Below are 115,026 nucleotides of genomic sequence, written 5' to 3' on the forward strand. Positions count from 1 at the left end.
GCGCCGAGCGGCAAGCCCAACCACTAGGGGGTATGAGTCATTCGTTTCTACGTGAAGGTTTATTTGACGCGAAGCAAGACATCGTCCGCTTCCAGTTTCTCCGTTGACTTGAAATGAACGTCGTGAATGTGAACGTTCACTTCGATGACTTGGAGTCCGGTCATCGTTTCGATCGAGCGCTTGACGTTACGTTGAATTTCCGAAGCAATCTCCGGAATTCGGTTGCCGTATTCCACGATAATGGAGACGTCTACGGCCGCTTCGCGCTGTCCGACTTCGACTTTAACGCCCTTCGACAAATTTTTGCGACCCAGAAGCTCGGCAATGCCGCCGGCGAATCCGCCGCTCATGCCCGCTACGCCTTGAACCTCGATCGTCGCAAGACCAGCAATGATTTCAATGACCTCGGGTGCGATTTGAATAGTGCCCATGTCTGTTCTCTCATAGTCCGCTGCCAGCGTACTCATGGTTATCCTACACCTCCCGTAAAGTTGCGTGCCTTCAGCCGCAAGCCGATAGCTTATCCGCTCCGCTTCTTATTCCTATACTATAGCATTCTGGCGGAAATATGACAAACCGCGCAGAACTTGTTTCAGCCCCTATTCCTGCGTGAATTCATCCGGATTATTGATGTCATGCTCCTCGAGGAACTTGATATCGAAGTTGCCCTTGACGAACATCGGATGGTTCAGCAGCTTGAGGTGGAAAGGAATCGTCGTGCGGATACCTTCGATGGCAAACTCCGAAAGCGCGCGCTTCATCCGGGCGATCGCGTCCTCGCGCGTGGCTCCCCACACGATCAGCTTCGCAATCATGGAATCATAGTGCGGCGAGATGACGTAGCCTGGATATGCGCCGCTGTCCACGCGCACGCCTAAGCCGCCCGGCGGCAAGTAAAACTGGATCTGCCCCGGCGACGGCAGGAACCCGCGTTCGGAATCCTCCGCGTTGATCCGGCATTCGATAGACCAGCCATTGATCTTGAGTTCATCCTGCGTGATCGACAACGGATTGCCTTCAGCGACGGATATCATCTCTTTGATCAAATCAACGCCCGTAATAAGCTCCGTGACCGGATGCTCGACCTGGATGCGCGTGTTCATTTCCATGAAGTAGAACTTGCCGTCCGGTCCGAGCAGGAACTCAAGCGTACCGGCACCCGCATAATTCACGGCCTGCGCCGCGCGTACCGCAGCCTGTCCCATCCGTTCGCGAAGCGCCGGGCTGAGAACCGGGCAAGGCGCTTCTTCGAGCAGTTTCTGGCGGCGGCGCTGAATCGAGCAGTCGCGCTCGAACAGATGCACCGCATTGCCGTGCTTGTCTGCCATAATTTGAATCTCGACGTGCTTCATGCCCGTCAAATATTTCTCGAGATATACGCCTGCGTTGCCGAACGCCTTCTGCGCTTCTTGCTGAGCCGTCGTAATCTGCGAGATGAGCGACTCTTCGTTCTCGGCGATCCGGATCCCTTTGCCGCCGCCTCCGGCAGTCGCTTTGATAATAACCGGATAACCGATTTCGCGCGCGACGCGAATCGCATCGTCCATATCTTCGACCAGTCCGTCGGAGCCTGGAATAATCGGCACATCCGCTTGCTTCATCGTCGATTTCGCGACCGCTTTATCGCCCATCTTGCTGATGGCCTGCGGGGAAGGACCGATGAACGTCACGCCGCAGGATTCGCAAATCTCCGCGAAATCCGCGTTTTCCGCCAGGAATCCATAGCCCGGGTGAATGGCATCGCAATTGGTCAACGTCGCGACGCTCATGATGTTCGTCAGGTTCAGATAGCTGTCCTTGGAAGCGACGGGTCCGATACAGTAAGCCTCGTCCGCAAGTCGAACGTGCAGCGATTCGCGGTCGGCCTCCGAGTAAACGGCGACGGTCTCAATGCCGAGCTCGCGGCAGGCGCGAATGATACGAACGGCGATTTCGCCGCGGTTGGCAATCAAAATTTTGTTGAATTTCACGGTAAAACTCCTCTCGTGTCCATTGGTTCCGGTTCCGTCTTCGCGTAGCGCCCAGAAGCGGCTTATTCCGGTTTCACAAGGAACAACGGCTGTCCGTATTCGACCAGTTGTCCGTTCTCGACGAGAATTTCAACGATTTCGCCGCGCACTTCGGCTTCCAGCTCATTCATCAGCTTCATCGCTTCGAGAATGCAGACGATCGACTTGTCGTTGATGCGGTCGCCTACGTTTACGAATGCAGGCTTGTCCGGAGAGGACGCGCGGTAGAACGTGCCGACCATCGGCGATACGATCTGGTGGTAGTTGTTTTGTGGAGCAGCTTGTGGAGCTGGCGCAGCCGGTGCCGCCTGAACTTCCACTTGGGGTTGGGAAGCCTGCGTATATGTAGGAACGATTGGCGCGGCTTGCTGAATGTTCACCACTTCGGTTTTGCCGGGCTTACGGATCATGAGACGTGCGCCGTCGTTTTCAATTTCAAGTTCATGGACCGAGGTCCCGTCAACCAGCTTGATCAGTTCTTTAATCTCGCTCAGCTTAAACATCGTTTCACTCCTAAAAGTTTTTGCATCCTCTTTGCGGGACGCTCGCGATCGCTTGATTGTAAGCGCTGTGTTTGCAACCATACAAAAGCGGTGCAAATTTCCAAACCTGCACATAGCAGAATTTATTATACCATAAATGTGGCGGAACACGAACCCCCATTTTATACAGCCCGCTTGGAAAAAGCCCCGCAGCCGCGAATCGGCTACGGGGCATGGTTCCATTTACTTCACATACTGGATCGTCAGTTGGTCGGGTGTCAGGCCCAATTCGGTTATCGCGGCGGTGAGGATGCTGTCCGCCTGGCTGCGTTCCAGCTTGTCGCTTTGCACGACGATTTTGTAGCGGCCCGAGACATCCGGCACGACGGCTGCATTGCCGTATTGCTTGGACAGTTCCTCTTCGAGGCTCGTGATCTTCGCGTTCTTGTCTTCAAGCAAATTCACTTGATCCATGGAGCTTGCGGCGTCTTTCTCGCTTAGCTTCGTATCGGAGACCTGGCCCATCAGCTTGTTGAATTCTTCGAAGTACGATTGGTCGCGCTGCTCCTGCAGTTGGCTGAACACGCTGGCGGCAACGCCGCCGGCGCTCTCGATTTCCTTCAGCAGCTCTTCTTCCGTCTTGCCCGCATTCGCGCTGTCGCCCGAAGCGTTCGCCGTGCTATCGGCCGTATCGCCAGCATCCTTCGACGTTCCACTGTTGTCGGCCGCCGCGCTGTCATTCGTCGTATTGTCAGCTTCGTCTCCCGTCACTTCGTCCGCAATGATGGCATTGTCGCCGTTTGCCGTCCCCGAAGCTTCCGTCGCGTCGCTGTCCGCGCTCTGCTGCTGCGTGCCGTCCGTCGTCACGATATCCGATGGCGTGCTGACGTCTTCCGTGAACAAATAATACGCCGATAAGATCACCATTAAGCTGAGCATCGACACGAGCCAAATCGTTTGCCTTTTGTTGTTCATTGTTTTACTGCCTCCCTTTTCATTGTCCCAATGGGTTTATTGTTGCTTGCGGGGAATAACCGAGATTCGGTTGACCGCAACGTTAAGACCTTTCTCGACCGCATCGATAATGAGCCTGCGCACCGTGCCGTTCTCGGCGCCTTGCGCGACGATAAGCACGCCTCTGATCTTCGGCTGAATCCGCTTGATGATGATCGGTGATCGTTCTCCAGCTGTATCGTAAAGGACGACTTGGCCCTCTTTCGTAATGGAGGTAATGCTGCGCTTGCCGCCGTTCTTATCCGTCTCGTTCGTGATCTGCTGCGATTCCTTCTCGTCGATCGCCGTGACGACCTCTTCCGTCGAATCGACCATGACCATCACGTCGAGCGGCCCTACGCCGACGATGGTTTGCAGAATCTCCTTCAGCCTGCTTTCGAGCGGCTGCTCGATATCGTCGAACGAACTGCCGCCGGACTTGCTTCCCGCGATAACGGATTGGTCGTCCGGAGGAGCGCCTGCTTGCTGCGTTTGATCCTGCGACTGAGGAACCTTCTGAAACGATAGGAACGAATTCATGAGCATCAGCGCCGCGCCTACTCCGCCGATCACGAGCAGCCAGCGAAGCGTGCGCACCCGCTTCGGTCCTCCATTTCCTTTGCCTATCGTCGTCTCCAGCCCCTCCAGCCATTTGGCCAACGTCGTTCTCCCCTTTCCTACCTTGCGGACGCCCCGTCCGGCACTTGCTCCAGCACTTCCACGAGGGCCGGGTTGACGGACCAGCCTTCTCGCAGCACGGATTTGACGGCTGCCGCGATCGTGTCGGATACAGGCTTGACCTGCGACTCCTCGCCGTTCGGGGATGGCGCTGCCGGCGGCGGATCAATGTTCACCTGCACAGCCTGCACCTCTTCTACAACCGCGTTATCCTCGCCGCCGCTTGCTGCGCTTCCTTCTTCATCCGGCTCTGACGGCTTAGCCGCTGCCAGCGTGACACTGACGCTGCCGATTTGAGCGGGCTGGCCTTTTCCCGCCGCCTTCATCCGCACCTCTACCGCAGCAGCCCGAAGACCGGTGGCCTGCTCGATGCCGGCTGTCATCGCCTCTTCGATTTGCTTCTCGGCCAGCGCGGAAGCCGATGCCGCTTCTTGCTTCTTCAATACGGAGGCATTTTCTTGAATGTCCTGAAGCGTCGGCATATGCAGCTCTTTGGCCGGATCCGTGTTGAACCAATGCTCGACCTCGGTATCCAGCTTCGCGCTGAAGTCGCCTTGCAGCACCCGAATGATCGGTGTCAGGATGGTCAGCAGAACGATCAGTCCGGCTACCAGCCTGACGTAACGCTGCATCGACTTGTTCGGCAGCAGCAGGTCGATGAACCCTGCCAGCAGCACGACCGCTATGATTTGCTGCAGCCATACGGCCAGCCAATTCAGCATGTCATCGCCTCCCAAGGTGAAACGGCTATTGCCGTCCTTCCGGAGGCGCGTTAAGTCTCTATCCCTCCGCTATTTCATCATGACGGCCGCATTGCCCGCTGTCAGGATGATCGTGATGGCCAGAAAAAACATCAGGCCGACCGCCGCCAGCGCGGCGAAGACGTAGATGAGCGTCTTCCCGATCGTCTGCAGGCAGCCGACGATGGGACTGTCGCCGAGCGGCTGCATGACGGCCGCGGACACGTTGTAGATCAAAGCAAGCGTAATGATTTTGATGGCCGGGAAAGCACATAGGAACAAAATAATCACGACGCCGGCGATGCCAATGGCGTTCTTCACGAGCAACGAGGCCGACATGACCGTATCCGCCGCGTCGGAGAAGGTTCGCCCGATAACCGGAACGAAGTTGCCGGTAACGAATTTGGCGGTTCGCATCGTCACCCCGTCCGTCACGGAGCCTGTCGCCCCCTGAACGGAGATGACGCCGAGGAAGACCGTCAGCATGACCCCCATCAGCCCGACAGCGACGTTACGAAGGACGTTGGCCAGCTGGGTTACCTTGAACCTGTCCGACAGCGAGCTGGCGATATGCAGGACGGCGGAGAAGAACAGCATCGGAAACACGACCGTATAGATGACCGTTCCCACCGCGTGAATCATGAACACGATCAAGGGATGCATGACCGACACCGTCACGACGCTCCCCATTGTCGCCAGCAGCGTCAGCAGCAGCGGCACCATCGCCATCATGAACTGAATCATCCCGGTAATGGCATCCTTCGCGTAGCCGATCGCGACGTTGAAGCTGTTCACCGCAAGCACGATCATCACCATGTAGGTGATGCTGTATGCGACCTTGCTGACGGCATTACGTTCAAAGGCGGTTTGCATCGTCTCCAGCATCATGCTGAACACGGTCAGGATGACGATCGTCACGAGCAGCTTGCCATTGTACAGCACTTCGTGAAGCGCATACCGCAGCAGTCCCGACAGGACGGTCGTCAGCTTGAGCCCTTCGCCGCCCGGCATGATCATTTGGATGAAGCTCGGCACCTTATGATCGGGGAAAAAGCCCCCGTAGTCATTCATCAGCTGGTTCCAGTACTTCTCTACCGCGTCCGTGTCGATGCCCTGCAGCTGCTCGTCCGATACTTGCTTGTTTACGGCGTCCGCCTGCTGCCCGCTCCGTTCAGAAGCGGCATCATCGGCCTGCTGCTGTCCGGAAGCCGGCATGTCGGCCGATGCGGGCTCCGCCGCCGCGGCTGCCGGCAGGAACAACAGTAAGCCCCAGAACATTACGGCCGTTAAAACCAAGCAACGGATGAAACGCCGCCGCATGCTCATCAACTCCCTATCGGCAGAAGGCCTAGTACGGTTTCGACGATGACGCTTATAATCGGAACGGCCATGACGAGTATCAGGATCTTCCCCGCAAACTCGATCTTGGAGGCGATGCTCTCCTGACCGGCATCCCGGACGATCTGAGAACCGAATTCCGCGATATACGCGATTCCGATGATTTTGAGCACCGTCTTCAAATAAATGGAGGGAATTCCGGAACGGTCCGCGAGCTGCTCCAGCACGCTGATAACCGTTTCGATTTTGCCGATGACATATAGGAAAATGAACAATCCCGTGAAAGCCGCGAGCAGGAAGGCGAACATCGGCTTCTGTTCGCGGACGACGAGCGTGAGCACGGTTGCGACCAGGCCGAGCCCGACGATCTGGATGATTTCCACGCCTATTCACCCGCCTTGCCATTGTGCTTTGCCGTTGTCATTGAAACAGGAAGATCGTTTTGATCTCTTGAAACAGATCGTTCAAGAGCCGGATGACCATAAACAAGACGACGACGAAGCCGATCAGCGTTACCCATTGCGCCATGTCTTCTTTGCCCATCTGCTTCAGAACGGTATGGATCATGGCCGTAATGATGCCGATTCCGGCAATTTGGAAAATAGCGCTGACATCAATGTTCATGCTTCCGGCACCCCACTAAAGAATCAAAATGACGATCAGCGCGGCCGTGAGAACCCCCAAGCTTCGCCACATTTTCACGTACCGCACACCGTCCTGCCGTGCCGCGTCTTCCTCGAATTTCAGCTGCTGCACGGCAAGCTTCAGATGCTTCATCTGATCCTCGCGATCGCTGATGCCGAGATTATGGCCGAGGCGGACGAGTGCCGCCTGCTCCGGCTGACGCATGGCCGTGTGCGGCCATGCGTCCATAACCGCGGCTTCCCAGCTTTCCCTGAAGGTGGGCTCCCCGCCTTCCGCGAGCCGTTCGTTCACGGCTCTGAGGAGCGAGGCCGCCGGTTCCGGCACATGCGCCGCGCACCTGGCGACTGCTTCCGGCAGCGGCGTAAAGCCGTAGCCGATTTCGGTTTCCAGCCGCTGGAGCGCATGGATAAGCTGGCGGATCTGTTTCGGACGCGCGGCGTAACGGGCGGCTTGCTGCCAGCCGATCATGGTGCCGGCGAAGAGGATGAGCGCCGCTCCGATGAGCTTAACTATAACCTCCGCCTCCCTTCAGCGATGTCGGCTCTCGCGCGGCAGGCGCTCGAAACGCGGAAGAAGCTGGGAACACCCGGCCCGCGAGGCCCCCGGCCGTGCGCTGCAATTGGGCGCAGAGCTGGAAAGCGCCTGCCTCAAGCAGCCTTCCGATAACGGGCCTCGCACGAGCGTCTTCGAGATCGAGCGCATGCGCGGTCGCGATGACCGCTACGCCCGCGTGGCTCGCATCCAGGATGGCGGCCGCGTCTTCCTCGCGGCCGATCTCATCCACGATCAGAATTTCCGGCGACATGGAACGGAGCATCATCATCATGCCTTCCGCTTTGGGGCAGGCATCCAGCACGTCGGTTCTCGGCCCGACGTCGAAGGTCGGTACGCCCCTGACGCAGGCGGCGATCTCCGAACGCTCGTCGACGATGCCGACCTTCCGGCCAGGCCAGCCGGCTGCCGACGGATGTCCCCACGCGCCGCTGCTCGCCGCCCGGGCCAAATCGCGCACCAGCGTCGTCTTGCCCTGCTGCGGCGGCGCGATGACGAGCGTGGATTGCACCGTCTGCCGTTTATGGTCAAGCAGCTTGGGCAGCAGGCTTGCCGCCGCTCCGATGACTTCCCGCGCGATCCGCACGTTGAACGCCGCGATATCGCGGATGCCTCTTACGCTGCCGGCTTCCAGCACGGTTCTGCCGGCAAGGCCGATCCGATGGCCGCCGGCGACGGTAATATAACCGCGCTTCAGTTCTTCTTCCATCGCATACAAGGAATGATTCGTCACCCGCTCCAGCATTTTGCGGCAGACTTCCGGGGACGGCTTGTACGCTTCGTCCGGACGCGAGAGCGGCTGTCCGGCCGGGGAGAGAAACCAAAACCCGCTAGACGTCCCAATCTCCAGCGGCCGGCTTTCGCGAATGCGGATTTCTTCCAGTTCGTCTTTCAATCGTTCCGGCAAGCGGCTCATCACTTCGGCGAGCTCGGCAGGCAGCAAATGCTGCACTCCTTTAAGCATCCTGCATTCCTCCCGGCTTTGTTTGTCGGCTGTGCGGATGGCGACCTTGCTAGTTTCATAGAAGGATGGATTGTCCATCTTTGTTCCCATTGTATGCGGACATGCTGCCGCATATGCCTAATCTACTTCTTCAGCGCGCCTATCAAAATGCACGCCACGCCTCCGACGATCCACAGCATTTTGCCGTACGACAGTTTGTCCGACAGCCCCACAAGCCCGATCGTTGTCGTGGAAATGAGCACGAGCGGCCCTACCAAAGCCAGCGAAGAATTCACGACGAGCGCCTTGTCGATCTGATTCAGCCGCAGCATAAGGAGCGCCGCCATGATTTCCAGCGTGCCGGAGAACATCCGCAGCGTCGCCATGCTGAGCACGATTTTGTTAAGCATCCTTATCCCTCTCTTCCTATGTTTCCGAATCCTTTCTTTCCATCCATAGCAAATAGACTCGCTTGTACAGCCTATGCGGGCCTGTCTCTCTTTCATTCTTATAAATATAGGCGGATACCTGACACCCGGGGCACCGACCCTGGGCGAACTGCATATATTGCTCGGGTAACAAGGAAACGAATGGATAGCGAGGAGATCGAATGAAATCAATTTCTCAGGCAGCTTGGCCTGCGGCCTTGCAGGATCCAAGCGGTCAACGCGAGATGTCCGGCAGACCCGACAACGGGATGGAATCGACGCAGCTTAAAGCCAGCCGCGGGCAAACGATGGTGATTGACAAAGGACTGGGACGGCATGCATTCTCCGACTTGATGGAAACGGCAGCCGGCTATATCGATTGCATTAAATTCGGTTTCGGAACCGCCCCCCTCTATCCAACGGACCTGCTGCTCGCCAAAATCGAACTGGCCAAACGCTGCGGCTTGTCCGTCATGCCCGGAGGCACGCTGCTCGAAACGGCCGTACAGCAAAACGTCGTGCCCGCCTTCTTCCGAACAGTGTGCAGACTGGGCTTTAACGGCATCGAAGTATCCGACGGTACAATTGAATTGAACCGGAGGCTCCGCTCGGAGCTGATCCAAGAAGGCATCCGGAACGGCCTTCGGGTCGTCACCGAGTACGGGAAGAAGCTGACCGGCTCGCTCGTGGACGCGAATGAGCTGCTGCAGACGGCCGAAGCGGATTGGAAAGCCGGCGCGGATATGGTGACGATCGAGGCGCGGGAATCCGGCGTCAACGTCGGCCTGTTCGATGGCAACGGCGACTGCGCGCAAAGCGTGCTCGACTCCGTCAGTCATACGCTTGGCGACGTGAGCCGGATCATGTGGGAGACGCCGCTGAAGCAGCAGCAGGTGCTGATGCTCAAAACGTTCGGCGCGGAAGCGAATCTCGGCAACATCCAGCCGTCCGAGGTGTTGGCCCTGGAAACGATGCGGCGCGGCCTTCGTTCGGATACGTTTCACTTCGGGGAGCGCGTCGAACCGTTTGTGTATATGATTTGAAGACTTGGCGAAAAAGCTGGCTCCGCCAGCGGAAATGTCTTCCGATCGCTGTTGTACCCCTGAATTTTTGAATTTGAAGTGCCTTAAGGTGAAATTCAGGGTACAAAGGCGAACGCTCTCGCTTCTCCAGACTGTTTCCGCCTGCTTCGCCGGCAATCGCCAAAACTTAAATCCTATACGTGTTTATTGATATGAGGAAGGAAGCGTAATACGCATGCAAATCGAAGTCATATCCAGCGTCAACGAAGCGCAAGCCGACCGATTCACGCATCGGACCGTGATCGTCATCGACGTGCTTCGGGCGACCAGCACGATTGTCGCCGCTCTCGAAGCAGGCGCTGTTGGCATCCTGCCTGTCGAAACCGTACTGGAAGCGCGGGCGCTGCAATGCGGCGGCCAAGTGCTGGCGGGAGAACGGTTCTGCCGCAAAATCCCCGGTTTTGACTTGGGCAATTCTCCGGAAGAATTTACGCCTGCTGCCGTTCGAGGCAAGCGCGTCGTATTGACGACCACGAACGGCACCCGTGCGCTGCATAAAGCGATGCGCGCGGATTATGTGCTGGCCGGTTCGCTCAACAACGCCGCCGCCTGCGCCGCTGCCGCCGTCGAGCTGCGTCGGGATATCGTGCTGCTGTGCGCGGGAAGCCACAATGAATTCGCGTTGGAAGACGGGCTCTGCGCGGGTCTCATCATCAGCGAGCTTCAACGCATCAGCCCCACGGCCGTCGAAATGAACGATCTCGGAGCGGCCATGCTGGGCTATTATAGAAGCAGCGGCGAGCGGCTGCGCGATATGCTGCTCGGAAGCACGACCGGTCGCAAGCTCATCAAGAACGGCAATGCGCGGGATGTGGATCATTGCAGCCGGATCAATACCAGCAGCATCGTTCCGCGGCTGCAGGGCGATTCTCTCTGCCAGACATAACGGGAAGGCTTGTTCCATACAATGGAAGTACGAACGCTCCATCTCTAGTGGAGGCGGTGACGACCATTGAAGGAGTCAAGAAGCATGAGCGGGGAAGTTGTTCTTGTCATTCTGATCATTATCGGGTTAATCGGCCGGTCACCCATTATTTCCACGGCGGGCTGCGTGCTGTTAATCGTGAAGCTGATTCACCTGGAGCGGTTTCTGCCCACCATCGAACGGAGAGGACTTGAGCTCGGGCTGCTGTTCTTGACGTTCAGCGTGCTCGTCCCTTTCGCTTCCGAACGGATCGGTTCCAAAGACATTATCGCCGTCGTCACTTCATGGCCGGGGATTCTTGCCTTGTCCGGCGGAGCGATCGCCACCTTCGTGAACGGAAAAGGTCTCGAAATGCTGAAGCTCGACCCGCAGCTGATCGTCGGCCTGGTGATCGGCTCGATCTTCGGTATTGTGTTTCTGAAGGGGATCCCAGTCGGGCCGCTCATGGCGGCGGGCATAACCGCTATTCTGTTCAAGCTGTTCAGTTTTATCGGCAGCCGTTTTTTCTAGCCCCGCCTTGCCTGATCGCAGCATATCGGCGGTACAAGCTCAGCAGTGACGACATAGACAGCCAAATAACAGTAACGATGACAGCAAAGTATCAGACAGCAAGTTAACAACGACAAAGAAGCCTCTCGGCCGCATCAGTTGCGGTTGAGAGGCTTCTACTGGTTAAAGGCATAACGTTGGAGTAGTCTGTTTTGTTTAAACAAACCCGTCTCCTTAACGGCGATCCTGCGGGCCGCCGACAAATGCCTGCTCCGCCGTATCCAAGCCGTATGCGCTGTGAAGCGCGCGAACGACAGCCTGCGCTGGTTCAGCCGCAATAATGACGGACAAGCGGATTTCGGATGTCGTGACCATTTTGATGCTAATGCCCAGATCGTAAATGGCTTTGAACATTTTCGCCGCAACCCCTGGATTGCTGACCATGCCCGCTCCCACGATGGAGACTTTCACGAGGTTCTCTTCCGAAGTGACTTCACGGTACGGAACTTCGCTGCGGATGCTCTCGACAACGGCGATCGCTCTGTCTTTATCGGACAACGAGACCGTAAAGGCAAAGTCGGCTTTGCCTTCCTGCGTTCCGCTTTGAACGATGATATCAACGTCGATGCCGCTCGAGGCAAGCGCGCCGAATACGTTAGCCAATACGCCCGGAACATCTTCCACACCCAAAATACTGATACGTGCTACGTTTTTGTCATATGCGATGCCGCGAACGACCATCCCTTGCTCCATGACTGCTTCCTCCTTTACACTCGTGCCTTCGTTTTGCGTAAAGCTGGAACGTACCACGAGCTTCACGTTATAATTCTTCGCGTATTCGACCGCGCGCGGATGAAGCACCGCAGCGCCAAGGTTGGCAAGCTCCAGCATTTCGTCGTACGAAATCTCATCCAGCTTGCGCGCGCATTTGACAATTCTCGGGTCGGTGGAGTAGATGCCGTCCACGTCCGTATAAATCTCGCAGACATCGGCTTTGATCGCTGCCGCAAGCGCCACGGCCGTCGTGTCGGAGCCGCCGCGTCCGAGCGTCGTGATCTCGCCTGCGTCCGTTGAACCCTGGAAACCGGCGACGATAACCGCATGCCCGCTTTCAATCGCGTCGAAAATCCGTTTCGGCTCAATATCCGTAATCCGTGCTTTCCCGTGTACGGCTTCCGTCTCGATGCCTGCCTGCCAGCCTGTGAACGACATGGCTTTGAAGCCGAGCGAATCAATCGTCATGGATAACAGCGCAACCGATATTTGTTCGCCCACCGTCAGCAGCATATCCATCTCGCGTGCCGGCGGATTCGCGTTAAGAAGCTTGGATTGATCGATTAAATCGTCCGTCGTATCCCCCATGGCCGATACTACAACAACAACATCGTTGCCGGCCTCTCTATAATCGGCAATTCGTCTTGCAACCCGCTGCATCCGCTCTGTCGAGCCCACGGAACTGCCGCCGAACTTCATTACTATCAACGACACCGCTCATCCACTCCCCAACGAAAGTTCTAGTGTAAAAGTCTTAGGTTGTAATGTTTCATCAAAGCATGATTATAGCATAACCGCCATGTTTTGAATACGACAAAAACCGCCCAGCACCAGTGGCCGAGCGGTTTCTTGTTGATGCACGCGCGTTGATAAGACTAAGCGCGGGAGATGTAATGTCCGTCGCGCGTATCGATCAGAAGCACGTCGCCTTCGTTGATAAACAACGGCACTTGAACGTTCAGGCCCGTTTCGACCGTTGCGTTTTTCGTAGCGCCTTGCGCCGTGTTGCCTTTAACGCCAGGCTCGGTTTCCGTTACTTTCAGGTCAACGCTGTTCGGAAGCTGGATACCCAGGATTTCAGTGTTGTAGCTGGAGATGTTTACCGTCATGTTTTCTTTCAGGAAGTTGATCTCCCACTCCAGTTGTTTCTTCTCGAGCGTGAATTGATCGTACGTTTCATTATCCATGAAGGAATATTCCGAACCGGAATTGTACAGGTATTGAACCGCGCGGTTCTCGATGTTCGCTTTGCCGATGTTCTCGCCGGCACGGAACGTTCTTTCGACGGTGTTGCCGTTACGAAGGTTTTTGAGCTTGGAGCGTACGAATGCCGCGCCTTTGCCCGGTTTAACGTGTTGGAAATCGATAACGGTGAAGATATCGCCGTCTACTTCGACGGTAACGCCTGTTTTAAAATCATTTACTGAAATCACTGAAGATTCCTCCTAAAAGTAGTTGCCCTTCGCACTAGCGCATCGCGGGCGATATTTTATAAGTTTAACTCATTCCAAAATGAACAAGGTCTTCGGAGATGAGGTTAACAACGAGTTGCCGGTTGCGGTAATGACGATGTCGTCCTCGATTCGAACGCCGCCGAAGCCTGGCAGATAGATGCCCGGCTCTACCGTTACGGTCATGCCCGGCTCCAGGACGGTCGTGCCCCCGATCGACAGGCGCGGCGCTTCATGGATCTCCATGCCGAGGCCGTGTCCGGTTCCGTGACCGAACTTGTCGCCGAAGCCATGCTGCGTGATAATGTCCCGCGCGAGCGCATCGGCTTCTTTGCCCGTCATGCCCGGTTTGATGCCGGCCAGCGCGGCCAGCTGCGCTTCCAGGACGATTTCATAAATTTCGCGATGGCGGTCGGTCGGTTTGCCGACAACGACGGTACGCGTCAGATCCGAGCAGTACCCGTTGTAATACGCACCGAAGTCGAGCTTCACGAATTCGTTGTTCCCTATGACCCGTTCGCTTGCGACGCCGTGAGGAAGCGCTGAACGTTCGCCGGAAGCGACGATCGTGTCGAACGAAGAGGACGTCGCGCCTCTGCTGCGCATGAACATTTCCATCTCGAGCGCCACCTCGCGTTCGCGAAGGCCAGGCTTGATGAAGCTGAGCATGTGCTGGAACGTGTCGTCTGCCAGCTTGCAGGCGTCCCGCATAATCGCCAGCTCCGATTCATCCTTGTACATCCTTAGTTCTTCGATGACGCCGGAGACGGGCACGAGCTCGACCGAATCGCCAAGCGTCCCTTTCCATGCCGTGTATTCGCTGAATACGACGGTATCCTGCTCGAAGGCCAGCTTCTTGATGCCTGCGGAAACGGCTAACTCTTTGACGGTGTCGATCCACTTCGGCGCATGCTGTATGACGGTGAAGTCAACCGCCTGCTCAGGGGCCTGCGTCATATAGCGGAAATCGGTCAACAGCCAGCTGTCCTTCTGCGATACGAGCAGAACGCCGGACGAGCCGGTAAAAGCGCTTATGTACCTGCGGTTCACGGCATTCGTGACCAGGATCGCGTCGGCACCGACGTGCTGCAGCTTCTCCCGTAACCCCGCAATACGTGTAGTCGTCATACAATCACCCTTTCCTTGAAACGGCTAACCAGGTTCAGGCTGCGTAGATCCCTTGTATGGTAGCGGAAGGATCTTGCGAAGCCCTTGCATGAAATCAGCCGTTCTGTTCTTTATCCTTCAAATGCTGCACGAGCGCGGTTAAGCCAAGCACGTAGCTTTGCGCGCCGAACCCCGCGATTTGGCCGAGGGCAACCGGTGCAATGACGGAAACATGGCGGAATGCTTCCCGCTTGTGGATGTTCGAGATATGCACTTCAACGACAGGCAGTCCTACGCTGCCGAACGCATCGCGCAGGGCGTAGCTGTAGTGCGTAAACGCCCCTGGGTTGATGACGATCCCGTCCTCTTTCCCGTACGCTTCATGAATCCGGTCGATCAGGGCACCCTCATGATTGGATTGAAAGAAAGAAATGCGGACACCCATCTCGTCCGCCGTCTTCTTGAGCAGCGACTCAATCGCTTCCAGCGACATCGAGCCGTAAACGCCTGGCTCGCGAATGCCGAGCATGTTGAGATTCGGCCCGTTTAATACAAGTATCGAAGTCATGGAGAATCCTCCCGGCGCATAGATCATTAGCCATTCTACCACAAAGTCCTATGCTTTGAGAAGTGCCGGGACGCCTCCGCTCCTAGTGCGCGCCGATCGGCTCGCGCGATGCTTCGTCGGTATACTCGAAGGCGATCGTATATCCGATAAACAGACCCCATACGAGAAACAACGCGCATTCGGTGAAAATCGTATCGTACCCGATTTTGTTGATCGGGTCGAACATCCCCATCGCCGGTCCCGCCATTGCGAACAGGACGATCCACCAGAACAGACCGTAGAACAGCCCCGCCCACGGCCCCCTAAACCGGCCGAGCACCGCTTTATACAACAAAGCGGCGATGATCGAGAATACAATGAAGAAAGCAAGGCCGAGGAGATGTCCCCATCCCGTCTTCAAAAAGGACTGACGGAAGAACGGATCTGCCAGAAAGCCCGGCAGTATTTTCGTGAAATGGATCAAATAAAGGAGCCAGCGCATCGCCCCCCAGATCAAGCCGGCAAAGAAACCAAGCTGCAGGCAGTACCAGAACGGATTCGTGTTCGTCGTTCCGTTGTATTCCGTGCGGCTTTCCTTGCGTTTGCGGTCCTTTAATGTTTTGCGCATCGTCATTCCTCCGTTACGTTCATTAACCTCGGCATCCTCCATTTAGTATGTACAAAGGTCGAATTCCCAAATCAACGCCAAGCCGATCTGAGAAAGGATCCCGCTCGCAATGTCTTGTATAATCAAGTACAATAGGATAGAGAACGTTCATAGAGAACCTACACTTACGCCAATATTGAAGGATGGTGATTCGCCCTTGTCGCAAAGCACGCAAAATATTTACGGCGGACAAGCCGTCATTGAGGGCGTCATGTTTGCCGGCCGCAATGCCAACGTTACTGCAGTTCGCCGCAAAAATAACGAAATCAAGTTCTACGAGGTTCCGCGCAAAGTCACGCCATGGATTCAAAAGCTCAAAAAAATCCCGCTCGTGCGCGGCGTCGTCGCCATACTCGAATCGAGCGCGAAAGGCTCCCAGCATTTGAACTTCTCCATGGAATCGTATGCGGAGGATGAGCTGGAAGAAGGCAAGGACGAGAGCGCGGTCGCCAAGACCGAGGAGAAAAAAGGCTGGAGCCTCAGCATGATCGTCGGCGTGGCCGTTGCGGGCATCATCTCGTTCATCGCCGGGAAGCTCGTTTTCACCGTCGTACCCGCATTAATCGAACAATTGATCTTTGGACATGCGTTCAAGAATATAATAGTACACAACCTGCTCGAGGGTGCGATCAAGATCCTGTTTCTGCTCTCCTACCTCTATATCATCTCGCTGACGCCGCTGATCAAGCGCCTCTTCCAATATCACGGCGCGGAGCATAAAGTCATCAGCGCGTACGAAGCCGGCGCGGAGCTGACCGTCTCCAACGTTCAACGCTTTACCCGTCTTCATTACCGCTGCGGCAGCAGCTTCATCGTGTTCTCCGTGCTTGTGGGGATCGTCGTGTATTCCTTCTTCCATTGGGATTCCCTGTGGGAAAGAGTTTACCTGCGCGTGCTTCTTCTTCCAGTGGTGCTCGGGTTCTCGTACGAGGCGCTCCGCCTCACGAACTCGATGCGCGAACTGCCGGTCCTTCGCTTCCTCGGCTATCCGGGCCTATGGCTCCAGAAGCTGACGACGAAAGAACCGACGGACGATCAGGTGGCCGTCTCCATCGCATCGTTCAACCGGGTGCTGGAGCTGGACCGTCAAGGCGTTCAATCGTAAAGCAGCATCATCACATTCAGGATTCGGGAAGGAAGGGTGAGCGCGTCATGCCTCGTAAAATGAGTCTGCCAACCATCATCATCCTGGTGCTCGTCGTCATTGGACTTGTTTCGCAAACGATCAGCAATCCCTATCAGCTTCTAATTCCCGTCGGCGTCTTCGGCGTCATTTATTTACTTTACAAGTTCCCGCCGGGAGCAGCCGCGCGGTCAAAAGCGAAGCAGCCGCGTTACAAAGCTTCGACTTCGCGTAAAGATTCGCCGCAATCCAGTCGCAGCAAGGCACGCAAGAACTCACCATTCCGTGTCATCGAAGGCGGCAAGGACGACGACGACTTACCGAAGTACCATTAACGAATATAGTGATGGCCTACGCCGGCCAACGCAAGAAGGGGCTTTTCCAAGTAAGCATGGTCACCATGCCTACTCGGAAAGCCCCTTCTTTATATGTACCCTTTTATACCATTCGATTTCTTGGATTGCCGGATCCTTAAGTTTCTTCGTTGTTCAATTCGGCATGGACGGACTTAAAGGCTTCCAGCCTTTCCGGATCCCGGCGGAAAAACTCCACCAGCGTCTCGATGCACGTAATGGAATCCCAGCTTAGATGATGCTCGATTCCTTCGACATCCTTGTAAATGTTCTCCTCCTGCACGCCAATCACGGTCAGGAACGATTCCAGGAGCTCATGCCGATCCATGAGGCGCTTGCCCATTTTTTTCCCTTTATTCGTCAGCACGAGACCCCGGTACTTCTCATAAATCAAATACTGGTCTTTATCGAGCTTCTGAATCATCTTCGTAACGGAAGAAGGATGCACTTCAAGTCCTTCCGCAATATCAGAGACACGGGCATAGCCCTTCTCGTCGATTAATTTATAAATGCGTTCCAAATAATCCTCCATACTTGGAGTCGGCATCGTACAACCTCCATTTCACCAGCATCCCGTACGTACGGATTGTTGTGCGCGGCAGGCTCCAGGCGTCCTAGCCCCCGCGCTTACTCTTAGTATCATACACTGCCTGCCCCCACGCCGCAACCGCGGTGCACACTTAACTTTCCATGTTTGCGGAAGGGCTTTCGTTCTCAAACTAACGGCAAGTCCGTTATCAGCCAAGGAGGCCTGACGAGCATGAGCACTACGACGCTAGATCGTCCCAAACCGAAGAGAAAGGTGCATGATTCGTTCATTCCCGAACTTGTTTATTTCGAACCGGCATCGCTGGATTACCCGAAGGGCCGTCAAATCATGGCGTGGGTCAAGTCCTTGAACATCCCTTACCAAATGACGACCTCGCATAACCGCATCACGAACCTGCCGGGCGAGACGGAGCTCGAGCAGTACAAAATCGCCAAACGCACGCTAGTCGTCGGCATTCGCAAAACGTTGAAATTCGACACGTCCAAGCCGTCAGCGGAATACGCGATTCCGATCGCAACGGGCTGCATGGGACACTGCCATTATTGTTATCTGCAGACGACGCTCGGTGCCAAGCCGTATATCCGGGTCTACGTCAACATGGATGACATTCTCGGCGCCGCCAAAGGCTATATCGAGGAGCGGATTCCGGAAATCACCCGCTTCGAGGCAGCCTGCACATCCGATCCCGTCGGCCTCGAGCCCATCACGGGCAGCTTAAAGGAGCTCATTACGTTCATGGCGGACCAGGAATACGGCCGTCTTCGGTTCGTGACCAAGTTCCATTACGTCGACTCCCTGCTCGACATCAAGCATAACGGGCATACCCGCATCCGTTTCAGCGTCAACGCCAAGTATGTCATCAAAAACTTCGAGCCGGCCACCTCTCCGTTCGAGGAGCGAATCGAGGCCGCCGCCAAGATTGCCCGGGCGGGCTATCCGCTCGGCTTCATCATAGCCCCCATCATTTGGCATGAAGGCTGGCAGGAAGGCTACGCCGAATTACTCTCTTCCTTGGCTGCAGCGCTTCCGAAGGACGCTTCCCGCAATCTGACGTTCGAGCTCATCCAGCACCGGTTCACGAAGACCGCCAAGAACGTCATCGAGAAGCGCTATCCCCGCACGAAGCTCGAAATGGATATCGAGCAGCGCAAATATAAGTGGGGACGCTGGGGTCAAGGTAAATACGTCTATCCCGATGAGCAGGCGCAAGCGCTCCGGATGTTCATCTCGGAGCGCATCTTTGAACATTTTGAAGATGCGAAGATCGAATACTTCACCTAGAAGCTTGTTTCTGAATGTGTGACTGGAGTGTCGGTGTGGAGTCGCAAAAGCGTTAGCGGTCGCCTTAGTAGTCGGAAGATTACCTTATAAAATTGAATCCTATCAACCGACTACAACAGCGATCGGAGACCCGTACCGACCGCAAGTCACATGCCGTACAATCTTCTAGAATTTCATGAATTCAGGCGTAATCGAATTCAACCAAATCGTGATCTTCGTCATCTGGTCGGTGAAGAGCAGGATGCCCATCAGAAGCATGACCGCTCCTCCGATTTTCATCATGATGCCGGAATAACGCACGATCCACCGGGTCGAACCGATGAAGAAGGCAAGCACGAAGAACGGGATGGCGAAGCCGAGCGCATACGCAGTCGTCAGCTCGAACCACGTACCCGGATGAGAGGCCGCCATCAGCAGAATGCTCGCCAGGATGGGTCCCGTGCAAGGCGACCAGCCCGCGGAGAATCCGATACCGAAAATAAACGAAGCCAAATACCCCGACTTCTTGAGCCGCAAGGGCATTTTCATTTCCCTCAAAAGTACCTTGGGCTGGATCAAGCCCATGAGTATGAGCCCCATTAGAATGATAAGCACCGCGGACAGCTGCCGGATCAAATCCTGATATTTCGAGAATTGTTCCGCAAACGCGTTCGTGCCGTAACCCAGCGTATAATACACGATCGAGAATCCTAGAATGAAGAACAATGTATGGGTCATGGTGCGAATCCGTATTTCCCTGCCCGGATGCTCGCTCTTCAAATCTGCTACCGATACGCCTGTTATGTAAGATAAATAAGACGGGTACAGCGGCAGGCAGCAAGGCGATATAAACGAAGCGATACCCGCCCCGAACGCCGCCCAAACCGTTACGTCAGACATGTAAGAATCCCTCCACTTCTAGCTGCTTCTGCTGGTTCTTCTAAGCGAAAGCAAAAGCAGTAAAATAACGATCAGCAGCATAACGATGGTTCCGCCCGGCGCCAGATTCCAAATGCCTGCCGTAATCAGTCCGATGACGACTGCCAGCTCCGCAATGACGACGACGGTAACGACGGACTGACGGAAGCTCCTTGCAATCGCAAGGCTGCACGCCGCCGGAATCGTCAGCAAGGCCGATACGAGCAGCGCGCCGACGATTTTGATGGAGACGCTGATGACGAGCGCCGTCAGGATGCTGATCATGAAATTGAAATATTTCGTCGGCAAGCCGCTGACCGCCGCCGCATCTTCGTCGAAGGTGAGCAGGAACAGCTCTTTGGCATGCAGGCCGACGGCAAGAAGGACGACGACGGTTACGCTGCCGATAAGGACCAGGTCGATGGAATCAAGCGTATAAATACTCCCGAAGAGGTAGCCGCTAACGCTGACGTTGAAGCCTTTCCCCATCGTAAACAACAGCGAAGCAAGCGCCACGCCGCCGGACATGATAATGGCGATCGACAGCTCTGCATAGGTCTTATACGCCTTGCGCAGCTTCTCGATCGCGAACGTCGCGGCAATCGCGAACACGAGCCCGACCACGACCGGATAAACCCCGATCAGGAACCCGAGCGCCACGCCGGCGATAGACACGTGCGCGAGCGTATCGCCGATCATGGACAGCCTGCGCAGGACTAGAAACAGTCCCATCAGCGGTGCCGTTATGCCGATCAGAACGCCTCCGATCAAGGCCCTTTGAAAAAATTCCAATTGTAAAATATCCAACTGCTATACGCCTACTTTCCCGCTCTCCATGGCATGACGCAGCTCGCGAAGGCTGTGCGTCAGATTCGTCTCCACACAATCCTCCAGATCGTGGGAATGCTTGACATACAAATTGATTTTGCCGGCTTGCTGCTTCGGCTCGCGTCCCAAGTAAGAACGGATCATCTCCATGTCGTGCGACACCATCAGAAACGTGATGTTATGATGCTGATGCATATGTTTGATGAGATGGAAGAACCCTTCCTGCGTTTCCGCGTCGATACCTACTGTCGGCTCGTCCAAGATGAGCAGCGCGGGATTATTAATGAGTGCTCGTGCCAGAAAAGCCCGCTGCTGCTGTCCCCCGGACAGCTGACCGATCCGTTTGTCGGCCAAATCCTCGATCTTCATGGCATGCAGCGCTTCTTCGCATTTGACCGCATCCGCTTTGGATACGCGCTTGAACAGCTTGTTGCGGTTATACAACCCGGACAGCACGACCTCCCGAACCGTAGCCGGAAATAACGGGTTAAAGGAATTCTTCTGCGGCACGTAGCCGATCCTGCCCCAATCGCGGAATTGCCCGATCGGCTGACCGAACAGCTTGATGGCGCCGTTCGTCGGCTTGAGCAGCCCGACAATCATGCGGAGCATCGTCGTCTTGCCGGCACCGTTCGAACCGATTAGGCCGACGAAGTCCCGTTCTTGCACGGCAAAGGAAACGCAATCGATGACGGGCCTATTCTCATAAGCGAACGATACGCCTTCCAGCTCGATGATCGGCGCATGGCAGAAGTTATCCGATCTCTGCATCTGTTTCTCCGCTAACATGAACTTCCCTCCCGGGCGATGCAAGCCTCTATTATTGCAGAGCTTGCACGAGATTTTTCAAATTCGCTTTCATCAATGAGAAGTAATCTTCCCCCTTGGACTCCTGCCCCGGGGTCAGTCCTTCAAGCGGGTTCAACACCATCGTGCTGACTTTCGCTTCATTGGCAAGCGTTTTGGCGATTTCGTCGGAAACCAGCTCTTCGAAGAAGATCGTTTTGATTCCGTTCGCCTTCACGAACTTCGTGATGCGCAGCAAATCCTGCGCCTTCGGTTCCGCATCGGGCGACAACCCCATTATAGCCACTTGCTTCAAGCCGTAATCACGGGCCAAATACCCGAAGGCCTGATGGGACGTCACGATGTCTTTGTGCGTGACGGCGGATAACGCGTCCGAATATTCCTTGTCAAGCGCGGACAGCTTCTCTTCGAGCACATCGAAATTCGCCTCGTAAGCTGCTTTGTGTGCGGGATCAGCCGCCAAGTAATAATGGAGGACTGTACCGGCCATCATTTGCATCGACTTCGGGCTGACCCATGTATGCGGATCGACATGATTCTTGTCCGGGCTATCATCCTCGGGGTTTCCGGAGATTTTCTCGATGCCTTGGCTTACTTCCACCGTCGTCAGCTTGGAGTCGCCGGGCAAGCCTTCCAAGAAATCGTCTACCCAGCCTTCCAAGCCTGCACCGTTATAGAGAAACAACTGCGCCTTCGAAGCCGTATCCAGATCCCGGCTCTTCGGGCTCCAATCATGCGGCTCGACGCCTGCGGGAATCATATTGATCACATTCGCATCCGGGCCCCCGATCTGCTGGGCCAGAAAATATAGCGGGTAAAAGCTCGTCACCACGTTCATCTTCCCCTCGACCAGCTTGCTCTGGCCGGAAGAGTCGCATCCCGCGGAGAATACAATCAAAAACACAGCCGTAATTGCAACGGCGAATAGACGAAATATTGCTGCTCGGAACATGCTTGCACCCTCAATTCTATCATCCTAACATAATCGTAAACATTACTATTATGATTATATAGAGGGGCATAGGCACTGTCAACAAACAACCGCCGGAGCTGCGCGCTCCGGCGGTCAAGGTTCATGCTTATTTCACAATTGCGCCGTTCGGCATATCTTCCGGCACGGTGGCCAGCGTCAACTGGTCGCCGTGGGAGGCCGCGAGAATCATCCCTTGCGATAATTCGCCTCTCAGCTTCACCGGCTTCAGGTTCACGACGCAGATGACTTTGCGTCCCACCAGCTCTTCCGGCTTGTAAAATTTGGCGATGCCGGATACGACCTGGCGCTGCTCGAAGCCCATGTCCAGCTGCAGCTTGAGCAGCTTATCCGCCTTAGGAATCGGTTCGGCGGCAATTACTTGCGCTACTCGGAGTTCCACCTTGCCGAAATCGTCAATGCCGATCTCTTCTTTGGTCTCCGCTGGCTTCGCATCCTCGAGCGCAGCAGCAGTAGCAGTAGCAGATGCCGCGTCCGTTCCTTGCGCTGCTTGATCCGCTTGAACGGCTTCGGCTTCGGCCGGAGCCGCTCCGCCGTTCATGGATACGGCGATGAACGCCGTCTCTTCCGCAACATCGAGACGCGGGAAGATCGGCTCGCCCTTCGTGACGCGCGTTCCGCTTGGCAGCTGCCCGAAGCGCTTCGTGCTCTCCCATGCGGTCAGCTCTCCTTCCGCAAGGCCCAGCTGTGCGCGAATCTTAAGCGGCGCGTTCGTCAGGAACGGCTGCAGCAGGATCGAAATGATCCGAAGCGATTCCGCCAGATGATGCATGACGGAAGCGAGCTCGCCCCGCTTCTCTTCGCTCTTGGCAAGCGTCCACGGCTGCGTCTCGTCGATATATTTGTTCGTCCGGCTGACCAGCTGCCAAATCGCCGTAAGCGCGACGGAAAATTCCATCCGCTCCATGGCCGACTCCACAAGCTCCGCCGTGCTCTGAGCGAGCGAGGACAGCTTCTCGTCGAAGGCCGTCACGGCACCGTCGTAACCCGGAATTTCGCCTTTGAAGTACTTGTCGATCATCGCGACGGTCCGGTTCAGCAGGTTCCCGAGATCGTTGGCCAGATCGAAGTTGATCCGCTCTACGAAGTTCTCCGGCGTGAACGTACCGTCCGCGCCGAATGGCACCTCGCGAAGCAAGTAGTAACGCAGCGCGTCAAGACCGTAACGGTCGACCAGCGTTACCGGATCCACGACGTTGCCCTTGGACTTGGACATCTTGCCGTCCTTCATCAACAGCCAGCCGTGCGCGAATACTTTCTTCGGAAGCGGCAGTCCGAGTGCCATCAGCATGATCGGCCAATAGATCGTATGGAAACGAACGATCTCTTTGCCTACGAGATGAACGTCGGCAGGCCAGAACTTATCGAAGCGGCCGCTTTCGTCCGAGCCGTAACCGAGCGCCGTGATATAGTTCGACAAGGCGTCGATCCACACGTACACGACATGCTTCGGATCGCCCTTCACCTTGATGCCCCAATCGAACGTCGTACGGGAAACCGCCAAGTCTTCAAGACCCGGCTTAATGAAGTTGTTGATCATTTCGTTCTTGCGCGACTCCGGCTGGATAAACTCCGGATTCTCTTCATAGAACTGCAGCAGGCGATCGGCGTATTTGCTCATCCGGAAGAAATAGCTCTCTTCCTTCACGAGCTCCACGGGACGTCCGCAATCCGGGCAATTGCCGTCAACCAGCTGGCGCTCCAGGAAGAACGATTCGCACGGCGTACAATACCAGCCTTCATAGTTGCCTTTATAAATATCGCCCTGCTGCAGCAGCTGATCGAAGATCGCCTCGACGACTACTTTATGGCGCTCTTGCGTCGTCCGGATGAAATCGTCGTTGGAGATGTCGAGTTTCTTCCATAGATCCTTAATGAGAACGACGATATCGTCGACGAACTGCTGCGGCGTCTTGCCCTTCTCGGCTGCCTTGCGTTCGATCTTCTGTCCATGCTCGTCCGTACCCGTCAAATACCAGACGTCGTAGCCGCGCAGCCGCTTGTAACGAGCCATGGCGTCGCCCGCCACCGTCGTATACGCATGGCCGATATGCAGCTTGTCGCTCGGATAATAAATCGGGGTCGTAATGTAAAATGCTGGTTTGGTTTCATTGGTTTCGCTCATCGAAAACACTCCTCTTTCCTGCGTCTTGGCAAGTCTCAAGAACGTTTAGACAACAAAAAAAGCCCCCGTCCACTATGGGACGAGAGCTTGCCGCTCACGTGGTACCACCCAAATTCCTCTCTCCTACAAACGCGTGCGAGTCCGCGACCGCCGCTTGCGAAGAAAGCTTCATTCGGCTCACCCTCTATCGGGATGAGCAGTCGACCGGTAACGAGGTCAGTCGCCGCAGCCTTGCCGCAGCCCTGTGCTGCTGCTCGGAAGCGGTTCTCCGGGACCATTTTCCACAAGCTGTTCCTTGCCGGTTTCCAGCTGCCCCGGCTCTCTGGTAAGGTCATCGCTTCTGTACTTATCCGTTCATCGAACAATGATATTAATAAGTAAGCTCTTGCTGAAACTATACCGAATCCTTAGAGGCGCTGTCAAGCGCGCCGTCCGCCCGTTTCGCCAGCTCTTCGCGCGTAGGCGGCACGAAGTCGATGCCGCCCGGATGAAACGGGTGGCATCGGCAAATCCGTCTGAACGCGAGCCAGCTGCCTCGAAGCGGTCCATGCTTGTCGATCGCCTCCAGCGCATAGGCCGAGCAGCTCGGGTAGAACCGGCATGTCGGCGGTTTGAGCGGTGATATATAGCGTCGATAAACATGAATAGGCGCTTTGATTACCGTACGCATGACGATTCCCCTTTCTGCCGCAATCGGCTAGGCGCGAAGCTTATTTGCTATCTATCATGACGCAATTGAGCGTCCGCGTCAATTTTCATGCGGCTTTCAAAAAAGCGACAAGCGGTTTGTCGTAATTTTGTATGTTTGTTGTCATGGAAACATATTATAGAGCGATTTTATTTGTGTTACCGTATACAAGTGTCGCATAATTAGAGCATGTAAAACTGTAATGATGCGCCATGATTTTAGCTATCCAAGCAATTCACCCATTATTAGGAGGAATCATACTATGATCCGCGTTGCAATGCTCAGCTATTGGCATGTTCATGCCTGGGACTACACCAAACAAGTGCAAGAAAACCCGAACTCCGAGATTGTCGCCGTATGGGACGAGCTTCCGGCTCGCGGCCAAGAAGCCGCTGCCAAGCTCGGCGTACCGTTCATCGCCGATTTGGACGAACTGCTCGCCCGCGCCGACATCGATGCGGTCGTTATTGATACGCCTACGAATATCCACCGTGACGTTATGGTGAAAGCCGCGCGCGCCGGCAAACATATTTTCACGGAGAAGGTTATCGCGCCTACGCTCCGCGAAGTCAACGAAATCGTAACCGCCGTTCGCGAAGCAGGCGTGAAGCTGACCGTTTCGCTGCCGCGTCTTAATGACCGCTATACGCTTGCGGCACAAGAAGTGCTGAACCAAGGTTTGCTTGGCGAGCTGACGCAAGCCCGCGTTCGCCTGTCCCATAACGGCGCCCTTGCCGATTGGCTGCCGCAGCATTTCTATAACCTCGAGCAATGCGGCGGAGGCGCGCTGATCGATCTTGGCTGCCATCCGATGTATCTGACTCGCCTCTTCCTCGGCATGCCGAAAACCGTAAGCGCAGCGTTCGGATACGTAACTGGCAAAGAAGTCGAAGACAACGCGGTTGCCACGCTTCGCTACGAGAATGGCGCGATCGGCATCGTGGAAGCAGGCTTCGTGAACGCGCACTCCCCGTTCTGCGTGGAAATCCACGGCACGGAAGGCACGCTGCTGTACGGATTGCCGGATGATGTCGTCCGCGTGCGCAGCAACAAGCTGGAAGCTCAGGAATGGGTAACGATCGAACAACCGGCGCTGCGGATCTCCGCATACGACCAATGGGTCGGCCACGTACTGAACGGTACGGAAGCAGAAGAGAACGTTGGACTTGCGATCGATCTGACGAAGCTGATGGAAGCTGCCACGATCTCCAATGCCGAGCAACGCGCTGTTGCCGTGTCCGAGCTTCAAAACTAATTGATACTGCCTAAGGAGATCAAGGAGGCGTTAACAATGGCAAAGCCGTTCGCATACACATTAATGGCCGAGCGCAACGATGCGATCGACCGGCTCGATATACAGTTCCGCTGGGGCGGTTATGGGTTTCGCGTGCTGCGCTGCCACTTAACCTCCTTCTCTCCCGGCAAAATCGTCCGCTTCCATAAACACTCGGAATACGAGTTCCATTTCATTCCGCGCGGCAAAGGCACGGTCATTCTCGAGGAAGCGGTATACCCGCTCCACGATGGCCTATTCTATTTGACCGGTCCGAACGTCATTCACCAGCAGGAGGCCGACGCTCGCGAAGCCATGGATGAGCTCTGCCTGCACATCGACATCGTACCGATCAAGGAATCTGAAGCCGACGGCAATTGGGGAGATCCGTGGGAGCGCCATGAAGCCGAAGCCTGCGTGCGGGCGCTGGACAATTTGCCGCTTAAGCCGCATGTCGACCAGTTCAACGCGATGGCTTGGTTTCTGACGGCATACCGCGCCTGGAACGAGGGTCAGCCCGGCGCGTTCTCCACGATCAAACAGGCGATCATCCAAATTTTGCTGCGCGCCGCACGGATGTCCGCTGCGCCGAACGCAACCTTCGAGCCGCCTTCCCGCAATATCAATGAGCACCGGTTTCGGATCGCGACGCAGTTTATCCATGACAACTACGCGCAGCCGCTCACGCTGCAGGAAGTCGCCGAACGGATTCCGATCAGCGCACGCCAGCTGCAGCGCGTATTCCGCGAACAAGGCGAGGACTCCTTCACCGCTTATCTGGAGAACTATCGGCTCTCTCAGATTTGCTCCGCCATCGTCGAAGGAAGCCGGCCTATCGAGCAGATCGCGCTGGAGCACGGGTTTGCAAGCAGCAACTACTTGTACTACGTGTTCAAGAAGCGGTTCAGCATGACGCCGAAGCAATTCCGCAAGAAGCATGCCGGTTCGGAAGAAGAGCTGGATACATCCGTTCCTGTTCAGGTCTAGAACCGGCGTTCAATGCTTCGTATGCGCGGTGCGGCCGTTGATCGACATCGAATCATAGAGAAAGGCCTCGGTCCCAATGGACCGAGGCCTTTCTCTTATTTACGCATTCGCTTTTAAACCATGCTTATACGTCATTAGCAATTACGTCATGCGCTGTTAGTTCATGCGCTGCTTACCAGCGAAGCTCCGGCAACGGCAGGAATGTCATCGCGATCGGGAGATTGCTTCCTCCCGCAAGGGTGAAGACGAAATCCACCGACTCTTCCGTATTGCCGGTCCGATAAAGCACGGTGGCTTGCGTATTATTCATGAGCGACGCCGTCACGACTTGACCGTTGACCATGAACGCGCCGGTATAGATGCCGCCGCGCGGATTAAGCGCGATTAACGTGCGTGGCGACACATGCGGCAGGTGGAGGCGGTACAGCGTGCCGAAGTTGCCGGTGTTGTACTGCAGCTCCCCTGTCGTATCGTCAATGCCGTCCAAATACTTATCGATCGTCTTGTCGCCGAGCACGATGCGCTGCTCCGTATCGCCGAGCGTATCATTGATGTCGATCGTACGGTCCGCATTGTTGAACGTGCCTCGGACATGGATACCGTCACGCGGCATGACCGACAGGTCCGGCAGCTCCGTTATCGGATTTTTGCCAGCCGCGACGACCACGACGTGGAACTGCAGTTCCTGCTCGCTGTAAATATCCGCGTAGGCGGATAATACATCGTTTAATTTCATCGGCGTTTTGGAAATCTCGGGCAGAATCTCAACCGTTTGATGCGGACGAACCGTGATCCATTTCGGCGCAGGATTGCTGCCGATCGAGGTCAAGTAACGGGCCGTGGACATCATGGCCGTATTGCCGACGCTCGGATCGGGACCGCCGACGCCGATCGAGCTCGTATTCACGTTGACGGGCGTGCCGTTGTTGTTCGTCGCAAGCAAGTACATCTTAACCGGATAGCCGATTTTGTTCACATTATGGAACATGAACCGTACCTGGCCGGTTAGCTGCGCCTCGTATGCGATGCCCTCCTGCAGCAGCGTCTCCGGACTGTTGCTGCGCACCATCTGAGACGGCACGGAGTTGATCGTGTAGCCGATCGCGGGCATTTTCGGGACCGAAGCCGGATCGATGGTAAAGTTACTGCCAACCTTCGTATTCAATCTGTAATACTCGTCTTTGGTATACAGGACCTCGCTCGTTACCGTTACGGCCTTCGTAATCGTCGAGGTAAGCCCGTGACTGTCTTGGACGACAAGCGTGACCATCTTATCGCCAGGCTCGAAGAATACCTTGTCATTCCCCGAGAAGGTACGTTTGACGATCGCGTTCTCGTCGTCCGTGCTCAGGTCGACATAGCCGATTTCCTCGCCAATCCGGTACTGCGCCTTCTCCGTCGTGAAATCCGCTACCGGCGGCTGGTTCGGCGCTTTGACCGTAACGGTCACGGAATAAGGCTCGCTCCATACGCCATTGATGTCTTCGACTTGCCTTGTAATGACGTACGTCCCCGGATCGGGGAACACGTCCATTCTTCCTTCCCAGCGTTCATCCACGAACGGTTGGCCCGTCGGGTTGGTCGAACGATCCACATAGGTGACCATCGTTTGACCCGCGAAAATTTCTTTCGGATTCACCTCGAAGGCTGCCGTCGGCTTCGGCGGAATGACGACCGTCGACCATTTAAAGGTAATCGTCTTCCCGACGACCGCGATGGAGCTGTCTGCCATTTCGCCCCATGAGCGAAGCGGCACCATTAGATAACCGTTCGAAATGTACGGCACGCCGGTCAGCTTCGTCAGCACGCCGTCCAGATAAGCGTAGCCGCTGCCGATTTTGAATACGAGCTCATGCTTGTCGCTCTTCGCGATCGACTGTTTCTTCTGCGCGTCGTACGAAATCGCGTACCCGTAACGGGCAGCAATGGAGCTGAACGGAATAAACGTGCGTCCGTTAATGTTCGCTACCGGCTGCGCGGATTTGTACGGCTTGCCGTTGTGCACCATATTAGCGCTTCCCATCGTTAGCACAAGCTGGTCGGTTACGATGGAAGCGTCAGTCGTAGTTATGGAATCTGCAGAGCCTTCCGCAGAAGCGCGACGTGTCACGGTGTCTGTAAAACTCAAGAATAAGAACGATACGATCAACAACCATTTCAAAGCTTTCATGCAGTGTCTCCTCTTCTCTCTCTCCTTGATGCCTATGCGCGTTGCAGCGGCTTCTGTACGGCTGTCCTTCAGCCTGCCCTGACAACATTAAACGACAAAAGCACCTTAAAAGTTGCGGAAGATAGGAAAGCGACACGGTTTCGACATATCTGGCACTCGATCAGCGGTTTACGCGCATGTTAATAAGAAAGAACGTAACCATGACGATAAACGAAGCAATCGTCACGAGCGCGAACGTCAGGCGCAGCTTCTTCTTCTTAACCAGCCGCTCAGCATCCTGCTCCTGACGAGCAAGCGTCACAGCGCGATGTACGAACAGATACACGATGGCCAACGTGACGAAAACCATATTCGATAAGAACCATAATTGCTGCCAAAACATGAATGACCTCTCCCAACCTCAGGTATACAACCATAACAAGTAGACTACCGGAATCGACACGAGATTGCAAACCTCAGCTATGCTATAATAGACAGAATCAAGCTGCTCTCTGCAGGCAGCGCCAAGCGTTTTTTCTCTGACCGAAAGGATGATCATAACCATGACACTAGCTACCGATTCTATAAAGGGCACGTTTACCGGGTTTACCCAGGACGATTTCGACGTCTTTGCCATACCTGGCCTCGAGCCGAGAATGGACGCGCTCATCTCCAAAATCCGCCCGAAGCTGCATGAGCTCGGCGACCGCTTGACGCCGTTCCTGACGGATATCTGCGGCGAGCCGATGTTCCCGCATGTCGCCAAGCACGCACGCCGGACGATCAATCCGCCGAACGATACATGGGTTGCCTTCGCGCCGGGAAAACGCGGCTACAAAATGTTTCCGCATTTCCAAATCGGCTTGTTCGGCAGTCACCTGTTCATCCAATTCGCGATCATCTATGAATCCGACAACAAGACCGTATTCGCGGAGCACGCGCTTCGGCAGCTAAACGAAATCGAAGGGCATATCCCAGCGCATTACGTCTGGTCGGGCAACCATATGGTGCCTGGCGGCGATACGCAGGAGGAGCTCGGACGCGACGGACTCGCCAAGCTGCTCGAGCGGCTCCGGACCGTAAAAGCATCAGAGGCGCTCTGCGGCATCATCATCGACCGCGACGATCCAATACTCGGCGACGGCGAAGCCTTCCTTGCCAAAGTGGAAGAGACGTTCGGCACCGTGCTGCCGCTGTATAAAATGTCGTTCTAAACGCGTCCCTTCTAGATGACTCCCTTCTTAATGATCCCCTTTAGATGAATCCCTTCTAACCGCTCCCCATCAATGGGTGTCGACTAACCAAGGTTTCCTATGAGAAAAGCCTCGCGCCGATTCGGCGCGAGGCTTTTCTTCTGATCCAACATTTAAATCCTGTTCCAAAGCTAGAAACGATCTTGAATCTCTCGCTATCATTACGCCGCGTGGTTCACGCTCGCGTTGACGCGTTGGCGCTTCGATTTGCGGAAGAAGAACAGCTCGTAGATACAAGGCACGATAACCAGCGTCAGAAGCGTCGCGGCTGCAAGGCCGCCGATAACGACGATGGCCAAGCTTTGCGAGACGATGCTTCCGCCTTCCGTGGAGCCGAAGACGAGCGGGAGCATCGCGGAGATTGTCGCGATTGCCGTCATGAGAATCGGACGGGCGCGAGTCGCCGCCGCTTCGATCAACGCTTCGCGAATCGTCATGCGCTGTTCGTTCTGCTTCACGCGGTCGATGAGTACGATCGCGTTCGTGACGACGATGCCGACGAGCATCAGCGCTCCGAATACGGCGGTAAAGTCAGGCGAGATGCCGGTGACGAGCAGACCGACGACCGCGCCGATTGCCGCAAGAGGCAGCGAGCACATAATCGCGAGCGGCGCGCGCAGCGTCTTGAACGTCAAGACCATGATTAGGTAGACGATGCCGATCGCGACCAGCATGATGATGCCGAGATCCGCGAAATCGGACGATTGGTCAGCCGAAGCGCCGCCGACCGTGAACGTCACGCCGTCCGGCGACTTGAGCGCATTCACTTTCTTCGTAATGTCTTTGCCGACGATCGACAGCTGTTTCGGATCGACATCCACGGCAACGCGGACGTAAGGCTTGCCGTCTTTATGGTAATACACGCTGGCCTGCTCGCTCTTCACGAGCTTCGCGACCGAAGATACGTCCGCCGGCCCGGAAGCCGTCATGATCGTCATTCCGTTCAGGTCGGATTGCGATTTGGGCTCTACGGTAGGCTGCAGCACGACGTTCGTCACGCGATTGTCGATCGTGATCGAACCGAGCGGGACCGGGTTGAGCAGGCCTTGCAGCTGGGAAGCCACTTCTTGCCCGTTCGATTTCGAAGGATCCAACTGGAACGTATAGACCGGTTTCTTCTCTTCTTGATTCGTTTTTACTTTCAGGACATCCTTGACCGGCTTGATTGCAGCAACGACTTGATCGGCGCCTTTGGCGATCGCGTCGAGGTCGTCGCCCGTTACGTCGACGATGACCTGCGTTCCGCCGGAGCCGCTCATGAAGTCCATGGCCCCCGCGTTCAGATCCGCGCCCTTAAACTCGGAACGCTGTCCTTGCACGTCCGCGATCACCTTCTCGGCGTCCGCGCCTTTTTTCATCTGCACCAGGTACGTAACGAGCGTTGGCGACGAGACTTCGCCGTATTGAGCGCCATCGGAGCTGTTGCCGTTCTGCATCAGCACCCAATCGATCTCGGAGCTCTTCGTCAGGAACGATTCCAGCTTGCGGCCGCCTTCGACGACGGCATCATGCGGCGTCTCGCTCGGATACTCGAGCGTAATATTCAGGTTGGCTGCGTTCGACGAATCGATAGCCCCCTTCGGCATCGACATGTAAGCGCCGACGGAGCCGATCAGCAGGACGACGGCGACTACGAGCGGTACCCATTTGTGCGCCAGGCACCAGCCCAGGAAATTCGAGAAACGTTTCGAACCTTCGTGTTCTTTCATCTTCGTGTTGCGCAGCAGCACGGCGCTGAGCAGCGGCACGACGGTCAAGGCGACCAGGAGTGATGACAGCAGCGAGTACGTAACCGTCAATGCAAACGGCAGCAGGAACGCCTGCAGCGAGCCCCGCAGCAGTCCCATCGGCAGGAATACCGCGACTGTCACCAGCGTGGACGACGTAATGGCGGTCGCCACTTCCTTGGTCGCGTCCACGATCAGGCTGACCGAGAACGTTTCTTTTTGCAGCCTGCGGTAAATGTTCTCGATGACGACAATGCTGTCGTCCACGAGACGTCCGACCGCGACCGCGACGCCGCCCAGTGTAATGATGTTCAGCGTCACGCCGGACATTTGCAGCAAGTACAACGTAATGCCCAGGGACAGCGGGATCGAGACGATCGTAACCAGCGTCGCCCGGATGTTGCGCATGAAGAGCAGGATGACGATCGTCGCGAACAGCGCGCCCATCAATACTTCGCGAAGCATGGAGTTGACGGAATGCACGACTTGTTCCGAGGTGCTCGAAAGCACTTTGATGTCGACGCCCTTCATGTCCTTGTTCAACCGCTCTACCGTATCTTGCACGGCATCGCCGACCTTAACGGCATTGGCATTGGCCGTCTTGGAGATCGTCAGCATCAGCACGTTCTTGCCGTTCAGGCTGCTGATGCTCTCTTGCTGGTTCTCCAGCTTCACTTCGGCTACGTCGCCAAGCGTAACGCCCTGCGCGACCGGGAGCTTGCGAAGCGTATCCAGATCGCTGACGTTCGCTTCGACGATAATATTGCCGGATGCGCCATCGATCGTTTTCTCACCGATGGAAGCCGAGACGCTCCGTCCTTGCAGCACGCCCATCAGCGTTTGGTAAGGCAAGTTCTTCGCTTCGAGCTTCGCTTTATCCGGAATGATTGAAATGCTCGGCGTGGATTTGCCGCCAAGGGATACTTGGCCCGCGCCGTCGACTTTCTTGAACTCGTTGATCAATTCCTTCTCGACTTGCTCCCGATCGGCTTCATTCACGCCGTCAAGTCCGACGGATACCCACGAAATCGGAATCATCGAGGTATTGAACTGCACCACGTAAGGCGTCATGACGCGTTCAGGCAATTGCACGGCGCGGACAGCCGTCTCGACCTCGGCCTTCGCTTCTTTCATATTCGTTTTGGAATCGAACGCCAGATCGATTTTGGAAAATCCGTTGCCGGACGACGACGTCATCAGGCTTTTGCCTTTGACGAACTGCAGGGCGTCCTCCAGCTTATTCGTCACTTCGGTTTCCATCGATTTGGCATCGTAGCCCGGGCCGATCGCGGCGACCGTGACCATCGGGTTATCCGCCTCCGGAAGAAACTCCATCGGGAGCCTGAAGTAACTGATTACCCCCATCGCCAGCGCCATTAGCACGACGAGCTTCATTGCGGCTTTGTTATTGAAAGCCCATTTCGTAATCCACTGCATTCTAATTCCATTCTCCCTTCGACCTATGGTTCTCCTAAGAACTCCTGGATAAAGTCTACCTTTTTCCAGGGGATTTGCGTAAACGTCTGCAGACCAGTCTTTATCCCCGACCTAAGACGGAGGCGGAACCGCGTCCGGCGATGTACCTCAAGCCCGCTTCCGCAAGTCCGATGCATAAAATCCGGACGATTTTGGAACGCTGTTAACCAAGCGCAAGCTGGAAAGGAAGGGATGTTATGCCAGCGCCGATATTCTTGAATATGGACGCGAACCTCGCTTATATCCGTTCCCGTTTCTATCCGTGCTCGGATTTGACGATGTTCCAATGGAATTACGGACCCCAGCACAAGCTGCGGGCGCTGTCCGTCTACTTCGATACGCTCGTGCTCGACAAGCGTACCAACTTCTTCAGGCAAACGCTCCAGGATCTCATCCCGCATCGGGTCGGCGACGGCAGCGAAGTGACGCTCGAGATGATCGTTCGCCTCTTCCGCCAACATATGACGACGGAAGAATCCGCCACCCTCGTCGACTCGCTGGAGCAAGCCGTGGACTTCATTCTAAGCGGCTGCCTGGTCATCTTCATCGACGGCTGGGACCATGCGATCTGCTATCGGACCGGCACCTTCGAGACGCGGCAGGTAACCGAGCCCGTCACTGAACCCGTCGTTCAAGGCCCGCGGGAATCCACCGTCGAGAACATCAAGAAAAATATCGGCATGATCCGCAGGCGAATACATAGCCCGAACGTCAAATTCAATTTCATGCAAACCGGCGGAGAAGCGCATACGACCATCGCTTTCGGCTATATGCAAGGAATCGTGGATCCGGCGACGCTCGATGCCTTCTTGACGCGCCTCGGTCAGCTTCCCGACGGCGACGTGCTGGAAACAAGCTTTATCGAAGACATTCTGGAAGAACGCACCTGGACGCCTTTCCCGCAATTCCGTTACACGGAACGTACCGACGTCGCCGCCTCCTCCCTGCTGAACGGCAAAATCATCGTGCTCGTGGAAGGCACCGGCAGCATTCTGATCTGTCCCGCGAGCTTCTTCGAGCTGATGCAATCGAGCGAGGACTTCTACCAGCGAACCCTGATGGCCAATTTCATCCGCATTCTGCGTTTTGCCGCGTTCATGATCGCGCTCGGCCTGCCGAGCTTGTATATCGCCATCTCGACGTTTCATGCGGAATTGATCCCTACGGTGCTGCTTCTCGCCGTCGTGGATTCCAGGGAAGGCATCCCCTTCCCCGCGTTCGCCGAAGCCATCATCATGGTCTTCATATTCGAAATACTGCGGGAAGCGGGCATCCGGCTGCCGCGCCCGGTCGGGTCGGCCGTCAGCATCGTCGGCGCGCTCGTCATCGGGGAAGCCTCCATTAACGCCGGCATCGTCTCGCCGATCATGGTCGTATGCATCGCGCTGACAGGCATCGCGTCGTTCGCGCTGCCGCAATACAATTTGGCCGTTTCGCTGCGCCTGCTTCAACTGCCGCTCATGATATTGGCGGCCATGCTGGGCATTTTCGGCCTCATGATCGGCTTCTTCCTGATGTGGATCCATTTGATCAGCCTCAAGTCGCTTGGCGTGCCTTACCTGAAGCCGCTCGCGCCGTGGACGATCGGCGAATTGCAGAACACGTTATACCGGAAACCGTTGAAGTCCTTAATGAAGTCAAACAGGCGGAAGGGTCCGCAGCTGAAAGGGAAATCCTAACGAACGGAAGGCATGGTGGTGCGCATGGCAATTCGGGCATCGGCTTTGCTGGCAGTCCTGCTGCTGTGCGGGCTCTGCGTCTCGGGCTGCGGCGACCGGGCCGAACTGCCGGACAAGGCGTTTGTGTTGGGCGTCGGCATCGACGATTCCGAAGACGGCGAGGTGCTGGTAACGTTCCAGGTGTACAAGCCGTCCCAATCGGTCGCCGCAAAAGGAAAACCCGGCAAGCCGTACATTAACATCCGCACCAAGGGCACGTCCGTCATGGAAGCGATTCGCGACATTACGATCCATCTCGGCCGCAAGGCGCAATTCAGCCACATGCGGGTCATCCTGATCAGCGAACGGCTTGCGCGCAAGATTCCCATCACGCAGCTGCTCGATATGTTCTATCGCGACAACGAGCCCCGCCTCACGAGCACGGTCATGATCTCGAAGGGCAGAGCGACGGATTACTTCGACCAAGTACCGTTTATCGAAAATACGATCAGCCAGCAGTATTACTTGAGCGAGAAATCCGAGCAAAACTTCAGCGGGAAGACGATCGGCACAACGCTGCTTTCCCTGGCCCTGCAGCTGCGCAGCGAATCGGCAATCGGGGCGATTCCGTATCTCGCCGTGAGCGGAAAGGAAACCGGCGGCGAACCGGGCGTCTCCGGATTGATGCTCGTCCAGAACGACATCGTGACGACCAAATATTCCGGACAGCAAACGGAAGCGCTGATGATGCTCCTCGGCCATTACAATAACGGCATCATCGAAATTCCGTGCCAGTCCGGCAAGCCGCGGGACGACGAAGGGAACGGGGACGAAGAAACGGGCGGGGAGGACGCGGGGGGCGGCGAAAGCACGAATCCCAAACGTCTGAAGGAATCCGCCGAAGTGCTCCGATTCTCGAGTACGCGGACGATCGAGCTGCGCGGCGGCGAAGTAAAAGCGCATTTCCGCGTTCACACGGCCGTCGCGACGCTGGAGCTCGCCTGCACCAAGCTCGACACCGAAGCGGAAGAAACCGCCTTCGCGGACAAAATATCCGCGGAAATCGAACGCCAATTGCAGCAGTCGCTAAAGTTGCTGCAGCGGAACAAAGCCGATCTGCTCGGCATCGGCAATGATATCTACAAGCATCATCCGCGGCTGTGGAAGAAATGGAAGCCGGACTGGCCGGACAAATTCGCCGCGATCGATGCCGATTTCGAGGTCGATACCGTCATATTGACGCATGGCACGACCGCCGGCCGTTCACTGCTGGCAACCCATCCCGATTAACGGAAGTGACCGCCATGTTCATTGTCATCTTGATCTTATGCGTCGTTTGCATGATCACGGCCGACTACAAAGACGGCGTTCGGGAAGGCCCCCGGCCGTCCAGGACAAAGTTGACGTACGGCCTTCTGCTTGCGTTAACGCTGTACCACATGGCCAATGCGACGGGGCTGATTCAAGGAATAACGTATTACGATACGGCGAACGCGCTGTTCGGCCCGGCCGCGGACGCGCTGTTCAAATGGTTTAAACTGAGGGGGTAGGTAAGCGCCATGGGGAAAACAATCACGGCAAATCAAGCCGCTTTGCTGCTGTTCGTTTTTCTGACCAGCTCTTCGATCATCAATATCCCTGGACCGATCATTCAGTTCGCGGGAAACTCGGCCTGGATGAGCATCCTGTTGTCGGCTGCGGGCGGCATGCTGACCGTCCTTCCGGTCATCATGCTGGCCAAACGCCATCCCGGCCAAAACTTCATCGAGTACAGCCGAAACATCGTCGGGGCGCCGGTTACGATCCTCTTCGGCCTGCTCTTTCTCTACTACCAGATCCATATGGGGGCCGCCATCGTCCTCGATATCGCCATGTTCCTGAACAGCTCGATGATGCGGAACACCCCGTCGTATTGGTTCATTCTCCTGTCCTTCCTCGTCGCGGCGCTGTCCGTGCGTACGGGCATCGACAAAATGACAGGGCTGTTTCCCGTTCTGATGGCCAGCGTCATGCTGTTCGTGTTGTTGGTCACGCTCCTGTCCATCCACAATTTTTCGTTCGGCAATCTGCTGCCCGTCATGCCCGATGGCCCGAAGCCGCTCCTGCAAGGCGTCTACGCCTCTTTCGGCTTTCCGTATTGCGAGGTTGTGCTGTTCTCCATGATTTTGTGCTACGTGAAAGCCTTCGGGAAGAGGTTCGAGTTCAAAGCGCTGCAGGCCGTGATCGTCAACGCCCTTTCGCTGTCGGGCGCTACGGTCGTCACGATCCTCGTCTTCGGGCCGATTGCCGGAGACCGGAAATACTCGCTGTTCGAGGTCGCGCGCACCGTCAACATCATCGACGTCTTCTCCCGGATGGAAGCGCTGATCGGCTATTCGCTCATTCTGGCTTCTTTCATGAAGACGACGATCGTACTCTTCACGGCCCATCAGACTTGCATGCACCTGCTCAAGCTGAAGCAGGACCGCATGCTGATCTTCCCGCTTGCCCTGTTCATGGCGGCCATTTCGCTGGCCGCGGCGACACGCGGCGAAACCAAGTGGCATTACGAGGTAACGGCCATCCATCCCCTGTGGGGCTTCTCGTTCGCGCTCCTGCCTCTCCTGATCGTCTTTGCCGTTGACATGATGCGCGGAAAGAAGGACGACGGCAAGACGCCGCAAGCCGATACGGGCCAAGCGAATTCGCCGCAAGCGACTAACACGCCGTCGAATTCACAGCAATCGGATACTGAGCAGTCGAATTCACAGCAGCCGAATTCACAGCAGTCGAATTCGCAACAGTCGGATTCACAACAATCGAATACATCGCAAGTGGATGCTTCCCTATCGAATACCATGCAAGCGACTCAAATGAACGCGCCGCAAGGGAATACGTCGAAGTCGTAGGCAACACATCGGCGCGCATGGGACGGTTTCAAAAAAAAGACATGTCCTCCGAATAAAATGAGTGATTACTCACTTCTATTTCGAGGTAATATCGCTTAAGATAAATGTGAGTAATCACTCATTATTCTGAAAGGCGTGATTCCATGTCCATGGCTCCTCCCTCTTTATCATCAGCTTCTTCTCATCCGGTCGTCGACGTGCAGAACGTGACTCGCCGCTTCGGCAGCCGGACGGTGTTGGACGATATCTCGCTCCGAGTGGAGCGCGGCGAATTGTTCGGCCTGCTCGGCCCGTCGGGCTCCGGCAAGACGACGCTGATCAAGCTCATGACCGGTATCGACAAAGCCGACGGCGGCACCGTCCGCATGCTCGGCGAACGGATGCCGAAGCTTGCCATGCTGCAGCGCTTCGGTTACATGGCGCAGTCGGACGCGCTCTATAACGAGTTGACCGCCAAGGAAAACCTGAGCTTCTTCGCGGCGCTGTACGGCCTGAAAGGCGACCGGCTGCACAAGCGCATGCAAGCCGCCATGGCCGTCGTCGACTTGGAAGACCATTTGAACAAGACCGTCTCCGCCTATTCCGGCGGGATGAAGCGGCGGCTGTCGCTCGCGATCGCGCTGCTCCACGAGCCGGAAGTGCTCGTGCTCGACGAACCGACCGTCGGCATCGACCCCGTGCTGCGGCAGTCCATCTGGCAGGAGCTCGAAGCGCTGCGGGAACGCGGCACGACGATCATCCTGACGACGCATGTCATGGACGAAGCGGAGAAATGCGGCCGGCTCGGGCTGATCCGCGACGGTAAGCTGACCGCCACTGGGTCGCCCGGGGAGATCAAACGGCAGAGCCGCGCGTCGACGATCGAAGAAGCGTTCATCGTGCTCGGCGGAGGTGCACGCCCATGAGAATCCGCGCGCTCGCCATTCGGATTATCCGTCAATTCGTTCGCGACAAGCGGACGCTGGCGCTTCTGTTTCTCGCCCCGCTGCTCATTCTCGGACTGATGAAGCTCGTGTTCAACGGCAATGCGGTCGAACCGGACATCGGCGTCGTTCAGGCCCCTTCCGCCGCGATCGCTCAACAATTGGATAAGGCCGGCGCGAACGTCAAGACCTACGAGCAGGCGCAGGACGCCGAACAGGCGCTGCGCGAAGGGAAGCTCGACGCGTATCTTACGTTCACGGACGGCCAACCCGCTCTTCGCCTGGAGGGTAGTGACCCTTCCGTGAACCAATCGGTCCTGCTGTTGCTGCAGCGCACGATGAACGCCGACGCGCAGGCCGTTCAGCCCGAAGTGACGTATTTGCACGGCGTCGAAGACATGGCCTCCTTCGATTTCTACGGCCCGGTGCTGATCGGCTTCTTCTCGTTCTTCTTCGTCTTCATGCTGGCCGGCGTTTCCTTCCTTCGGGAACGAACGAGCGGCACGCTGGAACGGCTGCTCGCGACGCCGATTCGGCGGACCGAAATCGTCTTCGGCTATTTGTCGGGTTTCGGACTGTTCACGCTCCTGCAGGCCGCATTGATCGCATGGTTCTCGATCGACGTGCTCGGCCTCTATATGGACGGATCGATCTGGTACGTCCTCTTGATGAATCTGCTGCTGTCGCTGACGGCGCTGACGCTCGGCACCCTCCTTTCGTCTTTCGCGAGCAACGAGTTCCAGATTATTCAATTCATTCCGATCGTCATCGTGACGCAGGTATTCTTCTCGGGCTTATTCAACCTGGATGCCATGACGCCCTGGCTGCAGCATCTCAGCCGCATCATGCCGCTCTACTACGGCGCGGACGCGATGCGCAGCATCATGATCCGAGGAGAAGGCTGGTCCGCGATCGACACCGACGTGTACGTGCTGATCGGCTTCTCCGCCGTTTTCGCGACGCTGAACGTGATCGCGCTCAAGAAGCACCGCGCCATTTAAAAGAAGCGGCGGCTGTGCTAGGATAGGGGCTATATGACAAGTGTGATGCGCATTAAGGAGTTGGCTTCATGAGCGACACGAAGGAAGAATGGATCGAGGAACTGCTGCGGGGCGACGAGGCAGGCCGCAAGATGACGGAGAAACAGTCGCGGATCGTCCAAGCGGCTATCGAAGTATTCGCCGAGAAAGGCTATGCCGCCTCCTCCACGAACGAGATCGCCCAGCGCGCCGGCGTGGCGGAAGGAACGATTTTCCGCCACTACAAGACGAAGAAGGAGCTGCTGCTCGGCATCGTGGCGCCCGCCATGACGAAGCTGATCGCGCCGTTCGTCCTTCGCGGCTTCAATAAAGTACTCGATTCGGAGTACGACAGCTACGACCAAGTGCTGCGCGCGATGATCGAGAACCGGATCGAGTTTCTGCGGAAGAACCGCAATATCCTGAAGATTCTACTGCAGGAAATTCCGTTTCATCCGGAAATGCAGGAACGGTTCCAACGGGAGGTGCTCGGTATCGTCCTGGAACGCTTGCAGCGGATCGTGGCCAAGTTCCAAGCGAACGGCCAAATGGCAGAGCTGCCTTCGGCGACCGTCGTACGGCTGAGCATCTCCGCCATTATGGGCTATATTGCCGTTCGCACCTTCTACGGCGAACGGGAGGATGCCGTCTGGGACGACGAGCGGGAGCGCGAGGATACGATCGCTTTCGTTATGCGCGGCCTGGGGTTGATGCGTTAATCGACAAAAGAAGCTTTGCATGGCCCAAGCCGTGCAAAGCTTCTTTTCGTAACCTCTGATTCTTCGTTTCTTATGGCTGCGGTGACAGCGTCAACAGCTTCGAATCGCCGAAAGCCGCCGTTCCCTCGGAGACGATGCAGCCAAGCCAGCCAAGACGCAAATCATACATGCGCCCCGACATTGCGGCCTTATCGTCGATATAGACCGCGATCGTCGTCCCCGAGCGGATGACTTTGATTTGGCTCTTCCCGTTCACAAGCGCGACGCGGCATTCCATCGCCGGATAATCCCAAGGACGCAGCCACTTTTCAAACTTCGCCACGCCCCGTTCGGGTTCCAAATAAACCAGATAGCCGTCGTTCAAGTCATCCGCCGCATGCAGCAGCAGCCCGCACATTTTGGTGCCCGGCTCCCACTCGATCGTGGTCATGACCATATACGTCTCCGGCATCTCCCCCAGGCGAACGTAGGATAATCTGCCTTCCACGCCGATCGCAAGCCGTCCTTCTGCTTCCGTCCACTCGCCGAGTCCGGGAGCGGCTTCGATATGCGCCTCCGTATCGAAGGCCGCCTCGATTTCCGACGGGCAGCAGAGACCGAGCGTGCCGTCTGCCTGCTGAATGAGTTCATGCGCCATGAGCGAGCCGCCCCACAAGTAATTGCCTTTATCCGCCTGTCCTTCCTTCCAGGCGACCCAGCCGATGAGGAAACGGCGGCTCCCCGCAGCTGCCGTTTTCCCCGCGTAAAAAGCCCGCACGTCCAGATTATCGTCCTTCGGACATATCCAAGGCCCCTGCGGACTGCGTGCCATCCGATAATGCATGGTCCACAAATCGCGGTACTCCGAGAACGTCAGGTACCACCAGTCGCCGATCCGGAACAGATCCGGGCATTCCATCGCATCGTACATGCCGGGATGGAACAGCGGATCCTGCGCTTCCCACGTATGCAGCCCATCCGTCGATTTCAATAACGCCACGCAGCCCAAGCCCGTACGGCGCTGCACGGACAAGCCGGAAGCCGGTCCATGCTTGACTTGGGAAGTCACGATCATCCAATGCGCATCGCCTGATTCGTCAAGAAAAACATGCGGATCGCGCCAAGCTTCCTTGCCGTAATAGCGTTCGGAATCCGGAGGCAGTCTCCAATCCGGGTCCTTGGTCCAATGCACCAGATCCGGACTCGTCGCGCGCATTAAGACTTGCTCGAACTGCCCCTCTTCCTCGCGCAAGCTTGCATTAAACCCCGTATACATGCAATAGAATAGGCCCTCATGCTCAAAAACGCAGCCCGTGCCGATGCCGCGGTCCTGATCCGGCTCTCCGCCTCTCGGAATCACGACGCCGTGCTCCGTATAATGAAGGAAATCGGTCGTCGTAATCAAACTGATCTCCAAATTCGGATGACCGCTCAAATAAAACAGATAGTGCACGCCCTCCCAGTGGAAAGGGATAAAGTCACCGCAAATTTCGTTCTCCGGTTCGTAGAACGGACGACATTCCAGGCTTCCCATAACGATTCTCCTCTTATGTACGTTAATGGTACTCAGTCGAATACTTTGCATTAATCCGCTTTGCCGAACATTTTTCCTAGTCGTATCCTTCTTGGTGAACGATTAGCTGTATTCATGCATGCTCAACATGAGTATAACGCCGCTCCGGCAGGCCGTATAGAAGAAGCATTGGACGGATTCGTACGTTTAGACGGTCATTCTTGTAACCGCTTGTCGGCGGCGATATGACCCGGACATGCAAAAAGAAGCTTCGCTACGGCCAAGGCCGTGCGGAGCTTCTTTATTGAACGAATACAAATACAGGAACGATCAACGATCAATAACCAGGAACGATCGTCGATTCATGCCGTTGCCGACGTCTTCACGCTGTCCGCATCCCGCTTGCGGTCCAAGGCGCGGAAACGGAACAGGAACGTGAGCGCCGCTACGGAGAGGATGCCTCCTGCTACGTACGGCAGCGTCAGATGGAAGTTAAAGAGGAACGCCCCGACGAGCGGCCCGATGATCCGGCCCAGGCTGTCCATGGACGAGCTTAGTCCCGAAGCTACGCCCTGCCCGACCGTCGTTCGCTGCGTAATAAGCGAGGTGACGCACGGACGAATCAGCGCGTTGCCTATGCCGAAGATCGCCAAGTAAATCGTCGCCGTCACCAGCGTATGCGCGGTTACAAGCAGGAAGAAACCGAGGGCCGAGATGATCAAGCCTGCGGCGATATAGGCCGGCTCCTGGCCCTTGCGAATTCTCCTGCGCACGACGCCGCCTTGGATAAGAGCGCCGACCAGGCCGCAGATCAGGAACATGAATCCGACCTGAAGCGGCGTAACATCGAACCGCTCAATACCGAACAGCTGCAGCGTCGCTTCAAGCCCTGCCAGCGACAAGGAGACGAACAGCGCAAGCACGTACAGGTGTTTCAAGGAGCCGGTGAATGCGGTCCATCTCGATGGCTTGCGTTCGTGCGAGCTTTGGCGCATGTCCGGCGTCAGCGATTCCGGCAGCTTCATGACGGCGATGAAGAATGTCACGAGCGCAAGCGCGGCTGCCGCGAAGAACGGCGTGTTCTGCGAGACGAGGCTAAGCAGGCCGCCGAAGCCGGGGCCGATCGTGAAGCCGAGCCCGATGGACATGCCGACGAGTCCCATGCCTTTCGTGCGCTGCTCAGGCGGCGTAATATCCGCCACGTAAGCGACGATGACGGAAGTGACCGCGCCGGAGAATAGTCCCCCCAGCACGCGCGATGCGTACATAATCGGCAGTCTGCCGTCCGCGATGCCGAACACCAGGAAGCTTGCGGCGAAGCCGAGCACGCCGATCAGGATGACGGGCCGGCGTCCGATCCGATCCGACAATCCGCCCCAAAGCGGCGAGATGAGGAACGAAATAAGCGAATATAGGGAAAGCATCATTCCCGTGTGAAATCCTACGGATTCCGGGCTAGCTTCTTTAATGAGCTCCGGCAATACCGGGATTATGATTCCGAATCCGATAAAAGTCGTTATCAGCATGACCATAACAATGCCCAAACGTCTGTCTTTGTTCATGTTGTTCCCTCCACTCCACTCATCGTACCACATCTGTCCGATGTCTAGTTATGAACAAATGAAGAACAAACAGGAGCAGCAGGACAGCTCCGCTGACGAGAAACGGGGAATGCGGACCGAGTTTATCCCACAGCTTTCCGGACGCAATGCTGCCGAATACCATGCCGAGTCCCTCGATCGTCAGGAAGAAGCCCCAGACGGCGCCGCGTTCCGCTTTCGGAATCGCCTGCGCGATCAGCGCGTTCCAGGCCGGGATGATGCAAGCATAACCCAAGCCTACGAAGGCAACGATCAACAGCACGAGCGGCAGCGAGCGCGTATAACCCAGCGTCGTAAGCGAGATTGCGGCAGTAATGAAGCCCACGTGCAGAAACCACTTGGTACCGAAACGGTCCACCCATTTGCCGACGGGAATCAAGCCCAGTACGGTAACGGCACCGCCGGCAACCAGGTACATGCTGTATTGCTGCGGGGTTAGGTGAAGCACGGTCCGGGCATACTGCGTCAGCACGGGCGTCAGCAGTCCGAGCGCGAAATTTTGCGTAAACATCGCAGGGTAAAGCAGCTTGCTGGCATGCAGCGATGCGCCCACTCTCGCCAAATAACGCTTTATGCGTATCATCATCGGCAAATGCTCATGGACGGCTGCCGGACTCTTCGCGATCTCCCGGTTTTCGAGGGCGAGCGATTGCTTCCTCCCCGGCAGGAAGAACGCAACCAGCACGACGACGAGCATCATGCCGATCAGAATGCGGAACGCCGGTGCATAGGTATGTACGATGAAGAAATTGATCACGATCGGTCCGCAGCCGACGCCTGTCAGCCAGGCCATATAGACGACGCTCATGATCGTGCCGCTCGACTCATTGCCCGCCACGGTCGTCGCACCATTAATGACGCATGGCCATAACGGCGACGTTCCGATGCCAAGCAGCAGGCATGCCGCAACGATCCAGCCGAATCCGCTCGTGAAGCTGACGATCAGGACGGATGCGCTCGTAAACAGAACGCCGAACAGCATCACGTACCGGTAACCGAAACGGTCGATGATCCAGCCAAGCGGCGACCGGAACGCGTTGTCTCCAATATATTGCAGCGCGAGCGCCCAGCCGACCGCGTAAGCGGTCAAATGGAGCTCCTGCCTCATATAAACAGGTAGAATAGATACAAGCAGCGCGCCCTTAACGAATTCGACCAAATACATTATGACAAGCAGCTGGACGACGAACGGCGACGACAGCACTTTCTTGCCTGCCCAGCTCTTTGCGATCTCCATATCGGTTCCCCTTCCAAGCCTATCTCCGAATAAGGCTACGTTCATCTAGTCTCAACAAAAATGCCGCTTGCAATCCCCCCCGATTTTGCTATACTCAACTTTGTTTGTAACAATCCAACATGAAAGGCTGGGATGAAGCAATGGATCATACCCGGACCCCGCTGTTCACCGCTCTGAGGGAGCATGCGGCAAAAGAACCTGTACAATTTCATATTCCTGGACATAAGAAGGGAATTGGCAGCGATCCCGAATTCCGAGAATTTATCGGCGACAATGCTTTGTCGATCGATCTGATTAATATAGCGCCGCTGGACGATTTGCATCAGCCGACCGGCGTCATTGAAGAGGCCCAAAAACTGGCAGCCGATGCTTTCGGAGCTGATTATACCTTTTTTTCAGTGCAAGGGACAAGCGGCGCCATCATGACCATGATTCTAAGCGTCTGCTCGCCTGGCGACAAAATCATCGTTCCGCGCAACGTGCATAAATCCATTATGTCCGCCATCATCTTCGCTGGCGCTCGGCCGATCTTCATCTCGCCGGCACGTGATTCCGAGCTCGGGATCGACCATGGGATTACGACCCGTTCCGTTCAGCGCGCGCTCGACCGTCATCACGACGCCAAAGCCGTACTTGTTATTAACCCAACTTACTACGGCGTATGCGCGGACCTGAAAGAAATCGTTGATTTGGTGCACAGCTACGACATTCCTGTGCTTGTCGACGAAGCGCATGGCGTGCTTATTCATTTCCACGAGAAGCTGCCCATGTCCGCCATGCAGGCAGGAGCCGACATGGCGGCGACGAGCGTCCACAAGCTGGGCGGTTCCATGACGCAAAGCTCGATTCTGAACGTTCGCAGCGAACGCATCAACCAGAAGCGCGTCCAAACCATCATCAGCATGCTGACGACGACTTCAACCTCTTATATTCTGCTGGCATCGCTCGATACGTCCCGTCGGAATTTGGCCATGAACGGCCATGATATCGCGGAACGCGCGATTCGGCTCGCCAAGTACGCGCGTGACGAAATCAACAATATGCCTGGACTTTACTGCATCGGAGAAGAAATTCTCGGTACCGAAGCCACCTACGACTACGATCCGACCAAGCTGACGATTCACGTGCGCCACCTCGGCATTACGGGCTACGAGACGGAGAACTGGCTGCGCGAGCACTATAACATCGAGGTCGAGCTCAGCGATATGTACAATATCCTGGCACTCGTGACGCCAGGCGATACGGATGATTCCGTCAGCAAGCTGATCGTCGCGCTGCGGGATCTGGCTGAACAGCATCAAGTGAACGAAGCGAACGAGCTGATCGTCAAAATCCCGGAGATTCCGCATCTCTCGCTGACGCCGCGCGACGCCTTCTACGCCGACACCGAGGTCGTGCCGTTCAAGGAATCCGCCGGCCGCATCATCGCGGAGTTCATCTACGTCTATCCGCCAGGCATTCCGATCCTGCTTCCGGGCGAGGTCATCTCGCAGGTGAATATCGACTATATCGTCGATCACGTCGAAGTCGGGCTGCCGGTCAAAGGTCCCGAGGACCGCAGCATTCAATTCGTCAAGGTCATCGTGGAAGAAGAAGCGATTTCATAGACCCAATCCAACCGATCGAGCTCGCTACTGAGCTTAATCGGTTTTTTGTTGCCTGTCTTCACATCCTAATTATTGTAATTTTATTGAATCCTTCTGCCGATATAGATGGGTAGCCGAATGGCTCACCGCCATCCGGTATGGTGAGTCTTCAACGAAGGAGGATGATTCTCTTGAAATTCAAACGACAGACCTTAATCGGCATGCTGGCCTTCTCCCTTTGCTGGGCCGATACGGCTGCGACAGCTGCATTGGCGGCAACGCCGGCACCCGCTCAGGTTCCGGCGATCGGAGACGGAGCGTATGCAGTCGATTGGAAGCAGCAGCGTATTGACGTCCCTATCGACATTCACGGTCATTGGTCCGAACTCTTGTTTTACTGGGCCGTCAGACAGCATATTATCGACGGTTATCCGGACGGCACGCTTCGGCCCGACGAGCCCATTACCGAAGCGGCGTTCATTAAGGCGCTCTACCGCGCTTTCGGAATCGCGCTCCCGAATCAAATCATACCTTGGGGCAGCGGCATCAAATACGATTGGACCGACGGTCCGTACAGGCTGACGGAAATGTGGCATCATCCTACGTTAGGCGAGACGGACCATCAGCAGCGTTTGAAGCCGATTACACGCAAGCGTGCGGCTGCCTTAATCGCCGCTTCGCTAGGTGTTCATTATGAAGGCGATGATGCGATCGCCTACCTAATGGGTCAAGGAATGGCGAATAGCAAAGCGCTGACGATTGCTCAGTTTCGCGGAGCGGATACGATGACGCGGGCGGAAGCCGCGCAGTGGCTCCGGCAGTTGACGCTCCGCGGCATGATGACGATCAAGCCCATGCCCGCGGAAGTGTCGGATCGCGGAAGCCTGCCGTCTCTGCCGCTCACAGCCGCGAAGACGATGCCGGACTTCGGCACGACAGCCGTGACACGTGAGGATTTCATTCTCTATGGACCGTCCGGTAAGCAGCTGCTGGCATTCGGGGATACGAGGGCTGATATCGAAGCCGCGTTCGGCAAGTCGGAGGATACGGACGTTTTCGATAACACCATTTATCCCGCCTTTTCTGCCCATTACAGCAAGGAAGGATTGCTCGACGCGTGGAAGGTCGACAGTACTAACGAGGATCCGCTTCAAACGGAGGGCGATTCGCGAGCCACGAACAAAGAAATCGTCATCGGGCAGAGTACATTGGACGACGTGCTAGCCGCATACGGCACGTTCGGCTACGACGGAAGCGGCATGGCAAGCTACTGGTACGAGGCATTGCCCGACGGCAGTTTTAAGCCGTTAACCGCTCTGCCTGCATACTCCAATATTCAGAATCCTGAACACTTTTATGTGATCTCATTTTTGTTCGATAACGAGAATCAAATAGCCTGGTATGCCTACGTATCCAATCTTCCCGTTGCCCGCGGTGACACAGGCTCGTCCTCCAGCGACTAGACTTGAATCGCTAGCGACGGCTTGCTAACCTCGCACTTACCGATTATTGTCAATCGTTAGGCGTAATGCTATGATGTTGGAGGGGGTGGGCGATGATGAGTCAAAGCGCTTACATAAAATTCGTGCAAGGTTCGGCGGTCGAAGCTCTCAGCCTCTCGGAGGTCAAGGAACGGCTCGGCCGTTACAAGGAGCAAACCTCGCTGACCGGACAGCAACTGGACTGGGATTACGCCGAAGCCGCTTTTCCGTATACCGTGGAGGTTCGAGCAGGCGAAGAGGATCGCTGGTTCTACCTCAAAGGAACGACGCCGCAGTACAACTATATTCTATTCGGGGTCGGCTCGGAGACGGAAGGCGAGAAAACCGTTTCGCACATCCAAGTGGTGCTTCCCGATACCGCAACCCACGGCGACAAATCCAAAGCGAATGAATTGTGCAAGTATATGGCCAAGCAGCTGCTGGCCGAACTGAAGATGTTCAACGGGCGGACGATCTATTACAACCCGCGCAAATAATGCCCGGCATCCGCGAATCGCTGGATAATAAAAAACTCCGCTGCCGGTTCGGCAACGGAGTTTTCTTTTTTTCTTATTTGCCTTCGTTCTCGCTCTTCGCGATCTCTTCGTAAATCGCGGTCACGCGTTCCCACTCCGCATCGTCTTCGATACCGACCAGGAAAGCTTCGCCGTCTTCTTCTTCAATACGGAAAATAACGCCGTCAGCTTCCGGATCATTACGATCAAGCAGCACGGAATAGACTTGTTCTTCGGATTCAAACGTAAATACCATCACCATTTCACGCTCGGTGCCTTCCTCGTCCGTGACAAGGAAAACATGCTCTTCATGGTCATGATCGTGGTTGCAATTCTCATCATGTACGTGGTCGCTCATTGTAAACCCTCATTTCCATTCAATAGATACGTTTCATTCGTATCGTAACATGGAACATGTCTTGGGTCAAACGAGAAAGAGCTCCTGCCTCGAAGGCAGGAGCGTAGCGGTTCGATCAAGGAGCTTTGGCCGTAATCGTCTTCTGCGAGACCAGCTTCCAGTCGTCCCCAGAAGCGAGTTTCATATAGAAATTAATCGTATATTTCCCGGCCGTATCGAAGGTATACGTATAGTCGTCCGTCCGATACCAGAAGTTATCCTTGTCGACTGAGACGCTCTTGGATTGAATGACCTGCTCGTTTCCGCTCGGATCGGCGATCGTCAATTTCACGGCGGAAATATCGGTTAACAGATTGTCGATCTGGGCGAATACTTTGAAAGAAATCTTATTGCCTTTCACGACATTCCCGAAAATCGTCGTGTCCTGGAAGAGGAACATATGCACGTTCGGCTTGTAGATCGTTACTTTCTTCGTGCTCTCGTCCCAGAATACGAGCGACTGAAGCGTATTGGCTACTTGTCGAACCGATAAGTAGGTTTTGCCATCCGTAAATATCCCTGCGTCATCCAATTCCCCGCCATTGACGATGACCCGGACCTTCTGCGACGCCGAATCCGCGAAGAGCATCGTACCGCCCCACAGCGACAAGACAAGCGTAGCAATCAGAAGCTTTCTGAACCTCATGGTAGTAGTACCTCCGTCCATTTGTCTGGATGTTTGGTTATACTCGCCAAGTCGTCCAAAGTTGCGCCAATTTGAAAAAAATTTTCCTCTCGCTAACCCTGTCGCTTTATGTTGAAAACTGCGCTTGCCTGGGAAATAATAAACTATTCCCTGCATGTAGCCGACTTAGACGAATGTCCTCGTCAATATGCACGGAACCCCTTTGCCTACTGCTCCCGGCTGTTTCATGCTTTCGTAGTAACGCATCCCGCGCGCGCAAGGCGTCTTGCATACCGCGCATGTATCCGAGAGCACCAGTTTGAGTACTGCCTGCTTACGGTCCGAAGCCGATTTTTTCTTCTTTACGACCTTACCTTTACTCGGAGCTTTTCCTGGAGCCATATTCCGCACCTGCCTATCTATGATCCGTTCCTTGCTATCGTATGACGGACCGTTCAAGACGTGCTTGGCCGATGGAACGCGAGCGAAAAATAGTTTTTCTTTCCATTTCCGAAGAGAGATGATAAATTGAAAAGTATCGTAACGCTGGGGGAGGATGTCCGCTTGGATATTCAAATGCTCGGAACGGGCAGCGCATTCGCCAAAACCTACTTTAATACGAACGCGCTAATCTACTCCGATAACCAAACGCTTCTGCTGGACTGCGGTATCACGGCACCGCTTTCCTTATATAGGCTCGGCAAGCCGATTCGCGAAATCGATGCGCTGCTAATCAGCCATATCCATGCCGATCATATCGGGGGTATGGAAGAGCTTGCTTTTCAAATGAAATTCGTCTTCGGGCGCAGGCCGCTGCTATTCATTCCCGAACCGCTGGCTGCGCCTCTGTGGGAGAGCTCGCTCAAAGGCGGATTGCTGCAGGACGAGTGCGCTTCGCTGGACGACTATTTCGAGGTACGCCTCCTTCAGCCGGGCGTGAAGACATCGCTTCTTCCGGGTTTAGCCGTTGAACCGATCCAAACCGCCCATATTCCGAATAAAACGAGCTACTCGTATCTCTTTAACGATACATTCTTCTATTCGGCCGATTTGATCTTCAACCCTGATCTGCTGCGCCAGCTCGTCGAAGAACGCGGTGTGAAGACGATCTTTCATGATTGTCAGCTGAAACCGCCCGGTATCGTGCATACGACGCTGGCAGAGCTGCAGTCCCTTCCCTTGTCTGTTCAGGAACGGATCTGGCTCATGCACTATGATGATACGAAGCCGCAGTACGAAGGAAAAACCGGGATTATGCGATTCGTGGAACAACATGAGCGCTATCAGTTCTAGTTTGATCCGATTTGAAAATGGATGGACATGCTTTGCTCGCATCCAACGACAAGACAAAAGCCCGCTTAAATAGCGGGCTTTTATTGATATATGCATTGGCTATGGGACAGAGCTAAACGATTGTATCGCCCCTGCTAACCGCTCAGAAACGGCTAGAAGTTCGGCAGTTGATCCAAATTGTTCGAAGGGTCTCCGTCCGCATCGCCGCGGATGTAGATGTCGCCGTCTTTGCCCTTAAAGGCATTGACGCCGGCAATCGTTCCGCTCTTCACTTCCGCAAGCGCTTCTTCATAATTCAATTCCCGGCCTGACGAGGTTTTGAAGGACATCAGATCGCCGTCACCGTTTTTACGGGCTGCAACGAACGTTTCTCTGTCCGCTCCTCCCGTTTCGTCCATCGGATGATATAAGCGTGTCATTTGCGTTCCTCCTTCAAATTTGTAGATGCTCAAGTAGGATCTCTCAACGGCCCTTCTGCTATTCGCGAACGACACGCAAAAAAAACGGCTACATCCGGTAGACGCAGTAGCGCCTGGACGAGCCGTTCATTCGTACGTTATCGTTAATTCGTATTCAATAGAGGGGGCTTCTGCTGGCCGGCAGACGGTTCACCCGGTAGTTTGGGCACCAGTTCTCGCGTTTGATCCGAAGGCTCGTATACATCGCTGAATACGGACTGTTCCCGCGGATACACCGACCTGGTTACGCTGTCAAAGAGCATCGTCCCAGGAGCGGATACAGGGGCAGACGGCTCAAGTTGAGCGCAGCCCGTACAGCATATCAAGCCTATTACGACAACTAATCGTTTCTTCATGGCTACCACTCCTGATTGCGAGTAACAATCTTTGGAATAGTATACCCATCGCGAAGAATATCAAACGTTGGCGAGCTCTTCGCTCACCGCTTATCTCTCGCCTCCGGAGGCAGCTTCCGCTTCCAAACGTAGCTTTCATCATACGAGGTAGAATCCTGAATGACCATCTTTGCCACGTACACGCATACTGTACCGACAATACCGAACAGACCGATCAGCCATACCGCCAAATAGGCAGCTTCCTCCGCCACTAGACAACCCCGCCCCTCCAAGTATCGATGCTTGAGTACACCATATGCGGGCTTACGAATAATTAGAATCTTTTTTCGTAAATAGGGTTGACTTCTAAATTGAGCTTTGCTATATTATTACTTGTCGCTGCAACAAAACAACATGATCTGGTAGCTCAGCTGGGAGAGCACTATCTTGACAGGGTAGGGGTCACAGGTTCGAACCCTGTCCAGATCACCATAATTAACCATTCAACCCCTTGAGTATTCAAGGGGTTTTTTAATTGTCCATTAACCCAAAAACATAGAAAATCCTCCTCCCTCGGAATGGGAGAAGGATTTTCTATGTCTTCGTATATTACAGCACTCTGCGTGCGTGCAAGAAACGTTTGTCCCAAGAACCCTCAAGCGATGTAATGGTAACGCCAGGGTCCCCGTACGTCTGAATGACTCGATTGTTGCCAATATACAAACCGACATGCCCGACGATATCGTTGCTGCTGTATCTGCCGGGCGTATGGAAGAAGACGAGATCCCCTTTCTTCAAGTTCGATCTGGTCACATAGGTCCCTTTTGTGGACTGCGAATTGGACGAGCGGGGCAAGTCGATGCCGAAATGCCCGAAAACATGCTGCATGAAGGACGAACAATCGAATGTACGACTTTGGGCATACGGATCCGCATCGAATTTATAAGGCGTGCTCATATAGCGCTTTGCGAAGGCGATAATCTCATCGGCTTTTGCATGGCCGGCATCATCTGTATCGACTGCCTGGGCTTTGAACGGCATGCCTGGCGTACCGGCAGCAGGCGTTCTCACCGGGTCCATGTTCTTCGGCGGACCGATAACGACGGTGTCGTTCTTGTCATCCCAGGTTACTGGTGTTTGCAGCAGTTGGGATAGCGATCCAAGCTCTAAACAAAGCGACTGTCCCATCATGCGCGGCGCTTCATTTAATAGGACATGATCGTCCCCGATTTGGGCTTGTTTGGAATCCGCGGCAAATCCATACATCGGATCGCTGAAGCCCATAGCCGCCGAATGGCTGCCAGACTTCAGATCGTAACGGTAGTTAAGCAGGTCGGCAGCCCGTTCGGCAGGAATCCATACCTTCCCCTTCTCGGTCCAGTACGCAGATGGAAATGCTTGCGCATTCCCTTCGATCCGCAGCTTGACAGCGGATCCGGCGTCACTCGCCGCCGCGCCCCCGCCAGCATGCTCATTGGACGAACAGGATGCCAGCAGCATAGCCATGGCAACGAAAGTTAACTTACGCTTCATACGATCAGGTCCTCCCGAGTCTTCGTCATGTCTGTCATGGATTAGGAACGTTTTTCCATACGGACATGTAGTATGACCTGACCTCGAAACGACTATGCATGCCGCTCTCGCTAGGCAAAAATAAAAATAGATTCCCCTCTTGCAATCTCAAATCATTTCAGATATAATCATTTTTACGAGAAAGCGTAAGACCTTATATGATCTGGTAGCTCAGCTGGGAGAGCACTATCTTGACAGGGTAGGGGTCACAGGTTCGAACCCTGTCCAGATCACCATAACTCGTCTAATGAAACCTTGAGAAATCAAGGTTTTTTTTGTATGGTCCATAGGACACTCGTCACACGACACTCGATTCGGCTCTCGCAAAAACGGACAATGCCTGAAACAGGCATTGTCCGTTTTTGCGCGATGGCTATGATTTGTAGCCGGGCAGACTCACATTTTGGTTCGTTAGCTTGGGCAGCAGGTTCAGCGATTCGATATGTGCTTTCGTCTCCGGCGTCCCGAGCTCGTATACATAGGCATACAGATCAAGCAGATCGTCGCTAAACTCTTCTGTCGCGGGATCCCGCTCGGCAGACTTATACGGAATAACCGCTCGCAGCGAAGTGATCTCATCGTTCCGATCTTCACGGTCGAGCTTGCGCTTGAGCGCGACCAGCTGCGCTTCGGTCCCCTGTATGGCGAGATGGTCGGTCTCCGGCGGTTCCTCCTGAATCGTCCGCGCGGATATCGATACATAGTAGGTTGGCAAACTCATGGCTGTTCTCCCCTTTCGAGCGGCTCAGCGGGTGAATGGAACGCGCTGCACGATCCGCCATACTGTTCTTTACACGGACAGGCCGTAAACGAATCCTCATGCGTCTTATTCGCCGCTGCTCCCGCAATCCAATCCCCTCCCCCGCAGCCTTCATATGATGACGAAGAGGAGGGATTGAAGAATGCCCAAATACCGAATCATCGTGGATCTGTCTGACCGCCAGCTTTATTTGTTGGACGGCAACATCGTCGTCAGAGGCTTCCCCGTAGGTATTGGCAAAATGCTCACGAGAACGCCGACGGGCGAATACGAGATCATCAACAAACAGCCCAATCCCGGGGGACCGTTCGGGGTGCTGTGGATGGGACTGTCCAAGCCGCATTACGGCATTCACGGCACGAATGAACCCGGATCCATAGGCAGGGAAGTTTCACATGGCTGCATTCGGATGTACAATGAAGATGTACTGACGTTATCGGCGCTCGTGCCGATTCATACGCGAGTCACCATAAGACCCTAGCAGCGAATCAAGGCAGACGTCGCCTTCAGCTCCTGCAACCTTTGCTAAACGGGGCGCGTCTACATAGATGAAACAATTGACAATTATTCTATTGAAAGCGGGTGGAATGAAATGAGAAAACCGTTAGCTGCCGTTAGCGTCATCCTGCTGCTGTTCGTAGCTTTGGCGCAGTCGGCGTGGGCATTCTCCGATACGAAAGGGCATCCGAACGAGGCCAAAATCAACGAGCTTCAGAAGCTCGGCATCCTGTCGGGCAGCAATGCCAAGACAGACACGTTCGATCCGAACGGCAAATTGACCTACGCTGCAGGGATCTCGATGATCGTGAACGGCCTGGGATTGAATCTCGACGGCATTAATTTCTTCAAGGAACCGAAGGTGACGGACAGCTTCCCGAACATGAAGGACGATGCTTGGTATGCGAATACGTTCATTATCGCATCGGTTAACGGACTTGATATTCCTCGCGAAACAAAGGCGAATACCGAGATGACGCGCGAGCAGTTCGCTCATCATCTGATGCAGGCATTGCTCAAGAAAGGCGATTATGCTTTCATCGACCTCTACGTGATGCTGAATGACGAAGCGGATGTGAATCCGGATTACATGGGCAGTATCCAGAAGCTGCTCATTACTAAAATCGCCAATCTGGATGCCAAACAGAATTTCTATCCAAAAGCAATCATTACGCGCGGAGATGCGGCAGGGTGGCTGTACGATACGATTCAGTTCGTCACCAAAAACACGCCAATCGAACCGCCAGATGCGGAACAGCCATTTCCGCTTACGGATTTGAGGCTGACGACTGAAGCAATTAGTCCGGATGTCAATAAAGTGACGTTGAGTGCGCAAGCGCCTCATCCCGGTTACGGCGTAAGGATCTCTTCGATCGAATTTACCGGCGACCAAGCCGTTATCCATGTTGAAGCGATCTATCCCGACAAAGATAAACAGTACCCGCAGGTCATCACGCAAGTGAAGGCCGTCACGTACGTCTCCTCCGCCTTCAAGCCCGTTATTGGCGGAAACGCCTCGGATGCGGGTTCCGGCAGCGCGGCTGGCGGATCGACCGGCATCATTGGCAGCGACGGCGATACGCAGAACGATTAACGCAATTAACAAGTAGACAAGAAGAAGCCCCGGCAAATTGCCGGGGCTTCTTTCACATGTTAGGGCAGAAAACCTTCCTGCCCGAAATAGACGCTGCCTGAAGGCATAAGCGCCTTCAAGGTATGAACGAACGCATCCGCCGTCTCAGGCGTATAGAGCGATTCCGCCCCTATTTCACGGTAACGCTCGCTCATCTTCAGCTGTGCGGAGCGTTTGCCGCCGCTTCCGTCGCCGCGGAAGAAGTCATCCACCACGACGCGTTCGGCAGCATTTGCGATTAAGGCAGGAAATCCATCGCTGCATGGCAGCAATGGCGATATCGCAAGCTGCGTCGGAATGGCGTTTTGACGCAGCTCCCGAACCGCCCTCAGCCGTGCCGCGAGCGGCGGGGCATACGGCGTAAGCTCCTTACGGACGGCTTCCAGATCCGTTTCAACCGTCAAGCTCACGCGCACCCGGTCTCCCAGCCGCTTCAGCAGATCCAAGTCTCGCAGTACGAGCGGACTCCGGGTCTGAAGCAGCAGAAACTGCGGCGGCTCCTCAACCATCGCCTCGAGCAGCCGGCGTGTGAGCCGTTCCTTATATTCAGCAGGCTGATAGGGATCAGTAGCGGAAGACATGAAGAGCGTAACCCCACCTTTTGCAATCGCCCTTCGCCATTCTTTGCGGAAGCCTACTTCGTCAAATGGCTTGGGATCGACCCATTCGCCCCACGGACTTCCTTTAAATAGCGCAATCGGCATCCGCCTGACATAACAATACGAGCAGCCGAACGTACAGCCGACATACGGGTTGAGCGTGTACGCGTAGCCTGTCAGGTACCCGGACGCGGGATTCAACCAGCGAACCGTTCGTTTCTTCGCCTTCTCCAGTTCAGGCACGCTGCCTCACCTCTCGCTCGTTGACGCTGCTTCCAGCTGCGCAAGCGATGAGATCTGCCACTCGATGTCTCCTGCACCGACTTGGCGCAGGCAAGCATTTATTTTCGAGTATGGCCGGCTCCCGAAGAAACCGCGGCGCGCCGAGAGCGGACTCGGATGCGGCGATGCGATGACAAAATGGCGGCCCGTATCGATAAGCGCCTCTTTCGCCTGCGCATGCTTGCCCCATAGCACGAATACGACGGGCTGCTCCCGCTTGTTCAATTCACCGATCACGGCATCGGTGAACCGCTCCCAGCCGAGTCCTTGATGCGAGGCAGGCTGGCCGTCCCGTACGGTCAGCACCGCGTTCAGGAGCAATACGCCTTGCTTAGCCCAAGGAAGAAGGCAGCCATGGTTGGGAATGGAGCAGCCGAGGTCTTCGTGCAGCTCCTTGAACATATTTTGAAGCGACGGCGGCTTCTTGACGCCTGGCATCACGGAAAAGCTGAGCCCCTGCGCCTGGCCAGGACCGTGATACGGATCCTGGCCGAGAATGACCACCTTCACATTCTCGTACGAAGTATATCGGAGTGCATTGAAGATTGCAGACTGTGCTGGATATACAATACCCTCATCGTATTCTTGATCAACCGCTCGAAGCAGCTTGCGGAAGTAGGGCTGCTCGAGCTCAGGAGCCAGAATCTTCGACCAATCATTTTCAAAGGATGGCTTGATCATGTTCGCTCTCCCTTCTCATAGAAAAACCTCCTGCGCAGCGTATCTGAACCAATCAGAACGCCGTCCAGGAGGATCTGTGTCCCTCTAGTATATGTAAACGAGAATGGAAATTCAAACGCTATTCTCTGCCAAAAAATCGGCTGGCTTCAAGCTCCACTTCTTCGATATGCACATCCCGAATCCGCTCATCCCGAAAATACTTCCAAATCTCGTAATAATCCCGTTTCATATAAATGTTCATCCGGAACTTCCCCATTCGAAACATGACCTTATAGCCGACGATCTTCTCACCAGGCATTGATGCACCCCGCTCCATGATTGTAGCAACCCTCGTGCTTGTCCGCGCACAAGTCAAAGTATAGCCATCGTAGTGCTGCTTTGGCAATAAGAAAAGCCAAAAATAGTAAACTTTCAAAGTGTATGATGCAACGAAGGGACGACTAGTTCTAGAAAAACAAACAACCCCGAGTGCTCTAGGATTACTTAAGCGCAACAGGCGATAATTGAATCCGCATGATGATCATCTAGCACAGGATTTAAGTCCTGTGCGCCTAACTGTTTCGGCAGCCCTTGCTCCGTTCGCACGAGACGACCTTAATCCCCATGTTAGGAACGAACAATGGACCCCTGACCTGCTAAAATAAAAAACCTCCTTATTCGGCCATCTGAGTTCGAAAACTCAACTACCGCAAAGGAGGATTCATCTGTTTACAATTGAATTGTAACGAGTAAATAGCGTTATCGGGAAGGATCCCTATAAAAAAACAAAAAACCTTGAAATCTCAAGGTTTACTTAGAGTGCCGAGGACGGGAATCGAACCCGTACGGTGGTCACCCACCGCAGGATTTTAAGTCCTGTGCGTCTGCCAGTTCCGCCACCCCGGCATAGTGTGATGTATTGTGGAATTGGTGGGCCCTGAGGGACTCGAACCCCCGACCAATCGGTTATGAGCCGACCGCTCTAACCAACTGAGCTAAGGGCCCTTGCGATAATAATCGAAAGGTTGGTTGCGGGGGCAGGATTTGAACCTGCGGCCTTCGGGTTATGAGCCCGACGAGCTACCGAGCTGCTCCACCCCGCGATAACACCGATTCACATCAAAACAATCAATGGCGACAAGAATTAATATACTATAGAATTTAGCAATAAGTCAAGCATTGTTAAGCAAATATTACTATGGGAGGAATCGTACGCCAAAACGCCCTTTTCGCGAGCGAAACACTTCGATCTCCTGCGGGCAGTCGTATCCGTACACCCACCAATCGTTCTCCATCCGTTTGACCAAACAGCCGGCTTGGAACTTGGTCTCGTACAAACGCCCCCAGTATACCCATTTCATGACGCGTATCTCCCTTCGTTGCCGTTTCGCTTAGCGTTCCCATATTCGGCAGAAATAAGCATGCCAGGCAAACGAGCCCTTGTTATAGAACCGCAAAGAAAAGCAGCTGCGCTTCATCGCGCAGCTGCCTACATCTCTTCTATTCGTTCACGTTTACGGTTAGTCCAGCGGTCTCGGTTCGCCGATCCCGCCGCCGTCAGTACCTTCGAGAGGTCCGTTCGGATTCGTTTTGATCTTCTGCAGCAGCACGTCGCCCTTGGTCTGCCATTCCTTCAAGGCTTGATCGACGGATTTCTTCTTCTGCAGCACTTCTTGGAATAACTGCGGCGCGATGTTTTGCACTTGATACAGGTTCGGTTTATCCTGATACAGCTTATCGATCGCTGGATCCTGAGGCGCCACCGGCTTCAAGGTATAGAACGCTTCGATATTGTAGTCCATGCCGTCTTTCGGTTTCAGGAACGATTTGCGCGATACCATCTCGTAGGTGCTGCGGGATTTGAGCTCCGCCCACTGCTTGCCGTTGTTGAACGCGATGAATTCCCACGCGTCGTCGCTGTTTTGCGCTTTCGCGTTGATGGCCATCAGATTGCTCAAGTAAATGTTGCCGCCGACGCCAGGCACTTCGGTGAATTGCGGTACGGTCACGACATCCCAGTCAATGTTCGGGATTTTCGTGTTTTTGGCTGCCGCATCTTTTACGGCGGAGAGCTGGCTCACGTAATCGTAGCCGCTCAAGCTCATCGCGACGCGGCCGCTTAAGAACAGGTCGCCTTGGAACGGATTGTATGCGACGGCTTTGTCTTTGATGATGCCGCCGCCATCGGTGGCGCCGTTATTCATATCTTCTTGGCTAGGTACGATTTTGTTCAAATACAGGTCGGAGATATCGGTCCATACCTTCTTCCAGCCCGGCTGGTCGACGGTCATTTTCTCCGCCGTGTTATCGAACATTTTCAATTGCAGCGGCGCGGCATACGTTTGGGAATCATAGAACGGATCGCCGGCGTAGCGATTGAAAGACAGCCCGAACTTCCGATCCTTGCCCTCGCCTTTCGCAATCCGTTTCGCGAGCGTAATAACATCCGGCCAAGTCATGTTGTCCGTCGGCGGCTCGATGCCCGCATCGGCGAACATTTTCTTGTTAAAATACAAGGCCGAAGAATTGAACGTAGGGGTAAGCGCGTAAATGCTATTGTCTCCGATGTCTTTGATGCCGTTAATGACGGACGGCACGATATCGTCGATATCGAACTCGTTATCCTGAATGTAGGAATCGAGATTCTTGACCATGTTATCCTGAACGAGACGCTTCAGGATACCGGAATCCATAATGACGACGTCCGGCGGATTGCTGCCTTCCATCATCTTCTTCACTTCCGCGTAAACATCCGGCTGCTTCTTATTCGGATCCGGTTCTTCGAAACGCTGGTCGTCGTAGTTGATCGCGCCGACGATTTGGATATCCACGTTCTGATGCGTCAATTCATAGCCGTCGGTAAACTGCTGCCGGTAGTATTGCTCGCTGTCGGCGTTGGACGAGACGAATCCGACCCGCAGCACATGCTGTTCCGTGCTTCCGCTGTCCCCTTTGCTGCAAGCCGACAGGCTTGTTGCCAACAGCGCTGCCGACAACGCCATCGCGGATGCCTTCAGGACGACCTTTCTCTTGGTCTTAAACTGCGCGTTGTTGTTCCCCATACGATCTACCCCTCCAATGATTTGGGCGGCGAAATGATAATTCGCTCGCCGTCAAATTCCAACGATGCTTTATCTGTAATCTGCAAGGCGGTTAAATACGCCTTGGGAATTTGAAGCCTGCCTGCTCGGTCCACGACGGCATACTCCTCGTGAACGGTTTCTTGTGCCGAACCCGGCTCGAAATTGTCGTCCAAATTCGGGTTGCGCTTAATGAACTCGGTACTCGTCAGTCCGTCCCGAATCGCGACGACGCGGTCTACCTTGTGCGCGAGCGACAAATCATGGGTGACGATGACGATCGTGATGCCCAGCTCCCGATTGAGCCTTCTGAAAATATCCATGATCATATCCGATGTCCGCGTATCCACCGATCCCGTCGGCTCGTCGGCAAGCAGCAGCTTCGGCCGGTTCGAGAGCGAGATGGCAATAGCCACGCGCTGCTGCTCCCCGCCGGACAGCTGGTGCAGCTTGTTGTGCATCCGTTCTTTCAAGCCCACCCATTCCAAGAGCTGCTTGGCATACGCGCGGTCGAACTTCGCGGATAACATCATCGGCATTTCGACGTTTTCCAGTGCGGACAGGTACGGCAGCAGGTTCCGGGCGTTGTTCTGCCAGATGAAGCCGACGGTCTCTCGCTTATAGGACACGAGCTGATCGTCGGTAATTTTGAGCAGATCCCAGGGACCCACGCTGACGCTTCCCGCGGAGGGGCGGTCGAGACCGCCCAGTATATTCAGCAGCGTTGATTTGCCGCTGCCGCTGTTGCCGATAATCGCCATCATTTCGCCTTCGCGGACTTGAAGGTTCAGTCCTTGAAGCGCGACGACTTCGAGTTCGTCGGATTTGTAAATTTTGACCAAGCCTTCGCAGGTGATCATGGCGTGTTAACGCTCCTCTCCCATTTTGACGGCCTGATGCACGCGAAGCCTGCGGATATGGGTCAGTAACAGCAAGGCACCCATCAGCATCATGCAGGCGACGACGATATACAACTGCGTCGTGTCCTTGGCGTCGAAGACGACCCGGAACGGAGGAACGGAGTTCGCAACGTTCTCCGTCGTCTGCAGAAACGGCAGGAACAGCAGACTGGCAATTTTGCCGATAAGGATACCCAGACCGATCGACAAGCCTGCCGTAAATATTTGCTCCAGCAGAAGCATGCCCGTCAGCTGCTTACGCGACAGCCCCATCGCCCTCAAGATGCCGAACTGCACGATGCGGCCCGATAAATTGAAGAACCAGAAGAGAATGTAGCCGGTAAGCGAAATGATTATCGATACCAGGAAGCCCAAGCTCAAAATACCGAAGACGCCGCCGCGCGTCGGATGTTTGGACTGAGCAGCCAACTCGATCCGCACGTCTTTGACGTCTGCCAGTTCAATCCCGGCGGTTTCCAGCTGCTTCATGATCGGCGCCGTCAGCGCGCCCGGCTTCATCTTGAGCCATACGTCATACGGAATCATAGGCACTTGATCGTAGATGTAGTCCAAGTTCGCAATGATAAACGGCGACTGATCCGGATATTGAGCCGGCCAGTAAGGCACGATGCCGACGATCGCGAATTCGATGACGCCGTCTTGGAAGCCGGCTGTGATGCGGTCGCCGAGCTTCAGCTGATATTTCTCCGCTACATTGGATGGAATAATCGCCGCTTGCTCGTAGTAGCCCAAGTATTTCAGATAGTTGAACGGATGAACGTTATACAGATCGTTGCGGAACCATGCCACTTTGGAGAAGTCGACGTTGTCGATGCCCATCACGGTCCCTTGGCCGATCGAACGGCCGGAGACGACGATGTTTGCCTTGGTCTGCAGCACGCGTGCTGCCGCCTCGACGCCGTCCAGCTTTCGGAAAACTTCGAACGGCGGCTCGCTGTAATTGACTCGCGTCGGAACGACGGAACCACCGCCTGAACCGCCTCCGCTGCCGCCTTGGCCTCCAGATCCGCCGGAACCGCCGCTGCCCGAACCGCCTGAGCCTTCGCCTCCACCGCCGTTACTGCCTCCGCCCGTTTGAATGACCTCGGTCTTGCCTTCCCATACGGTCTGAACGACGACATCGGTTCCGTATTTATATAACGTACGCTCCGTCGAGTTCAAATCGATGGTCCGCGCGGCCGAAGCGTTATAAACGCCGAGTCCGAGCGTCAAGATCAGCAGGATCATGAGCGGATAATAGCCCTTCGACGACCGGGACAGCTGGGTCAGCGTCAAGTACAACGGCACGGGAAGCAGCTTGCGTCCGAGCCAGTTGAACAGCTTCAGCAGCCATGGGAACACCCGCAGGAAGAAGAGTCCCATGGCGAAGATCGCGAGCGCCGGCACGAAGAATAGAAACGGCTGCACATTCAGTTGATCGGTCGTCAGATTGCTCTTGACGGAAATCATCTGCCGCTCGTTGAACAAATACCAGCCATACCCTGCTACGCCGAGCAGCAGCACGTCTCCGTACCAACGCTGCCAAAGCGGCTTGCGGTCCGAACGCGCGATCTGCTTCTTGTAATCGACGATCGACGCCTTTGCATACATCACAGCCGGGATTACGGTGGCCAGCATGGCGAGCACGACGGCTCCTAATCCGGCAAGCACCGCATCGGAGGTAAAGCCGACCGGAATCGACTTCCGGTTAACGAATTCCAGGAACCCGTTGGCCGAACCGATGCTCTTCGCCATGAACCAGCCAAGTAACGGCCCCGCGCAGAGCGCGACAATTCCGAGCAGCAAGCCCTCGAGCAGATAGATCCAAATGATCTGCCTCGTCCCCGCGCCGCGGCTTCGCAGCACGGCGATGTCGCTTCGCTGCTTGTCGAGCGATTGGCGCGCGTTCATGGCGATGAAGTAGAACACCATCGCCAGCATCGGCGCCGCGAGCGTGAAGAGCAGCATCTGAAGCTGCAGGCTCTGCTTCTTGAATTCGCCGAGCAGCTTGGCGAATGAAATTTCCACCCGCGTCTCTTTGAGATGCTGATAGAGATCGATGTTAAGTCGATCCAGCGTGCTGTTGAGATGGGACAGCTGGCTCGTTTGGATATCTTTCAAATCAAAAGCGTAATACCAGCTCGCCGTATGAATCGGAACGCTGCGGTCTTTGAGCAGTCCTTGATGGAACGCCTTGTCTCCGATTGTCAACGTGCTCAACAAGCTCTCCTGCCCTTGATACCAGTAAGGATCGGTATCCTTCAGCGGCTTGTAGGCACCGACGATCTTGACCCGCAGCGTAATGCTCGACCCGCCGTAGATCGGATATTGGAACACATCGCCGATATGAATGTCGCTGCGATACATCGCCTCTTCCATCATGACGGCTTCAACGGTGTCATCGCTGCTTACGGAATCCGTGAACCAGCGGCCTTGCGTCAGCTCGGCTTTCTTATCCAGTCCAGACATCGAGCCGATGGCCATCGTGCGCGCCCTGCTGGCATCGACCTTGGTCGGATCTTCCGGCGTCAGCTCGCTGCTGCGGATCGATTCGCTTTGACTGAACGTCGTAAACGGAAAGCCGATCAAGGAAGGGACATCGTCCCGGATATATTGCTCGACTTCGTTCAGCCCGTTCAGATCCGTCTTCCCCGCCGTTTCCTGATAGCGCATCAGCAGCGAACCGGCCGGCAGTCCGCCGCCTTCGTCCTTGAGCGTCTGTGCCACGACCCGCTTCAGCGCGCCGTCCGCGTACATCGGTATGCTGGTTGCGAACGCGACGGCGATGATGAGACCGGCCAGCGAGCTCAGCGTCATCCACCGCGTGTTCCACATTTTGCGGAACAGAAAGCGAAATAGCGGCATCCCCATCGCTTATTTACCTACGACTTTCTGCCCCGGCGTCAACCCTTTGAGGATTTCCACTTCCGTCGCGGTCTGCTGTCCGACCTCCACGTCCACCTCGCGTTTGCCTTCGCTGTCGATGACCTGCACGTACGTGCGGGAGCCGATCGTGCGAAGCGCGGACGGTGGAATAACGATGGCGTTTTCCTTGCGGTCCATAATAATGGAGATAGACAGCGGCGTGCCGCGGGTAACGCCCTTCGGCAGCGGTTTATCAAGCGATACCGTCAGAAAATCTTCCGGTCTCTCCGGACGCGGAGCACCGCCGTTGCCTCCGTTTCCGCCATTGCCGCCATTACCTTCGTCGTTCGAGACAACCGGCAGCTGCACGACTTTACCCGAGAATTCGCCGGCATTGTTGATGTCTACCGTAACCGGCATGCCGACGGCGATGCCTTCGAGCTCATCCTGCGTCAGCTTCGCCGCAGCCGTCATCTTGCTCGTATCCGCGATGATGCAGACGGGATCGTAGGCCTTGATCGAATCGCCCTTGGCGACGTTCAAGCTGACGATCATGCCGGTGAACGGCGCGGTCAGCACGGCTTTGTCGATCTCCTCCTGAGCCTCCACGAGCTTCTGCCGCTTCTCTTCGAAGTCGATCTTCGCGAGCTCGAATTCGATCGGATCCATCTCGTCCTTCTTACGGAGCGTGTCCTTCATCTGCAGCTCATCCTTGGAGAATTGGAGCTTGTCGGAGCGAAGCTGCTTGCGCATGTCGTCCACGTCGAGCGTTCCGATCACCTGGCCGGCGGTCACCTTCTGATTAATCTTGACGTTCAGCTCTTTCAAGCGTTTACCGTCCAGCGAGAAGTAAAGCGTTTCTTCCTGCGTCGCAATCATTTTGCCGATTTGCGTCTTCTTCGTCTCCAGCGTCGCCGTCGTGACCTCATACTCCGGCTTCTTGGAGATTTGGGGCGGCGCGATTTCCGGCAGCACTTCCTCGTTGTCCTCGTTCGGCAGCAGCGAGCAGCCCGCCGATGTCAGCAGTGACGCGCCGATAACGACAACGGCCGCCGCTTTAAATGAATTTCCCGTCAACCATTTCGTAAACATGATCGGCAACCTCCAAAATCGTGGGATCGTGCGTTGTCATACAGATCGTTACTTGCTCGGTGCGAATGATCGTTTGGAAGACCGCCATAATCTGCGCGGCCATCTGCGAATCGAGCTCAGCCGTCGGTTCGTCCGCCAGCAGCAAGCTTGGCCGATGAGCGATCGCTTTGGCAATGGCCACGCGCTGCTGTTCCCCCCCGGACAGCTCGAACGGGCGATGATGCATCCGTTTGGCGAGTCCGACGAGCTCCAGGCAATGCTCCACGCGCGCTTTCCACTCGCTTCCGGGATACCCGGCCATGCGCAGCGCAAGCTCTACGTTCTCGTAGGCGGACAGCAGCGGCATGAGCGCGTAAGCCTGGAAAATAAAGCCCATCTCCTTGCGTCTGACCTTCGTGCGTTGATCGTCGCTCATGCTATGGAAAGGCTTGTCGTGGAAATAGATATGTCCTTTGGACGGCTGATCCAGACCGCCGATCAAATTCAGCAGCGTTGTTTTGCCGGAGCCGGACCGCCCGCGCAGCATGACCAGCTGACGGGGCAGCAGCTCCATATGAATGCCCTTCAGCACTTGCAGCGGCTGACCGCCGGCCTGAAAGGTCCGCTCCACGCCTTCGACGACGAGCAGCGGTTTCGCGATATCGCCGGCATCCGCCTTGTGCTGTTCCTGCTTATGTACGTGATTATCGATCGTTTCGGCCGCGGACTGCCTGCTCTTCCACCATCCCATCTCTACAGCGAACCCCCTTCCCATGAGAAAACTTTAATATTGCTAATGTTTAGACGCTCGATAGGTTCAAAAGGTTACAGTCAAAAAGAAGACTTTAACAGAAATTAATACGCCGAGAAGCTCCCGCCTCCGCGGTTCTGCGAACGCACGAAAAACAGGAGCTTCTCAGCGAAATATTGTCCGATTAGATTGGGCTACCCTCTGAGGGTTATGGCATTGCCGGAAGCGTAGCGCTTTAAGCCTAGCTTGAATACAAGCACCGCAGCCAAGCCGAAGACTATCGTCGCAGCAGCCGCCTTCCACGCGAAATCATAATCGAAGCCCCGTAATAGACCGATCGGGATGTAGCTGATCATGCCGGCCGGAATGAGCGTAAACAGCAGCGTTTTGGCCAGTCCTTTGAAAATATCGGAGGGGTACGAGGACAGCGCGACGAAACTATTGAACATTTGCTGCGCGAGGCCGTCCGCATTGCCGATGAAGAAAGCCAGGCAGCCCGCAAGCGTGATAACGCCGATGAACAGCGTGCCGCTGATGAGCAGGCCAAGCACGAACAGCAGCAGACCCGCGGGCGAATGATTGCCCACCAACGCATACACGACAAGGCCGAACACGAAGTCCCCCACCGCCGTCAACGACATGCGGCTTGCCAAGACATGAAGCAGCACCGGCTTCGGCTGCGACAGATACACGTCCAATTGCCCGCTCGATACGATTGGAGCGATCCGGTTGAAATTGCCGAACAGCATATTGGCCCAGCCGAAGCCTCCGGCACTGACGGCCCACAGCATCATGACATCTTGAAGCTCCCAGCCGTTGACGACCTGGAACCGACCGAAGAACAAGCTCCAGAAGAACAGCCAGATGAAATTGTTAATAAACATCATACCGGCCATCAGCAAGAAGCTCATCCGGTACTCCATGGCAGAAGCCAGATTCACTTTCCAGCAGGTCAGCAGAAACGACAGCGTTCCCGCTCGTCGGCCTATCCAGCTCGAAGCACGCTCCGATACATCCCACTCCTTAGCCCCCGTTGACATGCAGCCTCGACACTCCCCTCTTATACATCCACATGACGAGCGCGCCTAGCACCACGATCCAAACGGCTTGAATCGCGAACTGTTGCATGATCGGCGCAGCATCGAAGTTAACCGCCGTCCGTGCGGGAAAATACAGCATGGCTTGAAACGGCAGCCAGGCGCATACCCGCTGCAGCGGCTCCGGCATGAGATCAAGCGGAAGCAGCATGCCGCCAACGGTGAACTGCAGCTTATGGAGCACGAACTCCATGCCCCGCGTTTCCTCCACCCAGAATGCGCACAAGGCGACGATCATGTTCAGCATAAAAGCGACCGTAATCGCGCCGAAAGCCAGCGAGAACAATCCGGCCCAGCCCATTCCGAACGTTGGCGGACCGACGCATAGCCAAGCGATGGCGCTCCCGACGATCAAATGCACGAAGAACCGAAAGACGGCCTCCGACAAGTAGGCAGCATAATGGTAACCGACATAGGAGAGCGGCCGGATGAGCCGCACCGCGATGTCTCCGCTCTTGACCTCGTTCTCGATAAGTCCGCAAAGCGCGGGTACCCCCATCGTGATGGCCTCCGTAAACACGAGGTACCAAATGATCTGCTTTAACGTATATCCGTTGATGACGCGCGTATGATCGCCGTCGTAAGCGGCTGACCATAGCTGCACGAACACATATAGGATCATGAGCAGGAAGCTCGAGCGCATGATGAAATCGGTTTTGTATGCCAACTGCTGGCGAATCGTAATGCGAGCGACGGCACCCGCTTTGCTGCCCCCTGCCGCCAAAGGAGCATAGCGGTATCCGAACAGTCGCTTGGATGTCCTCATCGCGCTAGCCTCCCGTCCCGTAAATATGCGTAATGATTTCCTCCATGGGCGGATCTTCGACGGTAACGTCTTCCAGGCGAAAGGTGCCGATGACCGCGCTGAGCACCGTTTCTATTTCGGTGACGGCCAGGTCAACCGCGAGCTTGAGCCGCCGCCCTTCGCTTGCGATGACCTCCGTGCCGTCGAGAGGCGGAAGCATCGAAGCATCATATCCGGCCGCCAGCGTCAACGAAATGAGCTTGCGATTCAATACCTCCCGCTTCAGCCGGTCAACGGGCGCATCCAGCAATATGCCGCCATGGTGAATAACGACCGCCCGCGCGCACAGTTCCTCCATGTCGCCCGCATCATGCGAGGTGAGGAAGACGGTCGTCCCTTCTTCCCGGTTCAATTCGCGAATCAGCTCGCGGATGCGCTGCTTGACGACGACGTCGAGGCCGATCGTCGGCTCGTCGAGAAACAGGAGCTGCGGACGGTGCAGGAAGGAAACGGCAATCTCGCAGCGCATCCGTTCGCCAAGCGACAGCTTGCGGACCGGCGTATGCAAGTACGGTCCCAACTCGAAGCGCTCGATCAAATCATCGCGCCGCGCATGGTAATCGCTTCGTTTCAGCTCGTAAATGCGGCTGATGAGATCGAACGTATCGATCGGCGGCAAATGATACCATAGCTGCGATTTCTGCCCGAACACCGCCCCGATGCGGAACGCGAGCTTCTCACGCTCCCGCCACGGCGTGCAGCCAAGCACCCGCGCCTCGCCCGAAGACGGATGCAGAATGCCGGTCAGCATCTTGATCGTCGTCGATTTTCCGGCACCGTTTGGCCCGAGGAACGCGACCATCTCCCCCCGCTGCACCGTCAAGTCGATGCTGCGCACCGCTACCTTCTCTTCCCACCGCGGCTTCAGCAGCGAGCGGAAGCTGCCGGCTAAGCCGGCGTCCTTTCGTTTGACCGTAAATACCTTGCGCAATGCCTGCGTCTGAAGTGCGATCACTCTCTCTGCCCCCTTCGGTTCTCTCGGCGCTTCGGCATGGTAAAGCAAAAAAGACCTTCAAGCAAGCGCCGCCCAGTCGCCCTGGGTGGAACTTGCCGAAGGTCTTTTATCCCTACGGTGTAGCAGGCTATCGCCCTGCCCGGCTTCGCTCGGTTCGCCTCAAAGCGGATCCCTAGAAACCCTTCCATTTAATGTAACATATTACCATCGGCCCCACGGGCTGGCAAGAGGTTTTTTTCTCCCCCTGTCCCCCAAGGTTTGCTGTACTCGGCTGTGTTATGGTCCGTGAAAAATGACCGGAGGTCTGTGTGGGAGCGCAGCAACGTCAGTTTAAGCTTTCGAAGCCGGTGAATGCTGCATTCCCTGTCTAACGACAGTGAACGCAAACCAATCACCTCAAGCGTTCGCCTTTGTAGTCTGATTTCTACCGATAATCAATGATCAATTCGAAGAAATCAGAACTACAACAGCGAGCGGAGCCCTACACAGCCCGCAGGTCATTTTTCCCCTCCGGACCAACTTAAGCCGTGTACAGCAAATCCTCCATCATCGTGATGAGACGCGTCCGCATTTGCTGCAGCCGCGCGGCAAGGCGCTCTACCCGGCCGCTGCTGTCCTGTCGTAAATCTATCGTATCGAAAGCTTGGCGCATGCGGCTGTAAGCTTCGTCCATCTGCAAAATCTCGTCGCTTTTCTCCAAGTTCCGGTCGTAAATTCGTACCCGGTAAAGCAAGTCTTCCGTGGATTCCATCAATTGTTTATACATGTGGTTCATATTCGCTTCCTCGCATTCTATTAAATGTTTTAGACTGTCCATTCATATGAAGTAAGTTAGCTTAATATAACCGCAATTTAAGATAAACGAAACAGCAGATGGCTGGAAAACGCGAAACAGGACCCCGCAAGCGCTGCGAAGTCCTGTTTTTTTTTCGTATTTAATCGGCTATAAACTGCGGCTTATACGCCGAAAGCCTGCGGATTTTCACGCCATGCTTGCAGCAGGGCGATATCGCTGTTCTGCACGATGCCGTTCTCGGCCGCCACTTCGATCAGCGCGGAATAATTCGACAGCGTCGCCAGCGGAATGCCTTCTTTGGCAAACGCCTCGAGCGCATTCGCGAATTGGTACGTGAAGATCGCCACGACGCCTTGCACTTCGCACCCAGCCTCGCGAACCGCGACCGCCGCTTTCAGCGAGCTGCCGCCGGTGGAAATCAAATCTTCGATTAGCACGACTTTTTGGCCTGCTTCGAAGTGGCCTTCGATCTGGTTCGTTTTGCCATGGCCTTTGGCCTTGTCGCGCACGTATAGCATCGGCAGGTTAAGCTTGGACGCTACCCATGCCGCATGCGGGATGCCGCCCGTCGCAATGCCGGCTACCGCTTGGCAGTCCGGATATTGCGAGCGGATGATAGCCGCGAAGCCTTCCGCGATCAATTCGCGGATGGCCGGATACGACATCGTCAGCCGATTGTCGCAATAGATAGGCGATTTCATGCCGGACGTCCAAGTGAACGGATCATTCGGGCGAAGAGCGACCGCATTGATCTCCAGCAGTCCTTTCGCAATCTCTCTAGGCAATTGTTCTAGTGTGGATGTCGTCATCTATACCAGCTCCTCGATAATGGATTCCAATGCTTGTCTTGGATTCGCCGCAGCCGTAATCGGGCGGCCGATTACCATATAGTCCGTCCCTTGCTCCAGGGCTTGACGCGGCGTCATGATGCGCGATTGATCCCCGATGTCCGCGCCTGCCGGGCGAATGCCCGGGGTGATGGTCCGGAAGGACGCTCCGCAGGCCGCTTTAATAAGCTGCACTTCCTGTGGTGAAGCGACAACGCCGCCCAAACCGGCTTCATGCGCGAGCTTGGCGTAGCGAACGACTGCATCTGCGACAGAGCCGCCGATGCCGATCTCGTCGTTCAGTACAGCCTGGCTCGTGCTGGTCAGCTGCGTAACGGCAATCACGAGCGGGCGATTCAGGCTCGAATCGCCTTGGAGCGCCTCTTCGACGCCCTCGAGCGCGGCGCTCATCATCGATGAACCTCCGGCAGCATGGACATTGAACACGTCGACGCCAAGCTTCGTGATGCTGTTTGCGCCTCCCTTGACCGTATTCGGGATGTCGTGCATTTTCAGGTCCAGGAACACCTTGTAGCCGCGCGCCTTCAAGCCGGCAACGAAGCTAGGTCCAGCCGCGTAGAACAGCTGCATGCCGACCTTCATGAAACATGGAATTCCCTCGAGGCTGTTCACCAGCGCTTCCGCCGAAGCGGCATCCGGATAATCGAGCGCGACCATCACGCGGCCCGCTGCTTCTTCTCTGCTTAGCTTCAACCGTTACGCCTCCTTTGATTCTCTAATCAATGCATAGCGAAAGCCTGCTTGGGGGCAGGCTTTCGCGGCGGCCGGAATACGGCCAACTAGTAGCGATTCATTCGGTTGTGATGATTGCATACCAAGTTATCTATATTCTGGCTTATTTCTTAGCAAGTACCGGCATCGGACGCGAGGAGAAGTTGATCGTCTCCAGCATGTTCAGCAAGGCGCGTACGGTATCGAGCGACGTCATGCAGACGACGCCGTTCTCGACCGCTTCGCGGCGGATACGGAAACCATCGCGTTCAGGCGTCTTGCCTTTCGTCAGCGTATTGACGACGAAGTGCGCTTGACCGTCACGGATGAGATCCAGGATGTTCGGCGAGCCTTCGCTCAGCTTGTTCACCGTCTTCACGCGCAGGCCTGCTTCTTCCAAAGCCGTTGCCGTGCCGCCCGTCGCGATGATGTTATAGCCCAGCTCGTAGAAGCCGCGCAAAATCTCGATTGCTTCCGGTTTGTCCTTGTCGGCCACCGTCGCGATAATGGAACCCGTTGGCGGGATGCGCATGCCCGCGCCCACCAAGCCTTTATAGAGAGCTTTCGCGTAATGCTGATCGCGGCCCATGACCTCGCCCGTCGATTTCATTTCCGGCGTCAGCGTCGGGTCAACGCGGCGCAGCTTGGCGAAGGAGAAGACCGGTACTTTGACCGAAACGTACTCGTCTTCCGGCCACAGGCCTTCGCTGTAACCGAGATCCGCCAGCTTGTTGCCGAGAATCGCCTGCGTCGCCAGGTTCGCCATCGGAATGTTCGTCACTTTGCTGAGGAACGGAACCGTACGCGAGGAGCGCGGGTTAACCTCGATGACGTACACTTCGTCCTGGAAGATGACGAATTGGATGTTGACCAAACCGATTACGTTCAGGCCGCGTGCGATTTTGATCGTGATGTCGACCATCTTCTGCTGCAGTTCCTGCGAGATCGATTGCGGCGGGTACACCGCGATGGAGTCGCCGGAGTGAACGCCTGCGCGCTCGACATGCTCCATGATGCCCGGGATCAGCACGGTGTCGCCGTCGCAAATCGCGTCGACTTCCGCTTCTTTGCCCAGCATATAACGGTCGATCAGAACCGGATGCTCCGGATTGATTTTCACCGCTTGCACCATGTAGGTCAGCAGCTCTTCATCGGAGTAGACGATTTCCATGGCACGGCCGCCGAGGACGTACGATGGACGTACCAGCACCGGATAACCGAGGCCTTGAGCAACAGCGACCGCTTGGTCAACGGAAGTAACCGTCGAGCCTTCAGGTTGCGGAACGTTCAGCTCGCGAAGCAGCGCTTCGAATTTCTTGCGGTCCTCCGCCGCGTCGATGCTCTCCAAGCTGGAGCCGAGGATGCGAACGCCGGCTTTCGTCAGCGGCGCCGCAAGGTTGATCGCCGTTTGGCCGCCGAACTGCACGATAACGCCGATCGGCTTCTCTTGCTCGATCACGTTCATGACGTCCTCGAAGAAGAGCGGCTCGAAGTACAAGCGGTCGGATGTACTGAAATCCGTCGAGACGGTTTCCGGGTTGTTATTGATGATGACCGCTTCGTAGCCGGCCTTCTGAATGGCCCACACCGCGTGTACCGTGGAGTAGTCGAATTCGATGCCTTGGCCGATCCGGATCGGACCCGAGCCTAGCACGAGCACCTTCTGCTTGTCGGTTTCCGTAACTTCGTTCTCGACCTCGTAGGTGGAGTAGTAGTACGGCGTCGTCGCTTCGAATTCCGCCGCGCAGGTATCAACCATTTTGTAAACCGGCTTGAGACCATGTTCCAAACGGTAAGCACGGATGTCGTACTCGTTCGTATGCGTCGCGTGTCCGCCCTCGCGGCGGATTTCGGCGATGGAACGATCCGAGAAGCCTTTGCGCTTCGCTTGGTACAGCTGTTCTTTCGTCAAAATGGTTGCCGCGCGAAGCTGAGCTTCGAACGCCACGATGCCTTCCAGCTTGTCAAGGAACCACCAGTCGATGTTGGTCAGGTCTTGAATCTCCTGCTGCTTATAACCGCGGCGGAAAGCTTCCGCGACCAAGAACATACGCTCATCGTCCGGCTTTTGCAGGCGAAGCTGCAGGACCTCGTCCGTCAGTTCTCCCGCGTCCTTCAAATGAATGCGATGGGTGCCGATTTCGAGCGAGCGAACCGCTTTGTGGATGGATTCCTCGAACGTGCGTCCGATTGCCATGACTTCGCCGGTCGCTTTCATTTGCGTGCCAAGCTTGCGGTTGGCGGAAATGAATTTATCGAACGGCCAGCGCGGGATTTTGGACACGATGTAATCCAGCGTCGGCTCGAAGCAGGCGTAGGTTTGGCCCGTTACCGGGTTGACGATTTCGTCCAGCGTGTAGCCGATCGCGATCTTGGCTGCCATCTTGGCAATCGGATAGCCGGTTGCCTTGGAAGCGAGCGCCGAAGAGCGGCTTACGCGCGGGTTAACTTCGATGACGTAATATTGGAAGCTGAACGGATCCAGTGCGAACTGTACGTTACAGCCGCCTTCGATGTTCAGCGCGCGAATGATTTTCAGCGATGCCGAGCGGAGCATTTGATACTCGCGGTCGGACAGCGTTTGGCTTGGCGCTACGACGATGGAATCGCCGGTATGTACGCCGACGGGATCGAAGTTCTCCATGTTGCACACGACGATACAGTTATCGTTCGCATCGCGCATAACTTCGTATTCGACTTCCTTCATGCCCGCGATCGATTTCTCGATGAGGCATTGGCTGATCGGGCTGTAACGGATACCGGATGCGACCGTTTCACGCAGCTCGATTTCGTCTCCGCAGATACCGCCGCCGGTTCCGCCAAGCGTGTAAGCCGGGCGCACGATGATGGGGTAGCCGATTTCATTGGCGAAATCAACCGCTTCTTCGACCGTCGTCACGATGACGCTCTCCGGTACGGGCTGCTCCAGCTCGCGCATCAGGTCACGGAATAGATCGCGGTCTTCCGCTTTCTCGATCGCTGTCAGCTGCGTCCCGAGCAATTGTACCTTTTCGCGTTCCAGTACGCCTGCGCGCGCCAGTTCGACTGCCATGTTCAGGCCCGTTTGTCCGCCGAGCGTCGGCAGCAAGCCATCCGGGCGTTCTTGACGGATGATCTGGGTGACGAACTCCAGCGTGATCGGCTCGATGTATACTTTGTCCGCCATGTTCGTGTCGGTCATGATCGTTGCAGGGTTGCTGTTGATCAGGACAACCTCATAGCCTTCTTCTTTCAATGCTTGGCAAGCTTGCGTGCCGGCGTAGTCAAATTCAGCCGCCTGTCCGATAACGATTGGACCGGAACCGATAACGAGGATTTTTTTGAGTTTATTATTTCTGGGCATATTGCAGTTCTCCTCTCAATGAAGCGGCCAATTGCGCTTGACGCGGTTTCTGCGGGTTGTTTCGTTTCGTCGTGCGAATCATGTCCAGGAATTGATCGAACAAGTAGCTGTTATCCAGCGGTCCAGGCGCCGCTTCGGGATGGTATTGCACGGAGAATGCCGGGAATTCCGCATGCTTCAAGCCTTCGATCGTCCGGTCGTTGTTGTTGATATGCGTCACTTCCAGCTTCGTGCCCGCGATCGTATCTTCCAGAACCGTGTAACCATGGTTCTGCGAAGTGATGTAGCAGCGGTTCGTCGCCAGATCTTTAACGGGATGGTTGCCGCCGCGGTGGCCGAATTTCAGCTTCGCCGTATCCGCGCCGCAAGCAAGTGCGAACAATTGGTGGCCGAGGCAGATTCCGAAGATCGGATACTCGCCAAGCAGCTCTTGAATCATTTTCACGGCATGCGGGACGTCTTTCGGGTCGCCAGGGCCGTTGGACAGCTGGATGCCGTCCGGGTTCAAGCGGCGGATTTGCTCGGCCGTCGTGTCGTGAGGAACGACGACGACATCGCAGCCGCGCTTCGTCAGCTCGCGCAGAATGCCGCTCTTCGCGCCGTAATCCACGAGTACGATACGTTCGCGTTCGCCGGGGCTCGTGAAGATGCTTTTCGTCGACGTGCGCGCTACTTGATCGCGCATCAGCGGCGTAACGGACAGGCGCTCCTGCAGTTCTTCCACGCGTTCGTTGCCCGTCGTCAGGATGCCTTTCATCGTGCCGTGATGGCGGAGGATACGGGTCAGCATCCGGGTATCGATCTCGCTGATGCCGATAATGCCGTGTTCTTTCAGCAGGCCGTCGATCGAATACTGCGCTCTCCAGTTGCTCGGAATCGGTTCGTGGCGGCGTACGACGAAGCCGTGAATGAATGGGGCAACCGTCTCGAAATCGTCGCGCGTGATGCCGTAGTTGCCGATGAGCGGGTAGGTCATCGTCACGATTTGTCCGCAGTAGGACGGATCCGAAAGCACCTCTTGGTAGCCTGTAATGCCTGTATTAAATACGACCTCGCCGCTGGACTGTCCTTCGGCGCCAAAGCCAAGGCCCGTAAACAGCGTGCCGTCTTCCAATAACAATCTTGCTTGCATCCGTATCACTCCTGTTATCAAGTTGCGTGCTTCTCTTATTGTTCCGACCAAACGAGGCTGCCGTTAACGATTGTCGCCGTCGGCCAGCCGAAGAGCTTCCAGCCGCCGAAAGGCGTATTCTTTCCTTTGGAAACGAACGTTGCCGGCTTGACTTCGCGTTCATGCTCCAGATCCACGATGGTCAGATCCGCAGGGGCGCCGACATTCAGCACGCCGCTCGCGAGACCGAACACGCGGGCCGGGTCTGACGTCATCCGCTTCAGCAGGAAGCCGAGCGTCCATTTGCCCGTACGGACGAATCGGGTGTAAAGCAGCGGGAAGGCCGTCTCAAACCCGGTGATGCCGAACGGAGCGAGCAGCATGCCTTTCGCTTTCTCTTCCGCGCTGTGCGGCGCGTGGTCGGTGACAATGATGTCGAGCGTTCCGTCTTCCAAGCCTTCAATGACCGCTTGTACGTCGCGCGGCGTGCGAAGCGGCGGATTCATTTTCCAGTTCGCGTCCATGCCCGGAATATCTTCATCCGACAAAATCAGGTGATGCGGGCAAACCTCGGCGGTTACCTTGATGCCGAACTGCTTCGCATGCCGGATCAGACGAACCGACTGCTCCGTGCTCACGTGACAGACATGGTAGTGCACGCCTGTTGCTTCTGCCAGCAGGATATCCCGGCCGACGTGGATCGCTTCGGATTCGTTCGGGATGCCCTTGAGGCCATTCGCCGCGGCGAATTTGCCTTCGGTTACCGCCGCGCCGACGACGAGCGAATCATCCTCGCAGTGCGCGATGACCGGCATATCCATGGAAGCCGCCAGCTTCATGGCATCCTTCATCATCTGGGCGTTCTGCACGCCTACGCCGTCATCCGTGAAGCCGACCGCGCCCGCTTCCTTCAGGGCTGCAAAATCCGTCAGCTCGCGTCCCAGCTCGTTCTTCGTAATAGCCGCATACGGCAGCACGTTGACGATTCCCGCGCTTGCCGCTTTATCAAGAATGTAGCGGACGGTTTCCGCCGTATCCGTGACGGGGCGCGTGTTCGGCATGCAGGCGATCGTCGTGAAGCCCCCTGCGGCAGCCGAGCGCGTACCGCTCGAAATGTCTTCCTTATATTCGAAACCCGGCTCGCGCAGATGCACATGCATGTCGATGAAGCCTGCGGAGACCAGCTTGCCATTCGCGTCGATCGTATCGTGCCCGTTCGTATCCGGTTGTCCAGCGGCTGCATCCTCGATTTGCGCGATGACGCCCTCCGCGACGCGGATATGCTTCAATTCCGTTTCACCCGTCGTTTCATTCCATACCAAGCCGTTTAAAATCCAAGTTGCCATTGTTCATGTTCTCCTTTCGACCCGTTAGGTCAGTGCCCGTTCGATCACGGCCATCCGGATCGGTACGCCGTTTTGCATTTGCGGGAAGATGCGCGACTGCCCATGCTCCACCAGCTCATCGTCGATCTCTACGCCCCGGTTGATCGGTGCCGGATGCATGATGATAGCATGCGGCGCGATGCGTGAAGCTCGTTCGACCGTCAAACCGTACTGCTCGCGATAAGTCTCGGGGGTTCCCATCATCCCCGATTCGTGACGTTCCAGCTGCACGCGTAGCATCATGATGACGTCTGCCTTGAGCGCTTCTTCCATCGAGACCAGCGGCGCGTTCAGCTCCGGAGCCGTCATGTTGCCCGGCGCGCAGAATTGAACCTTGGCGCCGAATTTCTGCAGCGCGTATAGATTCGAGCGTGCGACGCGGCTATGTTGGATGTCCCCGATGATCGAGACCGTCAACCCCCGAAGCTCTCCGAACTGCTTGCGCATCGTGTACAGATCGAGCAGTCCCTGTGTCGGGTGCTCGTTATTGCCGTCGCCCGCGTTGATCAGCGGTACGTTGATCTTCGTCGCCAGCTCGGCTAGAACGCCGTTCGGCTTGAGCCGAATGATCCCTGCGTCGATGCCCATCGACTCCAGCGTCCGGACCGTATCGTAGATCGATTCGCCTTTCTGCACGCTGGATACGGCGGCCGAGAAGTTCAACACTTCGGCGCCAAGCCGCTTCTCCGCGACTTCGAAGGAGAACCGTGTTCTTGTACTATTCTCGAAAAACATGTTTGCAATAAACTTACCTTGCAAAATCGGCTCGATTTTATTCGGGTTCGCTTCCCAATGCGCCGCCCGGATCAAGATCGACTCGATCTCTTCCTTGCTTAGTTCCTTCAGCCCCAGCAGGCTTCGCTGCTTGACCATTGTCGCCATAGTCATGATGTAGTTTCCCCCTTAATGGATAATCGTCACTTGATCGTTCTCGTCGACTTCCTGCAGAGAAACTTCGATTTGCTCTTGCTTCGAGGTGGGTACGTTCTTCCCGACGTAATCCGGCCGGATAGGCAGCTCTCTGTGCCCTCTGTCGACCAGAACCGCCAGTTGGATACTTTGCGGCCGTCCGAGATCCATCAAGGCATCCATGGCCGCACGGATCGTCCTTCCCGTGTACAGCACATCGTCGAACAGAATGACTCGCTTGTTTTTCACGTTGAGCGAGGACCCGGCCGAAGGCGCGCCTCCGCTGCCCGTTTCCCTGTCGTCGCGATACTGCGTAATGTCGAGCTCCTGCACTTCGACCGGCAGTCCTTCGATCTCGCGGATCTGTTCGGCGATGCGCTCGGCGAGGTAAATCCCGCGGGTGCGGATACCGACGATGACGCAGTTGTCGATGCCCTTGTTCTTCTCGACGATTTCGTGGGCGATCCGCGTCAGTGCGCGTCGGATCGCGGTATCGTCCATGATGACGCGATGCTGTTCATCCATCCGTTTCAAGCGCCTCCTTGCATGAATGCGAAGTTCATTTGCCACAAAAAAAACTCCTTGCAGGTTGCGCAAGGAGTTTCGTCGTTTTGGAAAGCTCGGCCTTCGAGGTTGGACAAATCCCACTTGCGCCAAGCTGCGCCAGTGGCAGGGCTGTCCCCTGTTCGGTCGATAAAACGATTCACGTTACCTTGCCAGCCTCTCTGGACTGAGTTAAAGGTACTGCTGTTTATCAAAAGAATTATGTCACATTCGACAAATGATGTCAATGCTCTTTTGACTACAGGCTCAATTTCGTGATGCGTTCTACCGCTTTTTCCGTATTTTCCCGGCTGCCGAACGCCGTTAGGCGGAAGTAGCCTTGGCCGGCTTGACCGAAGCCGACGCCCGGTGTTCCGACAATATTCGCTTCCGACAACAGTTTGTCGAAGAATGCCCAGGAATCAAAACCGTTTGGCGTCTTCAGCCAAATATAAGGCGCGTTCACGCCGCCGAATATGTCCAAGCCGAGCGATGCAAGACCGTCGCGGATAATGCCCGCATTCGTCATGTAGTAATCGATGATGGCATTGATCTGTGCTTTGCCTTCCGGCGTATAGATCGCTGCTGCACCGCGCTGCGTTACGTAAGAGACACCATTGAATTTCGTCGTATGGCGGCGGTTCCACAGATCGTTCACAAGTACGACGTTGCCGTCCGCGTCCTTCGCTTTCAATTCGCGGGGAACGACCGTGTAGGCGCAGCGAACGCCCGTGAAGCCGGCTGTCTTCGAGAAGCTGCGGAATTCGATGGCGACTTCTTTCGCGCCTTCGATTTCATAGATGGAGCGCGGTACGTCCGCTTCCTGGATGAACGCCTCGTATGCGGAATCGTACAGGATGATGCAGTTGTTCGCTTTCGCGAAGTCGACCCAAACCTTCAATTCCGCTTTGGTCAGCGTCATGCCCGTCGGGTTGTTCGGGTAGCAGAGGTAGATCAGATCGACCTTGCGCTCCGGAAGGCTTGGCGTGAAGTTATTCGACGCGTCGCACTTCAGGTATACGATGTTCTCGTACTGATTCGTTTCTTTATTGAAATTGCCGGAACGGCCAGCCATAACGTTCGTGTCCACATAGACGGGGTATACCGGATCTTGAACGGCAACGACCGCGTCCTGGCTGAAAATTTCTTGAATGTTGCCGATATCGCATTTGGAACCGTCGCTGACGAATACTTCGTTCGTCGCGATGTCGATGCCGCGCGCTTTGTAATCGTTGTTGATGATTTCATTGATCAGGAAGTCGTATCCTTGCTCCGGGCCGTAGCCGCGGAACGTCGTTGGATTCGTGAGCTCGTCAACGGCCTCGTGCATCGCTTTCGTGATGGCGTCCGGTAATCCTCGCGTTACATCACCGATACCAAGACTGATGATTTGAGCATTTGGGTTGTCTTGAATGAATTTCGTACGGCGCTTTGCGATTTCGGAGAAGAGGTAACTTCCCTGCAGCTGCGTATAATGATGGTTAATTTGCGTCATTTCGCGTAATCTCACCCTTCGATTCGGAGTTTATCGTATGGTACCATCATAGCGCACCGCAGGGAGCCGCCATATAAAGAATTTGGTGAAAAGTTTGCACTATTCCGTATCTGGACATGGATAGAAAAGTCATGGCCTCCGGTCAAAATGGGTTTCCAATCGCTGTTGTAGTTATGATTTCCTGATTATCTAAGTGACCATATGTAGAAATCAGACTACAAAGGCGACCGCTAGAGGCGATTGGTTTGCTTTCACCGACAGAGTCGGGGAATGCAGCATTCGCCAGCTTCGTGAGCATATGCTAACGCTTTTCCAACTCCATTTAGACTCTCCGGCCACTACCTACACTACTTGCTTACCGCTGCCGCAGTACCATCAGCTCATGCTCCATATCCGCCGGAATCGGCGCTTGGAACTCCATATACTCGCCGCTGCGGGGATGCACGAAGCCCAGCACTGCCGCATGCAGCGCTTGTCCCTTAAGTCCGATCGTTTTGTTACGGCCATAGATGGGATCTCCGGCGAGCGGATGGTCGATATACTTCATATGGACGCGGATTTGATGCGTCCGGCCGGTTTCCAGCTGCAGTTCCAGCAGCGTATAATCGCCGAATCGCTCGACCACTTGGAAGTGAGTGACCGCTTCCTTGCTGCCTTTGTGAATGACCGTATATTGCTTCCGTTCCTTCGGGTCCCGCCCGATCGGCGCGTCTACGGTTCCGTTCTCATGCGGCATGTTGCCGTGCACGAGCGCCATATATTTGCGCGTGACCGTGTGGGCCTTCAACTGGGCAGCGAGCGACGCATGCGCCAAGTCGTTCTTCGCGGCCATGATCAGACCCGACGTATCCTTGTCGATACGGTGTACGATGCCCGGGCGAAGAACGCCGTTAATGCCGGAGAGATCGGTGCAGTGATGCATCAGCGCATTCACGATCGTTCCCGAATAATGTCCCGGTGCGGGATGAACGACCATGCCGCGCGGCTTGTTAACGACGATCACGTCGCTGTCTTCGTACACGATATCGAGCGGAATCGCCTGAGGCTCGATATGGGCTTCTTCCGGTTCCGGCACAATAACCGTGACCACGTCGGCCACGGTTAGCTTGTAATTCGATTTGACCTCGCGGCCGTTCACGAGAACGGCGCCGTTCTTGATCCAATCCTGTACTTGCGTACGGGAAACGCTGCTAGCATGCTCCGCAGACTGCTCATGCAAGCCGTCCGCGCCGTCTTCCATGCATTCGGTGACGTATTTGTCCAGCCTTTCGCCGACATGCTCGTCCTCCACCGCAAAGACGATGGGTTCCATATCCTCACTGGATAATCTGATGTCCTTCGGATCCATTTCGTTCTTGTCCATTTGAATTTGAATCTCCGTTCTCGTTTTTGGATGTCAACAGCGCATCCAGCAAAATCATGCCGACGCCGACGCAAATGCCGGAGTCCGCCAAATTGAATACCGGGAATACATAGCTGCCAAATGTAAATTGCAGAAAATCAACGACTTGCCCATACAGTAAACGATCGATAAAGTTGCCCACCGCGCCGCCAAGCACAAGGCCGAGCCCAGACAGCAGCAGCACTTTACCGGAATTGCGGTTTTTCACCAGATACCAGACGATTCCGGCGACGACGAGCAGCGTGATGATCAGGAACAACGTTCGTTTCTCCTGCAAAATGCTGAATGCCGCACCTTTGTTTCGTATGGAGGTAATGATAAAGAAATCGCCAAGCACACGCTTCGTCTCAAAAATCGCCAAGCTATGTTCGACCCACTTTTTACTCACAAAGTCGATTACAAGCACGAAAACAGCCAGCCAATAATAATAAAATTTCACGGCATATGCCCCCTTATCCCCCACATTGTAGCATATCTCATCGACATTCGACCAGCGCAATTCCGCTTCTTCCTGCCAGTGCATCCATGATTGTCCGCCGCTAAAATCCGCCTCGGATGCAAAAGCTAACGGCAGCATGAATGACAATCCGCTCCCATGAAAGAAGGTTACTCACCGATGACGAATCTGACGAATGCACAGCTTCGCAATCTCCGCAGCCAGCTGATCGTGGAAAAGGCGGCGGCCGAGCAGCGTCTTGCGAGCAGCGAGCATTATGGGCTCGATGCCTCGCTGCGAGATCAATCCGGCGATTTGTCCGCTTACGACAACCATCCCGCCGACGCGGCAACCGAAACGTACGAACGCGGCAAGGATATCGCGCTTCACGAGCAGGAAGAGCTTCATCTGAACCGGATCAACGCGGCGCTTGCCGCCATGGAAGACGGAACTTACGGCACCTGCCGCGCATGCGGCGAGCCGATTCCGTCAGCCAGGCTTCAGGCGCTTCCGGACGCCCTCTATTGCGTAGCGCATTCGCCGCGACAGGAGGTGTCTGACCACAGACCCATCGAGGAAGCATTCTTGCAACCGCCTTTCGGCCGCACCAGCCTGGACGAGAACGAGGACGGATACACCGGCTTCGATGGCGAGGATGCCTGGCAAATCGTCGAAAGCTGGGGGAATTCCGACTCGCCGGCGATGTCCGAGAATCGGGAAGTCACCTCCTACGATGAGGTCGGCATTGAAGCGGACGAAGCCGATGGGTACGTGGAGTCGTTCGAGAGCTTCGTGGCAACCGATATCACGGGAAGTCATCGTTATATCGTGCGCAATCAAGCTTACGACGACTATCTCGAGCATGATGAAGGGGACCACCTGTTAGAACGGGATTAAGGGACTTAATAGGTTTTTCCTTCCAGCTGATGTTGTACGATCCTGACGATATCCGCAATGTAATCACCGATTATAGGTAAATTGAGCGCGCCAAGAAGCTGAAGCGCATAGAGAATGGTGGATGCGAATATCGTAAACCCGATCGCGATTCCAATTCCGCGCGACAATCCGCCAAGTATGTTCCGCCATATCAACGAGAATGGCCGATTGAGCAGCTGCACGTAGTCCGCGATTTGGGTCCGCTCCATCTGAGCTGTCAGCTTCTCCAATCTCTTCTCCAGCGCAACAAGCGTTGTATGAACGCTGTCCATGTCTTCGTGTTCTTCTGTCTTCATAGCTATCCAGTCCTTTATTTGCTTGGCTTTCCAAACGAAACGAAGCCCATGCAGCGTCCGGTCAAGCGGCAAAAGCCGTTTGACCGATCCGCCATGGGCGCTCGTTCGTTTGCTGCTATGAAATTACTATGCCCCCGAAATTGCGATTCCAATCTCGCGGTCTCCGAGCGATACGCGTTCCATGCTATCTGCGCTGCCGTAAGCTACGCTGCTCAGCAGCACGTTCTCGAACAGCACGTCCTTGAATGCTTCGAGTGCCGCAAGCAGCTCCGCATCGACGTCCAAGAAGAGCTGAACGCGCTGCTCGATCGGCAGATCCAGCTTCTTGCGCGTATCCTGTACGGCACGGATCACTTCGCGAACCAGGCCTTCCTGCTCCAGCTCCGGCGTAATATCCGTATTGATCGCAACCGTCAGTTGGTAGCCCGATGCGGATGCAAAGCCGGACTTCGCTTGTTTCTCCACGAGCAGCTCATCCATAACGATTACGAAGCTTTCGCCTTCCAGCGAGGTGTAGGACAGCTCGCCCGCCTTCATGATGTCGCTCGTCTCATCCGGAAGCAGCGACTTCAAGTAGGCTTGGATCGGACCCACATGTTTGCCGTATTTCTTGCCCGCGATCTTCAGGTTCAGCTTGAACGCGAAGTCGACGAAGCCACTGTCCCCGCTTGCGATCGTGATCGTTTTGACATTGATCTCGTCCTTGATGATGTCCTCGTACAGGGACAAGTCGAACTCGTTGTCCAGAGCGACGATCAGCTCCGCAAGCGGCTGGCGCGTCTTGATGCCCGTCTCGTTGCGAACGTTGCGCGCGAGCTCGACGATTTGTCTCGCTGTCTCCATGTCCCGCTCCAGCTTCTCATCGATCGCCGACTCGTCGGCTTTCGGATAGTCGGCTAGATGCACGCTTCCGCCTCCGCCAAGATTGCCGTACACATCTTCGGCCAGCATCGGTGCGAACGGCGCGATAAGACGAGACAATGTCAGCAATACCGAACGAAGCGTACCATAAGCGTCGAGCTTGTCGTCTGTCAGACCGCTTCCCCAGAACCGGTCGCGGGAACGGCGGATGTACCAATTGCTCAGTTCATCCACGAAGCTCTCGATTGCTTTGGCAGCGTTCAAGAAGTCATAGACGGCCAAGCTTTTGTTGACGTTCACCGTAAGGCTGTTCAATCGCGATACGATCCAGCGGTCAAGCTTGCCCGTGGATACGCGAGCAGGTTGCGCAGCCGGGTCATAGCCGTCGATGGAGGCATACAGCGCGAAGAACGCATGCGTATTCACGATCGTGTCGATCACTTTAGACTTCGCTTCGCCTACGATGCCGCGCGAGAAACGCTTGCTGTTCCAAGGCGCACTGTCCGCGAGAAGCGCCCAGCGGAATGCATCCGTACCGTACTCGTCGATGATTTCCCACGGGTCGATGACATTGCCTTTGGACTTGGACATCTTCTGTCCGTTCTCATCCAAAATATGGCCCGTCGAGATGACGGCTTTATACGGAGCCTTGCCGTTGTAGAGCGTCGATACAGCCAGCAAACTGAAGAACCAGCCGCGAGTCTGGTCGATCCCTTCGCAAATGATATCCGCAGGATATTGCTCGGCAAACGTCTGCTGCTTCTCGAACGGCTGATGGTACTGCGCGAAAGGCATGGAGCCGCTGTCGAACCATACGTCGATAACCTCGGAGGTGCGCGTCATCACGCCGCCTTCGCAATGCGGGCAGTGAAGCTTCACGTCATCCACATAGGGCTTGTGCAGTTCGATGTTTTCCGAGATCGGCGTGATCGAGCGCGCGGCAAGATCCGCCCGGCTGCCCGGCGCGTGCTGCCCGCCGCACTTGTCGCAGATCCATACGTTGAGCGGCGTGCCCCAATAGCGATTACGGCTGATGTTCCAATCGATGAGGTCCTCCAGGAACTTGCCGAAGCGGCCTTCGCGGAGATGGCCCGGGTACCAATCAACCTCGTTGTTATTCGCGATCAGCTGCTCTTTGACGGCGGTCGTCTCGATGAACCAGCTGTCCGTCGCATAGTAGATCAACGGGGTCTTGCATCGCCAGCAGAATGGATAGCTGTGCTCATAGCGTTCCTTCGAGAAGAGCAAGCCGCGTTCGCTGAGCATTTTCACGATATCCACGTCGCATTCCTTGACGAAACGACCTGCAAGATCCGTTACCGCATCGAGATAACGGCCGGCATTGTCGACCACGTTCAGGAAGCTGACGTTGTTCTGACGAGCAACCTTATAGTCGTCGTCCCCGTGCGCCGGCGCGATATGAACGATACCCGTACCGCTCGTGTCGCTGACGAAATCGCCCGGGATGATGAAGTGACCGTTCTCCACTGGGACGTAACGGAACGGCGGCTCGTATTTCAGGTTCAGCAGCTCCGAGCCTTTAAGCGTGGACTGGATCTCGAAGTCACCTTTCATTACGCTCTCGACCAGCGCTTCGGCAACGATGTAAACTTCGCCATCCTTTAGCACGCGCGCGTACGTCAGGTTCGGATTGACGGCCAATGCGACGTTCGCAGGAAGCGTCCAAGGCGTCGTCGTCCAAGCGAGCACGTATTCATTGCTGTCTTGCAGCTTGAATTTCACCGTTGCGCTGAGATCCTTGACGTCCTCGTAGCCCTGCGCAACCTCGTGGGAGCTGAGCGTCGTTTGGCAGCTCGGGCAATACGGGCTGACCCGGTGACCGCGGTACAGCAAACCTTTGCCGTGGATCGTGGACAGGATGTTCCACACGCTCTCGATATAGTCGTTGTTCAACGTAATGTACGGATCATCCATGTTCGTCCAATAGCCGATCGCTTCCGTCAGCTCGCGCCATTGACGCTCGTATTCGAAGACGCTGTTCTTGCATTTCGTTATAAACGCTTCAACGCCGTAATTCTCGATCTCCTGCTTGCCGGAGATCCCCAGCTGCTTCTCCACGCCCAGTTCGACAGGAAGACCGTGCGTATCCCATCCGGCTTTACGAACGACGCGATAGCCGTCCATCGTTTTGTAGCGGCCAATAAAATCCTTGATTACCCGTCCGAGCACATGCCCGATATGCGGCTTGCCGTTCGCCGTCGGCGGTCCCTCGTAGAAGACGAAGTTCGGCTTGCCCTCTCTGCTATCGATGGATTGCTGGAACGTATTCTCCTCTTTCCATTTGCCCAATACCCGCAGATCCCGGCTTCTTGCCTTTTCCTTGACATCAATGCGCTGCATGACCTCTACCCCTTTCATGTCCTGAAAAATAAAAAAAGCCCCGCCCCTATAAAGGGACGAGACTTGGCTCGCGATACCACCCTTGTTCCAATCCACCGCTAAAGTGCTCCTTGATCATCAAGGGAAACACAACGCCGCGTCTTGGCACCTTCGTCACGGATGCTTGCTTGTCATCCGAGTTCCGCGTAACGGGGGAAATCCGGCGCTGCTTACTGCTTGCGAAGCTTCGCAAGGTTCTGCATCGCATCTCAGAGAGGATATTCCGCAATCGTCCGAACGCCGGCTTTCAGCAAATACCGGCTCTCTGGGGAACATTCGAGTGCGTACTCGTTCTCGTCAACGAAATGATCGTATACATGGATTATTACCATTTATACGTCATTCCAACACTTTTGTCAAACGAAAACCAATGAAAATTAAGAGCCGCGGACGTTCTCGCTAGCAAGCGAAGGCGAAGCCTCCAGCGAATCCCAGCCCTCCAGGCTAAGGAGCTCCAGCTGTGCCTCCACGAGCGTCCGGAAACGCGCACGGTAGATCGCAGCCTGCTTCTTCAGCTCTTCGACCTCCAGCGAGACTTTACGGGATTTGTTCAGCGAATCGTTGATGATCCGGTCCGCGTTCTTCTCGGCTTCCTTCACGATCAACTGCGCTTCTTTCTTCGCATTGCTGCGAACCTCATCCGCCGCTTCCTGCGCGACGATAATCGTCTTGCTGAGCGTCTCTTCGATATTCGAGAAGTGGTTCAATCTCTCTTGCAGAGCCAATGCCTGATTCTGAATCTCTTTGTTCTCGCGAATCAGCGCCTCATAATCTTTGATGACCTGGTCGAGAAACTCATTGACTTCATCCTCATCGTACCCGCGAAGACGTCTGCCAAATTCCTTGTTATGTATGTCCAATGGCGTAAGCGGCATTGGCGCACCTCCTGAATGTTTACGAGTGTCAAGGGCTGATTACCCGATTATACATTCTTGATTCGACAGATGGAGTCATATTCCTGCAAAGTCCTAGATAATTTTGCCGATTTTGACCCGTATTCTTCCTTTTTTCGTAATGCCTTCGACCCCTAGTACCTTGAAGCGGCCTAGCCCCTGCATGGAGACAACGTCGCCTTCCTTCAGCGATGCAGAGGGATCTTCTTCGACCTTCCAATTCACGCGGCATCTGCCGGCGCGGATCGGGTCCACGATTTTGGAGCGGCTGATACGGTGCACGTCGCTGGCAATCCCGTCCAGACGCAAAGAAGCCACCGACAAATTCATCTCTTCCATGGCCGATGCAGCGGTACGCAGCTGCTCCAGAGGAAGAATGTCCGTCAGGACATGAACGCGGTGGACTTGGCGCAAATGGATGTTAATGTAGTCGGCGATTTCCGCAGCAACGAGGCAATGGCAGCGATCATCGTGGATGTGCAGATCACCGACTCGATCCCGCTTGATACCCAGCCCCAGCAGCGCCCCCAGGTAATCCCCGTGATCCAGCTGCAAATGACCCTGCGTACCGCCGGTCACTTCGATTAACGCGATGTTCGCCGGCTCGTCATCAAGCACCCGGTAATCCGGAGCCAGAATGGCTCTCATCCGTTCCGCGCCCTCGTAACCTCCGAACAGCCGCACTTGGACATCCGGATTGCGATTCGCGAGGGATACGACGATCTCGATTTGTCTCGGATCCAGAAAATCCGTCAGCTTCATCTCGTGCGCAAAAGCGGCGCGGTCAACCCACTCCGACGCGCGGTCCACGAAAGGCCGCTCGTCAGGATGAAAGTGCACGTAGAGTTCGTTCTTCATAGGAACATTTCTATGACGGCGATCAGACCGTAAGCCACGAACCTCAGGGCGAACAGGGCTACGATCGGAGAAATGTCGATGACGCCGCCGATGGAAGGTATGAATCGGCGAAACGGAGCCAAATACGGCTCGACAAGCTTCGAAAGCCAAGTTCCGATAAAGCTGTCGCGCAGACCGGGCAGCCATGAAAGCAGCACGTATGCGATAATCATATACTGGTAAATCTGGGATAAATTCATTATTAAATTTGCTACATCCAACTCAAGGTCACCTCATTTTTTTGTAGTCTTGCTCTTCTGTCAGCATTTCCGTAATCGCGCCTTGAATTTCGACCGTATCCGGCGTGCAAAGAAAAATATTGGGACCCAGCTTCGAAATGCCCCCGTTCAGCGCATAAATCGTTCCGCTCAGGAAATCGACGATCCGCACAGCCTGGTCCGAGCGCACGCGCTGCAAATTGACGACGACCGAACGGCGCGAGCGCAGATGATCCGCGATGTCCTGCGCTTCTTCATAGGAGCGCGGCTCGTTCAGGATGACGCGAACGTTCTTCTGCGAATGAATGCTGACGATATTATTCCCCTTCGAAGAAGGTTTACGTGCTTCGAACTGAGAAGTTTCAACTTCTTGATCGTCATGCGAAGAATCGATGCGTTCGCGCTCGACGATTTCCTCTTCTTCCTGAAGTCCGAGAAAACTCATGAACTTGTTGATCATGACTTTCGCCTTCTTTCGTATAAAATGACCTTCCTCCCGAACATGGCGATTATCGCAAGAGCTAGCTCTTCCCTACCAGAACGGTTCCAAGCCTGAGCCAAGTGGCTCCTTCCTCGACGGCGATTTCGAAATCCCCCGACATGCCCATCGACAGCTCCGTTACGGGCTCCGTCAATACGGCCTTGCCGTTAAGCTCGTCGCGCAATTCTCGCAAGCCGCGGAATACGGGGCGCGACTGCTCGCCCTCGGCGTCGATCGGCGCCATCGTCATCAAGCCGACAGGCTTGATATGACGGAAAGCGGAGAGCTCCTTCACGAACGGAAGAAGTCCTTCCGGCTCGAGCCCGTGTTTGCTTTCTTCTCCGGATACGTTCACTTGCAGGAAACAAGGAACGACAATACCGAGCTGCTCGGCTCTGCGTTCGATCGCCTGCGCAAGCGATAACCGGTCAAGCGAATGAATATATGTAAATTTCCCTATGACGTCCTTCACCTTGTTCGTCTGAAGCGATCCGATAAAATGCCAGACGGCTTGTCCTGCCGGGGCGTGCTCGCGGCTCGCGTCCCACTCGCTCCCGGTAATCGCGTTCCATTTGCTGCCCGCGTCCTGCCAGCGGTTCTCGCCTAAATTCGTCAAGCCGTGCTCCAAAACGGACTTCGTCTGATCCACGCCGACGTATTTCGTCACGGCGATGAGACCGATGTCCGACCGGTCCCGGCCGCTTCTGGCACAAGCCTCCGCAAGACGCCGTTCAACTGCTTCCATGCGCTGTACTAAAGTCACGCTTTCGATTCTCCTTCACTCATGCCGATCCAGCTGACCATCCTGCCTGTCGCCCCGCCCTCCATCCGATGGGAGAAAAACAAATCCGTAGCGCAGCCGGTACACCACTCTGAACATTCGATACGACTCGGCAAAATTCCTGCTTTTATCATAATCTGTCGGTTCAATTCTTTCAAGTTTATCCTGGCTTTGCCTTCCAGGGTCGGGACGATGATCTCGTCCTGCCGAAGATTCATTTGCCCGATGAGGGGTATTACCCGATCCAGCACGACTTCATTCACTTCGTAGCAGCATAATCCGATCGAAGGACCTATGGCCGCTTGGATGTCCGCCGGTTCGGAGCCGTAGCTGGCCGCCATGGCCTCGGTCGTTTTGCGGGCGATTTCGAGCACCGTCCCTTTCCAGCCCGCATGCGCGAGCGCGATGACGCCTTTCTTCGGATCGAAGAAATAAAGCGGCACGCAATCCGCATAGAACGATGTCAGCAGCACGTTCCGTTCGTTCGTCATCATCGCATCGGCGTCGCCGACGACGGTATTTCGGCTTTCCCTTCCTTTGCCGCGGTCTTCAGGCGTGACGGCAAGCACTTGATCGCCATGCACCTGCTCCGCGCAAGTCCATGCTTCGAACGGCCAACCGAGCGCCTCGGCAATCATTCGGCGGTTGAGGGTCACATCCTCGTCCGCATCTCCCACATGCAAGCCGCAGTTAAGCGATGCCCACGGAGACGAGCTTACGCCGCCATGTCTGCCGGTGAATCCGGCCGTCAGTCCGCGGTAACGCTCCACCCATGGGGACAATAAAAAAAGCGAAGGCTTCTTCGCTGCGAGTTCCTGTTTAAATGATTCCATATTCGGGTTCACCTCTGCCACCTAGTGTACCATGAGGCCCGGCTTCATGCGAGCTCGTCAGCATCCGATCGAAGCAGGGCCATACATTCGAGTTGCCTTAACGAACGCCGACGTCGTCCTCTTCCACCCGGTACACCTTCGCGTCGTCGATGCGGACAAGCACGACGTCCGTGCCGATCTTGACGATATTGCGCCAAGGAATTACGACATCCGTGCCGCTGCCGAACATGCCGAAGAAACGGGAATAGCTCGGCACGACGATGGAGTCGATCCGTCCTTGCCGCAAATCGAGCTCGAGGTCGCTCACTTGCCCGAGCTTGCGGCCATCCACGATATTAATGACATCCTTCGTTTGAAAATCGGATATTTTCATCTTACCGTTCACCACGCTTCCGGGAGGACTGATTCCAAACAGACCTATATGAACAGTATATGTGCCTATTGGGCAAAATGTCCTGCTTGGCATGAATTATCGCGTTGCCTATCCTCGTGAACGACCATGAAATGAAAAAAAACGGCGCTAGGCGCCGTTAGGGTTGATTGCAATCGTTCATAGCCGCGGTCAGGCGGCCTTTCAGGTCTTGACATGTTTCTGCATTTGCTGGATGGCCGATTTCTCAAGCCGAGATACCTGCGCCTGCGAAATGCCGATCTCGTCGGCGACTTCCATTTGCGTCTTGCCTTCGAAGAAACGCATGGAGAGGATCATTTTCTCGCGTTCGTTTAACTTGTGCATCGCTTCGCGGAGCGCGATTTCCTCGATCCAGGAGACGTCCTTATTCTTATCATCGCTGATTTGGTCCATCACGTAGATGGGGTCGCCGCCGTCATGATAGATCGGCTCGAACAAGGATACCGGATCTTGAATGGCATCAAGCGCGAAGACGACATCCTCCTTCGGAACGTTCAGCGCTTCGGAAATTTCGAAAATCGTCGGCTCTCGCGAATTTTTGTTCGTGAGGCTGTCCCTTACCTGGAGCGCCTTGTAGGCGATATCCCGCAGACTGCGCGAGACGCGGATCGGGTTGTTATCCCGGAGGTAGCGGCGAATCTCGCCGATAATCATCGGAACCGCATAGGTTGAAAACTTCACATTCTGGCTGAGATCGAAATTGTCGATTGCTTTCATGAGGCCGATGCAGCCGACTTGGAAGAGATCGTCGACGAATTCCCCGCGGTTGTTGAACCGTTGAATCACGCTAAGCACAAGCCTCAAGTTGCCATTGACTAATTTCTCTCTTGCTGCCCATTCATTTTGCGTTTGCAATGCCGTGAAGAGCTCGCGCATCTCGGCATTCGTAAGGACAGGCAGTTTAGCGGTATCCACTCCACAGATCTCGACTTTATTTCGGGTCAACGTGATTACCTCCCAAGGAGAAACATTATTGTTCAGTATCTCCCCGGCCCCCCAATTTATTCCCCGAAAACAAGAAGAAGCTCCCTATCCGAATAAGCATAAAACGGAACAAAAAACAAGCCTCCGGCATCTTCCGAAGGCTTGCGGTTAGCAGGGTTAAGAAGCGAAATAGAAACTGTAAATATTCAAGCCGGCGAGCCGTTCCTTTTGCTCGTCAGCGGTTCCGTCGACCGTCGCTTTACCTCGATAGAGAAGCTTGCCATCCGTCAGGCTGACCACAAGAATCTCGTTCTCTGCATTGGCGTGGGCGTAGATATACAGCTTGTCTTGATAGATGAAAGGCTGCGTATTATTTATCGTCGCATTCTTCACCGACAGCGGAATTTCGGTCCGCAAGCTTTCCTCGCCCTTCGCCAGCTCCAGCTTGCCGATGCTCAGCGCATTCCCTTTCATGGTGATCGTAATCAGCGAGTCGCCCGATACGCTCCTGTAATCTTCTCTGCTTCCGGCCAAGGCAGCCGGAATCGGCGCGAGCTTCCCGCTTCCGTAATCATAGGCGGAGAGCTCCGAGCTGACCGTGGTCTCCGTCTCGTTGCCGTCTTGATCTTTGCCGACTTTCAGAACCGTCTTGGAAATAACCGCATATTCCGACGGCGAGGCAAGCTCCGCTCCCGACAAGTAATAGTACTGCTCCAATTTACCGTTGACTACGCCGGTGTCGGCTGCGATCGTCTTGTCGTCCGAGATCCCCTCTTTATCGGGATCCATCGTCAAGACGTGAAGTTCTGACTCTACGCGGAAATAGCCATTGCTGTTGGCTGCCGGCTTCTTGGCCAGCTGCACCAGCACCTTGATTCCGTCTTCTCCGGCTTGGACATCGTTCACGTACATGGAAGCATAACGCTGCTTTCCAAGCATGACGGCTTTGAAATTCTTCTCCTTGCCCGTCTTCAGATCGAGCGAAGACACCGCAATCGAATAGTGATGAAGTCCGTCGGCCGACGTCTTGCCATCCGACTTCGCTACCGCGTATACAAGCCGTTGCTCATCCATGTATACTCCGTTGTAGTTTTTCTTGCCGCGCATGAAACCGCTGTGTTCCTTCACGATCGCAGCCAGCTCCGGATTGCGGTCGGTATAGTCCGAATCGGACATTTTCGCGATGACCGAACTTTGGCTCTCGTACGCCGTGCCATTCGCCCCAACCTTGACTTGGTCGAATATCGTGTCTCTCCTTACCGATCCTTCGAAGATCAGAGGCGCAGCTTCCTTGCTGTCCCCTGAGATCGTTTGAATCCGATAGTCCGGCAAATCCCTCGTCGCCGCTCCGATATAATACGTCCCTAAGCTTGCGGCAATAAAGACCGAAAGCCCGATGGACAACCAATACCTTTTCATCTGCATGCCCCTCCTATACCGTAACCTTCTTCGTAATCAAATGCAGGCCGAGCCATACCGTGAATGCGGCGACGACGGCTCCGAGCACGACTTCAATGGCTAAAGCCTCGCTCGGGTATAAATAAGTCTCCGTCACGTTACCGGGAATAAGGAGCGGAACCATCATGAATAACACCACCGCGGGCAAGTACAGGATCGCTGCCAGCACGCCTTTCAGCTTGTAGCTGCGCTCCAGAAGCACCGCCGTGAAGCAAATCAAGACGACGATGGCGCCGATGCCGTAATAAATGACGAAGTCGGTAAATGTCGGCGGGATCAAAAACATCAAGATTCGATTGCCGGCGATGAGGTCGAACAGACTGCTTGACTCGAAGAGCGCGTCCCCGCCCGCAAGCAGGTACAAACCGTTCTCGAGCGGCAGCAGTATGATTTGGAGCCCGATAAGGCTAAATACGAATAATAGAATCGCCGTAAGTTTCGCGAAGTAAATATTTCTCCTCGCCGTAGGAATCATCAGCAGCCGATAGATGAACATGTTTTTCCCGAACCATTCCTTGTACCAAATGAAGAAGACGTAGAGCGCCATCCCGCCGATGCAAAGCGCGATCGACGCGAAGAACGACAGACCCGCTCTCTCGAGGCCCTGGGCGAATGAAAGCTTGCCGTTCTGCTGTACGAAGGCGGCAATCGTGCTGTTGGTGCTTAGGACCGTATCTTCTACTTGGCCCGTATATTGATGAGTTTCGTAAATAATGCCGGCGCATTGCAGCACGACCGTGACGAGCATCAAAGCCGCAAGCATTTTCCAAAAACGCTGTATTTCCCAATGGACAAGCTTCAAATAACGGTTCATCCGTTATACACCTCTCTCATCACGTCCATGACGGATTTTCCTTCTTCCTGACGGACGGTCTCCGTATCGAATTCCCTGCGGACGAGTCCGTTCTCGAGCAAAATGACTTTGTCGATCAGATGCTCGATATCGTTGATTTCATGCGTCGTAATAATAACGCCGCGATCTTCGATCAGATGGCTCGTAAACACGGACGCGATCTGTTCCCGGCTGAACATGTCGATGCCGGAGAACGGTTCATCCATCAACACGTAGTCGACGTCAAGCGCAAGGCCGAGCAGCAAATTAAGCTTCGCGGCGTTGCCCTTGGACAGCTCGCCTACCTTGTCCGAGCCGTTCAGCTTGAAGAATCCTGCAAGTTCGACCGCACGCTGCGGATTCCAGCTGGCATAGTAATCTTTCATAAATTGTATGCAGCCATCGACGGTCATCCCGGGCGGCATCGAGATCGCATCGGGGATGAACGTAATATGCTCATAGATGCTGCTCGAGAGCGGCTTCCCATCGATCAGAATCGTACCGTCCGTCACGGGCGTGAGGCCCATGATCGCTTTGAGCACTGTCGACTTGCCGACGCCGTTGATGCCGATAAGACAGGTAATCTGCCCTTTCTCCGCCGTGAAGGACACGTCTTTCAAGACTGACTTGCGGCCGTATTTTTTGCGAATGCTTTTCACCTCAATCATGACGCGCTTCCTCCTTGGTTTGTTTGGCGTAACTATCCTCGATCCGATGCTTCACGATGGCAAGCAATTCGTCCACCGGGACATGAATGTTATGAATGCTGGCTACGAATGCATCGACGGCGTCGGCGATCAGCTCGCCTCGAATGGACTGCAGCACCTGCTCGTCCGTCGTTATCCGACTCGGAGAATTGCCCTCAGTAACGATCAATCCTTGTTCCTCCATTTCCTTATACGCCTTTTGGGCCGTATTGGGGTTAATTTGCAGCGTGCCCGCGAGCTCTCTGCGCGATGGAATAACCTGCCCCTTCGCTATCCGCCCGGTCGCGATTTCTTCCTTGAAGTGTCGGACCACCTGCAAATAGACGGGGTCGCGGTTATTGAATTTGACTTCCAATGGTTCCTCACCCCTGACGCTTATTCTTCCTTATTTTGGTGTGTGTATTAATTAGTTCATACACTATATGTGTACTATACCCATAATACACTCAAGTGTCAACTCGAATTCCGAGAATCGATGCGTGATCATTAGTTGCCCATGGCTGCCAAGGCATTAAAAAACCGCCCTCCCGAAGGAAGACGGCGTTTTTCTGTCTTGATCTGTCTGTCTTGATCTGTATTGATCTGTCTGTCTTGATGTGTATTGATGTGTCTGTCTTGATCTGTCTTGATTACCTGTATGGCCTTTATTTAAATGCAGGCACAATGGCGCCTTTGTATTTATCTTCGATAAATTTCTTCACTTCCGGCGTTTGCAGCGCTGCTGCCAATGCTTTGATGCTTTCGGAATCCTTGTTGTCCGGACGGGCAACGAGAATATTGACGTAAGGCGAGTCGCTGCCCTCGATAAAGAGCGCGTCCTTCGTCGGCACAAGGCCTGCTTCGAGCGCGTAGTTGGTATTGATGAGCGCCAGATCGACTTCGTCCAATACGCGAGGCAGCGTCGCTGCTTCAACCTCGGTAATTTTGAGCTTCTTCGGATTCTCGGTGATGTCGTGGACCGTACCCGCTACGCCGACGCCGTCCTTCAGCTTGATCAGGCCGTTCGCAGCCATCAGCGCAAGCGCGCGTCCGCCGTTTGACGGATCGTTCGGGATGACGACTTTAGCGCCTTCCTTAAGCTCGTCCACGCTTTTCACTTTCTTCGAATAGGCGCCGAACGGTTCGATATGCACGCCGGCAACGCTGACCAGGTCATAGCCTTTGTCTTTGTTGAACTGATCCAGATACGGCGTATGCTGGAAGAAATTCGCATCCAGCTGCTTCTCGTGCAGCTGCGTATTCGGTTGTACGTAATCGTTGAATTCCACGACTTCCAGGTTGATGCCTTTTTCTTTCAGTGCCGGCTTGATGAAGTTCAAGATCTCCGCATGCGGAACGGGTGAAGCCCCGACCTTCAGCGTAATTTCTTGCGTTCCCGCGTTGTTGACGGCGCCGGCTGCATCATTGCCTGCCGTATTGCCTTCATTCGTGTTCTTGGCTCCGCAAGCCGATAATACCGCGATCAATACGAACGCTACTAGAGCTAGACTTACTTTTCTCATGTTGTTTGTGCCTCCATCTGTCGTTTCTCTCTATGATGTCCACCTTACTTCCGGCTGAATCGACGCACCAAATAGTCGCCGGCCATCTGCAGGAGTTGAACCAAAATAATAAGCAGGACAACGGTTACGATCATGACATCCGTCTGGAACCGCTGATACCCGTAACGCAAAGCTAAATCGCCCAAGCCGCCGCCTCCGATCACGCCAGCCAACGCCGTATAGGATACCAGCGTAACGGCCGTAATCGTGATGCCGGCGAGCAGGCCCGGCCTGGCCTCAAGCAGCAGGACGCGCCGAACGATATCCCAGCGGGATGCGCCCATGGCTTGCGCCGCTTCGATCACGCCCCGGTCCACCTCGCGCAGCGAAGTCTCGACGAGCCGCGCGAAGAACGGCGCCGCGGCCACGACAAGCGGCGGAATCGTGCCCTGCACGCCAAGCGTCGTACCTGTGATGGCTTTGGTCATCGGCATGATCATGATCATAAGAATGACGAACGGCACGGAACGAAGAATGTTCACGACGATGGACAGCAGGAAGTAAACGATCGGCTGTTCCAGCAGTTGACGCCGCGAGGTCAGGAACAATACGACGCCGAGCAGCAAGCCGAGGACGATCGTCATCACCAGCGATGCACCTAGCATCGTAAGCGTGTCTTTGGACGCTTGCCACACTTCCGACCAGCGAACGTTCTCGAACGAGAGGTTCATCGTCATGCCAGTTCACCTGCTTCCAAGCCTTTGTCACGCAAGTTCGCGATGACTTGCCTAATCTCTTGATCCTCGCCGATAAATTCGATGACCAACTGCCCGTAAGGCGTGTTCTTCATGCGGGACACCGTGCCTTGCAGGATCGCAAATTGTACCGAAGTCGATCTGACCGCATTGAACAGCAGCGGTTCATACGTGATTTCGCCGACGTAATTGATTTTCATCAGCCGTCCTTTGCTGGACGCGATCAGCTCCCGAGGATCGAACGAATCCGCGACCTGACTGACGAAATCCTTCGTCGTCGGATGCTGCGGCTGCAGGAAGACGTCCAACACGTCGCCCATCTCCACCACTTCGCCGCCGTCGATAACCGCCACGCGGTCGCAGATCGACCGGATAACGTGCATCTCATGCGTAATCAGAAGAATGGTAATGCCCAGCTTCTTGTTAATATCGAGCAGCAAGCCCAAGATCGCATTGGTCGTTTGCGGATCGAGCGCCGAGGTCGCTTCGTCGCATAACAGCACGTCCGGATTGCTGGCGAGCGCCCTGGCAATGCCGACGCGCTGCTTCTGGCCGCCCGACAATTGAGCGGGATACTTGTCCGCATGCGCCTCCAGACCGACAAGCTGCAGCAGCTCGTTCACCCTTGTCTGAATCGCGGCTCTGGACTGCTTGGCGAGGCGAAGCGGGAACGCGATATTTTCGCGCACGGTTGCCATGGCGAGCAAGTTGAAATGCTGAAAAATCATGCCGATCCGCCGGCGTTCCTTCTGCAATTGGGACGAAGAGAGCTTCGTCAGCTCAACGCCGCCAACCTTCACGCTCCCCGACGTGGGCCTCTCAAGCAGGTTGACCGTGCGCAGCAGCGTGCTCTTGCCGGCGCCGGAATGGCCGATAATGCCGAAGATTTCACCCTTCGCAATCGTTAAATCAATATGTTTGATCGCTTCCACGGATACGGAACCGGTCCGGTAGGATTTGCTTATGTCTGAAAGCTCGATCAGTTGAATTACCTCCTGCTATCCATCGTATGCCATTAGTGGTAGAATACCCTGTTGCGGAAGCTCTCATCAGGAGTCCGCTCAAGAGCGACAAATTGCATTATAAACAATTTCGAGCGGCTCTGTCACTGGATGAATCTTCTAATTACGCGAAAAAGCCCGCAGTCCTCGAAGAAGAGGATGCAGGCTTCCGATAGGCGCTTTTCACGTTCAGACCATTTTATTGAACTCCTTGCGCAGTCGCTTAATGATGCGTTTCTCCAATCGCGAAATATAAGATTGCGAGATGCCGAGGAGATCGGCGACATCCTTCTGCGTCTTCTCTTCCCCGTCGGCTAAGCCGAAACGCAGCTCCATGATGATGCGCTCCCGCTCCGTCAGCTTATCCAGCGCTTTATGCAGCAGCTTGCGGTCGACCTGTTCCTCGATATTGCGATAGATCGTATCGTTCTCGGTGCCGAGCACGTCCGAGAGCAGCAGCTCATTGCCGTCCCAGTCGATATTGAGCGGTTCATCGAAGGACACTTCCGTGCGCGTCTTGCTGTTCCGGCGGAGATACATGAGGATTTCGTTCTCGATGCATCGCGAGGCATACGTCGCCAGCTTGATCTTTTTCTCCGGATCAAACGTATTGACGGCCTTGATGAGGCCGATTGCGCCGATGGACACCAGATCCTCGATGTGAATGCCTGTGTTCTCGAACTTGCGCGCGATGTACACGACAAGACGAAGGTTGCGTTCGATGAGCATGGCCCGGATCGCCGAGTCGCCGGAAGGCAGCTTCTCGAGCAAATATTCTTCTTCTTCGCGCGTCAGCGGGGGAGGCAGCGCTTCGCTTCCGCCAATATAATAAATTTCCTCGCTCTTTAGGCCGAATAAAAACAAAACACGATAATAATATAACTGCAGGATTAATTTCCATTTGACGAGCATGCCGCTCCATCCCTTCCTGAAGAACTCTGAATGGTTTCGATCTTGACGCTTCGATCTTGAAGAAGCGAAGGATGGATAATCGCCCGGTACGTCCCGTCCGCGACAAGCTTCCCAGCATCTAGTCCGATCAGAACTTTCCTTGCCTGGAATACCTCCCCTTCCCGGTTCACGATAACGAGATCCGGTTTGATGGCCAGCATGAACTGCGCACCGCGGTTCACGCCCCGGTAAGGCACAAGCCTTAGCCGATCACGCCATAGGAAGGGCTCTTCTTCCTCATCCGTCAAGCCAGCCAGAAGCTGATCCACCTTCGCCTCGCGAATATGTCGTATCCAGGAAGCCGGCAGTACATCCTGCCAAATGGAAGCCTCCATCACCATAACCGGCGTTCGGGTGAGCGGTTCGTACAGTTGGTTCCCCGTATCGATCAGGCCTGTGCAGCTATACTCCCGATTATCAATTCGCACCTTCACCTCCGCGAGATGGGTCGTGACTAAATCCCGCTCCCGACGCTGGGTCATGACCGAACGGTACATATAATAGCCGAGAGCGACGACGCACACGAGGAAGATCATCGTCGTGCTCAGCATAAAGCTTGGTTTGCCATTCACGTAGATGACGGTCCGCCACAGCTGGTTCGAACTGTTCATAAACAAATAATGGACGCCCAGTACCGCGCCGGCAGCAGCGAAATTCACTCCGTAAAACGCGCCGAACAAACGAAGGAAATGTTGTACGCTTCCAAACCCGAAGGCGATGAGCAGCATCGCAATGGACAATAACAGCTTTACGGAAATCGAGAACAGAAACGACAACGACGGAAAAACAAGCATGACAGCGTACAGGGAACCTACCCCTGCCGCCAGCAGCACCCGCCACCATTTTGCGCGAATGCTCCTTACCCAACCGGTCAGCAGCAAATTAGATCCATCGAGCAACAGGTTTACCAGAAACAGGACGTCGATATAAACCGCATTCAGCGCCTTCACCTTCCTGCTGCGTTCCCATACCCCGCTTCCTCTTAAATGCTCCCGCGAGAATTTCGCGAGGATTTGCGGCTTGTGTCTAGTATAGTTAAATCCTATTACAATGTCTGTCTAAACATGCCGTCAGGAGCGATCTTTTTTTGTCGACCCATCAGGTTACGAGACGGCGGACAAGCACGTCGAACGAGCTGTTTTATAGCAAAAAAGCCGCCTTCCGTAGAAACGGAAAGCGGCTAAAGTCCTTTTATTTAACGATCGTTTTGCTTGATGTTATCGATCATTGCGCTTGATGTTATCGATCGTTGCGCTCGATGTTATCGATCGTTGTTACGGCGATTGCGGAGAAATGCAGGGATATCCAGCTGGTCGCTGGAGACCGGAGTTCCGAAAGGCTTAGGGCCGTTGCCAGCCGGCTGCTGACGCTGCGACTCGTTTGCCGGCGCAGCAGTTTCGGCTTGTCCCGCGCCTGCGACCGGACGGCGAAGCTGCGATGCTCCGCGGTGCTCGAAGCCTGTCGCGATAACCGTCACTTTGATCTCTTCCTTCAAGTTCTCGTCGATGCTTGCGCCGAAGATCATGTTGACATCCGGATCCGAAGCGGAAATGACGATTTCAGCCGCCTCGTTCACTTCGTACAGCGACAGGTTCATGCCGCCCGTGATGTTCATGATGATGCCGCGCGCGCCGTCGATGGACGTTTCAAGCAACGGGCTTTGGATGGCCTTGCGCGCGGCTTCCGCTGCGCGGTTCTCGCCAGTCGCGGCGCCGATGCCCATCAAAGCGGAACCGCGTTCCGTCATGATCGTCTTCACGTCCGCGAAGTCGAGGTTGATCAGGCCCGGTACGGCAATCAGGTTGGAAATCCCCTGTACCGCTTGCTTCAGGACGTTATCCGCTTCGCGGAACGCTTCCAGCATCGGCGTTTTCTTGTCGACGATCTCTAGCAGACGATCATTCGGAATGACGATCAGCGTATCGACTTTTTCTTTCAATGCTTCGATGCCAAGCTCGGCTTGTCCGGAGCGTTTGCGTCCTTCGAACGTGAACGGCCGCGTCACGACGCCGACCGTCAGCGCGCCGCACTCGCGTGCGATTTCCGCAATGACCGGAGCGGCTCCCGTGCCTGTTCCGCCTCCCATGCCTGCGGTTACGAATACCATGTCCGCGCCCTTAAGCGTATTCATGACGGACTCGCGGGATTCCTCTGCCGCTTTCTTGCCTACCTCCGGATTGGCGCCTGCGCCGAGTCCGCGGGTCAGCTTATCGCCGATTTGGAGCTTCTGTTCGGACTTAGACGTATGCAGCGCTTGCGCATCCGTATTGACGGTAATGAATTCTACGCCTTTGACTTCGCTCTCAATCATGCGGTTGACGGCATTGCTGCCGCCGCCGCCGACGCCAATGACTTTGATTTGTGCCATGTTCTCCATCTCGAAATCAAATTCCAACATGCTGTTGTTCCCCCGATCAGATAAATTCACTAAACATATTTTTCAAACGCTCGAAAAGGCCGGGCTTCGAGGGAGAATTTGTTGGGCTTGCTTTCCTGCTAGCGCTCTTCTTCGGCGCGGATACATTACGGCCCCGCATATATTTGGAAACATATTGTATCATGCCGACGCCGCTCGTGAAAGCCGGGTCGCGGACACCGATATAGTCCGGCACCGCAATTCGCACGCTCGCTTCCAATTCATGCTGAGCCAGCGGAAGCGTACCCGCCATCGTAACGGTACCGCCCGTAAGCACATACCCGTTGATTTTGTCGCCGTAGCCCAAACGTCTTACTTCCTGACGGATCAAGTGGAAGATTTCCTGCATCCGCGGTTCAATGATATTGGCAAGGTCAACCTGGGTGAATTCCTTCTCCACGTTGCTGCCCATACGCATGACCTTGAATTTCTGGTCTTCCGCCGCGTCGTCCACGAGGGCGCAGCCGAATTTCTGCTTGATTTTCTCGGCCTGCTCCGTCTGTGTCCGAAGTCCGTAGGAGATGTCGCTAGTCACATACTCGCCGCCGACAGGCAACGTTGCGGTAGCGACGATGCTCCCTTGCTCGAAAATAGCAATCGTGCTGGAGCCTGCGCCAATATCGGCAAGCACGGTACCCATCATTTTCTCATCTTTAGTCAGCGACATTTGGCCAGATGCCAGAGACATGAGGATAATGCCGGAAATCCGTAAGTTTGCTTTCTCTACGCACCGGACTAAGTTATGTATCGCTGTTTTTGCTCCGGTTACGACAGTCGCTTCCACTTCCAGGCGTACGCCGATCATACCGCGCGGATCGGATATGCCCTCAAGGCCGTCTACCAAAAATTGCTTCGGCACCAGATTAATGATTTCGCGTTCAGGAGGCAGTGCGACGACTTTCGCCGCCTGCAGGACACGCTCAATATCTTCTTCGCCGATCTCACGGTCTTCGTTGGAAATCGCGACAACGCCGTGATTCGTCTGCAAACCGATATGATTGCCCTGAATGCCTACGTAAACATCGCTTATTTGTATATCGACCATCCGCTCGGCATGATCAATGGCGCTGCGAATCGAAGCGACGGTCTGGTCGATATCAACGATAGCTCCTTTGCGTATACCTTCCGAGTCGGCAGATCCAACTCCAATAATATTAATGACGCCGTTATTTACTTCGCCAATAATAGCACGAACCTTGGATGTACCGATGTCCAAACTGACGATGATGTCATTGCTGCTCAACCTCTGGCACCTCCGTTTCAACATTAATAAGGTACGATTTCTTGCCGTGTCTGTGTATGCATTTCTTCTTATTCAACGCAGTACTCATTTTCCCTCTTTTTTCAACAATTTTTTCAATATTTTATTCATGCTGCCGGAAGCGGCTACCGCTTGTCCGGAATCGTCACATTCGAAAAAAATGCAAAGGGGTCAAATAAATCTACATAAATAAAATTCTATCATTGTTTGAAGCTATTGAGTAGTCTCTTTTTGCGTAACGGCGCTATTTTCCGCCTCTTCGGGAACGAATGGCGCATATTTGTCCGCAAGCAGCAGCGTAATGATCCCGGGCGGCTGAATTTCGATGACGGCATTCATCGTCGCGATCTTCTCGGGCATCAAGGAGACCGCCGTTATCACCTCGAACCGCGTTCTGGTGTAGATTTGGATACGGTCCGGATACGACTGCGAAGGATCCGGGCTGATCTCGGAGAAATCGGACAACGCTTCGTCCGGAATAGACGCAAGCGCCTTGCAAAGCTCTGCCAGTACAGGGTCGTTTGCCTTCCAGCCTGATAGAACCGGCTTGTCGACAAGCGCGTCGGTTCCTGCCGGAACCGCGATTCCGTTCGCCAAAACGGCGGATAGTTCTCCTTTATTCGACAACGAGTAAGCGACGGTCTCGTATTCCTGCACATGAATCGTGATGCTGCCAGGGAACGATTTGGTGACGGCCACGCTCTTCACCGGCTTCAAGGTACGGATTCTTCCTTCGATATCGGCGGACGACGTAGCGAAGAAAGAGTCTCCTGCGACGATACCGGCCGTTTTGCGGATGTCGGCGGCTTGCAAGTATTTCTGGCCTTCGACCGTCACGGTCGACACCTTGCTGATGGATGAGTTGAAGAACAGCACGCCCAATAGGACGATGAAAAGCAGAACGAGCACCGCCAGCAATTTCTTGCCGCCTCTGCGCCGTTTGACTGGTTCCCGCAGAACGGGCATCTTCTCATGCATGGCTAGTCCCCTATTCGTATAAACGCAAACGGCCCGCCGCCATATGGGCTGGAGCCGCTCGCGCGATCTGTATCTTGTTCTGCATGCTGTCTTAAGGCACGACCGTATTGTTGGGAATGGGTGAGAAGCGGGTAATTCTGGCGCCAAGGCGGCCAAGCATCGTCTCGATCCGGTCGTAGCCGCGGTCGATATGATGCACCTGCTCCACGACCGTCTTGCCTTGTGCGGCAAGGCCCGCGATTACGAGCGCCGCGCCCGCGCGCAAATCCGTTGCTTCCACCGTGGCGCCATAGAGTCTGGAGACGCCGCGTACGATGGCGGAACTGAGATCCACGCGAATATCGGCTCCCATGCGGGCAAGCTCATCGACATGCTTGAAACGGCTCTCGAAGATCGTTTCCTTCATGATGCTCACGCCGTCGGCCAGCGCAAGCAGCACCATGATTTGCGATTGCAGATCGGTCGGAAAAGCCGGGTAAGGCGACGTGACGATCCGGTCAATCGATTTGGGACGCGAAGCGGTTCCCACCTTGATTATATCATCGTCAACCGCTATTTGAACACCTGTGCGTCTAAGCACATGGATGAGAGAGGTTAGATGCGAAGGGCAGGTATTGAGCAGCGTGACCTGTCCGCGGGTCGCCGCTGCCGCTACCATGACCGTCCCCGTCACGATCCGGTCCGGTATGACCTGGTACCTGCAAGGCTCCAGCCTTTCTACCCCTTCGACCGTTATCGTATCCGTGCCGGCGCCGATGATCTTCGCGCCCATCCGGTTCAGAAAATGCTGCAAATCTTGGATTTCCGGTTCCCTTGCCGCATTGCTGATCGTCGTCAGCCCTTCCGCAAGGACAGCAGCCATCATGATGTTCTCCGTTGCACCGACGCTCGGAAAATCCAAATGAATTTCCGCGCCTCTCAGCTTCTTCGCGTAGCATACGATGCGGCTTCCGTCTTCTTCGATTTCAGCTCCCAGAGCTTGCAAGCCGCTCAAATGCAAATCGAATTTACGTTCTCCGATCGCGCAGCCGCCAGGCTGATAAATCGTCACTTCGCCGAACCTAGCCAAGAGCGGCCCCATCAGGAAGATCGAGGAACGCATTTGACGCATCAGCGCTTCAGGAATGTGGGAGGAATGCAAGCTTGACGTATCGAGCAGCACCGTTTGATCCTCGTGCTCCGCCCGGCAGCCAAGTTCACGCAAAATGTTCAGCATGACGTCGATGTCCAGCAGCTTAGGCACGTGATCGATCGTCACTTTTCCTTCTACCAGCATACTTGCAGCTAAAATCGGCAAAGCGGCATTTTTCGCGCCTTGGATAACAATGGTTCCCGAGAGCGGTTTCCCGCCTTCAATCACCAATTTGTCCAATTTATCACCTCCGAATTACCGCTCACCCACGACCAATACCTCCGCTACCAGCTCGATGCCGTATTTATCCGAAATGGTTTGTTGTATGGTCTTCATCAGGGTGAGGACATCTTCAGCTGTCGCTTGCCCGGTGTTGACAATGAAATTGGCGTGCAGCGGGGAGACTTCAGCGCCCCCTTGTCGCATACCCTTCAATCCGGCTTCTTGAATCAGCCTTGCGGCATGATCGTTCGGCGGATTTCGAAATACGCTTCCTGCGCACGGCAGCGTTAACGGCTGGGTGTCGAGTCTCCGTTGTTTATACGCGGCCAAAGCGGCCGTGATTTCTTCCCGGTTACCTTCTCCAAGCTCGAATACGGCGGCCGTCACGATGCCCGGTCTTTCGTGGAGGCAGGAATGACGATAGGCAAACTGCATATCTTCCGCCCCGTAGCGAACCAATTCCCCTGTTTCCAGCACAATGTCAGCTGATTTGAATATACGTGACACATCAGACCCGTGGGCACCTGCGTTCATGTAGACGGCTCCGCCTACGGAACCCGGAATTCCCCCCGCGAATTCCAGTCCCGACAATCCCTTCCTGCTGGCCAAAACCGCCAGTTTAATGAAGGAGAAAGCGGCTCCCGCGTGAACGAGATTGCCATCGAATTGCACATAATCGAATTCATCGCCAGGTTGAATGACGACGCCCCGGATTCCTTTGTCGCTGACAAGCAAGTTGGAACCGCGTCCGAGATTGGTCCACTGCAGCGCATGTTCGCGTAGCAACCGGACGACCGATACCAGCTGGTCTTGCGTCCGCGGGATGATAAGCACATCCGCAGGTCCGCCGATTTTCCAGGTTGTGTACGCTGCCAGCGGTTCGTTATATTTGACGCTGCCTGCGTCGATTTCACGTAAATCCGCCAAAAACTGTTTCATCTGTCGTACCTCCTTCTGCTGCAAGCGATTGAAACCTCCAGGCGTTCGTCGCTCCCCCCAGGCGGCTCATTCCTGTACTGCCGACAGCGCTAAGCACTGCTTGCAGCCAGTCATTCAGCCCTCCGGATGACGGTCACGATTATGCTGTATACTATGCCTTCCCGCACAGGAGTGTGACAATCGCCTATTTGACAGGCACCGCTGCTTACTTCTTCCTCGTCAACCGTTTCAGCTCGCTTACGATAAGCGCCGCCGAATCCGGCATGCCAAGGCTCAGCGCCGCCTCGCCCATCTTCGTATGGACTTGTTTATTCATCATGATGCGGCTGATTCGTTCGAACAGCTCCGCACCGTTCAACTCTCGTTCGCGGATCATTTCAGCCGCCCCCGCGTCTGCCAAGCTTCGGGCATTCGCCTCTTGGTGATTGTTCGTCACGTTCGGGGACGGAATCAGGATGGACGGAATGCCAAGCGCCGTAATCTCCGCAAGCGAAGATGCGCCTGACCTTCCGACGACGAGCTGCGAAGCTGCCAGTACTTCCGGCATCCGATGCAAATACGGAAGCACCTGCAGGGTCGCCGGGAGACGGGACTGAAGCGCGCGGATCCGTTCCATCGTATTCTCGTAATAGCTTTCGCCGGTAACAAACACAAAATGGACGTCTGGCAGCCGCCCTAGCAGCGGTACCATGTCCACCATGACATCGTTTATCGCCTTGGCCCCCCGGCTCCCGCCGACTAGCAGGACGATCCGGCTTCCGGCCGGGATACCGAGATGGGCAAAGCCTTGTTTCTTATCGGCACGCACGACGTTCGTCGCGCAGGGATTTCCGGTATAAAGGGTGCTTCGCGAGCGCTTGAACTGCGACAGCGCTTCCTCGAAGCTGACGGCCACGCTGTCCGCGTAGCGGGATAGAAATTGATTGGTCAGGCCGGCGACGGCGTTCTGCTCATGAATCAGCGTGGGAATGCCCAGCTTGGCAGCCGCGTACAGCACGGGACCGCATACGTAGCCACCGGTTCCGACGACGACGTCGGGCTTGAAGCTACGAAGCAGCTGCTTGGAACGACGGACGCCGGATAGAAATCGCATGACGGTTCGCACATTGTCATAGGACAGCTTGCGTTTGAAGCCGGTAATCTCGACCGGCTCGAAGGCGATGCCTTGAGCAGGCACGATTCGGCTCTCCAGCCCTTTCGGAGAACCGATATAAAGCAGGGACGAACCCGGCTCCGCCTCCATCACCTGCTTGCCGATCGCAAGCGCGGGATAGATGTGGCCGCCGGTTCCGCCGCCTGATAATACGATACGCATAGGTAGCTCACCTCGAATAACGGGATATATTAAGCAAAATGCCGAGCGCGGTCAGCAGCAGGGTCAACGACGAGCCTCCGTAGCTGACAAGCGGCAGCGTGATGCCCGTTACGGGAAGCATGCCGATGACGACGCCGATATTAATAAAGACTTGGACGGCTACGATGCCGATGATACCGACCGCGAGCAGGCTGCCGAAAGTATCCGGCGCTGCGATAGCGGTCCGCATGCCGCGCCATAATAGAATGCCGAACAGCAAGATGATCGCTGCCCCGCCGATAAAACCGAGCTCTTCCGATAGAATCGAGAAGATGAAATCCGTCTGCGGCTCCGGCAAGTAATTGAATTTCTGCCGGCTCATGCCGAGACCGAGGCCCACGAGACCGCCCGGTCCGATCGCGTACAGCGATTGGATCGATTGATAGCCTGCGCCGAGCGGATCCGCCCACGGATCGAGAAAGGCCGTGATCCGCTGCAGCCGGTAAGGCGCGGCGGCGATAAGGCCGACGAGTCCGGCGACGCCGACCAGCGCAAGCGAGCCGAGATGGCGGATACGTGCGCCAGCCGTATAAATAATGAGCAGCGAGGCGCCGATCATGACTGCCCCCGTTCCGAGATCCGGCTGCAGCATGATGAGGCCAAACGCCAGCCCGAGAATGCCGAGCGGCGGCAGGAGCCCTTTCGTGAACTGCGTGACGGCCTGCTGCTTCTCGGATAGTAGTTTCGCTAGAAAGATAACCATGGCCAGCTTCATGAATTCCGACGGCTGGATACCGAAGGAGCTGATGCCCAGCCAGCTGCGGGCACCGCCGCGTACGACCCCTACGCCGGGGATCAGGACGATCAGCAGCATGCCGAAGCAAACAAGCAGACCGTATTTCGCCCACTTCTTCCAAATCCAATAGTCCGCGTTCATCGCGACGACCATCGCCCCGATCCCCAGCGCGGCAAAGAGCAGCTGGCGCTTCACGTAATAGAACTTGTCCCCAAAATCATGAAACGCCAAAACGGCGCTTGCGCTGTACACCATGACGAGACCGATGGAGAGTATGAGCAGGATTGAGATAATCATCCACATGTCCGGGGCGGACCTGGCTTTGGCCATATATCGAACACCTCTTGCAAGCTGAAGTAGGGACATGCCCCCTACTTACAAGTTATGCGCCGATTGCTTAAACATTCGCCCCCGCGTCTCATAGGATTTAAACATGTCCCAGCTCGCGCAGGCCGGCGACAGCAGGACGATATCGCCCGGCTCCGCAAGGCCTGCCGCTTCTTGGACCGCAAGGCGCAGGGTGCTCTCGGCATCCTCCTCAGGTTCGACTACTTTGACTGCCGTTAAACCTGCCTTGCTCGCGACCGCCGCGATCTTGCCGCGCGTCTCGCCGAGCGCGACGACGGCTTTCACCTGATCGCGGAAATGCGGCAGCAGCTCCATGTAGTCCGATCCGCGGTCGAGACCGCCAGCGACGAGCACGATTCGCGGCGGGAGCGAGCGAAGCGCGATGATGGCAGCCGTTGGATTGGTCGCTTTGGAATCGTTGTAATACGCCACGCCTTCGCGTTCGCATACGTACTCGAGCCGGTGCTCGAAGCCGCGGAATTCCCGCAGCGGTTCCGTGAGGGAGCCGGCGGCAGCGCCCGCCGCGAGACAAGCCGCGATCGCAGCCAGCGCGTTCGACGCGTTATGGCGGCCCGGGATGCCGAGCTCCGCGACGCCGATGATAACGCGTTCGCCGCTTTCCTTATCGCGCCAGACGATATTGCGTTCGATCTCTCCGATTGGCTCCGCAAGCTCTACCGGATAAGGCGGCGTTACGCATAGGCCGTATGCGAGCTCTTCAGTCACGGCAAATGGGATGATGCTCGCCTGCAGCTTCCCCGAATTCATCAGATCCCGGCAAACGGGATCGTCGGCATTCAGCACGGCGATGTCGTCCTTCGTCTGATTGGCGAACAGCTTCGCCTTGGACGCGATATAATCCTCCATGCCGCCATGGTAATCCAAATGCGTCTCCACGATATTGAGCAGCAGCGCAATCCGCGGACGGAAATCGGTCGTGCCCTTCAGTTGGAAGCTGCTGAGCTCCGCGACGATCCAATTGTCCGCTTCCGCGATCTGTGCCGCTTCGCAGAGCGGCGTGCCGATATTGCCCGCTACCATCGGCTTCAAACCGGCCGCCTCCAGCATTTCGCCGATCCAGGAAGTCGTCGTCGTCTTGCCGTTCGAGCCGGTAATGCCGATGATCGGCGCTGGCGACAGCAAGTAAGCGACCTCTACTTCCGTCATGACCTCGATCCCTAACTCAATAGCCTGCATGACCGGCGGCGACGTGTACGGGATACCCGGATTTTTGACGACGAGCGCCGTATCTGGCCCGATCAGGTCATCCGGATGACCGCCGCAAATAACAGAAACGCCCAAAGCGTCCAGTTCGTCCGCTTCGGGGCTCAATTGACGATCCTTCATATCGTTGACGGTGACGATCGCGCCGAGCTTGTGAAACAGCTTCGCGACGCTGACCCCGCTTCTGGCCAAGCCCAATACGACAACCTGTTGATCCTTGTATAAGGATGGGTGTTTCATAGGTTCACTCCTTTAATATGGGCCATCCCCCTAAGTCCCCCTTGGAAAGGGGGATTCCAAGGGTTCCACCCTCTGGACACCCGGATGGTGTAACGTTTGTGCGACAGAGGCGCTCCTGCTCTACTGCGGCGTAGGATCGATTGTCCCTGCGGGACAAACTTCCATGTTCGAGCGCCCGGGTTACCTGGTTGACTGCGTCCTAGGGAACGTTTGGGCGTCAGAGGCGCTCGGGCAGCTGCTTTTGTTGGATTGCCCGCTTTCGTCCCTTTCGGGACACGCTTCCAGTTAGACGGCTGAAGTTAGTTGTCGGCGGCTGCGCCACCTTGTTCCTTGGCGGAACTTAAAATACGAGGTGATGGAAGTGACCGGAGGTCGGTAGGAAGTCGGAAAAACGAAGTGGTCGCCTTTGTAGTCGGATTCCAACCTTATCAGAATTTACCAATTCAAGGAATCCGAGTACAACAGCGATTGGAGACTCCTACCGACCGCAGGTCATGCCTTTTCACCTTAATTTTAGCTTACCGACCCAGGAACAAGCCAACCGCCGCGAACACGATGCCGACGAACCAGAAGACGGTGACGACCTTCCATTCGCTCCAGCCGGACAGCTCGAAGTGATGGTGGATCGGGCTCATTTTGAAGATTCGCTTGCCGCGGAGCTTGAAGGAGCCGACCTGCAGGATGACCGATAGCATTTCCAGTACGAAGACGCCGCCGATAACGACGAGCAATAATTCCGTTTTGGTCAAAATCGCGACTGCCGCCATGCCGCCGCCGATGCCGAGCGAGCCGGAGTCGCCCATGAACACCTTGGCCGGATGCGCGTTGAAGACCAGGAAGCCGAGCAATGCGCCGATCATCGTGGCCGAGAAGATCGCCGATTCGTGCTCGCTGGCATGCAGCGCGAGAATCGTGAAGGCCGTGAACGCGACAGCGCCTGTCCCGCCCAATAAGCCGTCCACGCCGTCGGTGAAGTTGACGGCGTTCGACGTGCCGAACAGCATGATGACCACGAACGGATAATAGAACCAGCCGAAATCAATCTCAGTCGACGTGCCCGGAATGCCGATGACGGTGCTGTGGTGCATCTGATGCAGCAAGACGCAGATCATGACCGAGAACAGCAGCTGTCCGAACAGCTTCTGGGATGCCGTCAGGCCAAGCGAGCGCTTGAAGGCGATTTTGATGTAATCGTCGAGAAAACCGACCAGGCCGAAGCCGAGGCACGCGATGAGCAGCACCCAGAATTCGTTCGTCTTATCGGAAAATTTCAAGAAAGCGAGCAGCACCGCAAGCAGGATGATGATGCCGCCCATCGTCGGTGTGCCGGTTTTCTTCAGATGGCTCTGCGGCCCGTCGGTACGAATCTGCTGACCGAATTTCAAACGTCTCAGCAGTGGAATGAACAAAGGTCCGAATAAGACCGCAAGCATGAATGAAGCGCCGATTGACAGAAGAATGACCTTAACGTCCATGTTCCACCTCTACCCCCGCTGCAGCGCATGGACGACTTCTTCCATGCGCATGCCGCGTGATCCTTTCACCAATACGAGATCCCCCGGCTCGACCCGAGCCAGAAGCCACGCTGTTAATTGTTCTTTATCTTCGAAAGCACGAACCCGCTCTTCGCCGCCAGCAGCGGCAAAACGTTTCGCCGCTGCGGCTGCCGTATGCTGCGACCGCGTGCCAAAGGTAACAACGCCATCCGCCTTCTCGGGCGTAACATACGCGCCGATGTCGCCGTGCATCGCGTTCTCCTCCGGCCCGAGCTCCAGCATGTCGCCGAGTACGAGCCATTTGCGCCGATAACCGCTTAAGCCCGCGACGAGATCAATAGCGGCGCGGACCGAGGTCGGACTGGCATTGTATGCGTCGTTCAGCACCAATGCCCCGTTATGGGCGCGGCCAGGCTCGATGCGCATGGCAGTCAGCTTCAAACGCTCGAAGCTTTCGCGAATGACGGACGCCGGCACGCCGAGCTTCTTCGCCGCAGCGATGGCCGCCAAGGCATTCGATACGTTATGCCTGCCCGCAACCGGCAGCTCCACGCGCTGAAGTTCTTCGTCGTCCTTCACGTCGAACCGCGAAGAGGTCGCGTCGACAACGATATTGTCCGCCACCCATCGGCTGCCGTTCTGCAGGCCGAAGGTCTGGACATCGACGCCTTCCGGAAGTTGAACGGAACGGATGCCTTCCCGCAGCAGCGGTTCATCGCCGTTAATCAGCAGCAATCCGCCTGGGCGAAGACCGGCAACGATCTCCAGCTTCGCCTGGGCGATCCCGGCTCGCGAGCCGAGCTGCTCCATATGCGACTCCCCGATGTTCGTGATGATGGCGACGTCCGGCTTCGCGAGGCGAGTCAAGAAATCGATCTCGCCGAATTCGCTCATGCCCATCTCCAGGACGACGGCATCGAAGCTCTCGTCCAGCTCCAGCACCGTCAACGGCAAGCCGATATGGTTGTTGAGATTGCCCTCCGTTTTATGTACGCGATAGGAGCCCGATAGCAGCGCTGCCACCATATCCTTCGTCGTCGTCTTGCCGTTGCTGCCCGTAACGCCGATGACGCGCAGATCAAGCTCGTCGCGGTAATTGACCGCAAGCTGCTGCAAAGCCGCTACCGAGTCGTCAACGAGAATAAGCGGTGCATCCGACAACGCGGCCGGCACCGCTTTGCTCCGTTCCCACAAAGATCCGCCGGCGCCAGCCGCCAAAGCACCCTCGACGAACGCATGGCCGTCCACCCGTTCGCCTTGAATCGGAACGAACAGCATCCCCGGCTTCATCGTTCTCGTATTGATGGAGACGCCTTCGACTACGGCGCCGCCATTATCGTTCAACATCGTGCCGCCGCATAGCGCGGCGATCGCGTTCAATGGTCGTATGATCACTATGAAAGACTCCTTATCGCTTCTTTGGCCACTTCCCGGTCATCAAAGTCGTACTTGACGCCGGCTATGTCCTGATAGGTTTCATGGCCCTTCCCCGCAATTAATACTACATCGTCACGGCGCGCCATTTCAACCGCTTTTTGAATCGCCGCGCGGCGGTCGGCAAGCAGCTCGTAACGGTCGTTCGGAACGCTGTCGCGCAACAGACCTGCCTCCACGTCGTCAAGGATTCGAACCGGATCCTCCGTGCGCGGATTGTCGGAGGTAATGATGCTGTAATCGGCGTACTTGGCCGAAATGCTCCCCATCAGCGGGCGCTTCGTCCGATCGCGGTCTCCGCCGCAGCCGAACACGCAGATGATTCGGCCTTCGGTGAATTCCTTCACCGCCTTCAGCACGTTCTCCAGGCCGTCCGGCGTATGGGCGTAATCGACGATGACGGCGAACGGCTGACCGGCATTCACGGCCTCTACACGCCCCGGCACGCCGGGAAGCGCTTCGAGACTCGCCTTGACCTGGCGGAGCGGTATGCCTTCGATGAGCGCCGCGCAAGCAGCGCCGAGCGCATTATATACGTTGTATTTGCCCACCATCTGTAAGGTTATATCGGCTGCACCGGCGAATGACTCCACATGGAAAGAAGTTCCTTGCGCGGTTATGCGCACATTCGACGCCCGCACGTCCGCATCGCGGTCCAATCCATAGGTCACGACCTCCGCAGCCGTCGCATCGGCGTAGCCGGGAGATGCCGGATCATCCGCGTTCAATACGGCGAACAGCCGATCCTCCGGCGATTCCGAAAATGAATTGCCGAGCCTGCTGAAGAGCAGCGCCTTCGCTGCCGCGTAGCTTTCCATCGTCGCATGATAGTCCAGATGGTCCTGCGTCAGGTTCGTGAATATCGCCGTCCGATACCGGCAGCCCTTCACCCTGCCCTGCTCCAGCGCATGCGAGGATACTTCCATTACGCAGTAATCGGTGCCGGACTCCGCCATGGCATGCAAGGAACGCTGCAAATCAAGCGCCTCCGGCGTCGTACCCGACATCGGATAGGCATGGCCGGCATACCGCATCTCGACGGTTCCGATCACGCCCGGCGAATGGCCGGCATCCTGCAAGATCCGTTCGATCAAATAGGTCGTCGTCGTCTTCCCGTTCGTTCCCGTTACGCCGATCAGCTTCAATCGGCGGCTCGGCTGCCCGAAATAATAATCCGAAATGACGGCCATCGCATGCCGGCTATCCTTGACGATGATTTGCGGAACCGAGTCCGGAAGAGCCAGCGGCCGCTCCGCGACGACAGCCGCCGCCCCGCCGGCGACGGCTCCGGCGGCAAAATCATGCCCGTCGACTTTATGGCCGCGCAGGCAAATGAACAAATCCCCCGCGCCGGCTTTTCGAGAATCGATTGCGACTCCCGTGATTTCGGTTTCCCCTTCTCCGATAAGGACTGCCGTGAGCAGCAGTGAGGCCAACTGTTCCACCCGCATCGCTTTGGTCCCCTCCCATGAGCAGATCAGGCTGTGCGAGCCGCCGAAGCGGCGGCAGGCACCATGCGCAGCCTACGCCAACTTACGA

General features: G+C 55.5%; 113 protein-coding genes, 5 tRNA genes and 1 other annotated feature. Of the genes, 25 read left to right on the forward strand and 93 right to left on the reverse strand.

All coding sequences use genetic code 11. The features are described 5' to 3' along the window. Positions 1-59 precede the first annotated feature (59 nt). The 12 genes from AC0YNU_RS10210 to AC0YNU_RS10265 form a co-directional block, all read right to left on the reverse strand. Complete coding sequence (locus AC0YNU_RS10210; RefSeq protein ID WP_475755848.1) at positions 60-467, reverse strand: Asp23/Gls24 family envelope stress response protein; 408 nt, start codon at positions 465-467, stop codon at positions 60-62. Between the two features lie 132 nt (positions 468-599). Next, the gene (gene accC, locus AC0YNU_RS10215; protein ID WP_475755850.1) at positions 600-1,970 is read right to left on the reverse strand and encodes an acetyl-CoA carboxylase biotin carboxylase subunit; all 1,371 of its coding nucleotides are present in this window, start codon (positions 1,968-1,970) and stop codon (positions 600-602) included. A gap of 62 nt (positions 1,971-2,032) precedes the next feature. Further along, positions 2,033-2,512, reverse strand: a complete 480-nt coding sequence (gene accB, locus AC0YNU_RS10220; protein ID WP_475755852.1) for an acetyl-CoA carboxylase biotin carboxyl carrier protein — start codon at positions 2,510-2,512, stop codon at positions 2,033-2,035. A gap of 222 nt (positions 2,513-2,734) precedes the next feature. Then, entirely contained in the window at positions 2,735-3,466 is a 732-nt protein-coding gene (locus tag AC0YNU_RS10225; protein ID WP_475755854.1) for a SpoIIIAH-like family protein, read from the reverse strand. Positions 3,467-3,502: 36 nt separating this feature from the next. Continuing rightward, positions 3,503-4,144: a stage III sporulation protein AG gene (gene spoIIIAG / locus AC0YNU_RS10230; RefSeq protein WP_475755856.1), complete on the reverse strand. Its 642-nt coding sequence runs from the start codon at positions 4,142-4,144 to the stop codon at positions 3,503-3,505. Between the two features lie 17 nt (positions 4,145-4,161). Then, positions 4,162-4,884: a stage III sporulation protein AF gene (gene spoIIIAF, locus AC0YNU_RS10235; RefSeq protein WP_475755858.1), complete on the reverse strand. Its 723-nt coding sequence runs from the start codon at positions 4,882-4,884 to the stop codon at positions 4,162-4,164. A 69-nt stretch (positions 4,885-4,953) separates the two neighbouring features. Continuing rightward, positions 4,954-6,222, reverse strand: coding sequence for a stage III sporulation protein AE (gene spoIIIAE, locus AC0YNU_RS10240; protein ID WP_475755860.1), 1,269 nt, complete (start codon positions 6,220-6,222; stop codon positions 4,954-4,956). Between the two features lie 5 nt (positions 6,223-6,227). Next, positions 6,228-6,623, reverse strand: a complete 396-nt coding sequence (spoIIIAD, locus tag AC0YNU_RS10245; RefSeq protein ID WP_475755862.1) for a stage III sporulation protein AD — start codon at positions 6,621-6,623, stop codon at positions 6,228-6,230. A gap of 37 nt (positions 6,624-6,660) precedes the next feature. Beyond that, positions 6,661-6,864, reverse strand: coding sequence for a stage III sporulation protein AC (spoIIIAC, locus tag AC0YNU_RS10250; protein ID WP_161696286.1), 204 nt, complete (start codon positions 6,862-6,864; stop codon positions 6,661-6,663). 15 nt (positions 6,865-6,879) lie between these two features. Continuing rightward, positions 6,880-7,398 carry a stage III sporulation protein SpoIIIAB gene (gene spoIIIAB, locus AC0YNU_RS10255; protein WP_475756255.1) on the reverse strand — a complete coding sequence of 173 codons (519 nt, stop codon included), beginning with the start codon at positions 7,396-7,398 and terminating at the stop codon, positions 6,880-6,882. Next, the gene (gene spoIIIAA, locus AC0YNU_RS10260) at positions 7,391-8,401 is read right to left on the reverse strand and encodes a stage III sporulation protein AA (RefSeq protein WP_475755866.1); all 1,011 of its coding nucleotides are present in this window, start codon (positions 8,399-8,401) and stop codon (positions 7,391-7,393) included. The genes spoIIIAB and spoIIIAA overlap by 8 nt, the downstream gene beginning before the upstream one ends. A 122-nt stretch (positions 8,402-8,523) precedes the next feature. Then, complete coding sequence (locus AC0YNU_RS10265) at positions 8,524-8,790, reverse strand: YqhV family protein (protein WP_161696279.1); 267 nt, start codon at positions 8,788-8,790, stop codon at positions 8,524-8,526. A 200-nt stretch (positions 8,791-8,990) separates the two neighbouring features. Between AC0YNU_RS10265 and comA the strand changes: the two genes are divergently transcribed. From comA to AC0YNU_RS10280, 3 genes are all read left to right on the forward strand, one after another. Next, positions 8,991-9,851: a phosphosulfolactate synthase gene (gene comA / locus AC0YNU_RS10270; protein WP_475755868.1), complete on the forward strand. Its 861-nt coding sequence runs from the start codon at positions 8,991-8,993 to the stop codon at positions 9,849-9,851. Between the two features lie 214 nt (positions 9,852-10,065). Further along, the gene (locus tag AC0YNU_RS10275; protein WP_475755870.1) at positions 10,066-10,776 is read left to right on the forward strand and encodes a 2-phosphosulfolactate phosphatase; all 711 of its coding nucleotides are present in this window, start codon (positions 10,066-10,068) and stop codon (positions 10,774-10,776) included. Positions 10,777-10,860: 84 nt separating this feature from the next. Then, on the forward strand, positions 10,861-11,325 hold the full coding sequence (locus tag AC0YNU_RS10280; protein ID WP_161696273.1) for a DUF441 domain-containing protein: 465 nt from the start codon (positions 10,861-10,863) through the stop codon (positions 11,323-11,325). 213 nt (positions 11,326-11,538) lie between these two features. Here AC0YNU_RS10280 and AC0YNU_RS10285 read toward each other — a convergent pair whose 3' ends face one another. The 5 genes from AC0YNU_RS10285 to AC0YNU_RS10305 all read right to left on the reverse strand — a co-directional run bounded on the left by AC0YNU_RS10285 (position 11,539) and on the right by AC0YNU_RS10305 (position 15,811). After that, positions 11,539-12,792, reverse strand: coding sequence for an aspartate kinase (locus AC0YNU_RS10285; RefSeq protein ID WP_475755873.1), 1,254 nt, complete (start codon positions 12,790-12,792; stop codon positions 11,539-11,541). A gap of 161 nt (positions 12,793-12,953) precedes the next feature. After that, positions 12,954-13,511, reverse strand: coding sequence for an elongation factor P (gene efp, locus AC0YNU_RS10290; protein WP_475755875.1), 558 nt, complete (start codon positions 13,509-13,511; stop codon positions 12,954-12,956). 69 nt (positions 13,512-13,580) lie between these two features. Then, positions 13,581-14,657, reverse strand: a complete 1,077-nt coding sequence (locus tag AC0YNU_RS10295) for a M24 family metallopeptidase (protein ID WP_475755877.1) — start codon at positions 14,655-14,657, stop codon at positions 13,581-13,583. A 94-nt stretch (positions 14,658-14,751) separates the two neighbouring features. After that, the gene (gene aroQ / locus AC0YNU_RS10300; RefSeq protein ID WP_475755879.1) at positions 14,752-15,204 is read right to left on the reverse strand and encodes a type II 3-dehydroquinate dehydratase; all 453 of its coding nucleotides are present in this window, start codon (positions 15,202-15,204) and stop codon (positions 14,752-14,754) included. An 82-nt stretch (positions 15,205-15,286) separates the two neighbouring features. Beyond that, positions 15,287-15,811, reverse strand: a complete 525-nt coding sequence (locus AC0YNU_RS10305) for a YqhR family membrane protein (RefSeq protein WP_475755881.1) — start codon at positions 15,809-15,811, stop codon at positions 15,287-15,289. Positions 15,812-16,007: 196 nt separating this feature from the next. Here AC0YNU_RS10305 and AC0YNU_RS10310 point away from each other — a divergent pair, with 196 nt between their 5' ends. After that, positions 16,008-16,955 (forward strand): DUF1385 domain-containing protein, encoded by a 948-nt coding sequence (locus AC0YNU_RS10310; RefSeq protein WP_475755883.1) that lies wholly within the window; start codon positions 16,008-16,010, stop codon positions 16,953-16,955. Between the two features lie 47 nt (positions 16,956-17,002). Next, on the forward strand, positions 17,003-17,308 hold the full coding sequence (locus AC0YNU_RS10315) for a hypothetical protein (RefSeq protein WP_475755885.1): 306 nt from the start codon (positions 17,003-17,005) through the stop codon (positions 17,306-17,308). 136 nt (positions 17,309-17,444) lie between these two features. On the opposite strand, the gene mntR is transcribed toward AC0YNU_RS10315, so the two are convergent. Continuing rightward, positions 17,445-17,873, reverse strand: coding sequence for a transcriptional regulator MntR (mntR, locus tag AC0YNU_RS10320; RefSeq protein WP_475755887.1), 429 nt, complete (start codon positions 17,871-17,873; stop codon positions 17,445-17,447). A gap of 213 nt (positions 17,874-18,086) precedes the next feature. On the opposite strand from mntR, the gene splB reads away from it, so the two are divergent. After that, entirely contained in the window at positions 18,087-19,157 is a 1,071-nt protein-coding gene (gene splB, locus AC0YNU_RS10325; RefSeq protein ID WP_475755889.1) for a spore photoproduct lyase, read from the forward strand. Positions 19,158-19,322: 165 nt separating this feature from the next. On the opposite strand, the gene AC0YNU_RS10330 is transcribed toward splB, so the two are convergent. The 6 genes from AC0YNU_RS10330 to yidD all read right to left on the reverse strand — a co-directional run bounded on the left by AC0YNU_RS10330 (position 19,323) and on the right by yidD (position 25,475). After that, positions 19,323-20,036: a cytochrome c biogenesis CcdA family protein gene (locus tag AC0YNU_RS10330; protein ID WP_161696255.1), complete on the reverse strand. Its 714-nt coding sequence runs from the start codon at positions 20,034-20,036 to the stop codon at positions 19,323-19,325. Positions 20,037-20,054: 18 nt separating this feature from the next. Next, positions 20,055-20,861, reverse strand: coding sequence for a metal ABC transporter permease (locus AC0YNU_RS10335; RefSeq protein ID WP_475755891.1), 807 nt, complete (start codon positions 20,859-20,861; stop codon positions 20,055-20,057). A 3-nt stretch (positions 20,862-20,864) separates the two neighbouring features. Beyond that, entirely contained in the window at positions 20,865-21,671 is an 807-nt protein-coding gene (locus tag AC0YNU_RS10340; protein ID WP_475755893.1) for a metal ABC transporter ATP-binding protein, read from the reverse strand. A gap of 31 nt (positions 21,672-21,702) precedes the next feature. Further along, entirely contained in the window at positions 21,703-22,641 is a 939-nt protein-coding gene (locus AC0YNU_RS10345) for a metal ABC transporter solute-binding protein, Zn/Mn family (RefSeq protein WP_475755895.1), read from the reverse strand. A 127-nt stretch (positions 22,642-22,768) separates the two neighbouring features. Continuing rightward, positions 22,769-24,805 carry a methionine--tRNA ligase gene (gene metG / locus AC0YNU_RS10350; protein WP_475755897.1) on the reverse strand — a complete coding sequence of 679 codons (2,037 nt, stop codon included), beginning with the start codon at positions 24,803-24,805 and terminating at the stop codon, positions 22,769-22,771. 394 nt (positions 24,806-25,199) lie between these two features. Further along, entirely contained in the window at positions 25,200-25,475 is a 276-nt protein-coding gene (gene yidD / locus AC0YNU_RS10355) for a membrane protein insertion efficiency factor YidD (RefSeq protein ID WP_475755899.1), read from the reverse strand. A gap of 280 nt (positions 25,476-25,755) precedes the next feature. Here yidD and AC0YNU_RS10360 point away from each other — a divergent pair, with 280 nt between their 5' ends. Together AC0YNU_RS10360 and AC0YNU_RS10365 are read left to right on the forward strand one after the other, a co-directional pair. Beyond that, on the forward strand, positions 25,756-26,748 hold the full coding sequence (locus AC0YNU_RS10360; RefSeq protein WP_475755901.1) for a Gfo/Idh/MocA family protein: 993 nt from the start codon (positions 25,756-25,758) through the stop codon (positions 26,746-26,748). A gap of 36 nt (positions 26,749-26,784) precedes the next feature. Further along, positions 26,785-27,753 carry a helix-turn-helix transcriptional regulator gene (locus AC0YNU_RS10365; RefSeq protein WP_475755903.1) on the forward strand — a complete coding sequence of 323 codons (969 nt, stop codon included), beginning with the start codon at positions 26,785-26,787 and terminating at the stop codon, positions 27,751-27,753. A gap of 172 nt (positions 27,754-27,925) precedes the next feature. Here the strand turns inward: AC0YNU_RS10365 and AC0YNU_RS10370 are convergent, their stop codons facing one another. Together AC0YNU_RS10370 and AC0YNU_RS10375 are read right to left on the reverse strand one after the other, a co-directional pair. After that, positions 27,926-29,923, reverse strand: coding sequence for a copper amine oxidase N-terminal domain-containing protein (locus AC0YNU_RS10370; RefSeq protein ID WP_475755905.1), 1,998 nt, complete (start codon positions 29,921-29,923; stop codon positions 27,926-27,928). A gap of 160 nt (positions 29,924-30,083) precedes the next feature. Next, on the reverse strand, positions 30,084-30,305 hold the full coding sequence (locus AC0YNU_RS10375) for a hypothetical protein (protein ID WP_475755907.1): 222 nt from the start codon (positions 30,303-30,305) through the stop codon (positions 30,084-30,086). A gap of 160 nt (positions 30,306-30,465) precedes the next feature. On the opposite strand from AC0YNU_RS10375, the gene AC0YNU_RS10380 reads away from it, so the two are divergent. Further along, a complete protein-coding gene (locus tag AC0YNU_RS10380) occupies positions 30,466-31,116 on the forward strand; it encodes a YktB family protein (protein ID WP_475755909.1) in 651 nt (216 codons plus the stop codon). A gap of 200 nt (positions 31,117-31,316) precedes the next feature. Here the strand turns inward: AC0YNU_RS10380 and AC0YNU_RS10385 are convergent, their stop codons facing one another. Then, complete coding sequence (locus AC0YNU_RS10385) at positions 31,317-34,319, reverse strand: efflux RND transporter permease subunit (protein ID WP_475755911.1); 3,003 nt, start codon at positions 34,317-34,319, stop codon at positions 31,317-31,319. 236 nt (positions 34,320-34,555) lie between these two features. Here AC0YNU_RS10385 and AC0YNU_RS10390 point away from each other — a divergent pair, with 236 nt between their 5' ends. From AC0YNU_RS10390 to AC0YNU_RS10420, 7 genes are all read left to right on the forward strand, one after another. After that, positions 34,556-36,037 (forward strand): spore germination protein, encoded by a 1,482-nt coding sequence (locus tag AC0YNU_RS10390; RefSeq protein WP_475755913.1) that lies wholly within the window; start codon positions 34,556-34,558, stop codon positions 36,035-36,037. A 24-nt stretch (positions 36,038-36,061) separates the two neighbouring features. Beyond that, positions 36,062-37,306, forward strand: coding sequence for a Ger(x)C family spore germination protein (locus tag AC0YNU_RS10395; protein ID WP_475756257.1), 1,245 nt, complete (start codon positions 36,062-36,064; stop codon positions 37,304-37,306). 14 nt (positions 37,307-37,320) lie between these two features. Further along, positions 37,321-37,566, forward strand: a complete 246-nt coding sequence (locus AC0YNU_RS10400) for a hypothetical protein (protein ID WP_475755915.1) — start codon at positions 37,321-37,323, stop codon at positions 37,564-37,566. Between the two features lie 9 nt (positions 37,567-37,575). Then, entirely contained in the window at positions 37,576-38,904 is a 1,329-nt protein-coding gene (locus AC0YNU_RS10405; RefSeq protein ID WP_475755917.1) for a GerAB/ArcD/ProY family transporter, read from the forward strand. 143 nt (positions 38,905-39,047) lie between these two features. Continuing rightward, a complete protein-coding gene (locus tag AC0YNU_RS10410) occupies positions 39,048-39,809 on the forward strand; it encodes an ABC transporter ATP-binding protein (RefSeq protein ID WP_475755919.1) in 762 nt (253 codons plus the stop codon). Then, entirely contained in the window at positions 39,806-40,828 is a 1,023-nt protein-coding gene (locus AC0YNU_RS10415; protein ID WP_475755921.1) for an ABC transporter permease, read from the forward strand. Before AC0YNU_RS10410 ends, AC0YNU_RS10415 begins: the two co-directional genes overlap by 4 nt. Before the next feature lie 68 nt (positions 40,829-40,896). After that, complete coding sequence (locus AC0YNU_RS10420) at positions 40,897-41,565, forward strand: TetR/AcrR family transcriptional regulator (RefSeq protein WP_475755923.1); 669 nt, start codon at positions 40,897-40,899, stop codon at positions 41,563-41,565. Between the two features lie 70 nt (positions 41,566-41,635). On the opposite strand, the gene AC0YNU_RS10425 is transcribed toward AC0YNU_RS10420, so the two are convergent. From AC0YNU_RS10425 to AC0YNU_RS10435, 3 genes are all read right to left on the reverse strand, one after another. After that, the gene (locus AC0YNU_RS10425) at positions 41,636-43,078 is read right to left on the reverse strand and encodes a family 43 glycosylhydrolase (RefSeq protein ID WP_475755925.1); all 1,443 of its coding nucleotides are present in this window, start codon (positions 43,076-43,078) and stop codon (positions 41,636-41,638) included. 341 nt (positions 43,079-43,419) lie between these two features. Further along, entirely contained in the window at positions 43,420-44,619 is a 1,200-nt protein-coding gene (locus AC0YNU_RS10430; protein ID WP_475755927.1) for an MFS transporter, read from the reverse strand. A gap of 19 nt (positions 44,620-44,638) precedes the next feature. Continuing rightward, positions 44,639-45,895: an MFS transporter gene (locus tag AC0YNU_RS10435; RefSeq protein ID WP_475755929.1), complete on the reverse strand. Its 1,257-nt coding sequence runs from the start codon at positions 45,893-45,895 to the stop codon at positions 44,639-44,641. 140 nt (positions 45,896-46,035) lie between these two features. On the opposite strand from AC0YNU_RS10435, the gene AC0YNU_RS10440 reads away from it, so the two are divergent. From AC0YNU_RS10440 to AC0YNU_RS10450, 3 genes are all read left to right on the forward strand, one after another. Continuing rightward, positions 46,036-47,502, forward strand: a complete 1,467-nt coding sequence (locus AC0YNU_RS10440) for an aminotransferase class I/II-fold pyridoxal phosphate-dependent enzyme (RefSeq protein ID WP_475755931.1) — start codon at positions 46,036-46,038, stop codon at positions 47,500-47,502. 170 nt (positions 47,503-47,672) lie between these two features. Continuing rightward, entirely contained in the window at positions 47,673-48,944 is a 1,272-nt protein-coding gene (locus AC0YNU_RS10445; RefSeq protein WP_475755933.1) for an S-layer homology domain-containing protein, read from the forward strand. A 95-nt stretch (positions 48,945-49,039) separates the two neighbouring features. Continuing rightward, complete coding sequence (locus tag AC0YNU_RS10450) at positions 49,040-49,459, forward strand: DUF1885 family protein (protein WP_475756260.1); 420 nt, start codon at positions 49,040-49,042, stop codon at positions 49,457-49,459. Between the two features lie 73 nt (positions 49,460-49,532). Here AC0YNU_RS10450 and AC0YNU_RS10455 read toward each other — a convergent pair whose 3' ends face one another. The 3 genes from AC0YNU_RS10455 to AC0YNU_RS10465 all read right to left on the reverse strand — a co-directional run bounded on the left by AC0YNU_RS10455 (position 49,533) and on the right by AC0YNU_RS10465 (position 50,901). Then, positions 49,533-49,835 (reverse strand): DUF1292 domain-containing protein, encoded by a 303-nt coding sequence (locus AC0YNU_RS10455; protein WP_475755935.1) that lies wholly within the window; start codon positions 49,833-49,835, stop codon positions 49,533-49,535. A 115-nt stretch (positions 49,836-49,950) separates the two neighbouring features. Further along, positions 49,951-50,520, reverse strand: coding sequence for a stalk domain-containing protein (locus AC0YNU_RS10460; protein WP_475755937.1), 570 nt, complete (start codon positions 50,518-50,520; stop codon positions 49,951-49,953). Between the two features lie 165 nt (positions 50,521-50,685). Then, positions 50,686-50,901, reverse strand: a complete 216-nt coding sequence (locus tag AC0YNU_RS10465; RefSeq protein WP_161705457.1) for a hypothetical protein — start codon at positions 50,899-50,901, stop codon at positions 50,686-50,688. Positions 50,902-51,075: 174 nt separating this feature from the next. On the opposite strand from AC0YNU_RS10465, the gene AC0YNU_RS10470 reads away from it, so the two are divergent. Next, positions 51,076-51,792 (forward strand): MBL fold metallo-hydrolase, encoded by a 717-nt coding sequence (locus AC0YNU_RS10470; protein WP_475756262.1) that lies wholly within the window; start codon positions 51,076-51,078, stop codon positions 51,790-51,792. A 152-nt stretch (positions 51,793-51,944) separates the two neighbouring features. On the opposite strand, the gene AC0YNU_RS10475 is transcribed toward AC0YNU_RS10470, so the two are convergent. Beyond that, positions 51,945-52,211: a DUF3892 domain-containing protein gene (locus AC0YNU_RS10475; protein WP_475755940.1), complete on the reverse strand. Its 267-nt coding sequence runs from the start codon at positions 52,209-52,211 to the stop codon at positions 51,945-51,947. A gap of 478 nt (positions 52,212-52,689) precedes the next feature. Continuing rightward, positions 52,690-52,857, reverse strand: coding sequence for a hypothetical protein (locus AC0YNU_RS10480; RefSeq protein ID WP_475755942.1), 168 nt, complete (start codon positions 52,855-52,857; stop codon positions 52,690-52,692). A 144-nt stretch (positions 52,858-53,001) separates the two neighbouring features. Here AC0YNU_RS10480 and AC0YNU_RS10485 point away from each other — a divergent pair. Then, positions 53,002-53,077: transfer RNA gene (locus AC0YNU_RS10485), tRNA-Val, on the forward strand. Between the two features lie 117 nt (positions 53,078-53,194). On the opposite strand, the gene AC0YNU_RS10490 is transcribed toward AC0YNU_RS10485, so the two are convergent. Further along, a complete protein-coding gene (locus AC0YNU_RS10490; protein ID WP_475755944.1) occupies positions 53,195-54,118 on the reverse strand; it encodes a C40 family peptidase in 924 nt (307 codons plus the stop codon). A 199-nt stretch (positions 54,119-54,317) separates the two neighbouring features. Between AC0YNU_RS10490 and AC0YNU_RS10495 the strand changes: the two genes are divergently transcribed. Next, a tRNA-Val gene (locus AC0YNU_RS10495) sits at positions 54,318-54,393 on the forward strand. A gap of 137 nt (positions 54,394-54,530) precedes the next feature. Here the strand turns inward: AC0YNU_RS10495 and AC0YNU_RS10500 are convergent. Beyond that, a complete protein-coding gene (locus tag AC0YNU_RS10500) occupies positions 54,531-54,878 on the reverse strand; it encodes a hypothetical protein (RefSeq protein WP_475755946.1) in 348 nt (115 codons plus the stop codon). A 181-nt stretch (positions 54,879-55,059) separates the two neighbouring features. Here AC0YNU_RS10500 and AC0YNU_RS10505 point away from each other — a divergent pair, with 181 nt between their 5' ends. Both AC0YNU_RS10505 and AC0YNU_RS10510 read left to right on the forward strand, forming a co-directional pair. Further along, positions 55,060-55,398, forward strand: coding sequence for a L,D-transpeptidase (locus tag AC0YNU_RS10505; protein ID WP_475755948.1), 339 nt, complete (start codon positions 55,060-55,062; stop codon positions 55,396-55,398). A gap of 111 nt (positions 55,399-55,509) precedes the next feature. Continuing rightward, a complete protein-coding gene (locus tag AC0YNU_RS10510) occupies positions 55,510-56,508 on the forward strand; it encodes an S-layer homology domain-containing protein (RefSeq protein WP_475755950.1) in 999 nt (332 codons plus the stop codon). A gap of 59 nt (positions 56,509-56,567) precedes the next feature. Here the strand turns inward: AC0YNU_RS10510 and AC0YNU_RS10515 are convergent, their stop codons facing one another. The 26 genes from AC0YNU_RS10515 to lspA form a co-directional block, all read right to left on the reverse strand. After that, positions 56,568-57,389 (reverse strand): SPL family radical SAM protein, encoded by an 822-nt coding sequence (locus tag AC0YNU_RS10515; RefSeq protein ID WP_475755952.1) that lies wholly within the window; start codon positions 57,387-57,389, stop codon positions 56,568-56,570. Between the two features lie 6 nt (positions 57,390-57,395). Continuing rightward, a complete protein-coding gene (locus AC0YNU_RS10520; protein WP_475756264.1) occupies positions 57,396-58,106 on the reverse strand; it encodes a uracil-DNA glycosylase in 711 nt (236 codons plus the stop codon). Between the two features lie 121 nt (positions 58,107-58,227). Then, entirely contained in the window at positions 58,228-58,407 is a 180-nt protein-coding gene (locus AC0YNU_RS10525) for a hypothetical protein (protein ID WP_475755955.1), read from the reverse strand. Positions 58,408-58,908: 501 nt separating this feature from the next. Further along, positions 58,909-58,994 (reverse strand) — tRNA-Leu (locus AC0YNU_RS10530). 22 nt (positions 58,995-59,016) lie between these two features. Further along, positions 59,017-59,093, reverse strand: a tRNA-Ile gene (locus AC0YNU_RS10535). Positions 59,094-59,114: 21 nt separating this feature from the next. Next, positions 59,115-59,191 (reverse strand) — tRNA-Met (locus AC0YNU_RS10540). A 93-nt stretch (positions 59,192-59,284) separates the two neighbouring features. After that, complete coding sequence (locus tag AC0YNU_RS10545; RefSeq protein ID WP_170312332.1) at positions 59,285-59,449, reverse strand: hypothetical protein; 165 nt, start codon at positions 59,447-59,449, stop codon at positions 59,285-59,287. Positions 59,450-59,608: 159 nt separating this feature from the next. Further along, positions 59,609-61,150 (reverse strand): extracellular solute-binding protein, encoded by a 1,542-nt coding sequence (locus AC0YNU_RS10550; protein WP_475755957.1) that lies wholly within the window; start codon positions 61,148-61,150, stop codon positions 59,609-59,611. 5 nt (positions 61,151-61,155) lie between these two features. After that, entirely contained in the window at positions 61,156-62,028 is an 873-nt protein-coding gene (locus AC0YNU_RS10555; protein WP_475755959.1) for an ABC transporter ATP-binding protein, read from the reverse strand. Between the two features lie 6 nt (positions 62,029-62,034). Continuing rightward, positions 62,035-64,938: an ABC transporter permease gene (locus AC0YNU_RS10560; protein WP_475755961.1), complete on the reverse strand. Its 2,904-nt coding sequence runs from the start codon at positions 64,936-64,938 to the stop codon at positions 62,035-62,037. Positions 64,939-64,941: 3 nt separating this feature from the next. Beyond that, a complete protein-coding gene (locus AC0YNU_RS10565) occupies positions 64,942-66,024 on the reverse strand; it encodes an efflux RND transporter periplasmic adaptor subunit (RefSeq protein WP_475755963.1) in 1,083 nt (360 codons plus the stop codon). Continuing rightward, positions 65,990-66,754, reverse strand: a complete 765-nt coding sequence (locus AC0YNU_RS10570) for an ABC transporter ATP-binding protein (protein WP_475755965.1) — start codon at positions 66,752-66,754, stop codon at positions 65,990-65,992. Before AC0YNU_RS10570 ends, AC0YNU_RS10565 begins: the two co-directional genes overlap by 35 nt. 194 nt (positions 66,755-66,948) lie before the next feature. Next, on the reverse strand, positions 66,949-67,794 hold the full coding sequence (locus AC0YNU_RS10575; RefSeq protein WP_475755967.1) for an ABC transporter permease: 846 nt from the start codon (positions 67,792-67,794) through the stop codon (positions 66,949-66,951). Beyond that, complete coding sequence (locus AC0YNU_RS10580) at positions 67,778-68,617, reverse strand: ABC transporter permease (RefSeq protein WP_475755969.1); 840 nt, start codon at positions 68,615-68,617, stop codon at positions 67,778-67,780. Before AC0YNU_RS10580 ends, AC0YNU_RS10575 begins: the two co-directional genes overlap by 17 nt. A 4-nt stretch (positions 68,618-68,621) precedes the next feature. After that, complete coding sequence (locus tag AC0YNU_RS10585; protein ID WP_475755971.1) at positions 68,622-69,611, reverse strand: ABC transporter ATP-binding protein; 990 nt, start codon at positions 69,609-69,611, stop codon at positions 68,622-68,624. A gap of 520 nt (positions 69,612-70,131) precedes the next feature. Beyond that, positions 70,132-70,386: a hypothetical protein gene (locus AC0YNU_RS10590; protein ID WP_475755973.1), complete on the reverse strand. Its 255-nt coding sequence runs from the start codon at positions 70,384-70,386 to the stop codon at positions 70,132-70,134. A gap of 182 nt (positions 70,387-70,568) precedes the next feature. Further along, the gene (pyrE, locus tag AC0YNU_RS10595; RefSeq protein ID WP_475755975.1) at positions 70,569-71,216 is read right to left on the reverse strand and encodes an orotate phosphoribosyltransferase; all 648 of its coding nucleotides are present in this window, start codon (positions 71,214-71,216) and stop codon (positions 70,569-70,571) included. Beyond that, positions 71,217-71,912 (reverse strand): orotidine-5'-phosphate decarboxylase, encoded by a 696-nt coding sequence (gene pyrF, locus AC0YNU_RS10600; protein ID WP_475756266.1) that lies wholly within the window; start codon positions 71,910-71,912, stop codon positions 71,217-71,219. Positions 71,913-72,090: 178 nt separating this feature from the next. Next, the gene (carB, locus tag AC0YNU_RS10605) at positions 72,091-75,309 is read right to left on the reverse strand and encodes a carbamoyl-phosphate synthase large subunit (protein ID WP_475755977.1); all 3,219 of its coding nucleotides are present in this window, start codon (positions 75,307-75,309) and stop codon (positions 72,091-72,093) included. After that, the gene (locus AC0YNU_RS10610; RefSeq protein WP_475755980.1) at positions 75,296-76,441 is read right to left on the reverse strand and encodes a carbamoyl phosphate synthase small subunit; all 1,146 of its coding nucleotides are present in this window, start codon (positions 76,439-76,441) and stop codon (positions 75,296-75,298) included. The genes carB and AC0YNU_RS10610 overlap by 14 nt, the downstream gene beginning before the upstream one ends. Positions 76,442-76,476: 35 nt before the next feature. Further along, positions 76,477-77,766, reverse strand: coding sequence for a dihydroorotase (locus AC0YNU_RS10615; RefSeq protein ID WP_475755982.1), 1,290 nt, complete (start codon positions 77,764-77,766; stop codon positions 76,477-76,479). Positions 77,767-77,790: 24 nt separating this feature from the next. Continuing rightward, entirely contained in the window at positions 77,791-78,693 is a 903-nt protein-coding gene (locus tag AC0YNU_RS10620; protein WP_475755984.1) for an aspartate carbamoyltransferase catalytic subunit, read from the reverse strand. A gap of 15 nt (positions 78,694-78,708) precedes the next feature. Continuing rightward, positions 78,709-79,239 carry a bifunctional pyr operon transcriptional regulator/uracil phosphoribosyltransferase PyrR gene (pyrR, locus tag AC0YNU_RS10625; protein ID WP_475755986.1) on the reverse strand — a complete coding sequence of 177 codons (531 nt, stop codon included), beginning with the start codon at positions 79,237-79,239 and terminating at the stop codon, positions 78,709-78,711. A gap of 277 nt (positions 79,240-79,516) precedes the next feature. After that, positions 79,517-80,752, reverse strand: coding sequence for an LL-diaminopimelate aminotransferase (locus tag AC0YNU_RS10630; RefSeq protein ID WP_475755988.1), 1,236 nt, complete (start codon positions 80,750-80,752; stop codon positions 79,517-79,519). Between the two features lie 355 nt (positions 80,753-81,107). Beyond that, positions 81,108-82,115: an RluA family pseudouridine synthase gene (locus tag AC0YNU_RS10635; protein WP_475755990.1), complete on the reverse strand. Its 1,008-nt coding sequence runs from the start codon at positions 82,113-82,115 to the stop codon at positions 81,108-81,110. After that, positions 82,069-82,731, reverse strand: a complete 663-nt coding sequence (gene lspA, locus AC0YNU_RS10640; RefSeq protein WP_475755992.1) for a signal peptidase II — start codon at positions 82,729-82,731, stop codon at positions 82,069-82,071. The genes AC0YNU_RS10635 and lspA overlap by 47 nt, the downstream gene beginning before the upstream one ends. 39 nt (positions 82,732-82,770) lie before the next feature. Between lspA and AC0YNU_RS10645 the strand changes: the two genes are divergently transcribed. After that, complete coding sequence (locus tag AC0YNU_RS10645) at positions 82,771-83,487, forward strand: TraR/DksA C4-type zinc finger protein (RefSeq protein WP_475755994.1); 717 nt, start codon at positions 82,771-82,773, stop codon at positions 83,485-83,487. 5 nt (positions 83,488-83,492) lie between these two features. On the opposite strand, the gene AC0YNU_RS10650 is transcribed toward AC0YNU_RS10645, so the two are convergent. The 30 genes from AC0YNU_RS10650 to AC0YNU_RS10795 all read right to left on the reverse strand — a co-directional run bounded on the left by AC0YNU_RS10650 (position 83,493) and on the right by AC0YNU_RS10795 (position 114,938). After that, positions 83,493-83,798, reverse strand: coding sequence for a DUF5665 domain-containing protein (locus tag AC0YNU_RS10650; RefSeq protein WP_475756268.1), 306 nt, complete (start codon positions 83,796-83,798; stop codon positions 83,493-83,495). 150 nt (positions 83,799-83,948) lie between these two features. After that, complete coding sequence (gene ileS / locus AC0YNU_RS10655; protein WP_475755996.1) at positions 83,949-87,044, reverse strand: isoleucine--tRNA ligase; 3,096 nt, start codon at positions 87,042-87,044, stop codon at positions 83,949-83,951. A gap of 49 nt (positions 87,045-87,093) precedes the next feature. Continuing rightward, positions 87,094-87,393, reverse strand: a binding site (T-box leader). A 67-nt stretch (positions 87,394-87,460) separates the two neighbouring features. Next, positions 87,461-87,958 (reverse strand): DivIVA domain-containing protein, encoded by a 498-nt coding sequence (locus tag AC0YNU_RS10660; protein ID WP_475755998.1) that lies wholly within the window; start codon positions 87,956-87,958, stop codon positions 87,461-87,463. Positions 87,959-88,051: 93 nt separating this feature from the next. Beyond that, complete coding sequence (locus AC0YNU_RS10665; protein ID WP_475756000.1) at positions 88,052-88,834, reverse strand: YlmH family RNA-binding protein; 783 nt, start codon at positions 88,832-88,834, stop codon at positions 88,052-88,054. Continuing rightward, entirely contained in the window at positions 88,831-89,073 is a 243-nt protein-coding gene (locus AC0YNU_RS10670; protein ID WP_475756002.1) for a YggT family protein, read from the reverse strand. Before AC0YNU_RS10670 ends, AC0YNU_RS10665 begins: the two co-directional genes overlap by 4 nt. A gap of 28 nt (positions 89,074-89,101) precedes the next feature. Further along, positions 89,102-89,551 carry a cell division protein SepF gene (locus tag AC0YNU_RS10675; RefSeq protein ID WP_475756004.1) on the reverse strand — a complete coding sequence of 150 codons (450 nt, stop codon included), beginning with the start codon at positions 89,549-89,551 and terminating at the stop codon, positions 89,102-89,104. A 61-nt stretch (positions 89,552-89,612) separates the two neighbouring features. Beyond that, the gene (locus tag AC0YNU_RS10680; protein ID WP_475756006.1) at positions 89,613-90,335 is read right to left on the reverse strand and encodes a YggS family pyridoxal phosphate-dependent enzyme; all 723 of its coding nucleotides are present in this window, start codon (positions 90,333-90,335) and stop codon (positions 89,613-89,615) included. Continuing rightward, positions 90,332-91,186: a peptidoglycan editing factor PgeF gene (gene pgeF / locus AC0YNU_RS10685; RefSeq protein WP_475756008.1), complete on the reverse strand. Its 855-nt coding sequence runs from the start codon at positions 91,184-91,186 to the stop codon at positions 90,332-90,334. The genes AC0YNU_RS10680 and pgeF overlap by 4 nt, the downstream gene beginning before the upstream one ends. A gap of 97 nt (positions 91,187-91,283) precedes the next feature. Continuing rightward, positions 91,284-91,559 carry a YlmC/YmxH family sporulation protein gene (locus AC0YNU_RS10690; protein ID WP_475756010.1) on the reverse strand — a complete coding sequence of 92 codons (276 nt, stop codon included), beginning with the start codon at positions 91,557-91,559 and terminating at the stop codon, positions 91,284-91,286. 201 nt (positions 91,560-91,760) lie between these two features. Further along, on the reverse strand, positions 91,761-92,543 hold the full coding sequence (gene sigG, locus AC0YNU_RS10695; protein WP_090573745.1) for an RNA polymerase sporulation sigma factor SigG: 783 nt from the start codon (positions 92,541-92,543) through the stop codon (positions 91,761-91,763). 156 nt (positions 92,544-92,699) lie between these two features. Beyond that, positions 92,700-93,941 (reverse strand): hypothetical protein, encoded by a 1,242-nt coding sequence (locus tag AC0YNU_RS10700; protein ID WP_475756013.1) that lies wholly within the window; start codon positions 93,939-93,941, stop codon positions 92,700-92,702. Between the two features lie 13 nt (positions 93,942-93,954). Next, complete coding sequence (locus tag AC0YNU_RS10705) at positions 93,955-94,794, reverse strand: hypothetical protein (RefSeq protein WP_475756015.1); 840 nt, start codon at positions 94,792-94,794, stop codon at positions 93,955-93,957. Beyond that, complete coding sequence (locus AC0YNU_RS10710; RefSeq protein ID WP_475756017.1) at positions 94,791-95,480, reverse strand: ATP-binding cassette domain-containing protein; 690 nt, start codon at positions 95,478-95,480, stop codon at positions 94,791-94,793. Before AC0YNU_RS10710 ends, AC0YNU_RS10705 begins: the two co-directional genes overlap by 4 nt. Then, the gene (locus AC0YNU_RS10715) at positions 95,473-95,874 is read right to left on the reverse strand and encodes a GntR family transcriptional regulator (protein ID WP_475756019.1); all 402 of its coding nucleotides are present in this window, start codon (positions 95,872-95,874) and stop codon (positions 95,473-95,475) included. Before AC0YNU_RS10715 ends, AC0YNU_RS10710 begins: the two co-directional genes overlap by 8 nt. A gap of 289 nt (positions 95,875-96,163) precedes the next feature. Further along, entirely contained in the window at positions 96,164-97,021 is an 858-nt protein-coding gene (locus AC0YNU_RS10720) for a MetQ/NlpA family ABC transporter substrate-binding protein (protein ID WP_475756021.1), read from the reverse strand. Positions 97,022-97,065: 44 nt separating this feature from the next. Then, complete coding sequence (locus tag AC0YNU_RS10725) at positions 97,066-97,731, reverse strand: methionine ABC transporter permease (protein ID WP_475756270.1); 666 nt, start codon at positions 97,729-97,731, stop codon at positions 97,066-97,068. 2 nt (positions 97,732-97,733) lie between these two features. Then, complete coding sequence (locus tag AC0YNU_RS10730; RefSeq protein WP_475756273.1) at positions 97,734-98,738, reverse strand: methionine ABC transporter ATP-binding protein; 1,005 nt, start codon at positions 98,736-98,738, stop codon at positions 97,734-97,736. 207 nt (positions 98,739-98,945) lie between these two features. Further along, the gene (sigE, locus tag AC0YNU_RS10735) at positions 98,946-99,668 is read right to left on the reverse strand and encodes an RNA polymerase sporulation sigma factor SigE (protein WP_090638315.1); all 723 of its coding nucleotides are present in this window, start codon (positions 99,666-99,668) and stop codon (positions 98,946-98,948) included. Further along, positions 99,647-100,657: a sigma-E processing peptidase SpoIIGA gene (gene spoIIGA / locus AC0YNU_RS10740; protein WP_475756023.1), complete on the reverse strand. Its 1,011-nt coding sequence runs from the start codon at positions 100,655-100,657 to the stop codon at positions 99,647-99,649. The genes sigE and spoIIGA overlap by 22 nt, the downstream gene beginning before the upstream one ends. Before the next feature lie 311 nt (positions 100,658-100,968). Then, on the reverse strand, positions 100,969-102,105 hold the full coding sequence (gene ftsZ / locus AC0YNU_RS10745; RefSeq protein WP_475756025.1) for a cell division protein FtsZ: 1,137 nt from the start codon (positions 102,103-102,105) through the stop codon (positions 100,969-100,971). A 16-nt stretch (positions 102,106-102,121) separates the two neighbouring features. Next, positions 102,122-103,366: a cell division protein FtsA gene (gene ftsA / locus AC0YNU_RS10750; protein ID WP_475756027.1), complete on the reverse strand. Its 1,245-nt coding sequence runs from the start codon at positions 103,364-103,366 to the stop codon at positions 102,122-102,124. Between the two features lie 231 nt (positions 103,367-103,597). Continuing rightward, the gene (locus AC0YNU_RS10755; protein ID WP_475756029.1) at positions 103,598-104,362 is read right to left on the reverse strand and encodes a cell division protein FtsQ/DivIB; all 765 of its coding nucleotides are present in this window, start codon (positions 104,360-104,362) and stop codon (positions 103,598-103,600) included. A gap of 91 nt (positions 104,363-104,453) precedes the next feature. Beyond that, a complete protein-coding gene (murA, locus tag AC0YNU_RS10760; RefSeq protein ID WP_475756031.1) occupies positions 104,454-105,734 on the reverse strand; it encodes a UDP-N-acetylglucosamine 1-carboxyvinyltransferase in 1,281 nt (426 codons plus the stop codon). A gap of 15 nt (positions 105,735-105,749) precedes the next feature. Further along, positions 105,750-106,655, reverse strand: a complete 906-nt coding sequence (gene murB, locus AC0YNU_RS10765) for a UDP-N-acetylmuramate dehydrogenase (RefSeq protein WP_475756033.1) — start codon at positions 106,653-106,655, stop codon at positions 105,750-105,752. Between the two features lie 205 nt (positions 106,656-106,860). Then, positions 106,861-107,970, reverse strand: a complete 1,110-nt coding sequence (gene murG / locus AC0YNU_RS10770; protein WP_475756035.1) for an undecaprenyldiphospho-muramoylpentapeptide beta-N-acetylglucosaminyltransferase — start codon at positions 107,968-107,970, stop codon at positions 106,861-106,863. Positions 107,971-107,977: 7 nt separating this feature from the next. Continuing rightward, positions 107,978-109,075, reverse strand: coding sequence for a stage V sporulation protein E (spoVE, locus tag AC0YNU_RS10775; protein WP_475756037.1), 1,098 nt, complete (start codon positions 109,073-109,075; stop codon positions 107,978-107,980). 45 nt (positions 109,076-109,120) lie between these two features. Further along, positions 109,121-110,557: a UDP-N-acetylmuramoyl-L-alanine--D-glutamate ligase gene (gene murD, locus AC0YNU_RS10780; RefSeq protein WP_475756039.1), complete on the reverse strand. Its 1,437-nt coding sequence runs from the start codon at positions 110,555-110,557 to the stop codon at positions 109,121-109,123. Between the two features lie 518 nt (positions 110,558-111,075). Further along, positions 111,076-112,032, reverse strand: a complete 957-nt coding sequence (gene mraY, locus AC0YNU_RS10785; protein WP_475756041.1) for a phospho-N-acetylmuramoyl-pentapeptide-transferase — start codon at positions 112,030-112,032, stop codon at positions 111,076-111,078. 9 nt (positions 112,033-112,041) lie between these two features. Next, positions 112,042-113,448, reverse strand: a complete 1,407-nt coding sequence (locus AC0YNU_RS10790) for a UDP-N-acetylmuramoyl-tripeptide--D-alanyl-D-alanine ligase (RefSeq protein WP_475756043.1) — start codon at positions 113,446-113,448, stop codon at positions 112,042-112,044. Continuing rightward, positions 113,448-114,938, reverse strand: a complete 1,491-nt coding sequence (locus AC0YNU_RS10795; protein ID WP_475756045.1) for a UDP-N-acetylmuramoyl-L-alanyl-D-glutamate--2,6-diaminopimelate ligase — start codon at positions 114,936-114,938, stop codon at positions 113,448-113,450. The genes AC0YNU_RS10790 and AC0YNU_RS10795 overlap by 1 nt, the downstream gene beginning before the upstream one ends. Between the last annotated feature and the right edge of the window lie 88 nt (positions 114,939-115,026).

It is taken from the genome of Paenibacillus sp. J31P316 (assembly GCF_056269105.1).

Excerpts from the sequence above, each read along its gene's own strand:
- AC0YNU_RS10210 (WP_475755848.1), bottom strand. The coding sequence starts at position 467 with ATGAGTACGCTGGCAGCGGACTATGAGAGAACAGACATGGGCACTATT.
- accB (WP_475755852.1), bottom strand. The coding sequence starts at position 2,512 with ATGTTTAAGCTGAGCGAGATTAAAGAACTGATCAAGCTGGTTGACGGG.
- AC0YNU_RS10225 (WP_475755854.1), bottom strand. The coding sequence starts at position 3,466 with ATGAACAACAAAAGGCAAACGATTTGGCTCGTGTCGATGCTCAGCTTA.
- spoIIIAF (WP_475755858.1), bottom strand. The coding sequence starts at position 4,884 with ATGCTGAATTGGCTGGCCGTATGGCTGCAGCAAATCATAGCGGTCGTG.
- spoIIIAE (WP_475755860.1), bottom strand. The coding sequence starts at position 6,222 with ATGCGGCGGCGTTTCATCCGTTGCTTGGTTTTAACGGCCGTAATGTTC.
- spoIIIAC (WP_161696286.1), bottom strand. The coding sequence starts at position 6,864 with ATGAACATTGATGTCAGCGCTATTTTCCAAATTGCCGGAATCGGCATC.
- spoIIIAA (WP_475755866.1), bottom strand. The coding sequence starts at position 8,401 with ATGCTTAAAGGAGTGCAGCATTTGCTGCCTGCCGAGCTCGCCGAAGTG.
- AC0YNU_RS10265 (WP_161696279.1), bottom strand. The coding sequence starts at position 8,790 with ATGCTTAACAAAATCGTGCTCAGCATGGCGACGCTGCGGATGTTCTCC.
- comA (WP_475755868.1), top strand. The coding sequence starts at position 8,991 with ATGAAATCAATTTCTCAGGCAGCTTGGCCTGCGGCCTTGCAGGATCCA.
- AC0YNU_RS10275 (WP_475755870.1), top strand. The coding sequence starts at position 10,066 with ATGCAAATCGAAGTCATATCCAGCGTCAACGAAGCGCAAGCCGACCGA.
- AC0YNU_RS10280 (WP_161696273.1), top strand. The coding sequence starts at position 10,861 with ATGAGCGGGGAAGTTGTTCTTGTCATTCTGATCATTATCGGGTTAATC.
- AC0YNU_RS10295 (WP_475755877.1), bottom strand. The coding sequence starts at position 14,657 with ATGACGACTACACGTATTGCGGGGTTACGGGAGAAGCTGCAGCACGTC.
- aroQ (WP_475755879.1), bottom strand. The coding sequence starts at position 15,204 with ATGACTTCGATACTTGTATTAAACGGGCCGAATCTCAACATGCTCGGC.
- AC0YNU_RS10305 (WP_475755881.1), bottom strand. The coding sequence starts at position 15,811 with ATGCGCAAAACATTAAAGGACCGCAAACGCAAGGAAAGCCGCACGGAA.
- AC0YNU_RS10315 (WP_475755885.1), top strand. The coding sequence starts at position 17,003 with ATGCCTCGTAAAATGAGTCTGCCAACCATCATCATCCTGGTGCTCGTC.
- mntR (WP_475755887.1), bottom strand. The coding sequence starts at position 17,873 with ATGCCGACTCCAAGTATGGAGGATTATTTGGAACGCATTTATAAATTA.
- splB (WP_475755889.1), top strand. The coding sequence starts at position 18,087 with ATGAGCACTACGACGCTAGATCGTCCCAAACCGAAGAGAAAGGTGCAT.
- AC0YNU_RS10330 (WP_161696255.1), bottom strand. The coding sequence starts at position 20,036 with ATGTCTGACGTAACGGTTTGGGCGGCGTTCGGGGCGGGTATCGCTTCG.
- AC0YNU_RS10340 (WP_475755893.1), bottom strand. The coding sequence starts at position 21,671 with ATGTTAGCGGAGAAACAGATGCAGAGATCGGATAACTTCTGCCATGCG.
- AC0YNU_RS10345 (WP_475755895.1), bottom strand. The coding sequence starts at position 22,641 with ATGTTCCGAGCAGCAATATTTCGTCTATTCGCCGTTGCAATTACGGCT.
- metG (WP_475755897.1), bottom strand. The coding sequence starts at position 24,805 with ATGAGCGAAACCAATGAAACCAAACCAGCATTTTACATTACGACCCCG.
- yidD (WP_475755899.1), bottom strand. The coding sequence starts at position 25,475 with ATGCGTACGGTAATCAAAGCGCCTATTCATGTTTATCGACGCTATATA.
- AC0YNU_RS10360 (WP_475755901.1), top strand. The coding sequence starts at position 25,756 with ATGATCCGCGTTGCAATGCTCAGCTATTGGCATGTTCATGCCTGGGAC.
- AC0YNU_RS10365 (WP_475755903.1), top strand. The coding sequence starts at position 26,785 with ATGGCAAAGCCGTTCGCATACACATTAATGGCCGAGCGCAACGATGCG.
- AC0YNU_RS10370 (WP_475755905.1), bottom strand. The coding sequence starts at position 29,923 with ATGAAAGCTTTGAAATGGTTGTTGATCGTATCGTTCTTATTCTTGAGT.
- AC0YNU_RS10375 (WP_475755907.1), bottom strand. The coding sequence starts at position 30,305 with ATGTTTTGGCAGCAATTATGGTTCTTATCGAATATGGTTTTCGTCACG.
- AC0YNU_RS10380 (WP_475755909.1), top strand. The coding sequence starts at position 30,466 with ATGACACTAGCTACCGATTCTATAAAGGGCACGTTTACCGGGTTTACC.
- AC0YNU_RS10385 (WP_475755911.1), bottom strand. The coding sequence starts at position 34,319 with ATGCAGTGGATTACGAAATGGGCTTTCAATAACAAAGCCGCAATGAAG.
- AC0YNU_RS10390 (WP_475755913.1), top strand. The coding sequence starts at position 34,556 with ATGCCAGCGCCGATATTCTTGAATATGGACGCGAACCTCGCTTATATC.
- AC0YNU_RS10395 (WP_475756257.1), top strand. The coding sequence starts at position 36,062 with ATGGCAATTCGGGCATCGGCTTTGCTGGCAGTCCTGCTGCTGTGCGGG.
- AC0YNU_RS10400 (WP_475755915.1), top strand. The coding sequence starts at position 37,321 with ATGTTCATTGTCATCTTGATCTTATGCGTCGTTTGCATGATCACGGCC.
- AC0YNU_RS10405 (WP_475755917.1), top strand. The coding sequence starts at position 37,576 with ATGGGGAAAACAATCACGGCAAATCAAGCCGCTTTGCTGCTGTTCGTT.
- AC0YNU_RS10410 (WP_475755919.1), top strand. The coding sequence starts at position 39,048 with ATGTCCATGGCTCCTCCCTCTTTATCATCAGCTTCTTCTCATCCGGTC.
- AC0YNU_RS10415 (WP_475755921.1), top strand. The coding sequence starts at position 39,806 with ATGAGAATCCGCGCGCTCGCCATTCGGATTATCCGTCAATTCGTTCGC.
- AC0YNU_RS10420 (WP_475755923.1), top strand. The coding sequence starts at position 40,897 with ATGAGCGACACGAAGGAAGAATGGATCGAGGAACTGCTGCGGGGCGAC.
- AC0YNU_RS10425 (WP_475755925.1), bottom strand. The coding sequence starts at position 43,078 with ATGGGAAGCCTGGAATGTCGTCCGTTCTACGAACCGGAGAACGAAATT.
- AC0YNU_RS10430 (WP_475755927.1), bottom strand. The coding sequence starts at position 44,619 with ATGAACAAAGACAGACGTTTGGGCATTGTTATGGTCATGCTGATAACG.
- AC0YNU_RS10435 (WP_475755929.1), bottom strand. The coding sequence starts at position 45,895 with ATGGAGATCGCAAAGAGCTGGGCAGGCAAGAAAGTGCTGTCGTCGCCG.
- AC0YNU_RS10440 (WP_475755931.1), top strand. The coding sequence starts at position 46,036 with ATGGATCATACCCGGACCCCGCTGTTCACCGCTCTGAGGGAGCATGCG.
- AC0YNU_RS10450 (WP_475756260.1), top strand. The coding sequence starts at position 49,040 with ATGAGTCAAAGCGCTTACATAAAATTCGTGCAAGGTTCGGCGGTCGAA.
- AC0YNU_RS10455 (WP_475755935.1), bottom strand. The coding sequence starts at position 49,835 with ATGAGCGACCACGTACATGATGAGAATTGCAACCACGATCATGACCAT.
- AC0YNU_RS10460 (WP_475755937.1), bottom strand. The coding sequence starts at position 50,520 with ATGAGGTTCAGAAAGCTTCTGATTGCTACGCTTGTCTTGTCGCTGTGG.
- AC0YNU_RS10465 (WP_161705457.1), bottom strand. The coding sequence starts at position 50,901 with ATGGCTCCAGGAAAAGCTCCGAGTAAAGGTAAGGTCGTAAAGAAGAAA.
- AC0YNU_RS10470 (WP_475756262.1), top strand. The coding sequence starts at position 51,076 with ATGCTCGGAACGGGCAGCGCATTCGCCAAAACCTACTTTAATACGAAC.
- AC0YNU_RS10475 (WP_475755940.1), bottom strand. The coding sequence starts at position 52,211 with ATGACACGCTTATATCATCCGATGGACGAAACGGGAGGAGCGGACAGA.
- AC0YNU_RS10490 (WP_475755944.1), bottom strand. The coding sequence starts at position 54,118 with ATGAAGCGTAAGTTAACTTTCGTTGCCATGGCTATGCTGCTGGCATCC.
- AC0YNU_RS10500 (WP_475755946.1), bottom strand. The coding sequence starts at position 54,878 with ATGAGTTTGCCAACCTACTATGTATCGATATCCGCGCGGACGATTCAG.
- AC0YNU_RS10505 (WP_475755948.1), top strand. The coding sequence starts at position 55,060 with ATGCCCAAATACCGAATCATCGTGGATCTGTCTGACCGCCAGCTTTAT.
- AC0YNU_RS10510 (WP_475755950.1), top strand. The coding sequence starts at position 55,510 with ATGAGAAAACCGTTAGCTGCCGTTAGCGTCATCCTGCTGCTGTTCGTA.
- AC0YNU_RS10525 (WP_475755955.1), bottom strand. The coding sequence starts at position 58,407 with ATGCCTGGTGAGAAGATCGTCGGCTATAAGGTCATGTTTCGAATGGGG.
- AC0YNU_RS10545 (WP_170312332.1), bottom strand. The coding sequence starts at position 59,449 with ATGAAATGGGTATACTGGGGGCGTTTGTACGAGACCAAGTTCCAAGCC.
- AC0YNU_RS10550 (WP_475755957.1), bottom strand. The coding sequence starts at position 61,150 with ATGGGGAACAACAACGCGCAGTTTAAGACCAAGAGAAAGGTCGTCCTG.
- AC0YNU_RS10555 (WP_475755959.1), bottom strand. The coding sequence starts at position 62,028 with ATGATCACCTGCGAAGGCTTGGTCAAAATTTACAAATCCGACGAACTC.
- AC0YNU_RS10560 (WP_475755961.1), bottom strand. The coding sequence starts at position 64,938 with ATGGGGATGCCGCTATTTCGCTTTCTGTTCCGCAAAATGTGGAACACG.
- AC0YNU_RS10565 (WP_475755963.1), bottom strand. The coding sequence starts at position 66,024 with ATGTTTACGAAATGGTTGACGGGAAATTCATTTAAAGCGGCGGCCGTT.
- AC0YNU_RS10570 (WP_475755965.1), bottom strand. The coding sequence starts at position 66,754 with ATGGGATGGTGGAAGAGCAGGCAGTCCGCGGCCGAAACGATCGATAAT.
- AC0YNU_RS10575 (WP_475755967.1), bottom strand. The coding sequence starts at position 67,794 with ATGTCAACGGGGGCTAAGGAGTGGGATGTATCGGAGCGTGCTTCGAGC.
- AC0YNU_RS10580 (WP_475755969.1), bottom strand. The coding sequence starts at position 68,617 with ATGAGGACATCCAAGCGACTGTTCGGATACCGCTATGCTCCTTTGGCG.
- AC0YNU_RS10590 (WP_475755973.1), bottom strand. The coding sequence starts at position 70,386 with ATGAACCACATGTATAAACAATTGATGGAATCCACGGAAGACTTGCTT.
- pyrE (WP_475755975.1), bottom strand. The coding sequence starts at position 71,216 with ATGACGACATCCACACTAGAACAATTGCCTAGAGAGATTGCGAAAGGA.
- pyrF (WP_475756266.1), bottom strand. The coding sequence starts at position 71,912 with ATGGTCGCGCTCGATTATCCGGATGCCGCTTCGGCGGAAGCGCTGGTG.
- carB (WP_475755977.1), bottom strand. The coding sequence starts at position 75,309 with ATGCCCAGAAATAATAAACTCAAAAAAATCCTCGTTATCGGTTCCGGT.
- AC0YNU_RS10610 (WP_475755980.1), bottom strand. The coding sequence starts at position 76,441 with ATGCAAGCAAGATTGTTATTGGAAGACGGCACGCTGTTTACGGGCCTT.
- AC0YNU_RS10615 (WP_475755982.1), bottom strand. The coding sequence starts at position 77,766 with ATGGCAACTTGGATTTTAAACGGCTTGGTATGGAATGAAACGACGGGT.
- AC0YNU_RS10620 (WP_475755984.1), bottom strand. The coding sequence starts at position 78,693 with ATGACTATGGCGACAATGGTCAAGCAGCGAAGCCTGCTGGGGCTGAAG.
- pyrR (WP_475755986.1), bottom strand. The coding sequence starts at position 79,239 with ATGGATGAACAGCATCGCGTCATCATGGACGATACCGCGATCCGACGC.
- AC0YNU_RS10630 (WP_475755988.1), bottom strand. The coding sequence starts at position 80,752 with ATGACGCAAATTAACCATCATTATACGCAGCTGCAGGGAAGTTACCTC.
- AC0YNU_RS10635 (WP_475755990.1), bottom strand. The coding sequence starts at position 82,115 with ATGGACAAGAACGAAATGGATCCGAAGGACATCAGATTATCCAGTGAG.
- lspA (WP_475755992.1), bottom strand. The coding sequence starts at position 82,731 with ATGCTGCCGTTAGCTTTTGCATCCGAGGCGGATTTTAGCGGCGGACAA.
- AC0YNU_RS10645 (WP_475755994.1), top strand. The coding sequence starts at position 82,771 with ATGACGAATCTGACGAATGCACAGCTTCGCAATCTCCGCAGCCAGCTG.
- AC0YNU_RS10650 (WP_475756268.1), bottom strand. The coding sequence starts at position 83,798 with ATGGACAGCGTTCATACAACGCTTGTTGCGCTGGAGAAGAGATTGGAG.
- ileS (WP_475755996.1), bottom strand. The coding sequence starts at position 87,044 with ATGCAGCGCATTGATGTCAAGGAAAAGGCAAGAAGCCGGGATCTGCGG.
- AC0YNU_RS10660 (WP_475755998.1), bottom strand. The coding sequence starts at position 87,958 with ATGCCGCTTACGCCATTGGACATACATAACAAGGAATTTGGCAGACGT.
- AC0YNU_RS10665 (WP_475756000.1), bottom strand. The coding sequence starts at position 88,834 with ATGAAGAACGAACTCTACGTGCACTTTCATCCTGACGAGCGGCCTTTC.
- AC0YNU_RS10670 (WP_475756002.1), bottom strand. The coding sequence starts at position 89,073 with ATGAATTTATCCCAGATTTACCAGTATATGATTATCGCATACGTGCTG.
- AC0YNU_RS10675 (WP_475756004.1), bottom strand. The coding sequence starts at position 89,551 with ATGATCAACAAGTTCATGAGTTTTCTCGGACTTCAGGAAGAAGAGGAA.
- pgeF (WP_475756008.1), bottom strand. The coding sequence starts at position 91,186 with ATGGAATCATTTAAACAGGAACTCGCAGCGAAGAAGCCTTCGCTTTTT.
- AC0YNU_RS10690 (WP_475756010.1), bottom strand. The coding sequence starts at position 91,559 with ATGAAAATATCCGATTTTCAAACGAAGGATGTCATTAATATCGTGGAT.
- AC0YNU_RS10700 (WP_475756013.1), bottom strand. The coding sequence starts at position 93,941 with ATGAAAAGGTATTGGTTGTCCATCGGGCTTTCGGTCTTTATTGCCGCA.
- AC0YNU_RS10705 (WP_475756015.1), bottom strand. The coding sequence starts at position 94,794 with ATGAACCGTTATTTGAAGCTTGTCCATTGGGAAATACAGCGTTTTTGG.
- AC0YNU_RS10710 (WP_475756017.1), bottom strand. The coding sequence starts at position 95,480 with ATGATTGAGGTGAAAAGCATTCGCAAAAAATACGGCCGCAAGTCAGTC.
- AC0YNU_RS10720 (WP_475756021.1), bottom strand. The coding sequence starts at position 97,021 with ATGAGAAAAGTAAGTCTAGCTCTAGTAGCGTTCGTATTGATCGCGGTA.
- AC0YNU_RS10725 (WP_475756270.1), bottom strand. The coding sequence starts at position 97,731 with ATGAACCTCTCGTTCGAGAACGTTCGCTGGTCGGAAGTGTGGCAAGCG.
- sigE (WP_090638315.1), bottom strand. The coding sequence starts at position 99,668 with ATGCTCGTCAAATGGAAATTAATCCTGCAGTTATATTATTATCGTGTT.
- ftsZ (WP_475756025.1), bottom strand. The coding sequence starts at position 102,105 with ATGTTGGAATTTGATTTCGAGATGGAGAACATGGCACAAATCAAAGTC.
- AC0YNU_RS10755 (WP_475756029.1), bottom strand. The coding sequence starts at position 104,362 with ATGCATGAGAAGATGCCCGTTCTGCGGGAACCAGTCAAACGGCGCAGA.
- murB (WP_475756033.1), bottom strand. The coding sequence starts at position 106,655 with ATGAAACAGTTTTTGGCGGATTTACGTGAAATCGACGCAGGCAGCGTC.
- murG (WP_475756035.1), bottom strand. The coding sequence starts at position 107,970 with ATGCGTATCGTATTATCAGGCGGCGGAACCGGCGGCCACATCTATCCC.
- spoVE (WP_475756037.1), bottom strand. The coding sequence starts at position 109,075 with ATGGCCAAAGCCAGGTCCGCCCCGGACATGTGGATGATTATCTCAATC.
- murD (WP_475756039.1), bottom strand. The coding sequence starts at position 110,557 with ATGAAACACCCATCCTTATACAAGGATCAACAGGTTGTCGTATTGGGC.
- mraY (WP_475756041.1), bottom strand. The coding sequence starts at position 112,032 with ATGGACGTTAAGGTCATTCTTCTGTCAATCGGCGCTTCATTCATGCTT.
- AC0YNU_RS10795 (WP_475756045.1), bottom strand. The coding sequence starts at position 114,938 with ATGCGGGTGGAACAGTTGGCCTCACTGCTGCTCACGGCAGTCCTTATC.